Raw genomic sequence first — 115,343 nt, forward strand, 5'->3', positions numbered from 1 at the left:
AAATTTTTATTTCCATTTAGCCCTCATCTTCTTATCAATCTCTCAAGGAACTTCGCGTCTTTTGCGGGGTGCAAAGGTAAACAGCGTTTTTATTTCTCACAAGCTTTTTTTGATATTTTTTTTCGAAAATTTCTCTTCTTTTATATCAATCGCTTGTCAGTATTTAAATGAACGTTGCCGTTGTTGCGGGTGCAAAAGTAACACCTTTTTCCGTTTTAACAAGCCTTTTTTAAAGCTTTTTTTGATTTATTTTTTAATGAAACAATAAAGTATTGATAATCATTATTTAACAAAAACCTTAGCTTTGTAAAAAATGTGATTCACAACAAGCACAATGAGTTTAAAGCACAAATAACACCATTAAGTACTATATTTTCAGGGTACAATAAGACTAATTATTCCTCATATAGTAGTTAGCATTATTACACCATTACTTTTTCTATACTATATATAATGTATTCATACACTATCCATACTTTGTATATATTAGGTAATAATCATTAAAAAAACGCTCTTTTAGCATTCACTACCCTAGCCCGGATGGGAGTGGCATCCTCTTGGGGCGGGGTTCGACCCAAGAGATACAACGGACAGCCGGAAAAAGCTCCTAAAAAAAGCAATTCACATAAAACACTGTTACTATTGAAGCTTACTAGCCTTTGCATGCCAAGACTCATTTAAGTCTTCATAATTAACAGGCGTTGCAGGTGGTTGGTTTTGAAGACGACCTGATTCAAAAGCACGAACTAAAATCGTTTCAATTAAAAAATCCTCATTAACATCGTAAGGATTATACTTTGTCTTTAAATTAATATCAAAAACTCTAGCTGTAGTATTAGCCCAAAAGGCCTTCCAGCCACTTTTCAAGTCGGAAACCAATTCATAAGTTGTTGTTCCTGTTTGTCTATGAATTAGTTTTACCAATATCTGACCTTGTTTTCTAGACAACTTTTTAAGTTTAGCTTCAAATTCATTTGTCAAATAGTCTTCAACAATTTTAAAATACTTCTTTTTTTCTTTATTTGTTTTCAAATACGACATTCCTTTTCTGAGTGCTACTAATCTTTCAGATGCTAGTTTAGCATAAGGATACGTTTTATATACTCTATTTTGAAGAATTAGAAATTGCTTTTTATCTTCTAAACTTAATTTTTCTTTACTAATAATTATCTCGGGTAACAGAATGGTATCACTGAGAATACTGTCATTTTCAATAATGGCAGGGTCATTTTTTTCGTTTCCCTTTTGAACAACCTGTGCATTAGTTGAGAGAAAACAAAAAAAGAAAAACAAACAAATGTAGATTCGGTTCATAGTAAAATTTTATAATTCAAAATTATAAATTTATACTCCAAGTCTAATGCCAAATTTATAAATTAGCAAAAAATAATTTATATGAGTTCAGCATCAATATTAAACGCCAATTCTTTGGCTTTTTTGGAAAAATATTTAAACAATGCCTCACCTACTGGATTTGAATCTGAGGGTCAAAAAATTTGGATGGAATACCTAAAGCCATATGTAGACACTTTTATCACAGACACCTATGGAACTGCCGTTGGGGTTATCAATCCAGAAGCTCCTTTCAAAGTTGTAATCGAGGGACATGCTGATGAAATTGCCTGGTATGTAAATTACATTACCGAAGACGGATTAGTATATGTAATTAGAAACGGAGGTTCGGATCATCAAATCGCTCCTTCGAAACGTGTAAATATTCATACCAAAAAAGGAATCGTAAAAGGAGTTTTTGGTTGGCCTGCCATTCACACGCGAAATAGAGATAAAGAAGAAAATCCAAAAACAAGTAATATCTTCATTGACTTAGGTTGTGAAACCAAAGAAGAGGTTGAAAAACTCGGTGTACACGTTGGCTGTGTCATTACTTACCCTGATGAATTCATGATTATGAATGAAAACAAATTTGTTTGTCGTGCAATTGACAACAGAATGGGAGGTTTTATGATTGCAGAGGTTGCTCGATTATTACACGAAAACAAAAAACAACTTCCCTTTGGTCTGTATATTACTAATGCTGTTCAAGAAGAAGTTGGGTTAAGAGGAGCGGAAATGATTACACAAACTATCAAACCTAATGTTGCTATAGTCACAGACGTTTGTCACGATTCAACAACACCAATGATCGACAAGAAGATTGAAGGTGAGACCAAAATAGGCAAAGGCCCAGTAATAACTTACGCACCAGCTGTACAAAACAACCTAAGAGAACTTATTTTAAATACGGCTTCAGAAAAAGGAATTCCTTTTCAGCGTTTAGCTTCCTCACGTGTAACTGGAACAGATACTGATGCTTTTGCATACAGTAATGGAGGTGTAGCATCAGCGTTAATTTCATTACCATTGCGATATATGCATACAACTGTAGAGATGGTTCATCGTAAAGATGTAGAGAATGTAATTCAATTAATTTACGAAACCTTGTTAAAAATCGAAAACAATGAAACCTTTTCTTATTTTAAGTAAAATTTTGCAAATTTAACTTTTGGATATTACGAAGCAAATCATAAAAAAACGCCATTCTTTAAAGAATGGCGTTTTTTTTTGCAAATCATAAATTTAATTATTGAATTTTTGCTTTTAATTCTTTGTATTCAGCAGTCATTTCTAATGCACTGTACACATTCAACAATGTTTTTGCAACGTCAACGTTTTTTGGGTCTAAATCAACCGCTTTTTTAAGAAAAGGGATTGTGCTTTTAAACAACTCCTCTCTTTTTTTCTTCAAAACATCGTAACGCTTCATATCATTAGTAGAAGTACCTAATTTATTCATTTCGTCAATGATAGGTTTCTCATTTTCTAGTTTTAAAGCTGCAATATTAATATAAGCATTAGTGTAAGCTGGATTAATTTCAATTACTCTATTGTAATATTTTTCGGCATCGACAGTGTTCTTTGCATTGGCACTTAAAACTCCTAAATTAAATACCAAATCTGCGTCATTTGGATTTTTAACCAAAATATCTGCTACTAATTTTTTATACGTATCAAAATCTTTAGCTTCTAAATACAAGTTTGCTTCTGTTAAAGCTAGTGAAGTATCTTCTGGATTAGCTTTTCTTGCATCAGCTACCGCTTGTTGTGCTTCTTTGGATTTACCTTGTTGCACTAAAATCAAAGCAATGTTTTTATAAATCTCACCTCTTTTAGAAGGAATCACTTCTGTTCTTGGTTTTTCATGTGTCCCTAATTTAATCATACGATCTCTTTCTGCAGCTGTCAAGTACATATCTTCTTGAGAAGTCAACTTATTTACTGCGAAATAATTAGTTCCTTTACCAGAATAGTTTAATTTTTTTAATTCGTCGTAATTTTTTAGAGCAGCGTCATAATTTTTTGCATTTACATAGGTTGACGCTGCATAATATAAATTGATAGTATCTTTTTTATCTAATTGATACGCATCATACAATTTTTTGGCAGCTATTTCATATTTATCTGACTTAGAATCCGCAATAGCCTCGTTAATCAATTTATATTTGATATCCATTACAGACTTAGTAGCTTGTGCCGTATATTTTGATTTACCAGATGCTTTCTCAACCTCAAGCAATTCCTGAAACGCACCAGCCGCTGAAGATAAATTAGCGTCTTTATCTATACTTTTGTTAGCCAAATCTAACATCACATTTCCTTTAACAAAATAGTACTGTGCTTTTTCAGCTTCAGTAGCATTTACTATAACCGATTCGGCATCTAACAAAATTGTTTTGGCTTCGTCGGATTTACCCGCTTTTAATGCTTTTTCAGCTGCTTTAATTTGATCTTTTTGTGCAAAAGTAGCTACTGATATCAACATAGTTGATGCGAGTAATACATATTTACTTTTCATGGTATTCTATTTTTATTTATTTATTACTTATTAATCTTCATCATTTATATCTTCCTCCTCATCGTTGTCGTCCTCAACTACATCATCGTCATCATCATCGTCATCTACGACTGTATCATCTTCAAGGACTTCAAGTACTGGTTTTACACGTTCAACAGCTGAATCTTCAGAATTACCATTTTCATCTGCTTCATCTTTCATTACTTTTGTAACCGCAGCTATCGAATCATTTCCTTTTAAGTTAATCAATTTAACTCCTTGAGTAGCACGACCCATAACACGTAAGTCTTCAATAGCCATTCTGATTGTTAATCCAGATTTATTAATAATCATTAAATCATCAGCATCGGTAACCGCATTAATAGAGATTAATTTACCGGTTTTTTCTGTAATATTTAATGTTTTAACTCCTTTTCCTCCACGATTTGTAATTCGATACACATCTTCGCCATCTTCAACCAACTTGGTTCGTTTTCCATATCCATTCTCGGTAACCACTAAAATTTGAGAGTCACTAATATCTTCTTTATCCACAGTAACCATTCCTATAACTTCGTCGGATTCGTCTTTTAAAGTAATTCCTCGAACACCGGAAGCGGTTCTTCCCATTGGACGCGTTTTTGTTTCTTCAAAACGAACTAACTTTCCAGATTTAACTGCTAATATAATTTGACTTTCTCCATTTGTTAATTGTGCACCCAACAATTCATCTCCTTCTTTAATTGTAATAGCAGCTACTCCATTCACACGTGGTTTTGAATATTTCTCTAAAGAAGTTTTCTTAACCTGACCTTGCTTGGTAACCATAATTAAATTATGGCTATTTATGTAGTCTTTATCTTTTAAATCTTGTGTACAAATATACGCCTTTACTTTGTCATCACTTTCAATATTAACTAAATTTTGAATTGCTCTTCCTTTTGCAGTCTTGTTTCCTTCAGGAATCTCATACACTCTCATCCAGAAACACTTACCTTTTTGAGTAAAGAACATCATATATTGGTGGTTGGTTGCTACAAACATATGTTCCAAGAAATCTTGATCCCTCGTGCCAGCACTTTTTTGCCCAACTCCTCCTCTATTTTGTGTTTTATACTCACTCAGATTAGTACGTTTAATATATCCTGCATGAGAAATAGTCACAACCACACTCTCATCAGCAATTAAATCTTCAATACTTACATCTCCACCTGAATATTCAATCAAAGAACGACGAGTATCTCCGTATTTATCTCTAATTTCGATTAGTTCTTCTTTTATCAAAGCAATACGCAAATTTACATCTGATAATAAAGCACGCAAGTGATCTATTAACTTCATAATTTCTTCGTACTCCGCTCTCAATTTATCTTGTTCAAGACCTGTTAATTGTCTTAATCGCATTTCAACAATTGCACGAGCCTGAATATCTGACAAATTAAATCTTTCAATTAATTTATCTCTCGCCTCTTCAGTATTTTTAGAAGCTTTAATTAATGCAATTACTTCGTCTATGTTATCTGAAGCAATAATAAGACCCTCTAAAATATGAGCGCGTTCTTCTGCTTTTCTTAACTCAAATTGTGTTCTTCTGATTACAACGTCATGACGATGCTGAACAAAATAGTGAATCAAATCTTTTAGATTCAACAGTTGTGGGCGACCATCTACTAAAGCAATATTATTTACGCTAAACGAAGATTGTAATTGAGTAAATTTATACAAGGTATTCAACACTACATTTGGAGTAGCGTCACGTTTTAAGATGTAAACTATACGCATACCGTTTCTGTCTGACTCGTCACGGATATTCGCTATACCTTCAATTTTCTTTTCATTTACTAAATCAGCTGTACGCTTAATCATATCAGCTTTATTTACCTGATATGGAATTTCGGTTACTACAATAGACTCTCTTCCGTCAACTTCTTCAAAACCTACTTTAGCACGCATCACGATACGACCTCTACCCGTTTTAAAGGCTTCTCTCACTCCTTCATAACCGTATATAATACCTCCTGTTGGAAAATCAGGAGCTTTAATATGTGTGATTAATTCGTCAATCTCGATATCATTATTGTCAATATAAGCTAGGGTTCCATTGACTACTTCGGTTAAGTTATGGGGTGGCATGTTGGTAGCCATACCTACTGCAATTCCTGTCGCACCATTAATTAATAAGGTAGGAACACGTGTCGGCATTACTTTTGGCTCATACAAAGTATCGTCAAAATTCAATTGAAAATCCACGGTTTCTTTTTCGATATCAGCCATAATCTCTTCAGAGATTTTACGCATTCTCGCTTCTGTGTAACGCATGGCTGCAGGGCTATCTCCATCTACAGAACCAAAGTTACCTTGTCCGTCAACTAATAAATAACGCATACTCCATTCTTGAGCCATACGAACCATGGCATCATAAACAGAAGTATCTCCGTGTGGGTGATACTTTCCTAAAACTTCACCGACAATTCTCGCGGATTTTTTATGGGCTTTATTTGAAAAAACTCCTAAATCATACATTCCGTATAGCACTCTACGATGTACGGGTTTTAAACCATCTCTAACATCAGGAAGTGCTCTTGATACGATTACAGACATCGAATAATCGATGTAAGCTGATTTCATTTCATCTTCTATGTTAATAGGAATTAACTTTTCTCCTTCAGACATAAGTTGTTATATTAAATAATTATATTAATTTCAAAACGTGCCAATATACGGCTTTCTGAACTTTTTTTTGGCATTTTAACAGTCTAATTTTTCTAATTTATTAACAATAAAAAAAGCTGTAATAGTTAATAAATTCCGATAATTTTAACTTTGATTCTTCTATTTTTTTTGTCACTTAGCTGACAACTGATATTAGTAGGAATGATTTTTGTTTATAAATACTAAATGAGTAAATTTACATATATAAAAATAGATACCACATGGATGACAATTTTTCCCCTAGAGTAAAAGATGTTATTACGTACAGTAAAGAAGAAGCCTTACGATTAGGACATGACTTTATTGGTACAGAACATTTAATGTTAGGCATTTTGCGTGATGGAAACGGAAAGGCTATCCATATTTTAAACAATTTGGATGTAGATTTAGACCATCTACGAAGAAAAGTTGAGATTCTTAGTCCTGCTAGTCCCACTAGTCTTGATGTAAACCTTGAAAAAAAGAACTTACACCTAACCCGTCAAGCTGAAAGAGCCTTAAAAACTACTTTCCTAGAAGCTAAGGTATTCCAAAGTTCTTCTATCAGTACAGCACACTTATTATTGTGCATTTTGAGAAACGAAAATGACCCTACAACCAAGCTATTGAATAAACTAAAAATAGATTATGATTTAGCCAAAGAACAATATTTGAATATGACTCCAAACGAACAAGAATACATGGACAACTTGCCAAAAAACGAATCATACAATGACGATTCAGGACAAGATGACAGTCTTAAAGAAGGAACCTTCAATAATCCTGTGAATAAATCCAACAAAAAATCCAAAACACCAGTTTTAGATAATTTTGGGAGAGATTTAACAGAAATGGCCGAAGAAGGTAAATTAGACCCCGTCGTAGGTCGCGAGAAAGAAATTGAGCGTGTTTCTCAAATTCTAAGTCGACGCAAAAAGAACAACCCGCTTTTAATTGGTGAACCTGGAGTTGGAAAATCTGCTATTGCAGAAGGATTAGCTTTAAGAATTATTCAAAAGAAAGTTTCTAGAATTTTATTCAATAAGCGAGTAGTTACTCTTGATTTAGCTAGCCTTGTAGCTGGAACAAAATACAGAGGACAGTTTGAAGAACGTATGAAAGCCGTTATGAATGAGTTGGAAAAAAACGATGATATCATCTTGTTTATAGACGAAATTCATACCATAGTTGGTGCTGGTGGAGCAACAGGTTCATTAGACGCATCGAATATGTTCAAACCTGCCTTAGCAAGAGGTGAAATTCAATGTATAGGTGCAACCACATTAGATGAATATCGCCAATACATAGAAAAAGATGGCGCTTTAGAAAGACGCTTTCAAAAAGTAATCGTAGAGCCAACTTCGGTTGAAGAAACTATTACTATTTTGAATAATATCAAAGACAAATATGAATCCCATCACAATGTAACTTATTCTCCTGAAGCCATTGAAGCTTGTGTAAAACTAACTGACAGATATATGTCGGAACGCTTTTTACCAGACAAAGCTATTGATGCTCTAGACGAAGCTGGTTCAAGAGTTCATATCACTAATATAGATGTTCCAAAGCAAATTTTAGATTTGGAGCGTCAATTAGAAGACGTACGTGAATTGAAGAATTTGGTAGTTAAAAAACAAAAATATGAAGAAGCTGCTAAATTACGTGATGATGAAAAACGAATAGAAAAAGATTTAGCTATTGCACAAGAGCAATGGGAAGAAGACTCAAAAAATAACCGAATCAACGTTACAGAAGACAATGTTGCTGATGTAGTTTCTATGATGACTGGCATTCCTGTTAACCGAATTGCACAAACTGAAAGCAATAAATTAGCTAAATTACCAGAGCTTATTCAAAATAAAGTAATTGGACAAAATGAAGCGGTTTTAAAAATAGCCCGTTCTATTCAAAGAAACAGAGCAGGTTTAAAAGACCCAAACAAACCCATTGGTTCCTTTATTTTCTTAGGTCAAACTGGTGTCGGAAAAACACAATTAGCTAAAGTACTTGCGAAAGAATTGTTTGATTCTGAAGAAGCCTTGATAAGAATCGACATGAGTGAATATATGGAAAAATTCGCCATTTCAAGATTAGTGGGAGCACCTCCAGGATATGTTGGTTACGAAGAAGGTGGACAATTGACCGAAAAAGTACGAAGAAAACCATATTGTGTAGTTCTTTTGGATGAAATAGAAAAAGCACATCCAGACGTGTTCAATATGATGTTGCAAGTATTAGACGATGGCTTCTTGACAGACAGTTTGGGTCGCAAAATCGATTTTAAAAACACGATTATCATTATGACTTCAAATGTTGGTGCTAGACAGCTAAAAGATTTTGGTCAAGGTGTTGGATTTGGTACTGCAGCAAAAATTGCGCAAGCCGAGGATAATTCAAAAAGCATTATCGAAAATGCATTGAAAAAAACCTTTGCACCTGAATTTTTAAACAGAATCGATGATGTTATTGTTTTCAATTCATTAGAAAAAGAAGACATCAACTTGATTATCGAAATTGAATTAAAAAAGCTATACGCTCGAATCAAAGATTTAGGATACATCTTGAATCTTTCTGATAAAGCAAAAGCGTTTATTGCAGACAAAGGTTTTGACAAACAATTTGGTGCCAGACCATTAAAAAGAGCTATCCAAAAATATGTAGAAGATGCTCTAGCCGAAGAAATTATCACTTCAAAAATTAATGCTGGTGACGAAATATTTATGGACATTGAAGAAGGTGCTTCTGAGTTAACAGTTAATGTAAACAAAACAGAAGAACCTACAAATCAATAGATTAAAAAAGATTATTTGTTTTAGCCCGTTATGTTTTTTTTACTACATAACGGGCTAATTCTTTATATTAATTTAACTTTTTTAAAAAACAAAAAGTTACTTTTGATGTTTTATTAAATAACTTGCTGTATGCTACAAAACAAAGTCATCTTAGGAAGCGAAGAATGGTGCTCTTTCCCTGACCTAAATATTCCTACTATCAAAGCTAGAGTCGATTCAGGAGCTAAAACTTCGGCTTTGCACGCAATAAATATTGCTCCATTTATCAAAAATGATAGCAATTGGGTAAAATTTGATATTAATCCGATCCAAAATAACAACAAAACTGTTATTCATTGTGAGGCACCATTAATTGATAAGCGAATTGTAAAAAGTTCGAGTGGGTATAGAGAACAACGCTATGTTATTCAGACTTTACTTAAAATTGGAGACGACACTTGGAATATAGAAATGACATTGACCAATAGAGACTCAATGGGATTTCGAATGCTTCTAGGTCGTGAAGCGATGAGTGGACGTGTTTTGGTAGACCCTGAGCAAAAATACTTATTAGGACAACCTACGGTAGACAATCTAAAAGAATTATACAAGAATGCCGAAAAAGCAAGTTCTGGTTTACGTATTGGCGTTTTGGCCAGCAATCCTGAATTATACAGCAACAAACGAATCATGGAAGCTGGTGAAATGCGAGGACATGAAATGCATTTTTTGAACATCAAAGAATGCTATATGAAATTGGATGCTAAAACTCCTGAAATTCATTATAGAGGAGGAAAAATCCTGAACCAATTTGATGCAATTATTCCGAGAATCCGACCAAGTATCACTTTTTATGGTTGTGCTTTGACCCGTCAATTTGAGGCCTTAAAAGTATTTTGCCTGAATTCATCTACAGCGATAACACAATCTAGAGACAAACTCTTTTCTTTACAATTATTACTTAACAATGGCGTCGACATTCCAACCACAGGATTTGCAAATTCTCCATTAGACACTAATGATTTAATAAAAATGGTGGGTGGTCCTCCTTTAATTGTAAAGCTCCTCGAAGGTACACAAGGTAAAGGAGTAGTTCTGGCAGAAACTAAAAAAGCTGCTGAAAGTGTGATTAATGCATTCAAAAGTTTAAATGCAAATATTTTAGTGCAAGAATTCATCAAAGAAGCAAATGGAAAAGATATCCGTTGTTTTGTAATTGATGGCAAAGTCGTAGCTGCCATTCAACGTGAAGCAATGCCAGGCGAATTTAGAGCCAACATTCATCTTGGTGGCACAGCCTCTGTAATAAAAGTTACAAGTGAAGAAAAAAAGATTGCTATCAAAGCAGCTAAAGCTATGGACTTAAAAGTGGCTGGCGTAGACATTATTCGATCCTCTAAAGGACCTTTACTACTCGAAGTAAATTCGTCTCCTGGATTAGAAGGAATTGAAGGAGCAACAAACAAAGATATTGCTGGAGAAATGATAAAAGCTATCGAGAAAAACTTTAAAAATAAAGCTGTTTTGTAGAAAACTAAAAAGTTAAAATTTAATTAGAAATTTCCTTCAAAATAAATCCTAATGACTTATTTTTTTAGTTTTTCATAGCTAAATTTTAATCAAAAAAATATATTTTTTAAAAAAATAACAAAATGACAATCGAACATTATCTTAAATATGTTTTATAAAAATACATAAAGCAAAAAAAACAACATGAATTTCTACCAATTCTGAGGTCTTTTTAATGAAAACAAAAACATTTGACACTTTTAATTTCGCCTTGTTTTTCAAGGCTTTTTTTTCGTAAATTTGAATGTATTCATTTAGCTAAGTAAATGATTACAAGTATTTTAAGAACATTGAAAAAAATTAATGAAATGGAAATTGTAACAAATACAGCAACGTTTAAAAAGGGAAATTGGACTACAACGATTGATGTTTATGATTTTGTAGTAAAAAACATAACTCCGTATGAAGGAACTTCAGATTTTTTGGTTGGACCTTCAAACAAAACCACAAAATTGTGGGAGGCATGTAAAGAACAATTATTAAAAGAAAGACAAAATAATGGTTGTTTAGCCATCGATACTGAGACTATCTCAAATATTACTGCTTTCGGTCCTGGATATATTGACAAAGAAAATGAGGTGATTGTTGGTCTTCAAACAGATGTTTTGCTCAAAAGAGCGATGAAACCTTTTGGCGGAATCAAACTAGTAGAATCCGCAGTTAAAGAAAAAGGGTTACAAGTGTCAGAAAGAGTATCAGACATTTTCAATTATGCAAAAGACCATAATCAAGCCGTTTTTGATGCTTACGATACCGAGATCAAAACATATCGTTCTAAACACGTTTTAACAGGATTACCTGATAATTATGCCAGAGGAAGAATCATTGGTGACTTTAGACGTTTACCTTTATATGGAGCTGATGCATTAATTGAAGCAAAAAAAGCTGATTTTGCGAATATTACTGGAGAGATGAGCGAACATAAAGTACGCTTACGTGAAGAAATCACCAGCCAAATCAAAGCATTACAAGATATGAAAACTATGGCACTATCTTATGGTGTCGATGTTTCTAAACCAGCTACTACTGCATATGAAGCCGTTCAATTCACTTATTTAGCTTATTTAAGTGCTGTAAAAGAACAAGATGGTGCTGCAATGTCACTAGGTAACGTTTCATCTTTCTTGGACATTTATATTGAACAAGATTTAAAAAGTGGTTTAATTACTGAAGAAGAAGCTCAAGAATTCATTGATCAATTCGTTATGAAACTTCGAGTTGTTCGCCATTTACGTCCAGGTGCTTATGACGAAATATTTGGTGGAGATCCAACATGGGTAACTGAAGCTATTGGAGGTCAATTCCACGATGGTAGAACAAAAGTTACTAAAACTTCCTTCCGTTTCTTACAAACCCTTTATAATTTAGGTGCTTCACCAGAACCAAACTTAACTATTCTTTGGTCACAAAACCTTCCAAAAGGTTTCAAAGATTTCTGTGCTCAAGTATCTATCGATACTTCATCTTTACAGTATGAAAACGATGATTTGATGAAAGCTAACAGAGGTTCTGATGACTACGGAATTGCTTGTTGTGTTTCTTATCAAAAAATTGGTAAATCAATTCAACATTTTGGAGCGCGTGCCAACCTACCTAAAGCATTATTATTATCATTAAATGCAGGAAGAGAAGAACATCATGGAGCTCTAGTTGTCAATAACATTCCTGAAATAAAAGATGAAGTATTAGATTACGACACAGTAATGGCTTCTTTCAAAAAAACATTAGCTGAAGTAGCTCGTGTATATGCTAAATCGATGTTCATCATTCATTATATGCATGATAAATACTATTATGAAAGAGCCCAAATGGCATTAATTGATAGTGATCCTGCCATTGATATTGCTTACGGTGCTGCTGGTATTTCAATCATTGCGGACTCTTTATCTGCAATAAAATATGCCAAAGTAAAACCTATCAGAAATGAACAAGGATTAACCGTAGATTTCAATATTGAAGGTGACTTCCCTAAATTTGGTAATGATGACAATCGTGTAGATGATATCGCTATAGAAATCACAAGCTTATTCATTGAGGAATTAAGAAAACACAAAACCTATAAAAATGCTACTCCAACCCTTTCTTTACTAACAATCACATCTAACGTGATGTATGGTACAAATACTGGAGCAACTCCTGATGGAAGAAAAGGTGGTGAATCATTTGCTCCTGGAGCTAACCCAATGCACGGAAGAGATGTAAATGGAGCTATCGCTTCTTTAAACTCTGTAAGTAAACTGAAATACAATGATGCTCAAGATGGTATTTCATATACCTTTTCAATGATTCCTAAGTCATTAGGATCTACAAAAGAGGATCAAATTTTGAACTTAAAAACTACTCTTGATGCTTATTTTGGAAGAGATGCACATCATTTGAATGTCAATGTTTTAAATAGAGAAACATTAATTGATGCTTACGAGCACCCAGAAAACTATCCACAATTAACAATTCGTGTATCTGGATATGCAGTAAACTTCGTTCGTTTGTCTAAAGCACATCAATTGGAAGTAATTAGCAGAACTTTCCACGATAGAATGTAATTAAGCATTAAATTCAATATGAATGATTAACTTTAAAACCTGTTTAGAACCTATACTCTAAACAGGTTTTTTTAATAAATTTCTTTTTGCCTATGTATTTTCCTGAACAGTCCCAACATGATGAAGCCTTAAATAATGCCGATATTGATTTGCTACGCATACACTCGTTGGAAACTTTTGGCACACATGATGGCCCTGGAATTCGAATGGTGATTTTTGTTCAAGGTTGCCAATTTAGATGTTTGTATTGTCAAAATCCAGACACATTAGATGTTCATGGTGGCACTTTTGTTCCAATAGACGAATTGGTTCAAAAAGCAATCAACCAAAAACTATTTTTTGCAGAAAATGGAGGCGTAACCGTTTCTGGAGGAGAACCTTTACTTCAAAGAGCTAAATTGATTCCTTTTTTTGAAAAACTTCATAGCAATGGAATTTCAACTTGTTTAGATACTAATGGTCGTGTATTAGACGAACAAACAAAAGAATTACTAGACAAGACCGATATTCTACTACTAGATGTCAAACATATCAACAATGATTGGCATAAAAAACTAACGGGATTAAAAAATAAAACCACACTAAAAGTTGCTAAATACCGAGAACAAACGGGGAAACCCATGTGGTTGCGCTATGTCTTGGTACCTGGTTGGACTGATCAAGAAGAATATTTACATGAATGGGGACACTACTTCTCAGACTATAAAACAGTGGAAAGAGTAGAAATCATCCCGTTCCATCAAATGGGAAAACACAAATGGGATTTATTACAATTCGAATACGCTTTCGCTGATGTACCTTCTCCTTCAGAAGAAATTATTCAAAAAACCACTGCTATTTTCCAACAATACTTCAAAAATGTTGTGGTAAAATAGCAATAAAATTTTCAAAAACAATTATATACAATGTCAAATAATAAATACTTAATGGTAGTTGCAGGAATGATTATGCAACTGTCAATAGGCTCAATCTATGCCTACAGTAAATGGATAGAACCTTTATCCAAAGAATTGAATTGGGATGCTCACGATACCAAAACCTCTTTTAGTTTAGCCATTTGTTTCCTTGGACTTACCGCAGCATTTATGGGTAAATTTGCTCAGAAAATTGGCCCATCCAAAGCAGGTAGCATTGGAGCAATCTTTATGATAATCGGTTTGATTGGAAGCAGTTTCGCTGTAAAATGGGCTTCTATTGAACTATTCTACTTAACTTTTGGTGTGCTACAAGGTATAGGCTTAGGATTTGGGTATGTGGTGCCGGTGTATACTGTAGTAAAATGGTTCCCAGATCGACCCGGACTAGCATCTGGAATAATAATTATGTCATTTGCATTAGGATCTTTGTTGGCTTCTTTTATCATAACCCCATTGTATACCTCCGTTGGTTTATCGAATGCTTTTTTAATTTTAGGCATTGTATATGGAATCTGTATGTTATTAAGCGCTTTTTATTTAGCAAACCCCTCAATAGAAAACAATTCAAAAGAACATTCTACAATATTGACAGCAAGAGAAATCATTCAAGACAAGCGTTTTATTGCACTATGGTTACTACTCTTTTTAAATGTTTGTGGTGGCATTGCTATAATTTCAAAAGCAGCAATATTAGGAGAAGAAGTTATTGGAATGACAACTACTCAAGCTACTTTATTTGTTGCTATCATAGGACTATTCAATGGCTTAGGCCGTCTGTTTTGGTCTAGTATTTCAGACAGAATTGGTTGTTGGTCCACCTTCATGATCTTTTTGACTGTCAATATGATTTGTTTTGCACTTATTCCTTTTGTGGCCGCCAATAGCACCTCCTTTCAAATTGTCACTTATATCATAATAGCTGGTTATGGTGCTGGTTTTTCAACGATGCCATCATTTGTAAAATCAATCTACGGAGCCGATAATTATGGGCAGGTTTTTGGTTATATTTTAACCGCATGGTCTGCTGCAGCTTTTGCTGGCCCAATACTTTTGGGGTTAACCCATGAAATCACAATCTTCTATTTATTCTCGCTTCTAATTGGAATAGGACTATTGGTTGGATTTTGGCTAAGAAAATTACTTTCATAAGACAAACAAAAAAAAGAGCTCATCGTTATACTAACTTTGAGCTCTTTGCATAAAAAAATAAGGCAAACTATTTTTTTACAACTTTATGAAATACCTCTTCACCATTATCAAGCTGTAATTTCACAAAATACATTCCGGCACTTAAACTTGTCATATCTATAGTACTGTCTTTTAAAGTTCCCTCTAATACTACAGACCCTTGAGTAGAAATCACGCTATATCTTAAAACACTTGATGCAGAAGACAGTTGTAATGTTTGTTGCACTGGATTTGGATAAACTATAATTTCATTAGTAGTACTTGTATTTTTTACTGTTGGTGTTTTTTGGGTTGAACCCCAAACATAACTAAACCCATCCGTCTTGTTTAACAAATCTGGTGTTTGATTTGCTGTTCCACTAGAGCCATTATTAAAAATAATATTTACTGATGTAGGTCCAACAATTGTATATTTATAGAAACCATTAGCATCCAAAGTCATATTAAGTCCTGGCCAAGTTGTATTTGTAACACTTCCAGCAGGTACAGCATTCCAATAATGAATTTTTGGTGTTGTTGTCCAATTTGTTGGAGGTTTAAAATAAACGGTCAACGTTGTTTGAACAGGACAACGATTCGCTGGCTCTCCAGCCAACCAAGCACCATCATAATATCTAATTCCTGCGGTTGCAGTTAAATCAGCTGTTTTTAGCGTTCCATCATTGAACAATAAATTAGAAGCACTAACTGTTGATGGGAAAGTATAACTATACCAATCTCCACAATCTTTGGTCATAGCAACTCCTGGCCAAGCAACTGTTGGTGCTGTTCCTGTTGTACCCCAATAGTATACTTTTACAGCGGCATTCCAACTTGCTGGCTTTTTGAAATAAACTGTAAACGTTGTTGGCGTAACAAAAGTATAGGTTTCCGTTTTGACAGCGGAACTAACTCCAGTTGTATTAACCGCAATTGCCTTTAAAGTCGTATTGGCTGTAATCGCAAGTGTTTTTGTTCCAATAGCCGATGCAGAAGCTGTAGTTGGGGTAGTTCCATCTAACGTATAATATACAGTAGAAGTTGTTTCATTAGCCTTAACTTCTACATTCACAGTAGAACCTGTTGTAAAAGTTCCTCCAACAGGCGAAATAGTTACGTCTGGGGCAATACTTGGACAACGATTCGCTGGTTCTCCTGCTAACCAAGCACCATCATAATATCTGATTCCTGCTGTTGCCGTTAAATCAGCAGTTTTTAATGTTCCATCATTGAATAATAAATTAGAAGCACTAACTGTTGATGGGAATGTATAGCTGTACCAATCCCCACAATCTTTGGTCATAGCAATACCTGGCCAAGTCACTGTAGGTGCTGTACCCGTTGGAGACCAATAATATACTTTTACAGCAGCATTCCAGTTAGCTGGTTTTTTAAAATATACTGTAAATGTAGTTGGTGTAACAAAAGTATAAGTCTCTGTTTTGACAGTGGAACTAACTCCAGTTGTATTAACCGCGATTGCTTTTAAAGTCGTATTGGCTGTAATCGCAAGTGATTTTGTCCCAATTGCCGATGCAGAAGCTGTAGTTGGCGTAGTTCCATCTAACGTATAATACACAGTAGATGTGGTTTCATTAGCCTTAACTTCTACATTCACAGTAGAACCTGTTGTAAAAGTTCCTCCAACAGGCGAAATAGTTACATCTGGGGCAATACTTGGACAACGATTCGCTGGTTCTCCTGCTAACCAAGCACCGTCATAATATCTGATTCCTGCTGTTGCCGTTAAATCAGCTGTTTTTAATGTTCCATCATTGAATAATAAATTAGAAGCACTAACTGTTGATGGGAATGTATAGCTGTACCAATCTCCACAATCTTTGGTCATAGCAATACCTGGCCAAATCACTGCTGGTGCTGTTCCTGTTGGAGACCAATAATATACTTTTACAGCAGCATTCCAATTTGCTGGTTTTTTGAAATATACTGTAAATGTTGGTAACGTACCAAAAGTATAAGTCTCTGTTCTAATTGCAGAGTTAACTCCCGCAGTATTTCTAACAAAAGCGTTAAGCGTTTTAGTAGCATTTATTGAAAGTGTAATCGAACCAACAGCTGATGGCGATGCGGTTGTTGGTGTTGTACCATCTAGTGTGTAGTATATTGTAGAGGTCGGATTGTTAGCTGTTAAAGTAGTAGTAACTGTTGTTCCTGTTGTAAAAAATCCTCCAACTTGACTTACCGTAAGGCTTGGTACATCAACAGCTCCCAATTTATCCCAAATAGCAAAATTATTACCAGAAATCTTTAATGTCCAACCTGTCCCTGAAGGAGACCAATTATCAGAACCTAATTTCATTGCTACTTTATCGTCAATAATAGCAGCATAAAGATTGTTAGTTGCAGCAACAATATTCAAAGTAGAAGTACTACTTAATAAATTGTCTTTTCTCAACTTAATCATTTTGTCGATTTCTGTTCTGATACCCCAATCGAAATAATGTGGCCACCAAACCATAGGCGTTCCAGGGTGTGTTAAAATATAGGCATAACCATTCAACACTTTAGATCCTGGAAAAATCCATAAATCCTGACCATAAGGTACTGGTCCTGTGTCGTGATTATCCAACATAGTAACCGCTTTATCTGGCCAAACCCCAATTAAACCAGAAGCCTTACCAGCCCCATCTTTTAAATAACTTAAATTATTATCATTGAAGGCGTCTTGTAAAGCTTTTTTAGTCGCAAAATCAAATGCAGTAGAAGAAGCTGTATTGGTACCTCCTTTTGTGTAATCCAACCATTTCACAATTCTATTTCGGTCACCTTCTAACAATTCCCCAACAGAAAAATAAGGTGAGGTTGCATCGTTGTATTCTTTAATGTATTTTCCATCATAGCCGTGAACAAAGTCATATCGCCAGCCATCAAAACCAATTTGATTTTTCAACCAAAGCATCCAAGTTTTGATTCCGTTTCTCACTTCCACATTGGAATGATCCAAATCTCTTGCTGCTGAAAATAAACCTGTTGTTCCAGGAGATTTTAAACCCGCTTGAACAGGATCATAATCTGGATTTCCAGTTCCTTTTTGACCAGAGGCACTAATATTAGAATTATTGCAAATAGACCAAGTTTCGGCTGGGGTATTCCAAGAAGGAGTAGAAAAATCATACCATCCTAAAGTTCCTCCTCGGTGATTAACCACGATATCAGCAAGAACTTTTATATTCTTATTGTGTAGTTCAGTAATCAAAGCAACTAATTGGGCTTGTGTCCCTTGAGCATTATTCAAATCATACCAAACGGTTGGAATATAGCCCATCCCGCCTGTTGATTTACTTGGAGGAGGAAGCCAAATAGCATCAAAACCTGCACTTTGCAAATTGCCTGCGTTGTTTTTTACTACGTCATACCATTTCGTGGTCGACGCATCGGTTGTCCAATGAAATCCTTGTATCATTACCTCTCTTCCATTTGCGACGTTCTGCGCAAAAAGACTGGTAATAAAACAAGAAAACAGTACTAAAAGTAAAGTAATTTTTGTTTTCATTTTGTAGGTTAATTTTTGGTTAATAAGTGTGTATTTTTTATGAAATTACTAATTTTTAACATAGTTTTTTACACAACTCCCTTTTTTTAAGCAATATTTTTATATTATACTCAACTTAAACGTTGTAGTTGTAAAAATTGTTGATAAATTTTCAAACACCTAAAAAACAACCACTTTTGACCATATTAACGAAAAACAACAACTATAAAAACAAAAAACTACCCCTTAAAGAGGGGTAGTTCCTACATAAAATAATTCCAATTAAATTACCAGTTTTTAAACGGATGCTCACTCAGATAACCGTTGTAATAGCGAGCATCATTAGTAACTTCATCTCCTAACCATTCAGGTTTAAGAAAAGTTTCTGTTTCAGATGATAATTCTATTTCCGCTATTATTAAGCCTTCATTGTCCCCATAAAAAACATCAACTTCAATGACGTGATTTCCGGATTGTATTTCATAGCGTGTTTTATCAATTGTACCTTTCTCGCACAAATGCATCAATTGCTGTGCTTCTTGTACTGGAATTTCCTTTTCCCATTCAAAACGAGACAAACCACTTTCATTGCCTTTTCCTTTGATGGTCAAAAAACCTTTATCTCCTTTTATTCTCACACGAACGGTTCGCTCAGGATTTTTACTAATATAGCCTTGTGCAATTCTATTTTGAGCAAAAGCTTGTGTTATAAAATCAGTGGAGGTTACCAAAAATTTTCTTTCGATTTCTATCATTTGAAGTATTTAGTTATGAAAAAATAGCTTTATCAAAATACCAAACTGAATCTTTTCTATACCAAAGCTGCCCCTTTTCGACTTCCAAAGGACAATCAAAATTATTGGTATACAAAGCTCCAGTTCCTAAACCTTGAGGCATTTTTGAATTTTGAAGGTATGTCCATTGCGCAATCGCATTCAAGCCAATGTTACTTTCTAAAGCCGAGGTAATCCACCAGCCAATCTTATATTTATCAGCCAAAGTTATCCATTCTAGAGTTCCTCTAAAACCACCTATAAAACTAGGCTTCAAAATGATGTACTGTGGTTGAATTTTTTGCAACAATTGCTCTTTATCATTAAGAGAAAACACACCAATTAATTCTTCGTCTAAAGCAATAGAAAATGGAGTGATTTTACATAGCTCTGCCATAGTGTCATGGTTGTTTTTAGCTATTGGCTGCTCAATACTATGTAATTCAAAACCAGTGAGTTGAATTAGTTTAGATAAAGCTTCATTTAAACAAAAAGCACCATTAGCATCAACCCTAATTTCTATTTGATCTTGTGAAAAATGAGTACGTATATATGCTAATAATTCCAACTCTTTTTCAAAATCAATAGCTCCTATTTTGAGTTTTATACAACTAAAACCTTGTGCAATTTTTTCTTCGATTTGGGCTTTCATAAACGAAGGTTCGCCCATCCAAACAAGTCCATTTATCACTATAGATTGAGAACCATTGGTGAAATCTGATGGAAAAAGTAAAAATGGATTTTCGCTTTTGAGCGACAAAAAAGCCATTTCGACCCCAAATTGAATAGAAGGAAATTCCAATAAAGCTTCCCACAAAGCGCGCTCTCCTAAATGAATATTTTCGCAAACCCACTGCAATTTGGTTTCATAATCAGGACGGTCATCGGCACTTAAACCTCTAAGAATCCCGCACTCTCCTATTCCCCATTTTCCATCTTCTTCCAACAACAGAAACCAAGTTTCCTTAGTGGTCATAACGCCTCGTGACGTTCCTGAGGGACGTTTAAAATCAAGTAAGTATTTGTGATAGGTTGCTTTCAAAATGGTATGTTATAAAAAGTTTGTAGAATTATTCTTTTACAATCTTACTAGCTTCAATTTTGATGATGAAAAACAAATAAAAGGTACTCCGCTAATTTCCACTTGTTTTAATTTAAAAATCCCTTTAATCCGTGTCATCCGAGTTCCAACAATAGAATATTTTTAATCATATAAACTCAATACTTTATCAAAATCATCAGATTTAATTCCTAGTTTTTGAAAGGTTTCGAAATCTACTTTGGTCTTTTCAACCCAACTCAAACTATCGGTGACATTTTGATTTTGGTACTTCTTGTAAATCGCTTTGGCAGATTTGTAGTTGTCGTTTAATAAATAAGCGTGGGCTAAATTCAACTTAATCAACAACTCAGTATCGTCTAAGCGCTCGCCGTCTTGCAAAAATTTAATGGCTTTGCCGTATTGCTTGGTTAGCAAATAACTGGTTCCAATGGCATTATAATCTTGCACTTTGCCTTTGCCATCATTGATAATCATTTTAAGTTTGGTGATAGCTTCGCCGTGTTTCCCTTGTTTGGCTAATAGGCTCGCCTGCTTTCTTGCGTCAGCATAGGTTGTATTAGACACGCTAGATTCACCAAAACAACTGTTGCCAAAATCTTTATAGGCTTTGTTACGTTCTTCTTTTAATAGCTTTTGAAACTCAGTGTGGGTGTATTTGTTTTGGATTTTGTCTAAAACACAAACACAAAAGTCGTCCGAATTGGTCATTTTTTGAGCCATTGTGGAAGTTTTGCATTGCTCGATAATGTTTTTTCGGTTGCTTGCGCTCCAGCCACGGCTCAATTTATAATCGACCCAAGGCACAACCTCTAACACTATTTTTTGCTTCATAATCCAATTCTTGCTTTCGAAGCCAAACCAAATGGCATTGGATTGCAAGCAAGTTGATTTGTCGGTCGATAAACGTTTGGCGTCTTTACTCAAAGGGGTTTCTTGTATGAAGCAAGCCTCTGTGGTACTTCCTGTTTTTTGATAGGTTGTAGCAGCACTATTTGAAGAAAAAATAGCGTATTGGCATTTATCATCGCCAGAGATTTTGGACAAGATAAATACCGCACCCGCAGAACCTTGACTAATTCCAGTAGGGTCTGGAATGGATTTTAGTACCGAAACCAAACTTCCCGCCATTTGTTGGTTTTCGTCTAGTAAAGTAATGCGATACACGACTTCGGTTGTTCCAGTAGGTAAGTCTTCTGTTTTGATGATAATTCGGTCTCTTGCGGAAACGATAATTTCTTTGGAAGTAGCTCTTTCTTTGTCCCAATAGCCCGTTTTTTGAGCTAGAAGTGAGGGAGAACAACAAAGTACTGTAAAAAGTAAAAGGAATGTTTTTTTAATCATAATCCAATGGCATATTTTTTAACCACATAGAAACATAGAATTTATTATTCTTTTTAAAAGTAATCAATAGCCGTTTTACTCTTCACATAGCTATTCTATGCGAAAAATTATCCTATTTCTATTGATTCTTTAGCGGATTAGCATTTTTCTATGATCCTATGTGGTTTATTATTTATGACTATCCGTGACTAGTACCATTTCACAGAATAAATTAGTTGTTGAATGTTTTTCACAAATATAATCCTTTCTGATCTTTGCGTCTTCGCGACTTTGCGAGCCCAATTTCACGCAAAGGCGCAGAGACGCAAAGTATATTGTCAATATTTAGACTGTTGGTTGGTATAAGTTACGGACAATCATATTATTTTTTATTAGAATTTCACTCAACGAGCAAATAGTATTAAAATATAAAAACAAAGCGTGATGAATGCACTAGACCCTAGCCCTGATGGGAACGGCATCCTTTACTGCCGGGGTTCGGCAGTAAAGATATAGTGGACAGCAGGAAACAGCTCCTAACTCTTACTATATCAAATAACTATAATTCTATCGACTCGCCAATGGATAAAAGCATCAGGTCTTTTCCTTTGTCGAAAAACTTCTTGATGGCTTGTTCGTGATTGATTTCGATGAAACCAAAAGTATCAAAATGACAGCCTAAGACTTTATCACATTCTACAAAATCTGAAGCAATAATGGCGTCTTCTATATCCATCGTGAAGCAATCACCAATTGGGAAAATCGCCAAATCTAGTTTGGTGCGCATTGGGATTAATTTCATATCCATAGTTAGTGCTGTATCGCCAGAGATGTAGATGTTTTTGTGTTCTCCTTCGATTACAAATCCACCAGGATTGCCTCCGTAAGTTCCGTCTGGGAAGGCGCTTGAGTGAACCGCTGCCACGTACTTTACTTTTCCGAAATCGAAAGTCCAGCTTCCACCGTGATTCATAGGGTGGAATTTTAGTTCTTTAGCACCATAATAATTAGCAATTTCCCAATTAGAGACAATCACAGCGTCCGTGCGCTTAGCAATAGCCTCTACATCTTGTATATGATCAAAATGAGCATGGGTAATCAAAATGTAATCTGCTTTTAGTTCATTTATATTTATATGGCTAGCTTTGGGATTTCCGGTGATAAATGGATCTACCAAAATATGTTTTCCTGCCACTTCAATTCCGATACAAGCGTGTCCGTAGAATGTAATTTTCATAAGTTGATATTTATTGTTTTTTATCGGTCGTATGTAATTCGCATATCATCATTGGTTTTTGCGACCAATATTGCATCATGCTCATTTCATAATTTAATAATTTAATAATTAAAAATTGAAAGATTGGAAGAAGCCTTTTATCGGCCACCCATAAAAGTATTCACAATAACGTCTGAAAAGAAATAAATCATACACAATGAAAAAAGCACAGAAAGTAAAAACGTGCTTAAGGCTACTTTTTTTAATTCAGGATCTAATTCTTTAGGGTTGGTGTTTTTTTTCACCGTATCCAAATGTTTTAGCAAAGGGTAATAGGCTACTAAAAACAAGTATTGATCGATATTAAAATTATTGAGCAAAGCAAAGACAACAAACGCTAACATTGCAGAGATAATTAGGAAATAATGGTATTTTTTGGCTTTCTCACCGCCCATTTGTACCACGATTGTATTCTTTCCAGATTTTCTATCCGAGGCTTCGTCTCGCATATTGTTTAAGTTAAGCACTGCAACACTCAATAATCCGATGCCAATTGCGGGCAAAAACAAATCGAAATCAAATTGTTTAGAATACAAAAAGTTGACCCCAAGCGTACTTACCAAACCGAAGAATATAAACACAAAAACATCTCCGTATCCGCGATACCCATAAGCCGAAGTTCCCACCGTATATTTGATAGCTGAGGCAATAGCCAAAATCCCAAGTACTAAATAGAACAAGGAATACACAAAATTGGTATCTCCAAAAGCAATAAAAATTAAAGTGATAGCTGATAAAAGCGTTAGTATTGAAGTGATGATTATAGCACGTTTCATCGCTGGGGCAGAAATCACTCCGCTTTGAATAGCTCGTTTTGGCCCTACTCTATCTTCGTTATCAGTGCCTTTTACGCCATCTCCATAATCGTTGGCAAAATTTGATAAAACTTGTAAGCCCAAAGTAGTAAGCAAAGCAAAGCCTAAAATAGACCAATTGAATACTTCGGTTGGTGTTAAAATAGCTTCTGTTGGATGCGCTAAGGCATACATACTCCCCACAATTATTCCCGATACGGATAATGGTAAAGTTCTTAATCGTGCGGCTTGAATCCAGTGTTTCATTTTTTATTTTTTGTTTTTAAAATGTTTAAAAGTTTAAGATAGTTTACAAGGTTTAAAGTTGTTTAAAGGTTTAAAAAATAATGTAAAATCTTCTCTATTAAACAATTTTAAACAACCTTAAACTATTTCAAACAAATTTAAACCATTGAACAACTATAAACTTTTAAGGCAACCATTTTTTTTCGAAATTTGGTTTGCGTTTTTCTAGGAATGCATTTCTACCTTCTTTTGCTTCTTCGGTCATATAGGCTAAACGAGTGGCTTCTCCTGCAAAGACTTGTTGTCCCACCATACCATCATCGGTTAGATTCATAGCAAATTTTAGCATTTTGATAGCCATTGGTGATTTTGCTAATACCTCCTGTGCCCATTGATAAGCCGTTTCTTCTAATTCGTCGTGAGGAATCACAGCATTGACCATTCCCATTTCAAAAGCTTCTTGAGCAGAATAATTGCGTCCTAAAAAGAATATTTCACGGGCCTTTTTCTGTCCTACCATTTTGGCTAAGTACGCTGAACCATAACCGCCATCAAAACTCGTTACATCGGCATCCGTTTGTTTGAAAATAGCATGTTCTTTACTAGCTAAAGTCATATCGCAAACTACGTGTAAACTGTGTCCTCCACCAACTGCCCATCCTGGTACTACCGCAATAACAACTTTTGGCATAAAACGGATTAGACGTTGTACTTCTAGAATGTTCAAACGATGTTGACCATCATCTCCCACATAGCCCTGATGACCTCTTGCATTTTGGTCTCCTCCACTGCAAAACGAATATACTCCATCTTTAGTAGAAGGACCTTCAGCAGATAACAAGACTACTCCAATAGAAGTATCTTCTTGTGCATCATAAAAGGCTTGATATAATTCGGAAGTTGTTTTGGGCCTGAAAGCGTTGCGAACATTAGGTCTGTTGAAAGCAATTCTGGCTACACCATTACATTTTTTATACGTGATATCTTCAAATTCTCTAGCGGTAATCCATTCCATTAGTTACAATTTTAAATTTTAGTGTAAAAATAAAGCATTTTTCTATTTTAAACTATTCTTATTGAATAAGCTTTGATAATCCTAATCTGACGAATCTTTTTGAAGTGTTAAATTTGTTTAGAAATTCAGTTTTTTAACAAACACTAACTAAAAAAATGAGTACTTTTAGTCATTGCTAATCAAGGTTGTACTTCTTTTTTTGAGTTTGGATTAGCACGAGTTTTTTCACTGAATTATTAACCTTAAAAAATGAAAACTTTTGAAATTATTTAAAAAAAATGTCGCTCATTTTTTGATGGAAAAGATTGTGAAATCAACTTCAACTAAGAATGAGCAAATGGTTGATTCGTTTGCAAAGTATATTAGAACATAATAGTAGCACCTACAGTCAACACTAAGTGTTTTCAATTCGGTTGCCTAAAAGAAATAAGGGAGTTTAACTGAAATCGAATCCTTACAATATATATAAAGACTAATGGTTTTATTGCAAGGTTAATTCTATTATTCTGAACCAATCGAAAATTCCATTTAAAGACAAAACATTCAACAGGTATTTTACACTTAAGTTAATCTATTATAAGCAGTTTATTTATGTTAAAAACTGTTGTTTTTCAGGTGATACTAATACCTCAAGAATGCATCCTTTTTGAAGACAAACGTGTCATCAAAAGAGAAAAGGCTAACCGTATATCGATTAGCCTTTTTTTTATCTTCTATTATTGGGATTATTCTTGAACAAGATAAATTCCATCATCTTTAATCTCAATTACTTTTTCTTTATACAACGCCCCAATAGCCTTTTTGAATGTTTTTTTACTCATCTTCAAAACCGTTTTAATGTCTTCGGGATGAGAATTATCATTCAAACGCAAAAAACCGCGACTTGCTCTTAATTCATTCAAAATCTTTTCAGCATTGGGTTCAATGTTTTGATAGCCTTGAATTTGCAGTGATACATCAATCTTATTATCAGGTCGAATATTTTTGATGTAGCCTCTCATTCTGTCCCCAGTTCGAATAGCATCATCATACACTTCATCTTTATAAAGTAATCCTTTATGTTTTTCGTTGATGATTACGTTAATTCCAATTTCTGTAATATGAGAAACGATTAAATCTACTTCTTCTCCTTTTTCAACTGTAAGCACATCATTACTCAAAAATTGATTTGTTTTACTAGAAGCGACCAAACGATTCGTTTTTTCATCCATATACAAATACACCAAATAGCGTTTTCCTTTTTCCATAGGACGCGCTTGCTCTTTGAAAGGAACCAAAATATCTTTTTCCATTCCCCAATCCATAAAAGCTCCTACTTGATTAATGTAGTTCACTCTTAACAAAGCAAATTCATTCAATAAAATATAAGGTTCTAAGGTAGTAGCTATCGGACGTTGCTCATGGTCTAAATACACAAAAACAACCAATTCCTCTCCAATTTCAAATTCGTTTGGAACATATTTGTTTGGTAAAAGAATATCATATTTACCTTCTGGATCTTGCTCAGGATTGCCCAAAAACAAACCTACTTTGGTATCTCTTAATATGGTTAAGGTATTGTATTTTCCTATTTGAATCATTTTCATATCATTTCTAAAGCGCAAAGGTACGAAGACTTTACTTTATTCTACAGCTAAGCGTTGAGATTCTTCTATGCATCGTGTAAAGTTCATCATTGTACAAGTGTTAATCTCAACATCAAAAGAGTAAAAAGTTTTTTATTTGTTTAAATTTGAAGAAATCAAACAAAACTATATGAAATCATCTACATTTTTTTACCTCATTGTTTTACTAGTACTAACTCCAAATCTACAAGCACAAAATACAACTTATGATCCAGAAATTTCCAAAATGGTATCGGAAGTCAAAACAGAAAATCTTGAAGCGATAGTAAAAAAACTAGTGTCTTTTGGTACGCGCCATACTTTAAGTGATACTAAAAGTAACACACGCGGAATAGGTGCAGCTCAGCGCTGGGTAAAATCAGAATTTGACAAATACGCATTAGCTTCCAATGGACGATTGACTTCTAAAATTGACTACTTCACCATTAAAGCTGATGGCAAAAGAATCGCTGTCGACAGTGAACTAGGCAACGTTATGGCAACGTTAAAAGGAACAGATCCAACCGATGATCGAGTGCTAATAATTAGTGGTCATTTAGATTCTCGTGCTTCGGATGTAATGGATGCCAAATCGGATGCGCCTGGCGCTAATGATGATGGTTCGGGAGTAGCTTGTGTGATGGAATTGGCGAGAATTATGAGTCAAAGGGAATTCCCGTTTACCCTCATATTTGTAGCCGTAGTGGGTGAAGAACAAGGCTTATATGGAGCAAAACATTTGGCCGACATTGCCAAAGAACAAAAATGGAACTTAATTGCCATGCTCAATAATGACATGATTGGCAATAGTTTATCAAGCGGCACCCAACTGCGCGATAATACCCAAGTACGCGTATTTAGCGAAACGATTCCTTATACCGAAACGGAGGCCGAAGCCAAAATGAGAAAAGCTACCAATCGTGACAATGATAGTCCATCCCGACAGTTGGCTCGTTACATCAAAACAGTCACCCAACAATATGTCCCTCAATTAGACATTCAATTGGTATACAGAAACGATCGTTTTTTAAGAGGTGGTGACCATACACCCTTTAGCCAAAATGGATTTACAGCGATACGTTTTTGTGAAATGAATGAGAATTATGATCATCAACATCAAAACGTTCGTAAAGAGAACAACATTCAATATGGCGATTTACCTGAGTTCATGGACTTTGAATATATGCGTAAGGTAACTTGTTCTAATCTGGCTACTTTCAGCAATTTAGCATGGTCACCTAAACCACCAGAAAACGTGGGAATTGAAGTTAAAGAGCTAACCAATTCATCCGTATTAGTTTGGCAAGCCCCACAAGGAAAACCGGTATATGGATATACCATACTAATTCGTGAAACAAGCGCTTCCCATTGGCAAAAAACTATTTTTGTTAAAGATACCAAAGTCGAAATTCCTTATTCAAAAGACAATTACTTCTTTGCAGTACAAACTGTAGACGCTTTAGGGCATGCTAGTTTACCCGTTTTTCCAATTCCAATTCGTTAAAAATATAGTAGCATAGTTCAAAATCAAAAAGAATCTATATTTTTGGAATCTTAAAAAATACATCATGAGAAATTCAAAATACTTAAAAGTAGTAGTTATTGTATTAATCGTACTTTTTCTGGTTGCAAGTGTCATCAGTTAAAATCATAGGTCGATTATAAGTAAAAGCAAAGAAGCGGCCTGTTTAGACCGCTTCTTTTTTTGATTGATGATTGATGCTATTAACGCTGAGCCAAAGCATTTTCTTTATTCAATTGAAGAAAAACATAAGCTTCTTTTGCATTCGATAATTGAGCATATTGTAATGCATCTGCACCAAAACTATTTTTTTCTTCCACTTTTGCACCTTTGGCAATTAGCAATTTCATGATTTCAACTTTATTGTAGCGAGCTGCAATCATTAAAGGTGTTAAACCGTATGATTTTTCATTAACATCAGCTCCAAAGTCGATTAATTTTTTGATAAATTCCAAATCCCCTTTATAGATTGCTACATGCAAAGGTGTCGCCTCTCCATAATTTGGAACTTTGTTTTCAAGTGTTGTTACAGGTCTAAGGTTTGCAGCTTCAACTGTTGTTGCAAAACTTGATAATACTACTGCTAGTCCTAAATAAATGATTGATTTTTTCATGATGATTGTGTTTTTGGATTGTTGATTGATGATTTAAATTCTATTCAAAAGTAAGCTTTTTTTATATACATGTATTACAAGGTACTATTTATTAACTAATAATTAACTTGTTTTTTAAATTGCTGGTTTTTAAACCACTCAAAAATAAACGAACCTACAACAATAGACGTTACCCCATGGTTAATGTTACAGCACATTAAACAAATTAACTTTTATTTTACTTTTCAACGTATTGATTGGATTCGATAATCACATCATTTAAGTAATCTGTAATTACAAGATTCTTTTCCGTTAAAATATGAGGTGGGGTCATGATTGGTTCGTCAAATATTTGCAAGGTTTCAATCCACTTATAGTCGAGTGGCTGCTCTAATAAAACAGTATCCTCACCTACTACACTAAAATCTATTGTTTCGTCAACTGTTGTTTTAGAAGGCACGACAATAACTTCATCAAACATTGCTAAGGTATCAATCCAATTAAAATCTAATGAATTAGTTTCATTTACCTCAGTTTCATCGATGATTGTATTCTCTAATCGTACGATAGTTTCAAATGAAGTCTCTTTTTTGCATAAAAAAGGCACCTCAATTAATTCGTCTGTAGTTGAAAATGTGCTCTCCTCATAATCATTTAGATTTTGTACTTGCTCAATTTCATTTTCTTCGATGATTGCACTTTCAAAAGACCAAATTCTATAATTTGTTGGTGTAAAATTAAAAACTACAGGTGTTTCTTCTAAGACAAGTTCTGGCTTTTCAAGTATTAAAGTACCTTTCTTTTTATCATCGGAATTGTATTTTGTCAATGCTACTTTTGCATAATCAACCATTCCTTTTTTGTTTTCATTTGATTTGAAAACTGAATTCATTTTGATGTCTTGTCTACTTCCTACGCCACTCAAATGATTTTTGTCCAAACGAATTTCTAAAGTTGAAATTAATACTACTGATACTGCTACTGTGTAAATAATTGATGCTTTCATAATTTTATTTTTTTAGTTTTTGATTTGTTGTTTTAAATAATAATATCCTATGCAAATATATATCTTTTAAACAGTATCTTGTTTTACATAGTACTTATTTTTAACAAATAATTAACAAAACACAAGAAATAAACCACTAAAACAAGGGAATTGAAGTATTTACAAACGAAAAAGCCTCCTACTATTTTCATAGTAAGAGGCTTTAAAGAATATGTTTTAGTAGTGGTTTATCCTTTTAGATACTCCAAAACATTGTTTTCGATACGTTCATTAATATTTGTAATATCAGCTTTCACGAACTTTTCCCCAATTATATTTTCATACAATTCAATATAACGATCAGAAACTGATTCGATGTATTCCTCTGTCATTTCTGGGATTTGCTGTCCTTCCTTACCTTGAAAACCATTCTCAATCAACCATCTGCGTACAAACTCTTTAGACAATTGTTTTTGCTCTTCACCCTTTTCTTGTCGTTCCTGATATCCTTCTGAATAAAAATAGCGAGACGAATCTGGTGTATGAATTTCATCTATTAAAACAATTTGTCCTTCTTTGGTTTTACCAAACTCATATTTGGTATCTACCAAAATCAATCCACGACTCGCTGCGATTTCGGTACCACGTTGAAACAAAGCACGTGTATACTTTTCTAGTACAAGATAATCTTCTTCTGTAACAATACCTTTAGACAAAATAGCTTCTCTCGATATATCAGCATCATGTTCACCGTTGTCGGCTTTAGTGGTAGGTGTAATAATTGGTTCAGGAAATTTATCATTTTCTTTTAATCCTTCAGGCATGGTTACACCACAAAGTGTTCTTTTACCCGCAGCATACTCTCGAGCTGCATGGCCTGAAAGATAGCCACGAATCACCATTTCTACTTTAAAAGGAGTACACAAATGGCCCACAGCAACGCTTGGATCTGGTGTAGCCACTAACCAATTTGGAACAATATCCTTTGTCAATTCCATAAACTTGGTTGCAATTTGATTTAAAATTTGCCCTTTATAAGGAATGCCTTTGGGCAAAACTACGTCAAACGCAGATAGTCTATCAGTTGCCACCATCACTAAAAGTTCATCATTGATATTATAAACCTCACGAACTTTTCCGCGGTATACAGATTTTTGATTTGGAAAATTAAAATTGGTAGTTGTAATCGTTGTACTCATTGTGTTGTATGTTGTGTGTGTTTTTTAAAGAACGCAAATTTAAAACTATTTATAGGAGCAAGCAAAGAAAAGCGTTGGTATAATTTATTTAGGCTCTTTTTTTCCGATAGTTGATTCAAACAATTGCAAAATTCTACTGTATTCATCCACCCATGAATAGGTTTCTCTGAAACCATGGGCTTCTACAGGGAACGAAGCTAAACTCCAATTTTTCTTCCCAAGTTCAATAAATCGTTGCGAAATACGAACAATATCTTTGTATTCTACATTATCATCAACCATTCCGTGAAGCATCAACAGATTTCCTTCCAATTTATCTGCGTAATATATTGGAGAGCTTTTTTGAAAAGCAATGGGATCCGTTTCAGGGAAATTCAAAATATTACCTGTGTAACCATGATTGTAGTGTGCCCAATCGGTTACAGAACGAAGGGCTGCACCAGAGGCAAATTCTTTTGGCGTGGTGAGCATAGCCATCAAAGTAATAAAACCACCATAAGATCCGCCATAAATCCCTACCCTGTTTGGGTCAATTCCGTATTTGTCTACCAATACTTTTTTTCCATCTATATGATCTGAAAGGTCTTTTCCTCCCATAAAACGATAAATACCCGTTCTTACATCTCTTCCATACCCATCACTACCCCTGTAGTCAATATCTAGTACGGTATAACCTAAATCCGTCAACAAGTTATGAAACATGTATTCTCTATGGTAATTGCTCCAATAATTGTGGGCATTTTGTAAATATCCCGCCCCATGTACAAAAATAACCGCAGCCTTATTTGATTTATTCTCTTCTGGTTGGTATAATCTCGCGTAAACGCTTGCTCCATCTTGTGCTTTATAAGTAATCACTTCTGGCTTTCTCCATTTGTAGCTTTTGAATGCTTCTGAAGTAGAGTTTGTAATAGGATTAAGCTTTGCATTTTTCACATTAGAGGCTATGTATAATTCCCATGGCTTGTCTTTATACGAATAACGAACTAATAATGTTGTTTCATCCGGCGATATACTCACTTCATGTGCACCATCCGAAGTTAATATTGGTTGTAAAACTCCACCACTAACATTCAACTTATAAAACTCACGATTTCCAGGATGCGTAGTATTGGTTGACAAATAGAATGTTTTCTTATCTTTTGACAAGGTAACGTCTCGCACTTCCCAGTTACCAGTAGTTACTTGTGTTTTCTTTTTTGTCTTCAAATTATAGGTATACAAATGAGAAAAACCCGTAGCTTCAGATTGGAAATAAATGGTTTCATTGTCATACAAAAAGCCCAAATTCCCGGAACCAAATGAATAGGAAGGAATGCCAGGTCCGCCAATCCAAGCCTCGTCATGTTGGTGGTCTAATTCTTCTAAAGTACCGTTTTCTAGATTGAGATTTACTAACCAACGCTCTTTGTTGTCTTGGCTTCGGATTTCTACCACCGCAAAGGACCCCGTTTCGTTGTAGACTGGGTCTTGAGCAATAATTAATTTTTCCTCTTTGTCTTTCTTTTTCAGATTATCATATAACGCATAATATTCTGGCTGGTCTTTGATATGTGATAATTTTGAAAAATTAATCATGTATACCGTGTCTTTGGCAACATTATAGATACCCATTTTAGAATTTACTAAGTTTTTGACAGACACTTTCTCTTTTGTATCTGGTGACTGATTGTATCCATCAGCAGTGATGAACACTTCCATTTTTTCACTTCTGTTTTTCGCTTCTTGTGTCAGTCTAAATGTAGCAAACCTTCCATCAGGACTCATTTTAAGAGCTCCCAATTCATCCTCTCCGTACCAATACTCTTTTGGAAAATCAGACTTAATTGCCTTAGCTCGATCTGCATTCCATTTCTTTTTGGCTTCTTGGTCTCTAATAAATTGAAATAGCTCGGTTTGTTGTGTTTTCAAAAATGATTTTTCCTCTTCCTTTTTAGCTTTTGAAGTGCCTTTTTTGAAATTAGTCACTTGAAGTAATGTACCTGCTTTGGTATCAAACTGCATCAAATTATCATTCTGTTCAAAAAACAAAACACCATCCTTGCTTCCTAATTCTAAATTAGTAATAGATGCATTGCTAGCATATAGCTTTTTGGCCACTTTGTCTTTTATCACATAAGAAAAAATTGCCCCTTTGTTACTATAATAACCTATAGTCCCACTCTTGTTAACTTTGATGTTATATCTCGAAAAAGCTGCTTCTTCGGGTGTGGCTAATTTTGGTGATGTCGCGCCTTTTTGCCAAAAATACGTACTTGCTCCCCATTCTTTGTTGGGATTCCATTCAAAAAAAACTTTCTGTCCATCAACCGACCAGCGAGGATTTTCAGGTTGCCAACCAATGAAATCATTTCCTTTCATGATTTCCTCTAGTTTAAGCGATTGGTTATAACCAATGAAAGCGGTTAAAAGTAAAAAAAGGGGCCATTTGTTTTTTATCATTTGTATTTATTTAATTAAGTTTAAAAATCCTTCTCCGTTGTTATCAATTGATTTTATAAATTCTTCTTCGGTAATGGTATCTAGCATTCTAATATTTTCCATTGAAGTAAGGCAAAAACTTGCTTCGAGTATAGAATTGGTATTTAAAAAATATACGATTGCATCTCCTTTATCATTTTTTTCTTTTAAAAATGCTGGTATCCAACATCCATTATATTGCAACAATACAGGGATTTTAGGAGGAATAATGGGTATTTCTTCCTTTTTACCATCATTTATTAACTTTTGCTTTGCTAATTCTTTGTGTTTTTCATAGCCTGGCAAATATGTTTTTAATTTATCATCAATTGAATCACTAATACGTCTAAAGAAACTCAATCGCACTAAAAAACCACAAATAAGCAAAAAAGAAAAAAGAAGAACAACCCCAAAAACATTGGCCATATTATTGCCTAAAATAGTATCCAAACCTAAAAACTTAGCCATTCCGCTACCAAACTTAGCAAAGAAACCAAAAGTTTTTTGAACAATAATCAATAAAACATATAGGGGTAATAAAAATAAAACCCCAGCAATTACATTGTTTTTAAAATCATCTATACGTTTTTCCATGTCATAAAGAATTGGTTAATACATAAATTAAATTGCCTTAATTATCATTTTTCTTTTAAAATATTTTGAGTGATATAATCTGCAACTGCATTGTCATTATTAGAAGCTATCACTTCCAAATGCTGTAATTTATTTTTCAAAGTGTCTGGAGCATTCTGCATAATCAATCCTTTTGCCACTGCATTGAGCATTCTTTCATCATTAAATCCATCTCCAAAGGCAATGGCGTTTTCAAAAGTAAACCCTTGTTCATGCAATATTCTTTCGATGGCAAAACTCTTATCTACCGACTTATCCATAAACTCCAAGCAAAAAGGCAAACTAAAAGCATGACAAAGATGCTCTGAGTGAGTCTCCAGAATTTGATCTTTTAAGGCTTGTAAAACTTCATGGCTATCATGAGTAAAAAAAAGTTTTATAGCGCTATAATCTGTCAAACTACCAAAATCAACTACTTCTGGAGGATAAGATAAATCACGCTGAAAACTGTTGATTTTCTTATTTGTTTTAGATGTTAGCCAGACATTTTCTTTGAAAAGTACAGTTGTAATTGTAGGATCAATATCCAATTGAAAAACAGATGCAATAACATCACTCTTAATATCAAATGCAAATAAAAGTTCCTGATTTGGAGAATGTATCCTTGCACCATTTGAAGTTACTAAATATAGAGGAATTTCTAATTCTTTGATGATTGCTTGGGCATCTATATGATGTCTCCCTGTAGCAATGACAATAGTATATCCATTTCTGTACAACTGACGGAATACAGCTTTGGTCTCTGGTGTGATTTGATGATTTGAATTAAGTAAGGTACCGTCTAAATCTGAGACAATTACTTTGATGTTTGAGTGTATATCCTTCATTATAACCCCTCTCCTTCTTGTTTTTTTTCATAAATAATAAAGCGAAAAGAACCGCTTGAAACTGGCTAATTCTTTTCGCTTATCTAACTAAATTTAAAAACTAATAATCATTGTTTTCAATCTGTTTGTAAGCATCGATTACTTTTTTGACCAAGCGATGACGAACAATATCTTTATCATCTAAATAAATAATTCCAATTCCTTCTATATCCTTTAGAACCAATAAGGCTTCTTTGAGTCCTGAAATGGTCCGTCTTGGTAAATCTACCTGACCTGGATCTCCAGTAATCATGAACTTCGCACATTTTCCCATACGAGTCAGGAACATTTTCATTTGAGAATGTGTGGTGTTTTGAGCTTCATCTAGAATAACAAATGCATGATCTAAGGTGCGTCCCCTCATGAAAGCCAAAGGTGCAATTTGAATAATCCCTTTAGAGATGTAGTCTTCTAATTTTTCATTAGGTATCATATCCCGAAGCGCATCATATAAAGGTTGCATATACGGATCAAGCTTTTCTTTCATATCTCCAGGCAAAAAACCTAAATTTTCTCCAGCTTCGACTGCTGGTCTGGTCAATATGATTTTTTTGACTTGTTTTTCTTTTAGGGCCTTTACGGCCATCGCTACTCCAGTATAGGTTTTTCCTGTTCCAGCCGGTCCTACAGCAAACACCATATCGTTTTTATTCAAAGTATCCACCAACAATTGCTGGTTTGGCGTCATGGCTTTGATTATTTTACCTCCTACTCCATGTACTAAAATTTTGTCGTAATCGGCCATTTTTCGATTGTCCTGAGCATCATTCATAATCACTCTTTCAATCACATTTAAGTCGATATTGTTGTATCTTGTAAAATGTAGCATGAGTCTTTGGAATTGTTTTTCAAATTCATCTAAGACATCTTTTTCTCCAAAAGCTTTTAAAGTAGACCCACGAGCCACAATTTTAAGCTTGGGATAATATTTTTTAATCATTTCAAGATGAGAATCTTGAGCGCCCCAAAAGTCTTTTGGAGCAATATCAACAAGCTCGATGGTTCTTTCGTTCAAAATGGAGTAGTTTTTAATTAAAAATAATAGCTTAAATTAGTAGCTTTGCATATCTCAAATTTAAGCAAAATAGCTTTAAATTGCCCGAAATAGTTATAAACAAAATTATGTCAATAATTACTCTTACTACCGATTACGGCTTAAAAGACTACTTTGTAGGCGCTCTTAAGGGTAAGATATTAACGACAAATCCAGATCTTACCATAGTCGATATCTCACATGAAATTGATCCTTTCAATATTGTTGAAGCAAGTTACATTCTAAGTGCTGCTTATGCTAGTTTCCCAAAAGGAACCGTCCATTTGATTGGTGTAGATATCGAATTAAATAAAGAGAATCAACATATTGCCATACAGTGGAACGACCATTACTTTATTGCAGCAGATAATGGCATTTTGAGTATGTTATGTCAAAAAATAGTCCCTCAAAAAATGGTTGCCATCAACATACATGATCGTTTACATCATGGCGCATCCGATTTAGATGTTTTTGTACAAGTGGCCTGTCATTTGGCTAACGGTGGACTTCTCAATGTGATTGGCAAGGAAATACAATCCATTAAAGAAGTAACTGAAATGCAAGTTTCCTTAAACGATCAAGGCACACAACTATCTGGTTCAGTAATGTACATCGATCATTTTGGTAATGTGGTGACCAATATTACCAAAACTCAATTCACAGAAGCCGCCAAAGGAAGAGCCTTTGAGATAGTTTTAAAAACCAAAAGCATCAAAACCATTGTACCAAATTATTCAGCCATTGCTGTTTCTGACAAATATCCAATCAAATATTATGAAGGAGAAAAACTGGCACTTTTTAACGAAGCAGGTTATTTAGAAATTGCCATTTATCGCAGTAATCCCTCAAAAGTTGGTTCGGCACATAGTTTATTGGGATTGAATTATAGAGACACTATAACTATCAAGTTTTCATAAAACAAATTCCTTACAAAAATCAATACATTATAAATACTTAAAACTACATGTTTGTACGAATCGTAAAATTGAGTTTTCATCCAGAGCACAGAGCTGCATTTTTAGCCAATTTTGAAGTAATGAAACACCAAATTCGAAATGCACCTGGTAACTGTTTATTAGAATTATATCAGGACAAATCCAATGAAAACATATTTTTCACTTACAGTTATTGGGAATCAGAGGCCGACTTAGAAAATTACAGACAATCTGCTTTGTTTAATGAGGTGTGGAGTTTTACCAAAAAATTATTCAACGCCAAACCCGAGGCTTGGAGCGTGGATAAAATAGTAAGTTTGGCTTAAATTTGCTGTTTTGAATCAACAGTAACAAACACTTTTACCGTTAACCCCTAGACATAAAAAATATTAAAAATATGAAATCAATCGTAATTAGAGAAATAAAATCTTTTTTTGGCTCTCCTGTGGGCTATTTGGTCATCGCCTTGTTTTTACTCATAAATGGTTTATTCTTATGGGTATTTGAAGGAGATTACAACATTCTCAATTCCGGCTTTGCAGATATGACTCCTTTATTTACCGTATCCCCGTGGATTCTACTTTTTTTAATTCCTGCAGTTACAATGAGAAGTTTTTCGGACGAAAAAAAACAAGGTACTTTGGAATTATTATTAACCAAGCCCTTGAGTATTTGGGAAATTGCAAGCGGTAAATTTTTAGGAGCAGTACTCTTGATTGCACTTGCTATCTTACCCACTTTGTTTTATGTGTACATCATCTCAAGTTTAGGATTCCCAGAAGGCAATATTGATATGGGAAGCACCATTGGCTCTTATTTTGGATTACTTTTCTTAATTGGAGGCTACACTTCAATTGGCATTTATACTTCTACACTTTCTGAAAACCAAATTGTAGCGTTTATTATTGCTGTGTTTTTGTGTTTTGTGTTTTATTTTGGCTTTGATGGATTAGCCAATGTATTTAAGGGATGGAGCTCCTATATCACCTTTTTTGGTATGCAAGATCACTTTAAAAGTATGAGTCGAGGCGTTTTGGATACTCGTGACATTCTTTATTTTATAAGCCTTACTATTTTATTTTTATCCTTTACTGTTTTTAACCTAAAATCTTTTAAAGCGTAATGAAGACCTCTAAAAAAAACAATCTTACCCAGCTTCTTTATATTTTTTTGGTATTAGTTGCATTACAGGTTATAGGCTCTTTTTTCTTTTATCGTTTTGATTTGACTAAAGATAAAAGATATACCCTCTCTACTACTTCATTAAACATACTGCAAGAAGTTAAAAATCCTTTGGCAGTGAAAGTCTACATGCAAGGAGATTTACCCGCAGAATTCAAGCGTTTACAACAAGAAACCAAACAAATTCTAGAAGAATTCCAGGCTTACAATAGCAATATTGTGTTTGAGTTTGTTGACCCTATGGAAAATCAGGAAGAAAGTATGGATCTCATTAAAGATTTGTACAGAAAAGGCTTAACTCCCATTAACATCACAGTAGATGATAAAGGTAAACAATCTCAAGCCTTAGTTTTTCCTTGGGCAATTGCTACTTATGACAACAGAGAAGTGGCAATTCCTTTGCTTAAAAACCAAATGGGAACCTCTACTACTCAAAAAGTGATAGGTTCGGTTCAACATTTAGAGTATTCGCTTTCGGATGCTTTCAATAAAATTACCAAAGCCAAACAGAAAAAAGTTGCCATTATTAAAGGAAATGGAGAATTAAAAGAGGCCTTTATTGCTAAATTTTTATTGCAAGTAAGAGAGAGTTACTTTATTGCTCCATTTACACTCGACTCAGTAGCAACGAATCCTGAGGGAAGCTTACAAGCTTTAAAAGAATATGATTTAGCCGTAATTGCTAAACCAACAGAAGCATTTAGCGAAAGCGAAAAACAAGTTTTAGATCAATTCCTAATGCATGGCGGAAAAACCATCTGGTTAGTTGATCAAGTAGTTGCTGAAATGGATAGTTTATACAATCCTTCAGGTGCTAGTCTTGCTTTTCCAAGAGACTTGAATGTCAATGATTTGTTTTTTAAATATGGCATACGTATCAACCCAGATCTTATAAAAGACGAGCAAGGGAGCCCGATACAATTGGCTTCAGGAGAACCAGGAAGTGCTACCCGCTTTCAACAATTCAATTGGAAATACGCGCCATTAGTGACTCCAACAAGCAAGCATCCCATTGTGAAAAATTTAGGTGGTATCAAATTTGATTTTGCCAACTCTATTGATACGCTCAAAAACAAAATCAAAAAAACAGTTTTATTGCAATCGTCTCCCTATTCTAAACGTATAGGAACCCCTACAGCCATTAACTTATCTATGGTTTCCGAAAGCACCAGCCCTGCAGACTATCCCAATACTGGTAATATTCCAATGGCCGTTTTATTAGAAGGTTCGTTCCATTCTGCTTTTGAGAATAGAATAAAAGCTTTCGAACAAGCTAATTTTCAATCCACTAGTAAGCCTACCAAAATGATTGTTGTCTCAGATGGTGATATTCTTCGCAACCAACTCGATAAAAATCAATTACCTGTAGAACTAGGCTACGATCAACGCTCAGGAAATCTCTACGATAACAAAGATTTTCTGATGAATAGTATAAATTACTTATTAGACGATAGTGGACTTATTAACATTAGAAGTAAAGATTTAGATCTTCCTTTATTAGATAAAGAAAAAGTATATGCCAATTACACTTACATACAAGTCCTAACTATCGGGCTTCCAATTCTAATTTTAGGAGTTTTTGGTCTTTTGTTTACTTATCTTCGTAAACGTAAATATGCTCGCTAAGTGTTAATAAAAAAAATGAAAATGTAAACTAGTTTAAGATATATTTGTAATCAGGTATTCTACCCTAGTTATTTATAGAATCCAAAAATAAAACAATACAGATGAAATTTATAGTATCGAGTTCGTACTTATTAAAACAATTGCAAGTATTAGGTAGCGTAATCAATAGTAGCAATACTTTACCTATTTTAGACAACTTTCTATTTGAATTAGACAATAACCAATTGACGGTTTCTGCTTCTGATTTAGAAACTACCATGTCTGCTACATTAGCAATTGATTCTACCAGCAAAGGCAGTGTTGCAGTACCAGCTAAATTACTTTTAGAAATCTTAAAAACATTCCCAGAACAACCTCTAACATTTACTGTAGAAGAAAATAGTACTATAGAAATTAGTTCTAATTCTGGAAAATATGCCTTGGCTTATGCCCCTGGTGATGAATTCCCGAAAGCTGTTAGCCTTGACGAACCTTCTGTAACCCTAGTTCCTGCTGATGTTCTAGCAACTGCCATAAGCAAGACTATTTTTGCAGCGGGTAACGATGATTTACGTCCGGTAATGTCTGGAGTATTTTTTCAGTTCTCGCCACAAGGATTGATTTTTGTAGCAACAGATGCCCATAAATTAGTAAAATATGCTCGTACAGACGTTACCGCTTCTGAAGTAGCAGACTTTATAATGCCCAAAAAACCATTGACTATTTTAAAAAGTATTCTTTCTGCTTCAGATGCTGAAGTTAAAATTGAATACAATGATAGCAATGCCACTTTCTCTTTTGACAATTATATTTTGATGTGTCGTTTAATTGACGGAAAATACCCAAATTACGAAGCAGTTATTCCAAAAGAGAACCCAAACAAGCTTATCATCGATCGCACTTTGTTCCTAAGTTCAGTGCGTCGTGTGGCGATCTTTTCTAACAAAACAACACATCAAATTCGTCTAAAAATCGCTGGTGCCGAATTAAACGTATCTGCAGAAGATATTGATTACTCCAACAAAGCCGAAGAGCGTTTGACTTGTGATTATCAAGGAGACGATATGCAAATTGGCTACAACTCTCGCTTCTTAACCGAGATGTTGACCAATCTTCAATCTGATATGATTATGCTTGAAATGTCTTTACCAAACCGCGCTGGAATTTTAACCCCGGTAGATGGTTTAGAAGAAGGTGAAACCGTTACTATGCTTGTAATGCCAGTAATGCTTAATAGCTAATCTACATGTTTTTAAACTAACCAAAACCAATACTTTTTCTTGAATCCGTAATTCCTAACCAGTTTTACGGATTTATTTTTTTTTGGAGCAGAAAGAATGGGATTTTCTAGAAACATCCGTCCCGCACTCCGTTACACCCGAGCGCTAGCGAATTGACGAAGTAATCTTTGTTACCGAACCCCAGCAACAAAGGATTTCCACTACGGTCGGGGCTAAAAGTAATGATTTGGCTACTTTCATCACTTCAGAAAACTGTTATTTTAATCTATACGACCTGCGAGATTTTTAAAACCTTGCAGGTCTTAATCTATAACTATACTTTCCGAAATACCTACAAGGTCAAAAAAAGAACTTGCAGGAAATCTCTTAAAAACCAATAAACTCTACACCACCTGCAAGATTTTTAAAACCTTGTAGGTCTTAATCTATAACCATGCTTTCCAATATACCTACAAGGTCAAAAAAATACCTTGCAGGAAATCTCAAAAAAACTAATTCACTCTATACGACCTACAAGGTTTTTAAAACCTTGTAGGTCTAATCTCTAACCATAACTTTCGAAATACCTACAAGGTCAAAAAAAGACCTTGCAGGAAATCTCAAAAAAACCAATGCACTCTACACCACCTGCAAGGTTTTTAAAACCTTGTAGGTCTTAATCTATAACTATACTTTCCGAAATACCTACAAGGTCAAAAAAAAGACCTTGCAGGAAATCCAAAAGAAAACTATTGATTAAATGACCCCCATCTTTTTCATCAAAAAGGTAGCACTCTTGTTTTGGCAAATACCTTCTCGTAATTGATAATCAAAATGTAATTCGTCATTTTTAATTTCGACTTCGAAACATTTATTGGTCAATATTTGTGGGAATTCGTTGGTAGTCAAACACACTTCAATATCGTGGGTTGCAATTGCTCCTATTGCTTTTTTGGCAATTACTTTTTTGACTACCTCAATCGTTCCGCTACGCTTGTCATCGGAATTCGTGCCACGCAAAATTTCATCTAATAAAACAAAAGCAGGACTTTCGTCCAATCCATCCATAATTTGCTTGAGGCGCTTGATTTCGACAAAAAAGTAGGATTCACTATCCGATAACGAATCCGATAATCGCATCGATACTAACACCGGCATAGGATGCACATTCGCTTGGGTAGCACAAACAGGCGCACCCATTCCCGCCAAAACCATATTGACTCCCAAGCTTCGCAAAAAAGTACTTTTGCCCGACATATTGGAACCTGTCAAAATTATAAAGGATTGAGGATAAAAAGTTACTGTATTCCCTACTCTAGTTTTTGGATTCAGTAAAGGATGACTCAAATTTTCAAAAGCAATTTTATATTCCTTATTCAATTTTGGATAAGCAAAATCAGGATTATTAAATGAAAAATTGGCCAAACTATTAAGCATTTCAAATTCACCAATTACGACTAAGCTTTGTTCCAAATTGATCGCATGATTTTTCTTCCAATTTACAATGGCTTTCAATAGGTGAAGGTTATATAGAAAAAAACCATTGAATAGTATAGAAACCAAAAAATTACTAGTAGTATCCATTTTTGAAAACAAATTGGATAATTGCTTTAACTGTACACTTACTGGTTGACTTTCTTGAACCAATTGTTGTTGCAAATGAATTGCTTTCTGGCTACTGAATTTTTCGTTTTCTATTTTTTCAATCAGTAAGCTATAGTTATAAACAATCGTATTGATTTCTGATGAATGTGCCGTCTCAGACAAAATCCGTTTTAGAAAAACCCCAGCGGTTGCTAAATTGACCATAAACAATAGTCCAAAAAACTTAGCTAAAACCAAATTGGAAGTCAGTCCGTAACTAATACCCAAAATCATTAAAACTACAGGTGAAACATACGCAAAAATCATAGCTAATTGAGGCACTGATTCACTATTGAAAACACTCCATCGCAATAACTTTTGATACATAACTTCGCTATCCTTGCCAACTTTGGCTGTAGCCAAAAAATGTTGACGCCAATCTATTTTTTCACGTAACTCTTTTGTTGCTTCTTGAATTTGCTCAATTATCGTGATGGTATTACCCTTTAACAAATGAGAGGCTAATGTTTTTTTCCCCATGTAAGTTCCGGTGCGATTCAGACTTTGGAATAAAGACTGTTGACCAAAAATATCTAAATCATACGCATACGGATGATGAAAATCATTGAACCCTATGCCGTCTTCGAAAGGGATTGTTTTACGTTCTAAAAAATCAATTTCATCAGTATTTATGGCAACTAATGCTTGAGCGATTTTCTTTTGGTACGCGACACGTGTATGCCAACGCATTAAAACAAAAAAAGCTACAACAGCTATACTACCCAAAATAACTAAACTACTTCTATCGTTTTTTTGATATCCGTAAACAGCCAAAATCACTAACAAAACAGCTACCAAACGCCCAAGACTTATGCGATTGTATTGTTGTTGTAATTGTTCTACTTGGGCTTCGTAAAGCGCTTTTTTGTGTATGTAAATTTCCATTAGAATATTGTAGTATGAAAAGCAAATATAAGTGTTTTCAAAACTTATGGAAGAAGAAAAAAAACAGACACAGATTAGACAGATTGACACAGATAAATCTTTGTGTGCTTCATGCTAAAAAAAACTTCGAATTATAATTAATCGTGTGGTGGTATGCGTGAGGGATTGAAGTGAAGCTCTCCCGATTTTTCATCGGGAAGCGGGAGCGTAAAGCCCGACCCGACCTTTTCGGGAGGGGCACGCCCAAATAAAAAATACTTTCTTTATTATGATTATCTAAGTGCTATGATGAAGTCGTTTCGCTTTGAAGTGCCAAAATTGGAATTTCTGCATAATCTGAAAACTTTCTCGTAAGACTTGGGCTAAACAATTCAACAAAAAAGTTGCGCTTGTAGGTGACCATAGCCAGAACATCAATACTTTTTTGGGAGATGAAATCGATGATTGTGCCTTGTACATCGTCTAGTGGAAGAATGGTAAACTGTACTGGTTCGTTGGCAAAATGGATTTCCCATTCTTTGATTGTCTCAGGTTTTACATCAGAGTGGCTTGTTTTTACGTACAAGCATTTTACTTGTGCCTTTGTTTTTTTGGCAATACTACAAACTAATTCTAAGGCTTTTTTATCTTTTTCTCTAAACTTGGTAGTGAAACCAATGGTTTTTATTTTATGATAAGTAGCCGTAATCGGTACACTTAAAACAGGAACTGAAACAGCAGACAAAACAGAACCAGTATTGGTACCCACAAAAAAGGTTTCCCAGCCTGTAGCTCCGGCGGTTCCCATCACCACAAAATTTATGTTTTCTTCTTTGATAGCTTTTTGAATCGTAGTGACCAAATCCCCATCCATCAAGCGATGGGTAATCTTGACATTTGCCAAACCTTCTTTTTCGGCTATAGCTCTCAGCTTGGGAATTTCGTCTTTGAAAGTATCAAACTCTGCTAGCTGTAACGATTCGTAAATCATGTAGTAGTTATCCGGTGTGAACTGGCTGTCTACTATAGGAAGCTGAAAAGTATGCAATAGCACTAATTCTCCATCGACTACATCAGCCAAATGCAGGGCATGAACAAAGGCATTCGTAGCCACTTCTGAGAAATCTGTTGGGAATAATATCTTTTTCATAGTAAATACAGTTTTAGAAATTACCTTTTAAATACAGTTTAAATTTAAGAAATGTTTAGTCTATATCGGCTGATATTTGTCAGTTTACCATATATTTAACTATAAGATAATACTTCACTAACAAGTACCAAGGCTTGTCAGTAGTAATTGCAAAGCCAATACTTTTGCTTACTTTTGCAAACAAATAGACAACTCACATGATTCCAAACGATTCTATAGTTGCTTTAGCTACACCTTCTGGTGCTGGAGCCATTGCCATCATTCGTATTTCTGGTCAAGATGCCATTCAAATTGGCAATGCTGTTTTTCGTTCTATCAAAAACAAAGACTTGACTACCCAAAAAACACATACCTTGCATTTGGGACATATTATGGATGGAGAGAAGACCTTGGACCAAGTATTGGTTTCGATTTTCAAAGGACCTAATTCTTATACGGGAGAAAATACGATTGAAATTTCGTGTCACGGTTCTACGTATATCCAGCAGCAAATTATTCAGTTGTTATTGCGTAAAGGATGCCGAATGGCTGATGCCGGTGAATTTACCCTCAGAGCCTTTTTGAATGGAAAATTGGATTTGTCCCAAGCCGAAGCCGTTGCCGATTTGATTTCGTCAGACAATGAAGCAAGCCACCAAATTGCCATGCAACAAATGCGTGGAGGTTTCTCTAACGAGATTGCCAAACTACGTGAAGAATTATTAAATTTTGCTTCACTCATCGAACTCGAATTGGATTTTGCCGAAGAAGATGTAGAATTTGCTGATAGAACTCAATTTCACGAATTGGTTAACCGAATCGAATTTGTGTTGAAACGCTTGATTGATTCTTTTGCAGTTGGAAATGTAATCAAAAACGGAATTCCCGTAGCCATTGTTGGCGAACCCAATGTGGGAAAATCAACTTTACTCAACGCTTTACTCAACGAAGAACGCGCTATCGTTTCTGAAATTGCGGGTACCACTCGTGATACTATCGAAGACGAATTGGTCATTGGCGGCATTGGCTTCCGATTTATAGACACAGCTGGAATTCGCGAGACCAAAGATTATGTAGAAAGCATTGGTATCCAAAAGACGTTTGAAAAAATTGAGCAAGCGCAAGTTGTAATCTATATAAGCCCCCTAACACCCAAAGGAGGAACTTTGGATAACGTAAAATTGGAACTTGAAAAAATAAAGAATCAGTATCCATTAAAACCTTTGGTAGTAATTATGAATAAAAAAGATTTACTATCCGAAACTGAAATTCAAAACATACAAAATCAAATTCCAAATATCCTTTTGATTTCCGCCAAAAACAAAGAAGGTATCGAAGATTTAAAGAATCAATTGCTTTCGTTCGTCAATACTGGCGCCCTCCGAAACAACGAAACAATAGTCACCAATACAAGACATTATGATTCGTTACTTAAAGCCTTAGAAGAAATTCAGAAAGTAAAATTCGGGCTAGAAACTAATCTGTCTAGTGACCTTATGGCTTTGGATATTCGGGAAGCTTTGTACCAATTCGGATTGATTACAGGACAAGTCACGAATGACGAATTGTTGGGGAATATATTTGCTAATTTCTGTATCGGCAAATAAATGACCCCACAAGATATCATTGGAAGCTACTCCATTTCAGGAAGCAATCAGGAAGCAAACAACACCATTACTTATCAAGGCGTTTTAACGCTAACACTTGATGAGTATGACCGCGTACAAGCCCATTGGTTGATTAACGATGAACAAGTGCAGACCGGTTCTGGATTTTTCAAAAACAATATTTTAGTCATCAATTTTAAGTATAAGGGAGCCGACAAAGTCACTTACAAAGGCGTTGCGGTCTATCAATGCATTACCAAAGACGTATTGGACGGTTTTTGGTCTGAAAAACACGGCGACCCACGTTATTTGGGAACAGAATACGCTTTACGAATCAAAAGTTCCGAATTTCTTAACTAAATCTTAGCGTTTCTAACCATAGGATTCGTGAAAAAACTTGATGCAATACCTTACTTTTGTCGTCCAAATTATTTTAACCCATGAAGAAACAAATTACACTCCTAGTACTAACCGCTTTATTCATCACGCAATCGAGCTTTGCTTGGGGCAAAAAAGGGCACGCCTTAGTGGCCGAAATTGCCTTTACCTATTTAGACCCTTCCGTTCAAGCCATAGTGACAAAATACCTTAATGGACGCTCTATTCAGGATGCCGCCAATTGGATGGACGAACTTCGCGACGACCACTCTTACGACTATCTAAAGCCCTATCATTATGTCAATTTTGACAAAGGTGTAAAAGTAGTCAACCACGAAGGTGACAATATCATTTTCCGATTGACACAAACCATACAGGAACTAAAAAACTACAAAAACCTCTCCGACGAAGACGTAAAAATGAAAATCTGCATCATTTTTCACTTAGTGGGCGATTTGCACCAACCGCTGCATGTGGGTTTTGGTACTGACAAAGGCGGCAATACCCAACAAATAAACTACAACGGAAAAGGTACCAACCTGCATTCTTTTTTTGATAGCGGCATCATCAATGCCCGAAACATTTCGCTAAGCGATTGCTTGTCACTCAACACTTATTCCAAACACCAAATCAAACGCTTAGGCAAAATCAATACTGTAAAATGGGCCAAAGAATCTCGAAGCTACTTACCTACCATCTACGATTACAAAAGCAATGTCATTCCCGAAACCTATGTAGACACCCAAGCCCCAATCATCAAAAAACAATTACTCAATGCAGGACTTAGACTAGCCGCAGTACTAACCTCGATTTTTGGTTAATTCACTTTCGTTTTCATACAATAAGCTTGCTGTTTTCTAGGAGCAGTTCGTTTTTTGCGCACCACACGAGTCGTCCCGCTGTACGCTATATCTTGCTGTGCGAACCCCGCACAGCAAGGATGCCGCTGCCATCGGGGCTAGCATAGAACGTTAGGTTTTCATAAACAAAAAAAAGAAGCATCGTTTTGCAATGCTTCTTTTTAATTAAACTTTGAAATACTAAGTCTTACTTACGCCTGACAGGTTTTAGAAACCTGTCAGGTGTGATGTAAATATTCTGTATCATCAAAATTTGAACTTATTTTCAATATCTACAGATAAACATTATAAAATTCTTTAAATCAACTCTTTGAAATATTGCAATAAGATTTTATCGTTTTCAACTGTTGGGGTGAAAATTTCTAGTAGTTGAGGTTTTTCATTTTGTTGAAACAAAGTAGCAATTGCCTCATCTAAACTTGCAGCATCCGTTGCTTTGCTGTATGCTAAACCATACATTTTGGCTAAATGCTCTGCTGTTAAATGATGTGTGGTTTCGAAGAAAGTATTAAAAACCGGAGTTTCATTATGTCCTGGTAAGATTCTAAAGATGCCTCCTCCTCCATTATTGATGAGAATGATTTTAAAATCGTTCGGAATATAATTGTTCCAAAGGGCATTACTATCATAGAAAAAACCAATATCACCACCCATAAAAACCGTTGTTTTTCCATTAGCAACAGCCGCACCAATAGCAGTAGACGTACTTCCGTCGATGCCACTGGTTCCTCGGTTACAAAAAACTTCAATTGATGGGTCAATATCTATCAACTGAGCGTATCGAATGGCCGAACTGTTACTGATTTGCAACTGTGAATTTTTAGGCAAATTCGAAATTACTTTATCAAAAACCATAAAATCACAAAACGGCATTTTGGACACATACCAATCGTGTTTTTGCTTACGCAAATATTTCACGTGTGCCAATTGAGAAGAATACGTGCTCTTTACCTTTTGTGCCAAAGGATAAAATGCGCTAAAAAAGGTATTCGGATGCACTTCAAAATGATGCGTCAAAGCACCAAAAGTATCATAAGCCCTCAAAGGATCGATGTGCCAATGATGTTTGGGTTTGTAGTTTCGTAAAAAAGCTTTGATGCGTTTAGAAACCACCATTCCTCCAAAAGTCACCAAAATATCGGGTTGAAACTCCTCAAAATCTTCTTTTGTAAAGGGCGTAATGATTGTATCAATATTATTGACAAAACTCGGATGATGAATATTCGAAGTCGTTTCAGTCATCACGATAATCGAATCGTCATTCGCAATCACATTAATCGACTTCGCATTGGCATCCAAACCACTCACGCCTACCAAAATCATTTTCTTTTTGGAGGCATTCCAAATCTCCGCAAAAGGTGTCAAATCGCCCAAAGGCTTATCAACTGTAGCGGGAATGGTTGCGTCTACATGAGCGTTTACTGTAAAAGTTTCAACAGTTTCATACAATGGCTCTTCGAATGGCGCATTGATATGAACGGGACCTTTTTGAGTAATAGAAGCGTTAATCGCTTCGTTGATTTTTACATCATTCTCGAAAGAAGCCTCTTCGGTTAAATTGGCATTGTATAACGAATGATTCAGGAAAACATTTTCTTGACGAATCGTTTGTCCGTCACCAATGTCTATCTTGCTTTGTGGACGGTCTGCAGAAAGTACAATCAACGGAATCTGACTATAAAAAGCCTCGGCAAATGCAGGATAATAATTCAGTACTGCCGAACCAGAAGTACACACCACAGCCACAGGTTTTTGTGTTTGTTGGGCAATTCCCATGGCAAAAAATGCAGCGCAACGCTCATCGGCAATGCTATAACAAGTAAAATCAGGATGACCCGCAAAACCAATCGTTAGAGGGGCATTTCGAGAACCTGGAGAGATAACTATTGTTTGAATTCCTTTGGCTAAAAAAATCTGAAGTATGCTTTGTGCTAAAGGTATTTTGGGATAAACCATTTTTGAAGTTGGAAATTAGATGTTAAAAAGTTAGAAGTTATACTACTTCAACTTGAAGTACAAAGTTACAAACTTGACTGCCCAATTCCTTCAAATAGCATCATTTTTTGCTATTTTTGGATAGAAATATTTTTAAGATGAAAATAGCAATACGCCCATACCATACCGAAGATACTCAAGTCATATTGGATATCATCAACTATAATATTTTGCATTCAACCGCTTTGTATGATTACAACATCAGAACATATGAACAACAAAAAGCGATTTTGGAGGATAAATTGGCCAAAAACTTCCCTGTAATCGTAGCCGAAGCAAATGGTCAAGTGGTTGGTTTTGGAATGTACAGCGAGTTTCGTTTTAGAGAAGCCTATAAATTTACTGTCGAACATTCTGTTTATGTTGCCAATGAATTCCACGGAAAAGGAATTGGAAACCTACTCTTAGCAGAATTAATTACTTTAGCCAAAGCCCAAAAACTCCACACAATGATTGCGGTTATCGACGCAGAAAATCAAGGTAGCGTGTTGTTTCATGAAAAATTCGGATTCAAAACTGTGGGCATCATCAAAGAATCGGGTTATAAATTTGATCGTTGGTTGCATTCGGTATTCATGCAATTGATTTTGGAATAAAGCAATTTTGTGTAGCCACGAATTCACGAATCAAATTTTACTTTACTGATTTAAAGGCTATTGACTATTTTTTTTTCTTCCTTTCAATTGACTCTAAATTTAGCTGGAGTTATTAAGATTGTTGTATCATCTAGTTTCAATTGACTCCAGCTTTAGCTGGAGTTAAAAGGATTGATTGCATCGGCTTTAGCCAAATAAAAGCTACTAATTTTGGCTAAAGCCATTGAAACATTCAAATTTTAACCCCTCCAACTAAAGTTGGAGGCAATTAATCTCTAAAAAAATAACTGAATAATTACAATTAGAGTAATCTGTCGGCTTCTCTTTATTTTATTAATTCGTGAATTCGTGGCTAAAACAGAAAAACAATTAATGAGTCGCCTTCCACTAGAATGACTTATCTTTGCAGCTTTATTACAACTATGAGATTTACATTGCTTTCTTCACCTCTGCAAGGATTCACCGATTACCGATTTCGAAATGCACAACAAAAATATTTTGGCGGTATCGACACTTTCTATTCACCTTACATTCGATTGAATGGAAAATTGGTTATCAAAAACTCCTATCACAGAGATTTACTCCCCGAAAACAATAATACACTTGAAGTAATTCCGCAAGTAATCACAAACGATGCCGAAGAATTTTTATTTGTTGCCCGCTATGTAAAAGAATTGGGTTACAAAGAACTCAATTGGAACCTAGGTTGTCCCTACCCGATGGTCACCAAATCTGGTATGGGTTCAGGACTGATCAGTAATACCGAAAAAATCAATCATATACTCGACAGAGCGCACACCGAAACAGACATCATTGTTTCGATGAAAATGCGTTTAGGCTACGAATCGCCACAGGAAATATTGGACGTCCTTCCAATTTTGGATCAGTATCCCATAAAAAACATTGCCATTCATGCGCGTTTAGGAAAACAAGTATACAAAGGAGGTGTCGATTTGGAAGGGTTTCAAAACTGCATTGACAATACAAAACATAAACTATATTATAACGGAGACATCACTTCGGTGACACAATTTCAAAAGATGCAGCAACGTTTCCCGAGTATCGACCACTGGATGATTGGTCGCGGGTTGATTGCAGACCCATTTCTTCCCAATATGATCAAAAACAACACTTTTGAATATCCAAAAAATAAAATGGAAGTGTTTCGTCAGTTTCACGACACACTATACGAAGGCTACAGCGAATCCTTATCTGGTGCGACTCATATTTTATTGAAAATGCATCATTTGTGGGAGTACTTTTCGGTACTTTTTTCCAATCCGCATAAAGTGCATAAGCATATCAAAAAAGCCAAAAGCATTAAAAATTATGAAGCTACAGTAAAAGAAGTTATAGCCAAAGAATCGTAATTTTTACCGCAAATTACTTTGTCTATTCGCTATCGCTCGGGTCACAAATTATTTTTTTAATCGTTTTGAATTGAAACGCAGCTTTAGCAAAATAAATTTTGTGAATCTGCGGTTCTTTTTTACCACCAAAAGATTGACCTTTCAAAAAAAAAGAGCTTGCAAAGCAAACTCTCTTTTCCAAATTAAATTACTAAAAACAGATTTATAATAACAAACTAACTTTTTATCCAATTTACAATTTTTGGGTCGGTAGGTAAAGTTCTAGGTGAAATAACATCTACTAACTCCCCTTTTTCGTTTAATAAGTATTTCTGAAAATTCCATTCTACTTCAGAATCTTTAAGTCCGTTTTTTGCTTTTTGAGTCAAAAATTGGTACACAGCACACATATCACTTCCTTTAACCGATACTTTATCCATCATAGGGAAAGTTACGCCATAATTTTGCTGACAGAAGGTAGCAATTTCTTCTTTAGTGCCAGGCTCTTGAGAAGCAAAATTATTGGCAGGAAAACCTACAATTACAAATCCTTTGCTGCTATACTCTTTATATAATGCTTCTAAATCTTTGTATTGAGGTGTCAAACCACACTTAGAAGCAGTGTTGACAATCATGATTTTTTTGCCTTTTAAAGTAGCAAAATCAAAGGTTTCGCCATATAAATCAGTTACTTTAAATTGATAGATGGTTTCTTTGGCAAGATTGGTAGTCATAACTGTAGAATTAACTTTTGAGGTTTGTGCTTGATTTTGACAACTAAAAAATAGTAATGCGAGGCTTACTATTGAAACTAAATTTTTCATACTGTAATTTTTTTATAAAAATAACTATTTATTTGTTTTCAAAACCATCGAAATTAAATCAACAAAAGTTAATTTTTTACAAAAAAAAAATCAGCTAATGTTTCGATTAGCTGATTTTGAGAATAAGTTACTGTTTACCGTTACTTTTTGTAATACTTCTTATATTTTGGATAAGCTAAAGCTCCGAGGAATGTAATCGTTCCTAAAGAATACCAAATCCAACTCAAGGATTTTGCTTCTCCACTCGCATAAGAATGCAAACCTACCAAGTGAAAATTTACCCCATAATATGTGAATAAAATCGAAAGAAACGCATACATGCTCATCAAATTAAACACCCATTTTCCTCGTAATGAAGGAACGAATCGCATGTGAATTACAAAAGCATACACCATAATACTGATTAAAGCCCAAGTTTCTTTTGGATCCCAGCCCCAATAACGTCCCCAACTTTCGTTAGCCCACTGGCCACCCAAAAAGTTTCCTATCGTTAACATTACTAATCCAATAGTTAATGCCATTTCATTGATATAGGACAACTCTTGTATATTCAAATCCATTTTGGCTTTGTTCTTGTCATTAGTAAAGAAAATCAGTAACAAAGAAACAAATCCTAGAATCATACCTAGCGCAAATGGTCCATAACTCGCAACAATAACTGCCACGTGTATCATTAACCAGTAGGAATTCAAAACTGGTTGTAAGTTTGCAATTTCAGGATCAATCCAATTGGCATAAGCAGCTGCTAAAATCATTGCCGTAACGAAAGCCGACGAAGCCACAGTTAGTTTTGATTTTCGATCAAAAGCCAATCCAAAGAACATGGTAGCCCATGCAATATAGATAATGGATTCGTATGCATTACTCCATGGTGCGTGACCAGAAATATACCATCTAGCTATCAATCCTACAGTATGCAAAGCAAACAAAACTCCAATAAAAACATGAAATCCATTAATTATGATGCGCAACGCTTTTCTATCTTTAAATATTTGAATGATGGTAAAAATTAACATCATAACTGCGGCAAATAAATACAAATACGGTAATTTTTGAAAAACATCATACTTGTTATATGCAATTTCAAGGTCAATTTTTTCTTCGGTAGGTCTTACTTTTGCGCCAAACTTCTTTTGATATCCATTGATACTTTCCAACAATTCATCGGAGGTGTCATAAGATTGAGTTTTAATGGCGTTATTCAACGTACCAAAATACAAAGGCAAAATGCTTTTGGTATAAGTTGAATCCATACCTTTCAATCCCGCTTCATTCAACTCTAAGTAAGAAACCCATTTTGAATTTTCATGATTAGGTATTGGGAAAATTTTCAAGATGCGTCCACTCAATGCCGATTCCATCAAGTTAACTTTTTTATCGGTTTCGATAAAATCTTTTTCAAACTGATTCGGGTTAGCAGCTTTGTAGGCTGCATCTAAATAAGGAGATAATTTATAATTTCCTTTTTCATCAAAAAATTTGATGAATGGAGCAAATTTATCTTTGCTATCAATTCCGATAATTTTGCGAATACTATCGTTTTTGGGTGTGATATAAATCAGAGGCACTTCCAACCAAATATTCGCAAATTGTGTCATAGACAAAAACACCTGATCAGAATTCATTCCTTTAAAAGTGTCTGAATGGCTCACTTTTCGCAACAATTCAGATGAAAACGTATTGATAGGTTTCATCCTTCCTCCAGCATCTTGAATAATCAATCGTCCAAATTTAGCTGCATGTTCTGCTTTGATTGTATTGGTTTTCAACAGCGCATCCAATTCAGCTTCGGTTGGTGCTTTTCGGGTATGCATCACGGATTGTTCGTGATTATGACCGTCACCATCTGTATGATTATGTCCGTCGTGATTTTGTGCAAAACCATGCAATCCAAACAACAAGAAGAAGATTGATAGAAGTTTCGCTTTCTTGTTCTTAACTATATCTAGTTTTCTTTTCAAATCACCAAAACGAGAATGTTTGGTAAATAAAATGGCCATCATAGCAAAATACAACAAAAAGTATCCTAGATAAGTGATGTTGGTTCCCCAAAAATCATGATTTACTGAAAGGACTGTACCTTTTTCATCAGGATCAAAAGAGGATTGAAAGAAGCGATACTGTTTATGGTCCAAGACATGATTCATATAAATACGTGCGTCAAAATTTTCTTTGCCATCCAAAACAGTGACTTGGCTCTCAAAAGCCGAATAACTCTTTTCTGTTCCAGGATATTTGGTCGCTATAAAATCATTCAGTTTTACTTTGAAAGGCAATTGATATTCTTTACTACCATAAAAAATGGCAAAATCTAATTTTCCAATTTTAACCGTTTTAGGCTCGCCCACTTTACCTTTAGAACCCAAAATAGTTAGTTTCTCAGTCTTTCCTTGCGAAGTAATACTCAATTCTAAAGCATCTTCGTGGTTTTTTGCTTTAAAATCATTATTCGATTCATAAGCTATTATTCCTTTAACTGCAGGCTCTGGAAATACAATACGCTTTTCGCCAATAGAATATAGGGAACGCATCATCAAGGGTTGTACCACATCTTTGCTTACTTTTCCTTGCAACTTATCGGCCATACGCATAAAGTTACCTTCAAAAGGGGTTTGGATAGTGTACTCTTTTCCCGTAGTTGTAATATTGATCGCCCCTTCGGTATATTTATTTAAAGCATATAAGACGTTGTGAATATTTTGTACTTCGCCCTCTTTCAAGAAATGCTCTTCTCGCCCACCTTCACCAGCTTCTACGATTTTTAGATACAAAACTCCTTTAGGATCGGGTTTGATATATTCTTTGGCTCCCATGATAAAGTTCTCGTAGTTGACTTCAAAAGGAATATCGGCAAATTCATCAGAAATCGAAAAATTATTATCAGTTACCGGAGATAACAAAACCGGTTCTTCAAAAGTACGACGTCTTGGTTCTCCTTTGTATTCACCATCGACAAAAACGGTAACAAAAGTCTTATCTGAAAAAATGCGACTTTCTGTAGCACCTTCACGGATAGGCATCATCCCTTCGTAACTAATGTAACGCGTGATAAACGCACCAATGATAATGAAAATAAAAGCCAAATGCAGCAATAACGTCGCCCATTTTTCTTTCTTTAACAACTGATATCTTTTGATATTTCCGAAGAAGTTAATCAAGAAAAACACATGAATTGCTTCAAACCACCAAGCATTGTAAATCCATATTTTGGCTGTATCAGTATTGTATTTACTTTCGATAAAAGTTCCTGTTGCCATGGCCACTGCGTAGACAATAAATAAAACGGCCATCAAACGAGTTGAAAATAAAAAGGAGTAGTATTTTTTATCCATTTATATTATGAATTGATTTTGTAAAAGTGTCGCAAAAGTACTTAAATATTGTTGATTTGAAACGAACGCACTTGTTAATTTAATCTAAAATTAAGCCTTCGAATTACTCCGAAAAAACGCTAAAAATGTCGACCCAAAAGTCAAATATTGAGCAAAACAATCCCTTTTATCACTATAAAAAAATCACTATTTTTGCGAGATGATCAAAGTAACACTTATTGGCGCTGGCAACGTAGCACAACATCTTATTTCGACATTTCTAACCACAACGGATATAGAAATTGTACAGGTTTATGCCCGAAGTACAACTACAGTAATCCCTCAATTGGATTCAAAAAAAATCATCTCAAATTTTAGCGACTTGAAAGAGGCCGATGTCTATATCATTGCCGTTTCTGATGATGCTATTGCCCATGTATCGGCACAATTACCATTTGAAAACCGCTTGGTTGTTCATACTTCTGGAGCGGCTCCTTTAGACTTTTTGCACGATAAAAATAGAAAAGGAGTTTTTTATCCCCTGCAAACGTTCACTAAAGGGAAACCTGTAAACTTTAAAGTAATTCCCATGTGTCTAGAAACTTCTATACCTGAGGACTATCCCATTTTGGAGAAAGTCGCAACTGCCATTTCAGATAATGTTCACGCCATCAACTCTCATCAACGAAAAGCATTACATGTGGCAGCAGTTTTTGTAAATAATTTCACCAACTATTTATACCAACTAGGAAATGACATCTGTAACGAAAACCACGTTCCGTTTGACATTTTAAAACCTTTAATCCTCGAAACAGCCGAAAAACTTCTGACATTATCTCCAAAAGAAGCTCAAACAGGACCTGCCAAACGCAATGATATTTCGACCATAGCGGCGCATGAATCTTTTTTATCCAATGAAAATCAATCGACTATATATAAAATCTTAACCCAATCTATACAAAATCATGGCAAAAAGTTATAAAGAAATAATGAATGATATTACTACGTTTGTGTTTGACGTAGACGGCGTACTTACTGATGGTTCTGTATTTGTAAATAACGCAGGCGAAATGCTAAGAACGATGAACATTCGTGATGGTTACGCACTAAAAGCAGCAGTAGATAACGGCTATAATGTTTGTATTATTTCTGGCGGAAGCAATGAAGGTGTTCGAGTACGCCTGAGAAATCTAGGCATTACCGACATTCATTTAGGCACCCCTGACAAAGTAGCGACTTTTGATGAATATACCGATGTTTATGGTATCGCACCCGAAAACGTTCTGTACATGGGAGACGATATTCCTGATTATCACGTGATGCAATTGGTAGGATTACCAACTTGTCCGCAAGACGCAAGTCCAGAAATAAAAGCCATTTCAAAATATATTTCGCATAAAAATGGCGGTAAGGGAGCCGTTAGAGACGTCATTGAGCAAGTGATGAAAGTACAAGGAAAATGGATGGAAAGTTTTGATGGAAAACACGATTAGAAGCGTGATGTAATAAGTTAGAAAATAGAAGCTATAAAAAATAATCCTTGAGTTTCAGAATCAAAATCCAATCCCAGATTATAAAACTAAACCCGTCCAAAAACAATGAAATACCTCCAAGTAGTACGTTATCAAAACTTACTTTTATTAGCCCTGATGCAGTTGATTTTGCGATTCAGTTTTTTGAAAGAACAAAATTGTAGCTTGGCTTTATCCGACTTCCAGTATGTAATGTTGGTTTTAGCCACACTTTTTATTGCAGCTGGCGGTTATGTTATCAACGATATTTTTGACCAAGATACTGACGCCATCAACAAACCCGAAAAAGTAATCATTGGTAAAACCATCAAAGAGGGGCAAGCATATAACTTGTATGCAGGTTTAACCATTATTGGTGTATGCATTGGTTTTTACCTTTCGAATGCTATTGACAAACCCAATTTTGCGGCATTATTTATTTTGATAGCAGCAGCTCTCTACTTTTATGCAACCACACTAAAGCAAATGTTGCTGATTGGCAATATCATTGTCGCCTTACTACTAGCCCTAAGCGTATTGATTATTGGAATTTTTGATTTGTTTCCAGTGACTAATGCAGAGAATCAGCAACAAATGATACAAATTTTCAGCATACTAATTGACTATGCCTTTTTTGCTTTTATGCTTCATTTGATTCGTGAGCTAACCAAAGATTTAGAGGATATTGAAGGTGATGACCATCAAGGTATGAACACTTTGCCCATTCGTTTAGGAATTTCAAAAACTACCAAATTGATAGCGGTTTTGAGTCTTATCCCCATCGGCTTATACCTCACTTATATGTATCGATACTTTGTTTTGAATGACTTACATTTTATTACTATTTACAGTTTAATTTTTATCATTGCTCCTTTTTTGTATTTTACCATCAAAATAGCAACTGCTAAAACCAAAACTGAGTTTCATCACTTGAGCATTGTTCTCAAATGGATTGTGTTTTTCGGACTCTTTCTATTGCCCATTCTAACGTACAATATTCAACACCATGCTTAAAAATAAACTAGCGCAATATCGAATTATTTTGGCTTCGGGATCACCAAGAAGACAACAGTTTTTTAAAGATCTGGATTTAGATTTCGAAATTCGTCTCAAAGAAGTCGCAGAAGTTTTTCCAGATACTTTAAAAGGTGAAGAAATAACAAGTTATCTATCTATACTGAAAGCCAATGCATTCGAGGATGAATTACAAGATAATGACCTTCTGATTACAAGTGACACTATTGTTTGGCACAAAAATTGTCCGTTAGGGAAGCCGAAAGATACCCAAGATGCCTTTGAAATCTTGAAGTCGTTATCAAACAACACACATGAGGTCATCACTTCTGTATGTTTCAAAACAAAAAATAAAACAGATATCATTTCTGAGACCACGAAAGTAACATTTAATGCATTGAGTGACGAAGCCATTCAATATTATTTAGACAATTACCAACCTTTTGATAAGGCTGGAGCCTATGGAATTCAAGAATGGATTGGATTTATTGGGGTTTCAAAAATAGAAGGGTCATATACTAACGTAATGGGAATGCCAACCGATAAAGTATTTGATTATCTAAACAAACTTTAAGCTGAAAATTATGGACTTTTTTAATCAATATCTTAAAGAAGAAATTAGTACAGGAATACTTTTACTCCTTGTTTTTCTAGCTCGAACGTTGATTGCAAAACTAATAAGAAAGTATGCAAAAACGAGCGAAATAATAGAGAGAAGAACTAACTTGGTCATCAAGTACATTAACATATTGATTAATATTTTAGCGGTTATTACCTTAATATTAATTTGGGGAGTACAACCCAAAGATATTTTTATTACCATTTCATCAGTAGCAACGGTTATTGGTGTCGCTATGTTTGCACAATGGTCTATTTTGAGCAACATCACTGCGGGAATTATTTTGTTCTTTTCGTTTCCGTTCAAAATTGGTGATATTATTTTAATACACGACAAAGAATATCTCGTTGAGGGAGAAATTGAAGATATTGGTGCTTTTCACGTAACTATCCGCTCCAAAGACGGTGAAATGGTTATTTATCCCAATAATTTATTTTTCCAAAAAGGAATTTCAATCGTAAAAAAGAGTTCCTCCGATACCAATAATGAATTTACAGATTAAATTATAATGAATATTAACCAAATCTATATACAATGAAAACAATTAAATTATTCCTTATTGGAATGCTACTCCTTGGAGCACCTACTACCAAGGCACAAGTTTCTATCAATGTAAACATTGGTACTCCACCAGCATGGGGTCCTGTGGGTTATGACGATGTAGCTTATTATTTTTTACCAGATATTCAAATTTACTTTGACATTCGCAAATCGGAATACATTTATTTTGATAACGGACGCTGGATTCGTTCTCGCAGATTACCAAGACATTGTAGAAATTATGATTTATATCGAGGATATAAAGTACCTTTAACCAACTATAGAGGAAACACTCCTTATGTTTATTACAATACCCACAAAGTAAAGTATTATAAAGGTTATAAAGGAAAACCTCAAAAAACAAGAGGACATTACAAAAATGAAGAGCGTTATGAAGAGCGTTATGAAGAGCGTCATGACAATAGACGTGATGAACATCATGAAAGAGGTCATGGAAAACATCATGATAAAGGAAATCACGGAAAAGGAAGAGATTAACCCTTTTTTCATCTAATGAATTTAAAAACAGTACTAACTATGAACCAAACAAAAAAATTTGCTTTATTAGTGGTACTGTTTTTTTTGTATCAGTTAAGCTATTCGCAACAAGAAAAACCAAAAGCGGATAGTGCCAAAATCTACAAAAACATCCAACAATTTTCTGAAAAGAAAAAAGCAACAAGTTTTTTGCATCGCTTAATCTTTAGACCCATAAAACCCAAACTACCTCAAAAAAAAGTTGCTAAAATCGATTTTGGTCCCTACCAAGACAAAACCATTAGAAGCATCACAATAACTACTTTTGATCCGTTTGGCAAAAGAGTGCAAAACATGGATAACACTATTTCCTCAAAAACACTCAACACGGCAGAAAAATTGGGTAACCAATTACATATAAAATCCAAAGACTATACAATTCGCAAAGTATTGCTGATCAAAGAAAATGAACTTTTGGATTCTTTAATGGTTAAAGAAAGTATGCGTTTGATTCGAACACAACGCTTTGTTAATAGTGTAGCGATACATATGGAAATTGTTCCTGAGAACCCCGACTTTGTTGATGTTTTTATTCAGGTTTTGGATTCATGGAGTTTAATTCCAAATGCTTCTTTTAGCAATACCGAAACAACACTAAAACTCAAAGAACGTAATTTTCTAGGGCAAGGTCACGAAATTCGGGGCGAATATACTAATCGTTTCAAAGATGGTCAAAACGGCCATTTGTTGCAATACACAGTAAATAATTTCAGAAAAACGTTCATCAAATTACAAGCTACTAACCAGAAAGAAGTCACAAATAATTACAACAGAAGTTTGGAAGCTTCTAGATTATTTGTTTCGCCTTTGACTAAATGGGGAGGCGGTATTCTCTATGAACAACGTTTCAGACAAGATACTTTGGCTGATAAAAACGGCGTTTTTGCCCAGCAGCCCTTTAAATACAATACCGATGATTATTGGCTCGGACATGCTTTCTCGTTGGATAATGACAATTCTGAGAAAAACAAAATTACCAACTTGATTGTAGCTGGGCGTTTTTTGAACCTCAATTTTTTAGAAAATCCTCTTGAAACTTATGATAGCATCGGATTCTATACAGACGAAAAACTACTGCTCACGAGCGTGGGTATCAATGCAAGAAACTTTATCCAAGAACGCTATCTGTTCAACAACGGAATAATAGAAGATGTCCCGATTGGAAAAACATATAGTCTAACCACGGGCTATCAAAGAAAAAATCATATTGGGCAGTTGTATGTAGGCACAAGAGCTTCGTTTGGGAATTACTACCGCTGGGGATTCTTTAGTTTAAATGCCGAATGGGGAGCGTTTTTTCAGAATTCCAAAACATCTCAATCTGCATTTACATTTCAAGCCAATTATTTTACCAAATTATACGAGATTGGCGATTGGAAAATCAGACAGTTCTTAAAACAACGAGTCGTTATAGGTAGTCACCGATTGGCTTCAACTGGAGACCGAATCACTTTAAATGGCGAATATGGAATTCCCGGATTCAATAATGCGTTATATGGAACCAAAAAAATGGTTTTTAGTGCGCAAACACAAAGTTATTCTCCATGGAATCTCTGGGGTTTTCGTTTGAATCCATTTTTTAATTATACCATTGGAGTCATCGGAAATGATAAAAAGACAAACTTAAAGAATCAAACCTACTCGAGTATTGGATTGGGTTTTATCATTAACAACGACTATTTGGTGTTTAGCTCCTTCCAGTTATCGTTTGCTTACTATCCCACTACATTTGGTCCCGATGATAAAAATTTCAGAACGAATGCATTTGAAACCAGTGATTTTGGCTTACTTGATTTTGAGTTGAATAAACCTCGAACAGTAATTTACAAGTAAAGTAAAATCATTTCATAATTTGCTTTAACCACTCAAACAAAGAAAAATATACTTGTTCCCGAACCTGAAGGGGTGACAAAATCAAATCATGCATTCCGCCTTCTATTTCTATGATAGTGCGTTTTGGAGCAAGAATCCTCTCAGCTCCTTCTTTAATGTCTTTTACATTCAAAATAGCATCGCCTTCAAAAAAAGAAGCATTCCAATCATTACTATAAATCGATTGGTGAGAATGCATCACCAAAATAGGTCGGGTGAGAATTATTCCTTTTTTAATTTTAGTATGCCCTTGATGAATTGCACTAATCCAACCTGAATTTAAAGCTGGAACCAAATGCGGTTTCCATACCAAATTGTAATTCCACTCTCCTTTCTTTTCAACATGCAAGCTATGACCATACCATTCTGATATCTTTCCAGGAAGTAACACATCTGGAAAATACTTTCCGAAAAGTGCAACCATTGGAACTAGCAAGCGCTTTTGATAGCTAGGCATATTCATATCATAGAACGGACTATTGCAAAAAATAGCATCAAATTTTTCATTTCCAACTCGTTCAGAAGCATACAAGGTAACCAACAACCCACCTGTGGAATGGCCCGATAACAAAACTTTTTCGTTGCCTTCTTGTCGAATTATATCTAAAGCTTCATCCAAATCAGCAAAATATTCTGTTAAGCTACGCATGTTATTACTCTTTTGATGGGGCAAAGTTGAACGGCCGTATTTGCGTAAATCAATTGCATAAAAATGATACTCCTTTTCATTAAATCTATGAGCCATATCCGACTGAAAGAAATAATCATTAAAACCATGAACATATAACACCGCTTTGTTGCTAGGCATACTGCACTGTTTTCTGATTACAGTAGCAACAACTTTACCTTCATAATCATCGGGTTGGTTAATAGTTGCAAACTCAAATCCATTTCCTAAATAATCTGATTGATACGTTATTTTTTTCATAGCATAAATAAGAAGTGACTCTAAAGTAGTAATTTATAAGTAAAAACATCAGTGTAGCTTATAAAATCATAAATAATTAGCATTAACAAAAATTAACAAAAATTACCAACTCTTAATTACTATTTTTGAATCGTATCAATAACAAAAAATTCTATGCAGCAGTCAATAGTTAAAACGGCATTCCTTTTATTACTATCCTCTACACTTACTTTTGCACAAAAACCTTCAAAACCGAACTCGGTAGAAATTTATAACCAAATTCAAAAAATCAATTTTCTGGGTTCCGTACTTTATGTAGCGGCTCATCCAGATGATGAAAATACCCGATTGATTTCCTATTTAGCCAACGAGACCAAAGCTAGAACCGCCTATTTATCTTTAACTCGAGGTGATGGAGGTCAAAATCTAATTGGTGCACAACTGCGCGAACTGCTTGGGGTTATTCGTACGCAAGAACTTATCGAAGCACGAAAAATTGATGGTGGAGAGCAACTTTTCTCTAGAGCCAATGATTTTGGATTTTCTAAAAACCCTACCGAAACTTTGGCAATTTGGGACAAAGACAAAGTCCTTGCCGATGTAGTTTGGGCGATTCGTAAATTCCAACCCGATGTAATCATTAACCGTTTTGACCATCGCTCTCCAGGAACGACTCACGGACATCACACCGCATCAGCAATGTTGAGTGTCGAAAGTTTTAATCTAACCAATAATCCTTCTGTTTATCCGGAACAACTTAAATACGTTCAGCCTTGGCAAGCCAAACGCCAATTCTTTAATACCTCATGGTGGTTTTATGGTTCGCAAGAAAAATTTAATGCCGCAGACAAAACCAATCTAATTGCGATGCAAACTGGAGTTTATTACCCAAACATCGGGAAATCCAACCAAGAAATTGCTGCATTGAGCAGAAGTTCTCATCAATCACAAGGATTTGGAAGCACAGGAACTCGAGGTGAAGAAACGGAATACTTAGAATTTTTAAATGGTGAAAGAGTCCCTACAAATGGTTCTCTTTTTGACGGAATTGATACGAGCTGGAATCGTGTTAAAGGAGGAAAAGCCATTGGCGAAATCCTAAATTTGATAAGCAAAGAATTCAATCATAACAATCCTTCGGCTAGCATTCCAAAACTAGTTAAAGCCTACCAAATGATGTTGCAATTAGACGAAAATCATTGGTCAAAACAAAAAGCAGCCGAAACCAAAAAAATTATTGCAGCTTGCGCTGGATTATATCTAGAGGCCGTTGCTCCAACACAAGAAACGACGCCCGGAAGTAGTTTAAAATTAAAGATAGAAGCCATCAATCGCTCTACAATTCCAATGGTTTTAAAAAGTGTGACCACATTGCCTAACCAAAGCACAACGGTACAGAATGCAACTCTACAAGCAAACAAACTACTCAACTTTGCTCTTGATTTGCAATTACCAGAAACAATTGCTTACACGCAACCCTATTGGTTGGCTGAAGAAGCTACTGTGGGAATGTATACTGTTAGTAACCCAACTGAAATTGGACTGCCTGAAAAAGAAAGAGATGTCAAAGTGGTGTTTACCGTAAGCATTGAAGGTGTTGAGATTCCCTTTGAACGTACAGTTGTTTACAAACATAATGACGATGTAAAAGGCGAAATGTACAATTTCTTGGATATCGTTCCGGAAGCCACATCATCCTTTACAGAGAAAGTTTTGTTATTTACCAATGAAAAAAGCAAAACCGTTGGCGTGAAAATCAAAGCTGGCAAAGATGCGGTAAAAGGAATCGTTCAGTTGGAGTTAGGAAAAGATTGGAAAATATATCCCGCTTTTATAGAAGTAAATTTGGATAAAAAAGGGAACGAAAAAACCGTTTATTTTACCGTGACTCCACCTAAAAATAATCAAGAGATTGTAGCCAAAAGTATAGTGGTTATTGGTGACAAACAATTGAACAAAAGCCAAATCAATATCGATTTTAATCATATCACTAAACAACAAGTTCTTAAAAACGCCGAGGCTAAGTTCTTGCGTGTAGATTTGAAAACCAATAATGAAAAAATCGCCTACATTATGGGCGCTGGCGATGAAGTTCCCTCGAGCTTAGAGCAAATGGGCTATCAAGTAACTATTTTGAAACCCGAAGAAATCACACCTGAGCGTTTGGCTACGTTTGATGTAGTGATGACAGGAGTTCGAGCTTACAATACTGTTCAGGCTTTGGCCAACAAACAAGCGCTTTTATTTGAATTCGTCAAAGAAGGCAAAACAATGATTGTTCAGTATAACACCACGGATGATTTGGTGACACCCAACCTTGCTCCTTATCCGCTAAAAGTTTCTCGTGACCGAGTAACAGAAGAAGATGCCGAAGTTCGTTTCTTGGCTCCTAACCATCCGATTTTGAATTATCCTAATAAGATTACAGCCAATGATTTCAAAGGCTGGAAACAAGAACAAGGATTGTATTATCCTAATACGTTTGATGCTGCCTTCACTCCTATCTTATCCTCTAATGACAAAGGCGAAACTCCAAAAAACGGAGCTTTGTTAGTAGCACCATACGGAAAAGGCAACTATATTTACACTGGCTTAAGCTTTTTTAGAGAACTACCTGAAGGCGTTCTTGGCGCTTTTAAATTGATGGCCAATACCATTTCTGTAAAATCAGAAACCAAAATGCCTGCTCCAAAAATTAACAACTAACCCCACACTATGGAACCCAAGAAAGAAAAAATTTGGAAAAAGGACTACACCTATGTATTGGTGGCCAATATTGTCTACATATTGATTTTTTGTCTCATTATGAAATTATACGCCTAGCTTATGCAATTATTTGATTGGATTATTTTATTGACCACCCTTTTATTCATTGTCATTTATGGCGTTTGGAAAACCAAAGGAAGTAAAAACGTTGAAGATTTCATTTTGGGTAACAACGAAACACCTTGGCATGTTGTTGGTCTTTCTGTGATGGCAACTCAAGCCAGTGCAATCACATTTTTATCCACTCCCGGGCAAGCGTATCACGATGGTATGGGTTTCGTACAGTTCTATTTTGGGTTACCTATTGCAATGGTGTTAATATGCGCGACTTTCATTCCTATTTATCACAAATACAAAGTCTATACAGCCTACGAATATTTAGAAAAACGATTTGATTTAAAAACACGTTCCTTAGCTGCGGTTTTGTTTTTAGTACAACGCGGATTAGGTACAGGATTGACCATCTATGCTCCAGCTATTATTTTATCGGCTATATTGGGTTGGAATTTGACCTATATGAACATTTTCATTGGGATTTCGGTGATTATTTATACTTTTTCTGGAGGAACCAAGGCCGTAAACGTGACGCAAAAACAACAGATGTTTGTGATTATGTCTGGTATGTTCATCACTTTTTTCCTGATTTTACACTATTTGCCCAACGATATGACTTTCTCTAGTGCCTTGCACATTGCAGGAGCCAATGACAAAATGAACATTGTAGATTTTTCTTTTGACCCAGAACAAAAATATACGTTTTGGAGTGGGATTACAGGAGGCTTTTTCTTGGCTTTAGCTTATTTTGGAACGGACCAATCACAAGTAGGACGCTATTTGTCTGGAAAATCGGTTCGAGAAAGTCAGATGGGATTGATTATGAACGGACTGCTCAAAGTACCGATGCAATTCTTTATCTTATTGACTGGTGTTATGGTTTTTGTCTTTTTCCAATTCAATCCTGTTCCGCTTAACTTCAATCCGAATAACAAAACGGTAATTGAAAATTCGAAATACAAAAAGGAATATCAAGCCTTAGAAAACAAGCTCAATGCTTTATCAGAAGACAAAAAAGTTATCAATTTATTGTACATAGACCAATTGAATCAGGATTATGACAATCCGACTTTGCGCAAGGAATTGGTAGCTTTATCAAACAAAGAAAAGGATTTACGCGACCGTGCCAAAGACATTATTTCAAAAGCCGACCCCGATAGCGAAACCAATGATAAAGATTATGTTTTTTTCCATTTCGTACTCAATTATCTTCCCAAAGGTTTAATTGGTTTATTATTAGCAGTAATCCTTTCGGCAGCTATGTCTTCGACTGCTTCTGGATTGAGTGCTTTGGCCTCAACCACAGCAATTGATATATACAAACGTAATCTCAAGACCGAAAAATCAGAAACTCATTATTTGAATGCAACGAAGTTTTTCACTTTGATGTGGGGAGTAATCGCTATTCTATTTGCTTGTATTGGTACCTTATTCGAGAACTTAATTCAATTAGTAAACATTATTGGTTCAATATTTTACGGTACTGTTTTAGGGATATTCTTAGTTGGTTTTTATCTCAAAAAAGTACAATCACAAGCCGTGTTTTATAGTGCAGTAATCAGTCAAATAACCATTTTTATCATTTACTATTTTGCGATTTTCATCTATCCGAGTGGTGAAGAAAAATTAGGGTATTTGTGGCTGAATTTTATTGGTGCATTACTAACTATTGTTCTATCTATTGTGATTCAAATGCTAGTACCAAAAAAGGAAATAGCCATTGAGGTTGAATAGCTAAATGATAAAAAAATCATTAAAACTATACTTTTTCATAAAACAAATACAATACAGATGAAGGCTATCAAAAAAAAGAAACTATTAGGAATAAGCTTAGTCGTACTGTTTTGGGCTATGGCTGAAAACACTAGAGCACAGGAAAAACAAATGGTTCGAATTGCAAAAATAAAAGTGCATCCAACCCATCTTGATGCCTATAACAAAGCCTTAAAAGAGCAAATGAATGCTGCGATTCTACTTGAGCCAGGTGTACTCACTTACTACGCAGTTTCGGATAAGAATGCACCAACTAACATTACCATTTTAGAAATCTACGCTGACACAATTGCTTACCAATCTCATATTGAAACCGTTCATTTTAAAAAGTATAAAACTACTGTAAAAGATATGGTACAATCATTAGAACTCATAGATGTCGACCTTATTGCAGCAGCAGTAAAAGATAAAAAATGAGTTTTTATAATATCCCTTAAAGAAAAAAAATCCCGTTCTTATGATAAGAACGGGATTTTTTAAGTTTACAATTGCAAGTTATTTTTTACTCCACTCAGCAATACTGTCTTTGTTCATTTTTACGTAATCTTGATTTTTAGCCGCCTCAGCTGCTGCTAGAGATTGTTTTGCAGTTTCGATAGCACCCGCTTTATCTCCTTGTTTGGCTTGTATCAATGATTTCAAACGCAAGAACCAAAATGGTTTTTCTGGGCTTAATTCTAAAGCTTTGTCCACATACGTTCTTGATTTTGTTACATCACCATTCGCTTGGAATAAGTATTGAGCAGCCGAAAAATAATCATTCGCTGTTGGACCTGCTAACACTTTTTCTATACTGGCTGTAGCAATTTTTTGAGTTGGTACTTCAAACTTCATAGAAACTGAAGAGTTTTCCCAAGCCATATCCAAATGTCCAGAATTCAAATCTAGATTGTTGATTCCGATAGTGAAAGATTCTACTGCTTTTGGCAAAGCTTCTTCTTTTACAGTAGTTCTCAAAGCTACATTCGCTTCTTTGAATTCTTCTGGTAATCCCCAGTTGTCTGTAGTTGTGTAGAAAATAATTTCCCAGCTTTCGATTTTTGGAATTGTATACAAAGCATATTTTCCTTTTTTCAAGGTTTTACCATCAATCACTACATCATCAGAAAATGAAATCGTAGTATTAGCATTTGCACCTGTTCTCCATAATTTTCCAAAAGGAACTAGATTTCCAAAAACTGGTCTTCCTTTGGCGGCAGGTCTTGAATACACCACTTCTACATCCGTTAAGCCCACCGTTTGGGTAATAGTAGCTTTCGGGCTTGCTGCTGGGGTTTTTACTTGTGCTTCAATCGTGAAATTCGCAATAAAAATCGCTAAAGCAATAATAATTTTTTTCATCTTTTTAAATTAAGTTAGTGCCTCAAATTTACAAATAAGAAGCTTTTGATTTGTTAATTTTATTATAATTTGAAACCGAAATTCGATACTGTTTTTGCATCAATTGCATTAAAATCGTTTATCACAATATCTGCTGTCACCAAATCTTGGTCTTTAGAATGAAAACTCTGATAACCAACACAGAAAATGCCAGCGGCATTGGCTGCTTTCACTCCATTGGTACTGTCTTCGATTACAATACAATTTTCCTTTGGAGCAGTTGACAAACTCGCAGCGTGCTCAAAAATAGCTGGATGCGGTTTGGATTGTGGAAAATCTTCACCACTCACAATATGAGAAAAATATTGATGTAAATTGAAACGAGTAAACACTCTATCAATCGTAACTTTTGAAGCTGATGAAGCAACAATTAATTGCATTCCGTTTTGATGCAAATCTTTAATCAAATTTTCAACACCATCCAATAAAGTCAAATCTTCTTTGGTATCAAAGGCGTCATTGAAACGGTTGCGTTTTTCTTGAATCAAATGTTCTACTTCTTGTTGTAGATTAAACTGATTTTTCAAAAATTGAAATGTATTGCGAGTCGAAAAACCAGTAAAAGAGGTATACATTTCCTCGGGAACGGTAATATTTAATTCGTCAAATAATTGATAATAGGCATAACGATGAACAGGCTCTGTATCTACAATTACACCATCCATATCAAAAATTACAGTTTGTATCATATTTTTTTAAGTTTCTAAGTAGCTATGTTTCTGAGTCGCTTTGTTTGTATTGAACTAATTACTAATTACTAAGTACTAAGTACTAGGACTAATTCTTCAGTAAATAACGAATAACAGTCTCGGCAGCGTGCAATCCAAAAAGACCTGGCATATAGCTATTGGTTCCGTAAAATGATTTTTTAAAATTGGAGCCATCTGTTAATTTCAAGCTTGTAGGGTCTTGAATCTCTGAAGAGAAAACGACTTTCAATTTGAATAGCTTATGTTCTTTCAGACGTCTTTTGATGGTACGAGCAAAACTACAATTGATGGTATTTGAAATATCTGCTACTTTTACTTTTGATGCCTCCATTTTGCCACCAGCACCCATACTGCTTATAATTTTTACTCTATATCTTCGAGCACCTAAAATTAAATTGATTTTTGGAGTAACGCTATCAATACAATCTAAAACATAGTCATAGTCGTTGTTTACAATTTCGAAGGCTCTCTCAGGTGATAGAAATTCTTGCACTCTGGTAAGATTGAGTGCTGGATTGATGTCCATTAATCGGTCGCCAACCACAGTTACTTTGGGTTGCCCTACAGTGGAATGTAAAGCTGGTAATTGACGATTGATATTGGTAATGTCTACCACGTCTCCATCAACAATGGTCATATTTCCTACGCCTGCTCTTGCCAAAAACTCGGCGGCAAACGAGCCTACTCCTCCTAGTCCTACGACTAATACCTTAGCGTTTTGTAATTTTTGTAATCCTTCGGCTTTAAATAAAAGCTCGGCTCTTTCTGTCCACTCTGCCATATTCTTTGTTTAAAGTTATTCTTTGTTATTTTTATAGTTTTCCTACAAAGTATTTTTATTACTTAGTATTTATTTTAAATTTATATAACATACCTACAAGGCTTTGAAAACCTGTCAGGAAGTAAAAAATGCTATTCTCCTGCAAGGTCTTTTTCTGACCTTGTAGGTATTTGCATTCAAGAAATATACCTACAAGGTTTTGAAAACCTTGCAGGAAGTAAAAAATGTTATTCTCCTGCAAGGTCTTTTTCTGACCTTGATAGGTATTTGAAACCAAAAAACAGACCTACAAAATTTTGAAAACTTTGCAGGAAATAAAAAATGCTATTCTCCTGCAAGGCCTTTTTCTGACCTTAAAGATATTTGAATTCCAGAAATATACCTACAAGGTTTTGAAAACCTTGAAGGAAATAAAAATATTTGAAATCCCCAATCTTCCCTTCTAGCCCCGGTAGGAGCGGCATCCTTTGCTTTTTTTCTTTAAAAAAGCAAAGATATAGCGGATAACGGGACTTTGCTGGCTAAAATGCCTATTTTTTCTGCTCCTAAAAAATCATTTTATTCTAAAATCAATCGAGAGTTAGTCCAAAAACTCGCTTACTATTTGCGTTGATTTGTTGCTGTATGGTTTCAACGGTTATGTTTTTGTATTGGGCGGCCAAAGCGTAGACTTCTTCGATTCCGTTTTCGATAGTATCGGTTTCTAAAAAGAACTGATGGTCTGGAACGTTTTGAAAAACGCTTGCCAAGGCTGGATTTTGAACCAAATACTTCCCAAAGGACAGATAAAATCCGTTGTTGAGTAATGATTGCGCCACGGTTTCGTTCTTTGAGAATCCGTGAATGAGTAGCGGAACGCTGATTTTTAGTTTCTTGCTACTAGCTATTACTTCCTGATAGGCCGCCACGCAATGAATCACCACGGGTTTGTTGTACTTTTGTGCCAGATGCAATTGTTGCTCAAAAACGGCTTGTTGTAACTCGAACGGAATGGTAATTCGCTTGTCTAAACCGCACTCACCCAAAGCCAAACAATTAGAATCTTGGAGTTGTTGCTCGATGATTTCTAAATCGCTTGCTACCCGTTCCTCCACAATATACCAAGGATGAATGCCTATGGAATAATAGGAAAAAGAGTTCTTGAACTCGTTTGGATACTGATTAACCAACTCGATTCGGTTGTGATTTTGGGTGGCTTTGTGCGTATGTAAATTGAAATACTTCATTTAGTCGTGAAACTTTTTTACTCCTGCATTTATGGCTACTGGCAAATCATTTTCAAGCGGCACTATGGGACAAGAATATTTGTGATTATAGGCACAATATGGATTGTAAGCCGTATTGAAATCAATAAAAATGGTTTCAGTTGTTGGGATTTTCAAATCGATGTAGCGTCCGCCTATGTAACTTTCTTTACCGCAAGTCAGGTCAGAAAAAGGTAAAAACAAGTAGTCTACATATTCTTTCTTTTTAGAAAGTTCGATGTTTTGATAAATATTGAGCACCAAAGCTTTTCCGTCGATTGTGAAATGCGCTTCTCCAAATTTAACATACAAAGGCTTTCTTGACGTAGAGGTTTTCATTTCGAACACCTTCTCATTCGGCGTACGAACGAAACGAGCTTCAATTTGCAAGTTGGGATTGTAAGGAAAAAAATCTAAACTCTTGAAAACGGCTAAATCCTCTTTGAGTAAAGGACTTTTTTCGGGGGAAGCATATTCTGCATTGAGTTCTTTTTGGAATTTTTCGACGGCTTCAAGACCTTTTTGAGCTTGTCCGAAAGTCCAATTTGAGCAAATAATCATCAATACCAGAAGTGCTTTTTTCATCTTTAATTCGTTTTTGGCAAAAATAACTTAAAGTTATCAGCCAGCAAAGCGCTTCCAATCAAAGTTACTACCTTTGGCAAAACGAAAAAAAAGATGCTGACCACTGCCATTCAACGCTATTTTGATAATTACCGAGGATTTTCGAGAGAAATTTGGATACTAACTTTGATGACTTTTATCAATCGAGCTGGAACAATGGTGTTGCCTTTTTTGTCCAAATACTTGAAAGAAGACCTTGGTTTTTCGTTTGAACAAGTCGGTTGGATTATGGTTTGTTTTGGGTTTGGCTCTATGTTGGGTTCTTGGTTAGGTGGCAAACTCTCTGACAAAATAGGGTTTTACAAAATAATGATTTTCAGTTTATTTACTACTGGAATATTGTTTTTTATTGTGCAATATGTAACCTCCTTTTGGGGATTGTGTTTCAGTATGTTTTTTATTATGTCTATAGCCGATATGTTTCGACCTGCAATGTTTGTTTCGTTGGGAACCTATGCCAAACCAGAAAACAGAACAAGAGCCTTGACATTGGTGCGATTGGCTGTTAATCTTGGTTTTGCAGCTGGACCAGCACTTGGTGGTTTGATAATTATGGGAATGGGGTATCAAGGATTATTTTGGGTAGATGGTGCTTCGTGTATTGTTTCTATTTTAATTTTTGCCCTTTTGGTAAAAGAAAAGAAAAGCACTATCGACAAAGACAAACTGAAAGAAATCAATGCTACAAGAATATCTGTGTTTAAAGACACGGTTTTTTGGATTTTCTTGTTTGTGTGTTTCATCACGGCGGTCTTATTTTTTCAACTATTTACTACTTTGCCTTTGTACCACAAAGAACAATTTGGGTTGACTGAATTTCAAAGCGGATTGCTATTGTCGTTGAATGGATTGATTATCTTTTTTCTAGAAATGCCTATCGTAAGCGCTTCCCAACGCAAAAACGTGAACAAACTCAAAATCATTCTTTGGGGCTGCGTTTGTATGTCATTTAGTTTCTTAGCGTTGTTGTTCAATTTTTGGGTGGGCTTTTTAGTGATTAGTTTACTGTTTGTCACTTTTGGAGAAATGTTCATTTTTCCTTTCTCGAATTCTTTTGCTTTGAGTCGAGCTCCCAAGGGACACGAAGGTCGTTATATGGCACTTTTTACGATGAGTTTTAGTTTGGCGCATATCGTTAGTTCCAAAACAGGAATGGATATTATCAGTCGATTTGGCTACCAAAACAATTGGGTTTTTATGGCTTTCTTGGGTGCGATATCCATTTTTGGTTGTGTTTGGGTGATGCGATTGGTTCGCAAAGAAAACCAATAACTCCTTATTTTACTGCATTTTGCGATAGTTTTTTTTTTAACTAACTTAAAATTTAGTTAAATAACTATATTTTTAGTTTGTTAACTACAAAAATAGTTGTAGGTTTGTTTTGTCAATACATCAAACCTAATCAAGATGCAAAAATTAACCAACAAGGAAGAAGAAATTATGCACATTTTATGGAAGCTTAAAAAAGCTTTTGTAAAAGAAATACAAGCAGAAATCACCGAAGAACAACCCCACTACAACACCCTTTCTACCATTGTCAGAAATCTAGAAGAGAAAGGATATGTATCGCACAACGCTTTTGGAAATACGCATCAATATTTCCCTGTCGTTAAGATTGAAGATTATCGCAAGAAATTTATGTCGAATGCCATAGAAACATTTTTTGGCAGTTCCTACAAGAATATGGTATCGCAATTCGCGAAAGAAGAAAAAATATCTGCTGACGAGTTACGAGAAATATTAGCGATGATTGAACAAAAATAAGCGTTATGGAAACCATCTATATCTACTTACTAAAAGCAAGCGGTTTGATTGCCTTATTTTATTTGGCTTACTATTTCTTGCTTCGAAAAGAAACCTTTTTTACAGCCAATCGCTTTTTCTTACTCGCTGGACTTGGAACAGCTGTGGTACTTCCACTGTTTTACATTACCAAAATTGTTTGGGTAACCCCTACTCCACTCACTTTTCCTATTTCAGAACTGCCACTACAGCAAGCCGCTCCTGAGGAAACCTTTGAAATAAATTGGTATTTGACTGCTATTGCCATTTACATAGTAGGCTCTGCTTTGTTTTTTATCAAATTCGGAATGGATTATTGGAGTTTGAATCGCGTGTTATATAAAACGAAAGCACAACAACAAGCCGACTTCAAACTGATTGATGTTCAGGAGAAAATAGCACCGTTTTCGTATTTCAACACGATTGTTTTCAACTCTTCTTTGTATTCGCCATCAGAATTGCAAAGTATTTTAGAACACGAAAAAGTGCATAGCGAACAGCATCACACCATAGATGTTTTGATTATTCGCTTTTTTAGTATCGTATTTTGGTTCAATCCTTTTATTTGGCTGTACCAAAGAGCCATACTACAAAACCTTGAGTTCATTGCTGATAGCGAGGCGACTAAACGACTTAACGACAAAAAGGCCTATCAAATGGCACTTGTAAAAATAACAACACACGAAAATTGTGTTGCCCTTACCAATCATTTTTATCAATCATTAATCAAAAAACGAATCGTTATGTTAAACAAAAATCAATCAAAAAAATGGAATTCTTGGAAGTATGTGCTGATACTTCCTGCTTTAATCGCTTTTGTGTTTATCTTCCAAATCAAGGTTTTGGCACAGGAAAAAACAGTAACACACACTACATCATCCAAAACAACAACTGAAGATATCATCTTGGTTATTGATAAAAACACTACTGATGCCAAGTTAAAGCAAGAAGCACAATTACTAAAAGACCTGCACGGCATTAACCTAAAAGTTTCTAAAGTTAAGCGTAATGCTAATCAAGAAATTACAGGAATCAAAGTGCAATTTGATGACAAAAACGGTAACAAAGGAACCAATCAAGTAGACAGCGACCGTCCGATTTCACCTATCACTTTCATAAAAAGTACCGATAGCAACGGAAAATCAAGTATCGGATTTTATACTGGAAAAGCCAATCCTAATGGAAAAATAAATAAAAGAATTGTTATAAATTCTTCAGACGACGAAGAATCAAACTTTGCTTTTTCTTTTAGTGGTGACGAGGATGATTTAACTCCACCTGATGCACCAAGTATTCCTGATGCGCTTGATCCGCTTAATGAAGCTCCAACTTCTATTTATCAAAAAGTGCCACCTTCTATTCATTCCCCTTATAACCCAACATCTCCAAATACACCCTATGCTGTTGTAAAAAAGACAATTTCCATAAAGAACAGTAAAACTATGGATAAACCAATTATCTATATCAATGGAAAAAAAGTAGATGTCAATATGGAAGAATTAAATTATAAATTAGACCCTAATTCAATTGAAAGAATGGATGTTTATAAAGGCGACATATCCATTGAAAAATACGGAGACGATGGCAAAAACGGCGTTATCGCAATTACAACTAAAGACGGAAGAACTGAAGTCAATGTTGACAAAATAATCAAAAGAGCTCAAGCAGATGTAGAGCGATCTTTTAACGAAAGAGAAAATATGCAGGCCGAAATGGAACGTGCTAGAAAGGAAATGGAATTATCAAAAATTGAAATGCAAAAGGCAAAAGCCGAAATTGAAAAAGCCAAACAAGAGATCCTAAAAGCCAAAAAAGAAATAGAAAAAGCTAAAGCTGAAAACCAAAAAAAGCAAAAAATCTAACAAAATCATACTATTCTTCATCAATGAGCTCGAAAATATCGGGCTCATTTTTTTTACATCAACAATAGCAAATAAAAAAATCAAATTTGCGAAAGAAAAAAAGACAACCCCAAAATAGTTTTCACTTTGGGGTTGTATAACTTTTACAAACTTATGTAGTATCTTCTTTTTCATTCCTTTCTAAAAAAAATTAAATTTCGATCAAAAATCTTCAAGATTAATTTCCTCTGCAATAAGCATTTGAATATCAGACATAATTAGCATCGTTTTTAATTTTATTGCTCCTGCCTTCAATTGTTCATTCGACAGTGTAAATTTCCAGATGGTATCTACAAAATTTTCGAATGGTTGATTGGCGTCGTATTTTATCACTTGTGCCTGACTAATAATCAGTAATAGTTGCTTTACCAATTCTCTACACTCATCAACTTTTAATTCGAAAGGTTTCAATACAGTCAAAACTAAACTCTGCAAGTCGTACAATATTTCTGAAGCAGCTTTCAATTGCGCTTTCTTAAAAGAAATGCTTTTATTGTCAGAAAATCTTGGAATCAACAATTTACTATACAAACCCGACAATTCCGAAACTTCACTGATCGAATAAGTACTAAAAATTTCTTCGTTTTTTTGAATCCATGCCGCTAACTTTTCTACAAAAAAAGGATCTTTATTTTCTAAGCTTCTTGTTATTTTTGGAAACTCTAATAAATTGTTTTTCAGAACACTAACTAGATTCAATGTTGATTTTTTCATCGCTATTCTGGTAATAATTTTGATTCAATTTCTCCTTTAGCATTTTCGGACCTACTCCACTCCATACCATTCTCAGAAATTTTTAATTTAATGAAGATTAAGTTTTCAGATTTAAGTTCTCTTAATTTATTAGCTTCAACAACTACATTAAGATTCGCCAAAGCCTCAACTTCTTTGCTAATAGTAATTTCTTTGGTTAAAACGGTAATCAAGTCTCTAACAATCAAATCATAATTCATTTTGGCTAATACTTCTTTATTTACCAAAGCATATTTTTCGATTATTCTTAAAAAATATACTACGATTTCTTTTGAAAAACCCGAAACAGGATCGTAACTGTTAACTAATTTGATTTGCTTTTCCAAAAGAGCTACTTGCTTGGCTGTTTCTGTTTGCAGTAATTTAGAGGGTTCTTTTGTTATTTTTAAGACTCCAAATTTTTCTAAAAGAAAACTATATACCAAAGTGTTAATCTTAATGCTATCAAAACTAATTACAGGAGGTTTAGAAACGGCTTCAATTTCATCTAAGGCAATAGGAATTGTCATTTCGACATCATCAATTCGCATTCTTGGAATTGAAAAATGTTTTAAATAATCATGTTTTGCATATTCTTCAGCCAATTTCACAGTTTGAAGGTCAGACATTATTTTAGCATTGGTAAAACTAGCCACAATACTTCCTAGGTAATCATTCAATTTTATCATAGTTATTTTATTTTTAAATAGATTGGCTACCCCAACAAGACAGCCAATCTATTTTAATATTATTACTCGTTTACACTCGTAATGCTATCTTCTAGCATAGTTAAGATTCGATCTAATCCTGCAGGAATTTCATCATTTACAGCACGAACGTGAACCCCTAAATTATAAGTTTTCTCTACATTGGAACCTGTAACCGAAGTTCTTTTGTAAGAAGCAGAAGCTTTGAAATTGACAATTTTGTAATTAATTCCTAATTCAGCACTTGCCGCAAACTCACTAGAAACACTCTTAGTTTCTGTAGAAGTAAGTTTAGCATTAAAATCAATTGTCATTTCCTCGATTCTGATGCTTGGAATAGACAACATGGTTAAGAATGGAACTTTAATTTCCACTTCTTTATCTAAAAACTTAATACTATTAGGACCCGATGTTGCCGTAGGATCATAATCTGGATTGGGAACTGATTTTGAATAGTTAAAATCTACATAGCGAAGTTTCTTTGGATCTGATGCATTAGCACCATCCTCAAAACCAATAGATTGAATAAAACTAACTTGAGCCATAGAGGCTGCGTTTTGTGCTTGAACAGCTGCTTGCAATGGTCCACCAATGTAAACACTAAAATCTAAACTATTCAATTCTGCGACTAAATTTGACATACTTGTTATTATTTAAAAATTTAACTCCTACTCTATTATGAAGGTTTTTCAGATTCCACCTCTCCATTTTGTGCACCAAATGGATTGATACAAAGTTGAGTCATAACAAGTTGGTACAAAAGAGTAAACACACCCTTTTTTAGTTTTGAATTTACCCCAAAAAAAAGGGGAAATTTCCCCTTGCCCTATCCTTTGAATTGAGATAGTTTTGCCTTATTACCTTTAATAAAAAATTAACCTTAACTAAAAAATCATTATGGAACAAAAACAACGAAAACCAAAACAACTTATTACCAAGGAATTTGCTAAATTGCTCAATGAAAACTATAACAAAACCAGATACCCTTTGATAAAAGAAGCAATTAAAAAAGAAGATGCAAATGCTATTTGGTTTTCAATCGAGGAATTAGAAAACTATATTGCTTATATCAAAGCTGAAGCAAAAAAGCAAAAAGGTGAAATCGACGGAATACGCTTTCATTTTGGCGCCTATCCCGAAGACAAGGCATATGCTGAAAAAGCAGGATTAACAACTATTTTTTTAGCACCAACTGGGAAAAAGAAAATCAAAAAAACAACAGAGATCGCCAAGATGGAAAAATCAACTGAAAATGATGACTCCTTAAATATTGCCCCATTAAATTATGGCTCAATTGGTAATCCTCCTCCAATCACTTATATCTAATAGATGTTTGAAGATTTAAGATTTTATATTATTTATTTAGCTTTATTATCTAGTATAATAGGAATTCGTTTCTATAATAAATTACCAAATAATAAAGCTAAATCTTTATTGTATATTATTGTATTTTCGTTTCTGACAGAATTTGTAGGCAAATATTTCACTTCATGGACAGGATTAATCAATTTTTCTGTCTTTAATTTCTACATGCTTGCTAGTTTTAGTGCCTTTATCATTTTACTGTATGCACTCTTACAAAAATCAACATGCAAAAGAATCGCAATTGGTTTTTTAATCATCTTTCATTTATTCTACTTTTTTAATCTTTATTATTTTCAATATCAAAACGATACCGTATTCACCAATAGTTTCGCGCTTGGGGTAATTTTTGTTTTACTTCTATCGTGTTGTTACTTCGTAGAAATCTTTAACTCCGAAAAAATCCTCAATTTCAAGAAATCCATTTACTTTTGGTTCATCCTTGGAGTTTTACTTTTTCATGTCCCTTTCCTACCTTTTATGCTAGCCATAAAATGGTTTTTAATAAAGAATGATGAATCAATATTTAGTCTAGTGCTGTTTATATTGAATCTTTTAATGAACAGCTGTTTTATCATCGGATTTTTATGGAGCGAAAAGAGATACAATTATTAATTATTTCACTAAGCATAGTATTCTTTACTTTAATTGTAATACTGCTTACGTTGTTCTTCTATTTTTCAAAGAAAAAAAATTCTTTTTTGATTGAACAAATGAAGTCCAAACACTACTTTCAATCCGAACTAGTAAAAACAAGGATAGAAATCAAAGATCAAACCCTGTCAGAAATTAGCAAAGAACTTCATGATAATATTGGACAAATTTTATCGGTTGCCATAATGCAGCTCAACTTATTCTTACAAGATGAAAAAAAAATTGTCAAACCCAAAGAACTTAATGATTTAAAAGATATTATTGCCAACGCGTTAGATGAAATTAGAATATTATCGAGAATAATTAATAAAGAGAATACCTTACAATGTAATTTTATTGAGGCTATACAATTAGATTTAGACAAAATTAAAAAGCTAAAAAAAATCAAGTGCATCTTGAACTGGGACGGTATTTCACCTCAAATAAATTTTGAACACGAATTGTTTATTTACCGAATTTTTCAAGAAGCTATTCATAATAGTTTAAAACATTCTCATAGTGAAACCTTTGAGATCACAGTTCAAACCTCAGACGAATACTTTCTATTAACCTTAACTGATTTTGGAATTGGCTATGATACCAATGAATTGTCTTCCGGATCTGGATTGAATAACATGAAACTAAGAGCACAGCTTATTGGAGCTACAATAGCAATAAATTCTAACAGTAATGGAACCTCAATTAAGTTAATCTATCCTTTAACCCCAAACCATGAAGACTACCAATAAAATAATTATTGTAGATGATCATCTACTGTTTTCCCAATCACTAAAACTATTGATAAACAGTTTTGAAGATTTTGAAGTAGTAAACAGCTTCGAAAATGGTAAAGAATTTATAAATCATCTTCAAGAAAACCCCGATACTTTAGTCGATTTAGTGCTTTTGGATGTGAATATGCCTATTTTGGATGGATTAAGCACCATTAAATGGATAAAGGAAAACCAGCCCAATCTTAACGTTATAGCACTCTCAGTAAACAATGATGATGAAACCATTATCAAAATGATTACCAATGGAGCCAAAGGATACTTATTAAAAGATACTAGTCCTAAAATTTTTCAAGAAGCCATCATTGCGGTAATCGAAAAAGGCTATTATTTTACGGAGCTAGTTTCATCTATTTTAATAAATCGAATTGATAGTGATAGCAAAAAAATCATCTTAAAAGAAAAAGAGCTTATTTTCTTAAAACTAGCTTGTAGCGAAAAAACATATAAGGAAATCGCTGACGAAATGTGTCTAAGCCCAAAAACAATCGATGGCTACAGGGAATCCCTATTTGAAAAATTAGAAATCAAAACCAGAATTGGATTAGTATTGTATGCCATAAAAAATAAAATTGTTTTTATCTAAACTACTCCATTTTTTACTAGATTTTAAATAAATCCGTCGTTCAAAATTACCTCAAACAACCGCTAACAATTCCCAAAAAAAAGCCTCGCAATTGCGAGGCTTTTATATATAAAAAATCTAGAAATTATTTTTTCTCTGATTTTTCCATTTTAGCTTTCAATGCAGCTAACACATCATTGTTATCTCCTAAAGTTGCAGCTGGTGCATTAGTAGAAGCAGATGCATTATTTTCAACAGCAGCTTTCACATTTTTCTCTTCTTCTTCACGGAAGATAGCAGTGTGAGAAGCAACTACTCTTTTGAATTCTTTGTTGAATTCAATTACTTTGAAATCTGCAGATTCACCTTTTTTCAATTTCTTACCGTCTTCTTTTTCAAGGTGACGAGTAGGAATGAAAGCAACGATATCATCTCCAAATTCTACAGTAGCTCCTTTGTCAACGATTTCAGAAATTTCACCATTGTGGATAGTTCCTACAGCGAATGAATCTTCGTATTGATCCCAAGGATTAGCAGTAGTTTGTTTGTGACCTAAAGATAATTTACGTCCTTCAACATCTAACTCTAATACAACTACGTCTAATTTTTCACCAACATTTACAAACTCAGATGGATGTTTGATTTTCTTAGTCCAAGAAAGGTCAGAAATATAGATTAATCCATCAATTCCTTCTTCTAATTCTACGAAAATACCAAAGTTTGTAAAGTTTCTAACGATACCTGTATGTTTAGAACCTACTGGGTATTTAGCAGTGATATCAGTCCATGGATCTTGAGTCAATTGTTTGATACCTAATGACATTTTACGGTCATCTCTATCCAAAGTTAAAATAACTCCTTCAACGATATCTCCTACTTTTACGAAATCTTGAGCAGAACGTAAGTGAGTAGACCATGACATTTCAGAAACGTGGATTAAACCTTCAACACCTTCAGCTACTTCAATGAAAGCACCGTAATCAGCAATAACTACTACTTTACCTTTCACTTTGTCACCAACAGTTAAGTTAGCATCTAAAGCATCCCATGGGTGAGCGTTTAATTGTTTCAATCCTAATTGAATTCTTGTTTTCTCATCATCGAAATCAAGGATTACAACGTTTAATTTTTGGTCTAATTCAAGAACTTCACTTGGGTGGTTGATTCTACTCCAAGAAAGGTCAGTAATGTGAATTAATCCATCAACACCACCTAAGTCAATGAACACACCATAAGAAGTAATGTTTTTAACCACACCTTCTAATACTTGTCCTTTTTGTAATTGACCGATGATTTCTTTTTTCTGTACTTCAATATCCGCTTCGATAAGCGCTTTGTGAGATACTACAACGTTTTTGAATTCGTGGTTGATTTTTACCACTTTGAATTCCATGTTTTTGTTTACGTATACATCGTAATCTCTAATTGGTTTAACATCAATTTGAGATCCTGGTAAGAATGCTTCAATTCCGAAAACATCAACGATCATACCGCCTTTAGTTCTGCATTTTACAAAACCAGTAACGATTTCACCTGTTTCGTTTGCAGCAATAACTCTATCCCATGATTTAATAGTACGTGCTTTTCTGTGAGATAATACCAATTGACCTGTTTTGTCCTCACGGATATCAATTAATACTTCTACTTTGTCACCAACTTTTAAATTTGGGTTGTAACGGAATTCATTTAATGAAATAACACCTTCCGATTTAGCATTGATATCAACGATAACGTCTCTATCTGTAATTCTAACAACTACTCCTTCAACAACTTCTTCTTGGTCTGTAGCGATGAAAGTTTTTGATACTAGTTCTTCGAATTCTAATAAGTTTTTCTCATCTACTGCATCGATACCTTCTTCGAAGTTATGCCAGTTAAAATTTGCTAAAAACTCTTCTTGTGATTTTAATTGTTCAGACATGCTGATAAAAAATTTGTATTCTGTTTTTCTTGAGTTTCTTGATGCGAGAGAAAAAACAGAAGTTGTTTTACATAAATAGTTGATACCTAAAGGAAACTCTTATTCACCAAAAGGTGTGCAAAAGTAAAACATTTAATCAATATGGCAAAATATTTATCCCCAGATATAGCCCACAATCAGTAAAAGCTACAATTAAATCATATTGAAGCGAAAGAATCAGCATTTCTGTCAGCATAAATCCCACTATTCGTTACACCCGAGCGATAGCGAACTAACGAAGTAACCTTTGTAGACTCCCACCCGTACACAAAGGATTTTTACAACTATTGAGGCTAGTTGACTTACAACAGATAGCATCTAGCATCCATAATAAAAATCCTAACAAGTCAACACCTGTTAGGATTTACATTATATTGCAATCTAAAAATTAATGACTTACGTTTTCTACTTCTTTCGGATGGTGCTCGTGTTTGAACAACAAAGCAAATGCAATAGCAATAATCAAAGAATAAATTGCAAAAGCTAACCAGATTTGATGCCAATCCTTCATTAATAAAACCGAATCTAATGCACCATCAACAGACACTTTTTTTCCTTGAGCACCTATAAACTCCATCATTTTAGGATTTGTAGTTTCGGTTTGTAAAAAACCAGCTAATTCAGTTGTAGTTTTAAATGACTTCGTAAAAAACTGATCAATAGCCCAACCCGAAGTAAAACTTCCTAAAATAGCTCCAATTCCATTAGTCATCATCATGAACAAACCTTGAGCAGAAGCACGATTTTTTGAATCCGTATTCGTTTCCACAAACAAAGAACCTGAAATATTAAAGAAATCGAACGCCATTCCGTAAACCACACAAGATAAAATAATCATCCACAAACCATTTACTGGGTCGCCAAAAGCAAAAAGCCCAAAACGCAACACCCATGCCAACATACTAATTAACATCACTTGTTTGATACCAAAGCGCTTTAAGAAGAATGGAATAGCTAAAATAAATAAGGTTTCAGATATTTGAGAAATAGACATTATAATTGTAGAATATTTCACTACAAATGAATCTGCATATTTTGGAAAGTGCTTGAACTCATCTAAAAACACATCCCCATAAGCATTTGTTAACTGCAAAGCTGCTCCCAAAAACATGGAAAAAATAAAAAATAAAGCCATTTTATAATTGGCAAACAATTTAAATGACTCTAGTCCCATCAGCTCCATAAAGGAAGCATTTTCTTTGGTTAAATTCTGCGGTTTACATTTTGGCAACGAAAAAGAATACAATCCTAAACCTATAGCTGCAATTCCAGCAATATAAAATTGGTATGCAGAGGCCTTATTGCCGGTTAAATTGGTAATCCACATCGCTACAATAAACCCTACGGTTCCAAAAACACGAATCGGAGGAAAATCTTTAACTACATCACAGTTATTCAACTTTAATGCATTGTAAGAAATCGAGTTACTCAAAGCTATGGTTGGCATGTAACAACACATCGCCAAAAGCATCACATATATAAAATTATCTGGAGTTGTAATTTGAGGCAAATAAAATAAAACCAAAGCATACAAAATATGCAAAACACCATAAAGCTTTTCGGCATTAATCCATCTATCGGCGATAATTCCTGTAAGGGTAGGCATAAACAAAGAAGCGATTCCCATGGTGCTGAAGACTAATCCAAATTGTGTCCCGTCCCAGCTTTTTGTGCCAAACCAAAAATTGGCAATAGTAATGAGCCATGCTCCCCAAACAAAAAATTGAAGAAAACTCATTATAATCAATCTAATTTTAATTCCCATACAGTCGAATTGAATTATTAAAAAAAAGTAAGCGGTAAATCTACTATTTTAAAAAGATATTTACAAAACTTACAAGGCATTAATCACCTCATGAACTAAATCTAACACAATTTTAAATTGCTCTTCTTTACTTAAATCTGAATTGTCAATTTCTATGGCGTCATCAGCAATTACAAGAGGCGAATCGGCTCTATGTGTATCAATATAATCGCGTTCTTCAACATTTTTTAGCACTTCTTCGTAACTCACTTGATCACCTTTAGCTTGCAATTCATCAAAACGTCGTTGTGCTCGGGTTTCAGCGCTTGCTGTCATGAAGATTTTCAATTCAGCATCTGGAAAAACCACAGTTCCAATATCGCGACCGTCCATAACAATCCCTTTGTTTTTTCCCATTTCTTGTTGTTGTTCAACTAATTTTGCTCTCACTTCCGAAACCTCGGCCACTTTACTGACATAACTAGAGACTTCAATGGTTCTGATTTGCGTTTCTACATTTTCATTGTTCAAATACATTTCGGCAAAGCCCAACGTTTCATTAAACTGGAACGACAACTGAATCGAGGGAAGCACAACAACCAAAGCCGATCGATCAAAAGTTGATGATGTAATGAATCCATTTTGCATAGCAAAATAAGCCACAGCCCTATACATAGCGCCAGTATCTACATATATATATCCTAATTGTTTGGCTAATTGTTTGGCTAAAGTGCTTTTTCCAGTAGAGGAAAATCCGTCGATTGCGATAGTAATTTTAGTATTCAAAATGAAGGCGTTTTTTTGCAATCTTTCTGCGTGAAAAATTGCTGATTTTAGTAAAGCGCAAAGTTAGTAAACTCTTATTGCAAGTTCAATGTCAAACCAAACAAACTTGTATTGGCAGCCAAAGTATAACGAGAATACGAATAATTAAATTTTAGTCGGTTCATTTTCAAACCAAAACCAACAGAAATCCCTGAGAAATGACGTTTATCAACTACTCGTAATTCTTCTCCACGTCGAAAATTATAGCCAAGCCTTACGTTAAAAGCTCTTTTGGGAAACAATTCTACTCCAAAAATTACGTGTCGCAATGCATTGTTTACAAAAGAAACTTTCTCCTTGGTTTCTGTTCCGTCTATAGACGTTTCTCCCCGAACCGGATTGGAAAAACCAACATTCCATTGTTGCAAATTTTCTAATGTCAAATGCCATCGAATAGGTACATTGTCTAATTCTTGCGAAACACCAAGTAGTATCTCTAATGGTAATTTTTCACGAAGACCAGAGTAAGTAGTAAACTGGGTTCCAATATTTCGAATCACCAAAGCCCAATTCACATCATTGCGTTCATCTATATAAACAGCACCAATATCAAGTGCTCCACCCACAGAGTTATAATTCTCTAGAATTGAAGAAATAACTTTGGCATTGGCTCCAACATGAAAATTCGTAAACGGTATATTATAAGCATAACCTAACGAAATAGCCACTTCGCTTCCTGTAAAAGAAGTAGTAGCTTGTCCGTTTTCGTCATAGCCTTCAAATTTACCATAATTGATATAATTGATACCTGCTTGAAATGTTTGCAAATGCTGATCATAAGTATACGCATAGGATGCAGTACCATAACTTACGTCTCCAAAATAACTTCCATAATTCAATGCTAATTGATTATGCATCTCTGGATTAATCGAAGCTGGATTGAAATGTGCTTGATTAACATCTTCATCATAAATCGTTATTGTTTTTCCTCCAAGAGCTGCTTGGCGTGGCGAAGTAACCAAATTCAAGAACTGATAGGTATACCGTCCTCCTATTTGCCCAAAAACGGGCAAACAAAGTAATATTATGAGTACAACTAAAAGCCTTTTTACCCTCAAGATGGTGTTTTTTTTGATTAACTAGAACGATGAAACGAAGATAAAATTATATCCTATAAAAATATGTTTTTCCGTATAAAAAAGAAATTCCAAATTCCAACCTGAATAGTAGCTGGAATTTGGAATACCTAATATGACTTTGTTTTATTTTAAATCTTTGGCATTTTTCACTTTCTGATTGGTAATAGCAATAGCCAATACCTCACTCATCTCTTTCACATAATGAAACGTAAGTCCTTCTAAATACTCTGCCTTAATTTCATCGACATCACTTTGATTTTCGTGACAAAGAATAATTTCTTTGATATTCGCTCTTTTGGCAGCCAAAATTTTCTCTTTGATTCCACCTACAGGCAATACTTTACCACGCAAAGTAATTTCGCCAGTCATGGCTAAGTTTTTCTTCACTCGCTTTTGTGTAAACAACGAAACCAAAGAGGTCAACATTGCAATACCAGCACTAGGGCCGTCTTTTGGAGTAGCTCCTTCAGGAACGTGAAGATGAATGTTGTATTTAGAAATAATTTCAGGATTCAAGCCCAATAACTCAGCGTTTGCTTTGATATATTCTAATGCTATAGTCGCTGATTCTTTCATCACATTTCCTAAATTCCCTGTAATGGTCATTGAACCTTTTCCTGGAGAAATCAGTGATTCAATAAATAAGATATCACCACCTACACTTGTCCAAGCCAGACCCGTAACTACACCAGCCACATCGTTGCTTTCGTATTTATCTCGCTCCAATCTTGGCACACCAAGTACTTTTACGATATCTTCGTCGGTAACTTTTTTGTTATACTCCTCCTCCATAGCAACAGATTTTGCTGCATTTCGAACAATTTGAGCAATTTTATTCTCCAAACCGCGAACACCAGATTCTCTAGTATACCCTTCAATGATTTTTTCTAGTTGTTTTTTACCAATAGTCAAATCTTTAGAAGTCAAACCGTGAGCCTCTAATTGTTTTGCAAACAAATGTTTTTTGGCAATCTCTATTTTTTCCTCAATGGTATATCCCGACATCTTGATTACTTCCATACGATCCTTTAAGGCAGGTTGTATCGTAGACATGGTATTGGAAGTTGCAATAAACATTACTTTAGACAAATCATATCCCATTTCTAGGAAGTTATCATAAAAAGCATTGTTTTGTTCAGGATCCAAAACCTCTAGCAAAGCCGAAGAAGGATCTCCGTTATGACTGCTAGATAATTTATCAATTTCATCTAAAACAAAAACTGGATTAGAGGTACCTGCTTTTTTCAAACTTTGAATAATTCGTCCAGGCATGGCTCCAATATAGGTTTTACGGTGACCACGAATCTCTGCTTCGTCACGCAAACCACCCAAAGATATACGAACATATTCTCTTCCTAAAGCTTCGGCAACTGAACGACCAATAGACGTTTTACCAACACCCGGAGGTCCTGTCAAACAAATAATTGGCGACTTCATATCGTTTCTTAATTTAAGAACCGCCAAATGTTCTATCATTCTTTTTTTGACATCTTCTAAACCAAAATGATCTTTGTCTAAAACTTTTTGAGCGTGCTTCAAATCAAAATTGTCTTTTGAAAATTCGCCCCAAGGCAATTCTAAAAACAATTCCAAGTAATTTCTCTGAATACCAAAATCTGGAGCTTGTGGATTCATTCTACGCATTTTAGACAGCTCTTTTTCGAAGTGTTGTTGCGTTTTTTCGTCCCATTTTTTGGTTTTTGCCTTTTGACTCATTTCGTCCATTTCTTCCTCTTGAGAAACGCCACCCAGTTCTTCTTGAATGGTTTTCATCTGTTGGTGCAAGAAATATTCTCTTTGTTGTTGGTCTAAGTCAAAACGTACTTTGGATTGAATATCGTTTTTAAGTTCTAATTTTTGCAATTCAACATTCATGAATCGCAAAGTTTCTAACGCACGCTCTTTTAATCCATTAATAGCCAATAAATCTTGTTTTTCCTTTACAGAAAGATTCATATTTGACGAAACAAAATTGACCAAAAACGACTGACTTTCGATATTTTTGATAGCAAAAGTGGCTTCGGTTGGAATATTTGGACTTTCTTGAATAATCTTGATAGCTAATTCTTTGATAGAATCGATAATAGCAGAGAATTCTGTATCGTTTTTTCGAGGTCTTTTTTCAGAAACTTCTTTGATAGTAGCTGTAATGTAAGGATCTTCACTTACAACTTCATTGATTTCGAAGCGTTTTTTACCTTGAAGAATTACCGTTACATTACCGTCAGGCATTTTTAGAACGCGTAGAATTCTGGCTACTGTTCCAATTTTGTTAATATCGTTTTTTGAAGGATCCTCGTCGGCTTCGTTGATTTGAGCTACTACTCCAATTACTTTTCCAGAAGCATTGGCATCATTGATTAATTTGATGGATTTATCTCTTCCGGCTGAAATTGGAATCACTACTCCTGGAAACAATACCGTATTTCGTAAGGGCAAAATAGGTAAAGTTTCGGGCAATGTTTCGTTGTTCATTTCCTCTTCGTCTTCACGTGTTAAAAGAGGAATTAAATCTGATTCGGAATCAAATTCTTGAAGTGACAAGTTGTCAATTGTAAGTATTTTATGGTTTGACATATCTTTATTAAGTCATTTTGTCATTAAATGAAAAATCATTCAATGCAAAGTTAATGATTTATACTTTTTATTTATCTGGAATTCAATACTTATGCCGCTTGGCGTTGTATTATTCACTATAGCAAAGACAATCTTTGTGCCAGAGCTTTTAAAACGAAAAAGGTTACGTTATATTTTACAGTTTGCCAGCAAAAGAAAAACAATACTAACTCCTAGCCCCGATAGCAGTGGCATCCTTTGCTTTTTTTCTTTATAAAAGCAAAGATAGAACGGATAGCGGGACGCTGATGGCAAATAAGCCAAATCTTACTGCTTCGAATACTATAAAAAATATTGAAAATGAGTTATTTACAGTTTCATTTAATTATTTTGATATCTTTAAATCTCTTTTTTTTTTTTTACAAAAACTGTAACACTGTTTAAAAAGGGGCGTCTTTCATTAAAACGATCAATAGCTACTTGTCCTATCAACAATTACATATCGAAGAATTGGTAACGCTTTGCCAACAACAAAACCAAAAGGCTCAATTTGAAGTCTATAATAGGTATTGTAAGGCTATGTATAATGTGGCTTTTCGTATGGTAAAAGATGAGCATTTTGCCGAAGATGTGATGCAGGAAAGTTTTTTGAAGGCGTTTACCAAAATTGACTCGTATAAAAAAGAAGTGGCTTTTGGCGCATGGTTGAAACGTATTGTAATTAATTACAGTATTGATTTTTGTAAAAAGAACAACAAACTAAAAGTAGATGATTTCGAGAAAAATTTATATAAAATAGAAGATAAAGAGACCGAATTTACCGATGTTATCAATTTTGATGAAATAAAAGTAAAAGAGGTTTTGCAAGCTATACAATCGCTAAAAAGTAGTTACAGTACAGTACTGACTTTGTTTTATATTGAAGGGTACGACCAAGAAGAAATTAGCGAAATTCTAAAGATAAGCTATGCAAATTGTAGAACAACTTTGAGCAGAGCTAAAGAAAGTTTAAGAAATAAATTACGTGAATATGACCAATGAAGATGAAAAATTAGAACAATTGTTTAGCAAATTCGACTCAGAATGGGATGTTTTAGCACTGCCCAATAATCATGAGAGTCGTTTTTTGAACAAGCTTGAAAACACAAGCCTCAAAAGAAAGAAAAGAAATATTTATACCATGATTGCAATTGCGGCATCACTGGTAGTGATGTTCAGTTTATCTTTCTTTTTTAAGCCCGAAGCCAAGACCAATCACTTGACATTTGCCTCTAAAGAAACCAAACAAACGGATTCGATTTTTACAGTTTTGATTAAACACGAATTGAATAAATTGAAGGAGAAAAATTCGCCTCGTAATCAAAAAATTATTGCTGATGCGCTACAACAAATGAAAATTTTAGACAATGATTATCAAAAAATCATCAAAGAAATTGCCACGAATGGAGAAAACAAACAAATTATCTATGCGATGATTAGCAATTTGCAAACTCGAATTTCATTCTTACAAAAGGTACTGACCCAAATTGAAACAACAGAACAACTTAATACTCAAAATGATGAAAAAACTTTATAAAACAATCCTTGTTTTCTTGCTTTTTCCAATACTTGCTTTTGCAAATGACGACGCAATCATTACCAAGCAAAAAAACATCAAAAAAGCTTTCATTGTCAACGCTGATGCGGGAATTGATATTACCAACACCTATGGAACCGTGTTTGTAACGACTTGGGATGAGGATAAAATTGAACTTGACATTTTGATAAAAGTAAGCGGAGACAGCGAAAACTGGGTTAATCAAAAACTAAATGATATTACCATAGACATCAACGCACTAAAATCAATGGTGACCGCCAAAACCCAGATTGAAAATAATAATTATCGCTCTAAAGGAAGAAACAACAGTTTTGAAATCAATTATGTTATTAAAATTCCAAAAAATGGTAGCGTGACGATTGACAACAAATACGGAAATATCTCCACTACCGATTTGAATGCTCCTACAAATATCCTTTGTAAATATGGAAAAATTACAATGGGAAGATTGAATAGTAATAAAAATAACATCACTATCGAATACTGCTCCAACTCCAGCATTTCTTATTTAAAAAATGGAAATATCACAGGTCGTTATTCTGGACTTAGTATTGATGTCCTATCTAAAATTGATTTAATTTCTGACTACACAGACACAACGATTGGCGATGCCGGCGACGTAAAATACAACAGCAAATACGGAACTGTAAAAATAAAAGAAGTGAATTCTCTTGAAGGAATCGGAAATTATTTAACCATAAAAGTGGGTACGTTGAACAATCAGCTAAAATTACAAACCAAATACAGCAGTATAGATGTTGGGTTAGTACAAGCCAAAGCCAATTCGATTGCAATCAATGCTGGATATACTGGAGTAAAAGTAGGTTTTAGCCCAAATTATGCTTTTGATTTTGATGTAACCCAACGTTATGCCGACTTCAAATACGATAGCGATTTTGAATTCTCAAACAAAGCTGAAACCAATTATACCAAAAATTTTAATGGCTATTACAAGAAAAAAGGAGTGAATACGGTCGTTATTACCTCTGAATACGGAAATGTAACTTTAACTAAAAAACTATAACTATAAAAAATAATACCTATGAAAAATCTATCTATTGCGAGTGTTTTACTACTCACTTTTAGCTCTTTCTTGTCTTATGGACAATGGAATATGGGAAAACAAATTAAAGGCAACGGCAATGTGATTACAGAAACCCGAACTACTACAAGTTATGAATCCATAAAAGTTTCTGGCTTTTTTGATGTGGATTTAGTATCTGGAAAAGAAGGCAGTATCACTATCAAAGGAGAAGAAAATATCTTGGATTATATTGATGTAGAAGTAGTTGATAACGTCTTAAAAATTGGAACTGAAAAAGGATATAATTTCAAGTTATCTCCAGGAAAATCAGTCCATATCACCATTCCATTCGAATCGATTAATGGTTTGGTATTAAGCGGTTCAGGCGATATTGTTAGTAAAGATGTTATCAAAACGGATGCTTTTGATGCCAAACTTTCGGGCTCTGGGGATTTAAAATTGGCAGTAGATACTCAAAAATTCAATATGAGTTTGAGTGGTTCAGGAGACATCGTTTTAAGCGGAAGTGCCGATGACTTCTCTAGCAGTATTTCAGGTTCAGGAGACATTAATGCTTCTGATTTAAAATCAAAAACAGCCTCAATCAGCATTTCGGGTTCTGGTGATACGAAAGTAAGTTGCTCCGAAAGCCTTTATGCAAGAGTATCAGGTTCAGGCGATATCGTTTATTTTGGAAATCCAACCAAAAAAGACACTAAAGTGGTTGGTTCTGGAGAAATATCTAAAGGATAATTATTTTTAATTTTAGTAACCAAAAGCGTCTTTATTAAGACGCTTTTTTTGGTGGTACACGTTGCAATAAAAAAACTGCAATAAGAAAGAATAGCGCCAAGAAAACAATAGCAAATCTTGGACTGCCTGTCACTTGGTCAATTATACCATATACACACATACCGATAACGATACCTACTTTTTCAGCCACATCATAAAAACTAAAAAAGGAAGCGGTATCGGTAGTTTCTGGTAAAAACTTAGAATAAGTTGAACGCGATAAAGCCTGTATCCCTCCCATAACTAAACCAACAAAACCTGCCATAAAATAAAACTGATTAGGAGAAGTAATAATAAAAGCGCCTATACAAAGTAATAACCAAAAACTGTTAATCACAATTAGGGTTTTGATATTCCCAAATTTTTCTGAAGCTTTAGAAGTTAAAAAAGCACCAAGAATAGCCACCAATTGAATCAGTAGTATACAAAAAATCAATCCTGTTGTACTATCTTCCTTTGTTTTCCATTCGATTTCTTGGGCTCCAAAATAAGTAGCTACTAACATCACCGTTTGCACCGCCATACTAGAAACAAAAAAACCATACAAATAACGTTTCAAAGGCAAATTCTCACTCAAAATATGCCACACTTTTTTCAGTTCTTTAAAGCCATTGAAAATAATATCTTTATTGATGGGCTCATCTGTTTTTTTATTCCCTTTTGGTAAAAAATAGTAAGTATACTGACTGAATAAAATCCACCAAACTCCAACCATTACAAACGAATAGCGCATCGCTTTCATAGCAGCTTCACCTTCAGTTCCTGATATTCCAAATAATTTTGGCTTCATAATCATAGCCAAATTGATAATCAATAAAAGTACACTCCCAATGTATCCCAAAGAATAACCTTTGGCACTAATTGCATCTTGTTGCTCAGTAAAAGCAATATCTGGTAAATATGAATTGTAAAAAACCAAACTTCCCCAATACCCTAATAAACCCAAAAAATAGAATAACAAACCACTATAAATTGAATCTAAATCGAACCAGTACAACCCCATACAAGACAAAGCACCTAGGTAACAAAAAAACTTCATAAAGCTTTTCTTATTTCCTACATAATCAGCAATTCCTGACAACAAGGGTGAAATAAAAGCCACAACTAAAAAAGCCAAAGCAGTAATAAAACTTATCAACGCTGAATTTTTTAAATGCATTCCAAAAACGTCAATATAATGGCTCTTATCAGTAAATAAAGCTTCATAAAATATTGGAAAAACTGCTGAGGCAATGGTTAAAGTGTACACCGAATTTGCCCAATCATAGAATGCCCAAGCATTCAATAATTTTTTATCTCCTTTGGGTAAGTTTGTCATAAATAGTAGATTCGTTTTTAGTGGTGTAAATGTATCTTTTTTCTGCAATTAAGAAAATAAAACTACTTTAAATTATAGTCAAAAAAAAACCAAGTTCAACCTTGGCTTTTATTCAATTACAAAATATTCAATTTAATATACCTTTCCGAATTTAGCTGCAATCGCTTTTGCTTCAGGTACAAGGTTTTGTAAATTAGCAACTCTGGTCGCATCTGAAGGGTGAGTACTCATAAACTCTGGTTGCGATTTACCTCCCGATTGAGCAGCCATTCGCTTCCAAAAAGCAATTGCCTCTTGTGGATTATAACCCGCTATTGCCATTAAAGTCAAACCAATTTTGTCGGCCTCACTCTCATGACTTCTACTAAAAGGGAGCATTACTCCAACTTGTGAACCAACACCATACAATTGCTGCCACATGTATTGACTTTCAGCCGATTGACCACCAGTCAAAACTGCTAAACCAACAGCACCAACCCCTTGTAGTTTTGCTGCACTCATTCTTTGCGCCCCATGATTAGCTAAAGCATGGGAAACTTCATGAGCCATAACGGTTGCTAATCCAGCGTCGTCTTTGGTAACTGGCAGTATACCCGTGTAAACGACAATCTTTCCACCTGGCAAACACCATGCATTCAAATCTTTACTTTCCACTAATTTATATTCCCAACGGTAATCATTTAAATATTGATTTTGTCCTATAGAAGTTAAATACTTCTCTGCTGCTTCTTTGATTTTTATCCCAATGCTTTCCACTCGTTTTGCATCAGCAGTACCTTGGATTACTTTGTTTTCTTTTAAAAATTGTCCATATTGTTGGAATGAAGCTGGAAACAACTCACTATTAGAAACAAGATTTAAAGTTTTTTTTCCAGTCATTGGGTTAGTTGCACAAGAATTGCCAATCAATGAGAGAAGAATTGCAAGCAAAAAAGGATACTTTTTCATAAATCTATTTTTTTCAAAACACAAAATTAACGCATTTTTTCAGCTATTTACAAGCATTATACATCCAAATATAACTGTAGCTATTTTTTTTTTAATCTAAAACCGTTTCAACAATATCAAATAACATCCAAAAAAAATCTCATAGCTAAATTAAACTATGAGATTATACCTGAAAAGATGTTTATTTTTTCTACGTTAAAAAGCAACATTCCATCGAGGTAGTTTCCCTTTTTCATCCAAAAAAAATTGCAAAACTTGTCCTTCTACAGTCGTTGGAATCGCTTTTATATCTTTATTAAATGTTTCAAACCAAACCACTTCAAGAGATGAAATACCTTCTAATTTCATTTGTGCTGGCCAAGAATACTTTCTACCAGTTTTTGCAAATTGATGTCCTTCGACAATCTTTTCAGCTAAACCACCTTTTTTAATTTTTAAGGAACCATCATTCTGTACGGTACCAGATGAACCAACCATAATTAATTCTTTGTCAGAAGTCAAATCATAAACCAAAAAAACACCACATCCATCAGTTGCATTACAAACTTGTTCTAAATTATCTTCCGGAGAAAATACAAAACTGTTGGTTACTTTAAACTTTTCTAATTCTTTATACATATCTTTTTATTTAAACAAAATGCCTCACAAAATCGTGAGGCATTTTGAGGTTTATAATTTTGAAATTAGGAAACTATCCTAAAACTTCTTTTACTTTTTTACCAATTTCAGCTGGAGAATCAACAACGTGAATTCCGTTCTCTCTCATAATTTGTTTTTTGGCAGCAGCAGTATCATCAGATCCTCCAACAATAGCACCTGCGTGCCCCATTGTTCTTCCTGCTGGAGCAGTTTCACCAGCAATGAAACCAACAACTGGCTTACGGTTACCGTCTGCTTTGATCCATTTAGCAGCATCAGCTTCTAATTGACCTCCAATTTCACCAATCATAACTATACATTCTGTTTCAGGATCATTCATCAATAACTCTACTGCTTCTTTAGTAGTGGTTCCAATGATTGGATCACCACCAATTCCAATTGCTGTTGTGATACCTAATCCTTGTTTCACAACTTGATCAGCTGCTTCATAAGTTAAAGTACCAGATTTAGAAACTATACCCACAGAACCTTTTTTGAAAACAAAACCTGGCATAATTCCAACTTTAGCTTCTCCTGGAGTTATTACCCCTGGGCAGTTTGGTCCAATTAATCTAGCATTTCTTTCTTTAACATAAGCGTTAGCTTTGATCATATCTGCTACAGGAATTCCTTCTGTAATAGCAATAATCACTTTAATACCAGCATCAGCTGCTTCCATAATAGCATCAGCAGCAAAAGCAGGTGGAACAAAAATGATAGTAGTATCGGCTCCTGCTTGCTCTACAGCATCTTTTACTGTATTAAAAACTGGCAAATCTAAGTGTGTAGTACCACCTTTTCCTGGAGTTACACCACCTACAACATTTGTTCCGTATTCAATCATTTGAGATGCGTGGAAAGTTCCTTCGCTCCCTGTGAATCCTTGAACAATAATTTTAGAATCTTTATTAACTAAAACACTCATGATATATTTTTTATGTGGTTTTTTAAATTGTGTTGCAAAAGTAAGGTTTTTGAAATTATTTCAAACTCATTTAGTATCAAATTATTTACGATAATTGACTCATTTGATAGCCACGATATAATTTATCATCCTTGATTTCCCAAATCGTCATAAAATGAGCCAATAACATTTCTTCGCGCGGATTCTCAATCGTTTTCACATAATGGGAATATCGCACAGAAATCAATTCGTTTTCCTCTACAATATGACTAATTCTTGCTTTTGATCTTACATAAGCTTTATGCAATTGATTGGCTAAATCTATTAATGCATCATAATTCAATTGTACAAAACCTTCAGTTGAATACCATTCAATTATAATTTCTGGATGTATAAACTCCTTTAAAATTGTGCTATCAATTAAAGCATCCGATTTGTAAAATGCTTTAACAAAATCTTTTGCAGACATATTATTTTAATTTATTTAAAATTTCTGGTATCTTTTTGATATTGGCTAACTGTTTTAATTTCTCTCTAGATTCTTGTATTGGTGTTCCAAAATAAGACTTCCCGCCTTCTACTGATTTTGTAACCCCTGTTTGGCCCATAACTACAGCTTTTGAACCAATAGTTATTCCGCTAGTTGTTCCTACTTGACCCCACAAAGTAACCTCATCTTCAATAATAACGCAACCTGCAATTCCTGTTTGAGAGGCAATCAAGCATTTTTTACCAATCACTGTATCGTGACCTACATGAACTTGATTATCTAATTTAGTTCCTTCACCAATCGTTGTATCACCGGTAACTCCTTTGTCTATAGTACAAAGAGCACCAATACCCACGTTGTCTTCAATAACTACTCTTCCTCCAGAAATAAGCTGATCAAAACCAGAAACTCTTTTTTTGTAATAAAAAGCATCTGCTCCTAAAACCGTTCCTGCATGAATGATTACATTGTTTCCTATAACCGTATTATCGTAGATAGCTACATTTGAATGAATCAAGCAATTATCACCAATAACAACACCATTTCCAATAAAAACGTTAGGCTGTATCACCGTATTTTGACCAATCTTTGCAGATGAACTTATTGCTACACTTGAAGCAACAAAAGGACTAAAATGCCTAGTCAACTTGTTAAAATCTCTAAAAGGATCATCAGAAATCAAAAGTGCTTTTCCTTCAGGACAAACTACTTCTTTGTTAATTAAAACTATAGTCGCAGCAGATTGTAATGCCTTGTCATAATATTTAGGATGATCAACAAAAACTATATCACCAGGCTCAACTACATGTATTTCATTCATTCCCAAAACAGGAAACGATGGATCTCCAACAAAAGTACAGTCGATTAATGAGGCTATGTCTTGTAAGGAATATTCTTTGTGGAATTTCATATGTGTATTTTGGTTTGTGATCACATATGGTGTCGCCAGATTTCAGAGTAGTTTACAACGAAATCTATCTTGGCGACTTCATAAAATCATTTGTTTTAAAAAAAGTTTTCAGTCTTAGTCACAATTCTAAATTCAAATTGGTGACTAGGACTGAAAACTTATCATTTATAAAATTATTCCTTTACTCGTTCCATGTAAGAACTAGTAGCGGTATCAATTTTTATTTTATCGCCTTCATTAATAAAAAGAGGAACGTTTACCGTAGCTCCAGTTTCTACAGTAGCAGGTTTAGTAGCATTTGTAGCTGTATTTCCTTTTACGCCTGGTTCAGTATAAGTAACTTCTAAAACTACAGAAGGAGCCATATCTACAGAAAGAGGCAAATCTGTCTCTGTATTGATTTGAATCATTACATTTTCACCTTCTTTCAATAAATCTGGAGCATCCAAAACGTTTCTGTTTAATGTAATTTGTTCGAATGTTTCAGCATTCATAAAATGAAATTCATTTCCTTCTGGATACAAAAATTGGAAAGTATGTGTTTCTACTCTTACCACATCAATTTTATGCCCAGCAGAAAACGTGTTATCTAACACTTTACCATTTGTTAACGATTTTAATTTAGTTCTTACAAAAGCAGGACCTTTTCCTGGCTTTACATGAAGAAACTCAATGATTTTATAAATATCGTGGTTGTGTTTGATACAAAGTCCGTTTTTAATATCTGAAGTAGATGCCATTGTTTTTTATTTAATAATTTTTGTTTGTTTTTAATAATTTCCTGAGTAGCCTTTCATTACTCCTCTTGAAGAGTTACGAATAAAATCAATAATTTCGTCACGCTCTGGAGTAGCTTCCATTTCGGCCTCAATAATACCTAAGGCTTGCGTTGTATTGTAGTTTTTTTGATACAAAATTCTATAAATATCTTGAATTTCCTTAATCTTTTCGGTGGTAAAACCTCTTCTTCTTAATCCTACAGAATTAATACCTACATACGATAAAGGTTCTTTTGCTGCTTTTGTAAAAGGAGGAACATCTTTTCTTACCAAAGAACCTCCAGAAACCATAGCATGATCACCAATATGAATAAATTGATGTACTGCCGCTAAACCGCCAATAACAGCATATTTCCCAACAATAACATGACCTGCTAAAGCAACACCATTTACAATTATTGCATTATCTCCAATATGACAATCGTGAGCAATATGTGCGGTAGCCATTACTAAACAATTGTTTCCTAATGTTGTCTGTCCCGAAGCAATGGTTCCTCTATTGATGGTTACACACTCTCTAATTGTACAATTATCACCAATGATTGCCAAAGAATCTTCACCTCCAAATTTTAAATCCTGAGGGACTGCTGAAATCACGGCGCCTGGAAAAATATTACAATTCTTACCTATTCGAGCGCCTTCCATGATGGTTACATTCGAGCCTATCCATGTTCCATCACCAATTACCACATTATTATGAATAGTAGTAAAAGGTTCGATAACTACATTTTTGGCAATTTTCGCCCCTGGATGTACATATGCTAATGGTTGATTCATTTTTTTTGTTTAAACGTTTAGTGTTGAATTGAATACATCAGCATTCGTGTACTCAAATCAACAAAATAATTATTGTTTTCTCGAAATTTGAGCCATTAATTCTGCTTCTGCTACTAACCTTCCATTAGCATAAGCATTTGCCTGCATATGACATATCCCTCTTCTAATTGGTGTAATCAAATCACATTTAAAAATTAATGTATCCCCTGGTAATACTTTTTGTTTGAATTTCACATTATCAATTTTCATGAAATATGTCAGGTAATTTTCTGGATCAGGTACCGTACTTAAAACCAATATTCCACCTGTTTGCGCCATAGCTTCAACTATCAAAACACCCGGCATAACTGGCGCGTCTGGAAAATGTCCAACAAAAAAATTCTCATTCATCGTTACATTTTTCATACCTACCACATGGCTTTCAGACATTTCAATAATGCGATCTATCAACAAAAATGGAGGTCTATGAGGTAAAACCGACATGATTTTATGAATGTCCATCAAAGGTTCTTGATTCAAATCATAAACTGGTACATAATTGCGTTGCTCGATTTTTATCAATTTTGCCATTTTTTTAGCAAATTGAGTATTTACATAATGTCCTGGTTTATTGGCAATTACTTTTCCTTGAATTTTTGTTCCGATTAATGCCAAATCTCCCACTACATCTAATAGTTTGTGTCTAGCTGCTTCGTTTGGATAATGCAATGTTAAATTATCTAGAATTCCATTTGGCGTTACAGAGATAGACTCTTTACCAAAAGCTACTTTAAGATTTTCCATAGTACTTGCAGAAATTTCTTTATCTACATACACTATAGCGTTATTAAGATCTCCTCCTTTAATTAATCCATTATCTAAAAGAGATTCCAATTCATGTAAAAAACTAAAAGTTCTAGATTCACTGATTTCAGTTTTGAAATCGGCAATACTTTTCATAGTTGCATTTTGAGTACCTAAAATCTTAGTACCAAAATCAACCATAGTGGTTACACTGTAATGATCGTTAGGCATTACCAAAATTTCACTTCCAGTGGTTTCGTCGGTAAATGAAATAATTTCTTTTACCACATATACATTTCGATTAGCATTTTGTTCTTCAATACCAGCTTTTTCAATAGCTTCTACAAAGTACTTTGAAGAACCATCCATAATAGGTAATTCCGAAGCATCAAGTTCGATAATCACGTTATCAAGATCACAACCTTCTAATGCTGCTAAAACATGCTCAGGCGTTTGAATTTTAACTCCTAATTTTTCTAAGTTTGTTCCTCTTTGTGTGTTAACTACATAATTAGCATCAGCCTCAATGATTGGTTGTCCTTCCAGATCAACTCTTACAAATGTAAAACCATTATTCACTGGTGCAGGTTTGAAAGTCATTGTTACTTCTTTTCCTGTATGTAATCCAACACCGGTTAATGAAATTTCCGTCTTGATGGTTTTCTGTTTAACCATTATTTCCATGTTTTTGATTTATTATTTTCTTTAATTCTTCTAGTTCGGCTACCAATTGTGGTAACTTTTTAAAATAAATATATGATTTATTAAAATCGTTATACGTAAATGCTGGTGTACCTTGAATTGTTTCATCCTCTTTTACATTTCGTGTCACTCCAGATTGCGCTTGTATGCGAACATTATCCCCTATAGATAGATGCCCTACAATACCCACTTGACCACCCAACATGGCATTCTTGCCTACTTTTGAAGAACCTGCAATTCCTGTCTGAGCAGCAATTACTGTATTTTCTCCAATCTCTACATTGTGAGCAATTTGTATTTGATTGTCTAATTTTACACCTCGTCTGATAACTGTTGACCCCAAAGTAGCTCGGTCTATTGTTGTATTGGCTCCAACATCTACTCCATCTTCTAGTACGACATTTCCAATCTGTGGGATTTTATCAAAAGTTCCGTCTGGTTTGGGTGCAAAACCAAATCCATCAGACCCTAAAACTACTCCAGAATGTAGGACGCAATCATTTCCTATAACGGTCTCAGAATAAACATTAACGCCGGCAAAAATAGTAACATTATTACCAATGACAACATTGTCACCAATAAAACAATTCGGATAAATCTTAACATTATCACCAATAACTACATTCTGACCGATGTAACTAAAACTACCTAAATAAAGATTAGAACCATATGTTACAGCATCAGAAATAACGGAAGGCTGTTCTATTCCAGATTTATTTCTTTTGACTTCATTATAAAATTCTAATAATTTAGTGAAAGAAGCATAAGCATCTTTTACCTTTATTAAAGTAGTGGATATTGGAGACTCGGGCTCAAAAGTGTCATTTACTATAGTTATAGAGGCCTGAGTTGTATAAATATAATTCAAATACTTGGGATTGGACAGAAAAGTCAATGAACCATCTGTACCTTCTTCAATTTTGGATAATCTAGAAACCGAAGCACTTGGATTACCAACTACTTCCCCTTCTAAAATACCTGCGATTTGTTCTGCTGTAAATTTCATCTTATTTTATTGTATTATTCATGGGAATAAGATGGAACTCTCTATAAAATGTTCTGCTTATTTTCGAAAATAAATTACCGGTTCGTTTCATCGCGACAAAAATATAAAAAATAGGTTTTAATTGTTAAAAATTATAACAGTTGTTTTGGGAAACAGATGTAATACTTTGTAACAAACTTAGATACAGATTTAAAATTCAATTGGTCAGACGCATCAACAATATCTTCGATGGTCTTGTCTTTTTTAAGGATACGAATTGGTTCAGCTTCTTTGCTGTAAGCTTGATTTTTAATTTTTCCTCTAAAAATAAAGTAATTAGCTTCGGCCAATGTAATATCATTTTCTGACACAAATCGTTCTTTAAGCGGCAATAATTCTTCAGTACTAACTTTGTCACTGCTCAACTTTATTTTTAATAAATCACGATTAATAATCATTTTACTCAATGATGACAAAATAAAATCGGGATGATCTTGCCAAGATTTTAAAGCGCTTATGATATCAAAATCATCTAGTTTAGAGAATAAATTCAAGGTTGCCGCATCAAAAGTCTCCATAGTAACTTTATTATGCATAAAAAAAGACAAGGGCAAACTTGCCGTTAAATCCTCACCTTTCAAGGTAAGTTCTTTGGCTCGCTTTAAAATTTTAGTCAAAATAGATTCGGCTACCAAACTTGTTTTATGCAGATACACTTGCCAATACATCAATCTTCGGGACATCAAAAACTTTTCGACAGAATAAATTCCTTTTTCTTCAATAACCAGAACATCATCAACCACATTCATCATTTGGATAATTCGCTCAGAATTGACATTACCTTCCGAAACTCCTGAATAGAAACTATCCCTTTTTAAATAATCCATTCTATCCATATCCAACTGACTCGAGATCAATTGCAACATAAACTTTCGATGGTATTCGCCTTTAAAAACTTGAATTGCTAAACTCAATTTACCATCAAACTCTTTATTTAGTTGCTGCATAAACAATAGAGAAATAGCTTCGTGATGCACATCTTCTACAATACTACTTTCCATAGCATGAGAAAAAGGTCCGTGACCTATATCATGTAATAATATGGCAATATACAATGCATTTTCCTCCTCAGAAGAAATCGTAACACCTTTAAAACGAAGTGATTCTACTGCCTTTTGCATGATATGCATACATCCTAAAGCATGATGAAAACGAGTATGATTAGCGCCTGGATAAACCAAATAAGAGAGACCCATTTGAGAGATACGGCGGAGACGTTGAAAATAGGAATGTTGAATTAAATCGTAAATGAGCGCATTGGGGATAGTAATAAACCCATAAATAGGATCATTAAATATTTTTAATTTGTTGATTTGACTCACTTGTACTAGTTTTTTTTTAGGACGACAAATATAAACAATTTAGACCTTATGCAATTTACTTCAACAAAGTAAAAAATAGTAAGCTTACTGTAAACCAATACGAAAGTCGATTTACCAATACACAAAAACAAATAAATAGCTAAAAAAATCACAATACCTCTTTAAAGCCTAAGATAATTAATTAATTTGGCTAAAAGTTTTACTAATTTTGATACTTTACCACCAAATATGGATACAATAAAAATACTTTGGGTAGATGATGAAATCGACTTGCTCAAACCACATATTCTGTTTTTAGAAAAGAAAAATTATAGCGTTACAACCTGTAATAATGGTCTTGACGCAGTAACTATTTTTGAAGAAAATAATTTCGATATCGTGTTCTTGGATGAAAACATGCCTGGAATGAGCGGTTTAGAAACCCTTTCTGAAATGAAAGAAAAAAAATCTGCTATCCCCATGATTATGATTACCAAAAGCGAAGAAGAATACATCATGGAAGAAGCTATTGGCTCAAAAATCGCGGATTATTTGATAAAGCCCGTAAATCCAAACCAAATCTTACTTAGTTTAAAAAAGAACTTAGACCACTCTCGATTAATTTCTCAAAAAACAACTTTAGATTATCAAAAGGAATTCAGAAAAATTACCCTAGAGATGGCTATGGTTAATACTTATGAAGACTGGATTGAGCTATACAAAAAACTGTTGTTTTGGGAATTAGAATTAGAAAACATTGATGACCAAAGTATGATCGAGATTTTAGAATCTCAAAAAGTTGAAGCCAATTCGCAGTTTGGTAAATTCATTGAACGTAATTACGAAGATTGGTTTGCACCTAAAAGCGATAAGCCTATACAATCCCATACGCTATTCAAAGAATTGGTCGTACCTGAAATTCTAAAAAAAGATAAACCAGTACTATTTATAGTCATTGACAATTTAAGATACGACCAGTGGAAAGCCTTCGAAAATGTAGTAGCCAACTATTACAAACTTGAAAAAGAAGTCCCCTACTACTCGATTCTTCCTACAGCAACGCAATATGCTCGAAATGCTATTTTTTCTGGATTAACACCACTAGACATGGAGAAAAAGTTTCCACAATACTGGAAAAACGATCCCGAAGAAGGCGGCAAAAATCTTTACGAAGCTGAATTCTTAACCGCCCAACTCAAACGATTAGGACTTGATATTAAAGAAGATTATTTCAAAATCACCAACATAGCTGGAGGAAAAAAACTAGTTGAAAATTTTAAAACACTAAAAAATAATGACTTGGTAACTATTGTTTACAACTTCGTAGACATGCTTTCACATGCCAAAACAGAAATGGAAGTTGTTAAAGAATTAGCCGCAGATGATAAGGCCTATCGCTCTTTAACCTTGAGTTGGTTCAAAAATTCTCCTTTGCTCGAAATTATCCAACAGGCTCAAAAATTAGGCTTCAAATTGATTTTAACTACCGATCACGGTACAATCAATGTAAAAAACCCATCCAAAGTAGTTGGTGACAAAAACACCAGCTTAAATTTAAGATACAAAACAGGAAGAAGTTTGACCTATGAGCAAAAAGATGTGTATGCAGTAAAAGAACCAAAAGAAATTGGATTACCCGCTATAAATATGACCAGTTCGTATATTTTTGCAAAAAATGATTTGTTTTTGGCCTACGTAAACAATTACAACCATTACGTTAGCTATTACAAAAACACCTATCAACACGGCGGCATTTCATTAGAAGAAATGATTATACCCTTTTTGGTATTCAATCCAAAATAATTGTTGCTTAATGTTTTATAACAAATCACTAAAACTAAAAAGTAAACTCAAAATAGCTAATAATAGCCTGTAAATTTTTACAAAAATGACTGTACTATTTTCAATTGATGAGCTAGATCAAGTAGCTAAACAAATACTAGAACAAAATCCAAATAAAGTACTCTTATTCAATGGAGAAATGGGTGCAGGAAAAACTACCTTGATAAAAAAACTATGTGAGAATCTAGGTGTAAACGAACCCACAAGTAGTCCAACTTTTTCTTTAGTTAACGAATATTACACAACTAATAATCAATACATTTATCACTTTGATTGTTACCGATTAAAAACTGAAATCGAGGCTTTAGATATGGGAATAGATGAGTACCTCTACTCCGGACATTGGTGTTTTATTGAATGGGCCGAAAAAATCACGAATCTCATTCCAGAGCAACATTCCGTAATTACCATAGAAGTACTTGATGACGGAAATCGAAAACTGGTTTTAGAATAAAAAGCGGCATCCAAAATGAAAAATCATAAAAACAATAGTAACATCATTCCTTTTTCTATTGCCCATAAAGAAGCCATTAAAACATTAAATTTAGAATGGCTGCAAAAATACTTTAAGGTCGAACCAAAAGACGAATTGGTACTCAGCAATCCTGTCGAAGAAATTATAAACAAAGGCGGGAAAATATTTTATGCGCAATATTTAGACGAAATAATTGGCACAGTTTCGTTGTTAAAGATAAACACAAACACATTCGAACTATCCAAAATGGCCGTTACCGAAAAAGTTCAAGGATTAGGAATCGGGCGACAATTAATAGAATTTTGCATAGAAGAAGCTCAAAAACACGGAATTCAGAAGTTAATTTTATACTCCAACAGACAATTAAAAACAGCATTACACTTGTATGAATCATTTGGTTTTAAAGAAATTCCTTTAGAATCTGGCGTATACGAAAGAGCCGATATCAAAATGGAACTCCTTTTACCTTAGCAAAACAGAGTTCCTTCATTCTAAATCCAAAAACTTAAATACTTTTTGTAAATTGTACACTTAAATTTTCAAACAATTATGTCGATTAGCCCATTTACCAAACAACAGTTGATGCCCCAAGAAGAGAAGTTGGAAGTTGCAAGACATAAAAGTGAACTTTTTATTGGGATTCCAAAAGAAACCAGCTATCAAGAAAAACGAATTTGTTTAACTCCAGACGCTGTTAATTCTTTGACTTTTCAAGGACATAGAGTAATGATTGAATCAGGTGCTGGAGAAAGCTCAAGCTATACAGACAAAGAATATTGTGATGCTGGAGCCGAAGTAACTAAAGATACCGCAAAAGTCTTTAGTTGTCCAATGATTTTAAAAGTAGAACCACCAACTCTAGCAGAAATAGAAATGCTCAACAATAAAGCGATTGTTCTCTCTGCAATTCAATTAAAAACAAGACAAAAAGCCTATTTTGAAGCTTTGGCAAGAAAAAAAGTTACCGCTTTAGCTTTTGAATACATTAAAGACGAAGACGGTTCTTATCCCGCTGTAAAATCATTGAGTGAAATAGCTGGAACAGCTTCGATACTCATTGCTTCAGAATTAATGATTACTACCGAGTTTGGTAAAGGATTATTATTTGGCAACATTACAGGAGTACCTCCAACCGAAGTGGTGATTTTGGGCGCTGGAACTGTGGGTGAGTTTGCAGCCAAAACTGCAATCGGACTTGGTGCAAATGTAAAGGTCTTTGATAACTCAATTACCAAATTAAGACGTTTACAAAACAATTTAAACCAACGCATCTTTACTTCAACCATACAACCCAAAACTTTATTAAAAGCATTAAGGAGATGTGATGTCGCTATTGGAGCCATGCGTGGTAAAGAACGATGCCCAATTGTAGTTACAGAAACTATGGTCGAACACATGAAAAAAGGGGCAGTAATCGTTGATGTAAGTATTGACACAGGAGGCTGTTTTGAAACCTCTGAAATAACCACTCACGAAAAACCAACATTTATTAAAAGTAATGTTTTGCATTATTGTGTTCCTAATATTCCCTCACGCTATTCCAAAACAGCTTCTCTATCCATAAGCAACATCATTACTCCTTATTTGTTACAAATAGCTGAAGATGGCGGAATTGAAAGCTCGATACGATGCAACAAAGGGCTTAAAAATGGCGTGTATCTTTACCACGGAATACTAACAAATAAAGCTATTGGAGACTGGTTTGACATTCAAGATAACGACATTAATTTAATTGTTTTTTAAGCTAAGTTTCAATTACCTTTGCAAAAAAAATACTTCATGAAATTTACATATCGTTTCGCTTATTATTTGATTGGTTTGTTGATGGGATTATTTGTGGTAGCTGCTATATTTTCTGGCAAAGACACCCGCTGTAATTATTTTCCAAACGCCCGTGTGTTGAATGACATAAGAAATAAACCCTTTGAATACTCTGACAAAGCTTCTCAAGTTTTAAATGAAAAATGGGTCGACACCGCTGATATTAAAAATACCTTAAAATTTGGCGATGTAGATTTTGACAAAAGCAACCTTCCTCTTGAAAAAGGAAAACTTTACACAGTATACGGAAAAACCGCTAAAAATCAAGAAATTACCGTGGAAGTAATCAACTATCCAGATAAAGCAGTGCTTAGAGATATCAAAAAAAGATAATTACAACCAATTAATAGGTTCTAATCCATTTGAAATTAAGTAGGTATTGGTTTGTGAAAAATGTTTGTTTCCAAACCATTTTCCTTGATTGGCACTCATGGGCGATGGATGACCAGATTCTAAAACTAAATGTTGTTTTCGGTCAATTTTGTTACCTTTCTTTTGCGCAAAACTTCCCCAAAGCAAGAAAACGAGCTGTTGTTTTTCAGAAGCTAATTTTTCGATAATGGCGTCTGTAAATCGGCTCCAAGCTAAGTGTTTGTGGCTATTGGGACTGTCTTTTCGAACACTCAAAGTAGCATTCAACAACAAAACTCCTTGTTTTGCCCAAGCCTCTAAATTTCCCGAAGTAGGCATAAAAATAGCGCCCAAATCATCTGTTAATTCTCTAAAAATATTGCGCAAAGACGGTGGAATTTTTACTCCATCATTCACCGAAAAACTCAAACCATTAGCCTCGCCTTCTCCATGATAAGGGTCTTGACCAATGATAACTACTTTTACATCTTCGAAAGCACAATGATTAAATGCCGAAAAAATCAAGTCTTTTGGCGGAAAACAGGTGTAATTTTGATATTCTTCATCAACTTCTTGCATCAAATTCAAGAAATAGTCTTTTTCAAGTTCTTCGGATAAAAAGGTTCGCCAAGAAGGATTAAGGTTGGATAGCATATTCTAAATTTATTCTACAAAGATACACTAAGAATCAGAAAAAAGCTTCGAAAAAATGAGATACAGTATAACGTAGTAGCTTTGTGAAGCTGCGTGAAATAACATTATGTTTCTCCTTGAAATAGTCTTATTTTTGCATACCAAAATTAAACGATTTCATGATTGCTATCACCGAAAAAACATTACAAGATTTACAATTTCCCACCGTGCTCGAAACCTTATCGGATATTTGCAATACCGATATTGGTAAAGAGAAAGCATTAAAAATTACGCCTTTTAGAGAGAAAGAAACATTAATGGAAGCTTTGTTGCAAACTTCAGAATATGTTTCTTCTTTTCAAAATAACAACGCTATTCCTAATCACGGGTTTGACGCCATTACTCATGAAATCAAATTTCTTGGAATTGAAGATAGCTTTCTTGAAGTTGGAAGTTTTAGAAAAATTGCTACGCTCTCTAGTACCTGTAATTTCTTGCTGAATTTTCTAAAAAAATTCGAAGACTATTATCCTAACTTGAATGCTCGAGCGACTAAGGTTGAATACACCAAAAACATCATTACACTAATTGACGAAGTCGTAGATAAATATGGAGAAATCAAAGACAATGCATCCCCAGATTTACTCAATATTCGAAGAAATATGAATGTGGTACGTGGTAAGGTAAACCAAAGTTTTGGCGTTGCTTTGTCACAATACAATGGTTTGGGCTATTTGGATGACATCAAAGAAAGTTTTGTACAAAATCGTAGAGTTTTAGCCGTTTTGGCAATGTATCGTCGTAAAGTGAAAGGAACCATTTTGGGAAGCTCAAAAACAGGTAGTATTGCTTATATCGAGCCCGAAGCTACTTTAAGATATTCACGCGAATTGAGCAATCTCGAATATGAAGAAAAAGAAGAAATCACCCGAATCTTAAAGCAATTATCAAACGCTATTCGTCCCTATTTGCCTTTGCTTATTGAGTACCAAGAGTTTTTGAGTGACATTGATGTTATTGCAGCCAAAGCCAAATATGCCAACAAAATCAATGCTATCTTACCTCAAATTACCGAAGAAAGAAGGCTTTTCTTTAGAGATGCTTACCATCCTATTTTGTATTTGAACAACAAACAAAAAAAAGAAGTTACGTATCCACAAACTATAGAACTGAACCAAGATAACCGTATCATCGTTATTTCTGGACCCAATGCGGGTGGAAAAACCATTTCCTTAAAGACCGTTGGCTTATTGCAATTAATGTTGCAATCGGGTATGTTGATTCCGGTACACGAACGCAGTGAAACCTTTTTGTTTGACCGAATCCTAACGGACATTGGCGACAATCAATCCATAGAAAATCATTTGAGTACGTACAGTTATCGCTTAAAAAACATGAATTATTTTCTAAAAAAATGCAACAGAAAAACCATGTTTTTGATTGATGAATTTGGAACAGGATCCGACCCAGAATTAGGTGGAGCGCTTGCTGAAATTTTCTTGGAAGAATTCTACCATCGAGAAGCTTTTGGAATTATTACAACGCACTACTCCAATTTAAAGATACTGGCCAATGAATTGCCTTGTGCTCAAAATGCCAATATGCTTTTTGACGAGAAAACATTAGAACCCATGTACAAACTCGTTCTGGGGCAGGCCGGAAGTTCTTTTACTTTTGAAGTAGCACAGAAAAACGGTATCCCATTTGGTTTAATCAATCGTGCTAAAAAGAAAATCGAAACCGGAAAAATACGATTTGACAAGACTATTGCCACCTTGCAAAAAGAACGTTCTAAACTCGAAAAAACCTCTCAAGTTTTAAAAGAAGAAGAATCGAAAGCCAGAGAGGAAAGTAAAAAAATGGAAAGCATCAATGTAAAAATCAAACAAAAATTGGAAAGCTATCAAGAATTGTATGACAGCAACCAAAAAACGATTTACATTGGCCAAAAAATAGAAGATATTTCAGAGAAGTATTTCAACAATAAAAACAAAAAAGAACTGATTGGTGAGTTTTTGAAAATTATTGAAATAGAAAATTCTAAGCGTAAAAAGATTTCGGCCAAAGAAGCCAAAGTCATCACCGAAAAGAAAAAAGAGATTATCAAAGAGGTTGAAGTGAAGGTCGAGGAAATTAGAGCAATTAAAAAAGAAAAGAAACTGAAACCCGTTGTTGAAAAACCAAAACCTATTTTAAAATTAGGTGACCGCGTGCGCATGGCTGATGGAAAAGCAATAGGAACGATTGATAGTATTGAAAAAAACAAAGCCACTGTCAATTACGGTATTTTCACCTCGAAAGTAAGTTTAGACGAATTAGAATTAGTGGAAGCGGTTAAGAAATAATACTACAAATTCTAAATTTAAGTTATACAGAATCAATTTATAAGCATCATACTCCTGCAAGGTCTTTTTTTGACCTTGTGGGTATTTCAAAATGACAAGTATACCTACAAGGTTTAAAACACACCCCTAACCCCTCTCAAGAGGGGAATTAGTTCGCCTCAACACAAAAAATTAATTGTATTTAATTCAAATTTTAAATCTAAACCAAAAACTAGAGCGATAGCCAATAATAAAGTAATTTGCGGTAATTAAGTATATTCTGAAACCTAAATTAATACCAATAAACAAATGCAACATTCCTTATCACTTCCTGAAAACAAGAAAATCATCCTATTTGATGGCGTTTGCAATTTGTGTAATACTGCCGTGCAAACCATTATACAACACGATAAAAAAGATGTTTTCCGTTTTGTGGCTTTGCAAAGTGAAATGGGTATAGCCATACAAAAACATATTGGGATTGACACGCGCAAAATAGACAGTCTAGTTTTTTATGCGCCTGGGGTTTCGTATTCGTATAAATCGGAGGCGGTTTTGGACATTGCGAAGGAGCTTGGCGGAATTTTTAGTTTGGCTATTGTTTTTAAAATCCTTCCTACTCCCCTTTTGAATTCCGTTTATGATTATGTGGCGAAAAATAGGTACAAATGGTACGGTCAACAGGAACACTGCTGGATGCCTACTCCTGAATTGAAAGCAAAATTTTTATAAATCCAATAACGTTCTCACGAAGACACTTGCGTGAGTGATGGCAGTGGAGCTCTTTTTTTATTTTTCTTTTTTTGGAAAAATAAAAAAAAGCGGGAACGTACAGCACGACCTCCTCTAGCCTTTTTCTGGCTAGAGGAGGGCACGCCCAAATAAAAAAACGTTTGTAAAATACTAGGTCTTACAAACGTTTTTGTTTTGAATACGTTATGTCATTTCATTTTGAATACGGTAATAGCCAAAGGAGGCAACGTTAAGGCGATAGAATAATCTCTGCCATCATAAGGTGTGGCTTCAACTTTTAGCTTTCCGCTTTGTTGCACGCCACTGCCACCAAATAACTTGGCATCGCTATTGAATAGTTCAACTAATTCTCCTTTTCTAGGAATCCCTATGCGATAATTTTCTCGAACTACTGGAGTGAAATTGCAAATCACAATCAAATCGTTGATTGGATCATTCCCTTTACGGATGTAGGTCATAACTGCATTCTCGTGGTCAGAATAATTAATCCATTCGAATCCTTCTGGACTAAATTGCTTTTCGTACAAGGCTGGTTGTGATTTGTAGAGTGCATTCAGTTCGGTAATTACTGTTTGAATCCCTTTATGAAAAGGATATTGTAGCAAATGCCAATCCAAACTTTGCTCGAAATTCCACTCCCCACTTTGTCCGAATTCTGCGCCCATAAATAGCAACTTGGTTCCGGGATGTGTGAACATATAACCATACAACAGTCTTAGATTTGCATACTTTTGCCATTCATCACCAGGCATTCTTCCTGCTATTGAATGTTTACCATAGACCACTTCGTCGTGAGAAAGTGGCAACATAAAATTCTCTGAGAAAGCATAAGTCATAGAAAAAGTCAACTCATTTTGATGGTATTTTCTATAAACCGTCTCTTTTTGAAAATAATGCAAGGTATCGTGCATCCAACCCATCATCCATTTCATTCCAAAGCCCAATCCACCGGCAAAAGTTGGTCGAGAAACCATAGGAAATGAGGTGCTTTCCTCAGCTATGGTTTGTACGCCTTCATAATTGGCATAAACGGCTTCATTAAAATCTTTAAGGAAACTTATCGTATCTAGGTTTTCGCGTCCACCAAAAATGTTTGGTTCCCATTCCCCATCTTTTCTAGAATAATCTAAATACAACATTGAGGCAACAGCATCAACGCGTAATCCGTCTACATGATAGTGGTGCAACCAAAACAAAGCATTACTTATCAAGAAAGAGCGTACCTCATTACGCCCATAGTTAAAAACCAAACTCTTCCAATCGGGATGATAGCCTTTTCGGCGGTCAGGATGTTCGAATAGATTTGAGCCATCAAAAAAACCTAGCCCGTGTGCATCATCTGGAAAATGAGACGGTACCCAATCCAAAATTACTCCAATTCCTGCATCGTGCAAACGATCTACCAAATACATAAACTCTTGTGGATTTCCAAAGCGAGAAGTTGGCGCAAAATACCCAACCAACTGATACCCCCAAGAAGGATCGTAGGGATATTCCATAACGGGCATAAACTCCACGTGTGTAAATCCTGTTTCTTTCACATAAGCCACAAGGTCTTTGGCCATTTCAGTATAACTCAAGAAACTATTGTCTTCTGCGTGGCGTCTCCAGGAACCGAGATGCACTTCATAAACAGAATAGGGTTTATCTAAAGCATTGTGCTCTTTACGTGTGGTCATCCATTTATCATCCTTCCAATTAAACTCTAGATCCCAAATCACAGATGCGGTATGTGGTGGTTTTTCGCAATAAAAAGCAAAAGGATCTGCTTTCTCAGTAACGATACCATTATTAGAAGATTGAATTTTATACTTATACGTTGTCCCTTTGCTGATGTTTGGAATAAAACCTTCCCATATTCCTGAAGAATCCCAACGTACATATAACTCATGATTACCTGCTATCCAGTAGTTAAAATCTCCAATCACAGAAACCGACTCCGCTGAGGGTGCCCAAACGGCAAAATATACTCCTTTCACGCCATCCACTTCTATAGGATGTGCGCCTAATTTTTCATAGAGACGAAAATGCTTCCCTGCTTTAAACAAATCAATATCAAATTCGGAGAAAAGAGAATGTGCTTGTACTTTATTCATTTTGTATTTTTTAAACTGATTGCTCAGTACTGTAACTTATTTTGTTTTAAAATTCATAATACTTGCAATTCCTGTCAGTGGAATTACAGACCAACGAGGTCTTGAATTTAACTCATACCCCAATTCGTACACTGCTTTTTCGAGCAAACAATATTTGAGTAAAAAGTCAATTTCATTTTTGTAACCAATATTAAGATTGCCACCCTGCGCCACCTCGGTATAGGTTTGCAAAAAGATACCAACAAAGTATTTATACAACAACTCACCAGCCAAAAATAGTTCAGCTTGTTCATAATTATACTTGTCCTTATTATTGAAAATCGTAGCATAAATGGCATAATGAAACGAGCGGAACATTCCAGCCACATCTTTCAACGGTGGTTGTTTTACTTTTCGATCACGAATAGTACTTTCTGGTTCTCCTTCGAAATCTAAAATGAAAAAATCTTCCCCATTTACTAATACTTGACCTAAATGAAAATCACCGTGTATTCTAATACGTTCTGATTTCATTTTGGTCCAATCAAAATCTAAGAAAACCTTACGAATGTTCTTTTTTTGATCCAAAAACTGATTCGCCAATTCCAGAGCCAAACCGTCTAATTTGTGTAAGTTGTTTTCTAAAATATTCAACCGATTTTGGAATTGATAAGTCAAACGATTCTTTAACCACACCGAATAATCACCATTATAAGTTATTGGTGTAAAAGCAGTTTCATGAATATCGCTCCCTAAAGCAATGTGCATTTCGGCAGTACGCGTAGCCAAGGTTCTAATTCGCAAAAAAATCTTTAGCCCTGCCCAATCGATAATCTCATGTGGAATATCATTCAATCTCAATCTAGAGAACAACTCAACGTCTGGTAATTTGTCGATTTTAATTTTTCGATAGCTCAAATTTTCAAAAATTCGGTCTACTTCTTCGAGCATAAACTTCCATGCATCGCCTTGATTTGGCACCAACTCTTGCATTAATCCCAACGTTATGTTCCCTTCTGTCAAAATAACGCTAATACTTCCAGTGTAGGCCGGTGAATTTTCAAAATGCATACGCTCTGTCAAAAACCTGCTAATTTCATAATCTGGATTCATATTGATATAAATCCTTCTGAAGATTTTTAAAACCAAAGTATCATTGTAAATTATAGAGGTATTGCTTTGCTCTACCCCCATAAATTTAGAACTCTGATAGGTCTTTTGGGTTAATTTGGAACCACAATGAAAATTTAACTTGGCATCAATTTTTGCATTAGAATGGACAATATTATCAAATAACAATTTGCGGAAATCTTCCTGATGAAGCGCATCGACCAAATAACCTTGAACACCATTCATAATTACTGGAGCGATAACCGTATTGGTTTCTAAATCCACCTCAGACATGAATGAAATGGGCATAAAATAATGTTGATAGAAGGCTTCTTTAAAATTAACTTCAAACAAAACCCCATAATACGTGTGCTTTTTTGAAGAAATTTGAAAGGATTCAACTATTTCAATATACTTTAAGGTACTGGATTTACCACCATACCATCGTTTATTGATAATGTAATTCTCGAGTATATCCGAAGAAAATACTTTGACAAAATCTTCTTCGGCAAAAGCGTTTTTCCAATCAATATTGAAAACAAACGGATTTTGGAATTCGTCTTCGTTAATTTTATCAACCATTACTTAATTATTTTAAATAAATGAAAAGGTACATTAGGGCTTAATTGTATAAAATTCCATTCGTTTTCCCAATAATAAGTCGCATCAGTAATCAAATCGTGTACACGAATAGGCTGATTTCCTAACTGGGCATAAGGCAATCTCACCATGGCTTGAACCATATGTTGATCGTTTAAACTAACGACCATTAAGGTTTCATTTTGTTTATTATCGTCATATTTGTAATAAGCAATAACTTGATCGTTATTGGTCTCACAAAAAACGATATTATTGGTTTGTTGTAAGGAATTTTGTTCTTTTCTAATAGTATTAATCTGGGTTATTCTATGGATCAAATTGTTTTGAATACTCCAATCCCATTTTACAAATTCATATTTCTCAGAATTCAAATATTCCTCTTTTCCTTGTGCCAAAGGTTCGCTAACCATATATTCAAAAACAGGTCCGTAAATCCCTACATTAGAACTTAACGTAGCGGCTAAAAAGTACTTTTGCAAGTGAATGGATTCATTACCACCTTGCAGCGCAAAAGGAT

At 34.7% G+C, this 115,343-nt stretch carries 97 protein-coding genes (1 of these 97 running past the window's edge); 45 read left to right on the forward strand and 52 right to left on the reverse strand.

Annotated features, from left to right (window positions below; all coding sequences use genetic code 11):
- Positions 1–268, forward strand: a 268-nt coding sequence (locus tag ACZ1AQ_RS02420; RefSeq protein WP_489631359.1) for a hypothetical protein, incomplete at its 5' end; no start/stop codon positions are given.
- Between the two features lie 371 nt (positions 269–639).
- On the opposite strand, the gene ACZ1AQ_RS02425 is transcribed toward ACZ1AQ_RS02420, so the two are convergent.
- The gene (locus ACZ1AQ_RS02425; protein ID WP_489631360.1) at positions 640–1,314 is read right to left on the reverse strand and encodes a DUF4294 domain-containing protein; all 675 of its coding nucleotides are present in this window, start codon (positions 1,312–1,314) and stop codon (positions 640–642) included.
- 81 nt (positions 1,315–1,395) lie between these two features.
- Here ACZ1AQ_RS02425 and ACZ1AQ_RS02430 point away from each other — a divergent pair, with 81 nt between their 5' ends.
- On the forward strand, positions 1,396–2,484 hold the full coding sequence (locus ACZ1AQ_RS02430; protein WP_489631361.1) for a M42 family metallopeptidase: 1,089 nt from the start codon (positions 1,396–1,398) through the stop codon (positions 2,482–2,484).
- A gap of 97 nt (positions 2,485–2,581) precedes the next feature.
- On the opposite strand, the gene ACZ1AQ_RS02435 is transcribed toward ACZ1AQ_RS02430, so the two are convergent.
- Positions 2,582–3,853 (reverse strand): tetratricopeptide repeat protein, encoded by a 1,272-nt coding sequence (locus ACZ1AQ_RS02435; protein WP_489631362.1) that lies wholly within the window; start codon positions 3,851–3,853, stop codon positions 2,582–2,584.
- 30 nt (positions 3,854–3,883) lie between these two features.
- Entirely contained in the window at positions 3,884–6,505 is a 2,622-nt protein-coding gene (gyrA, locus tag ACZ1AQ_RS02440) for a DNA gyrase subunit A (protein ID WP_489631363.1), read from the reverse strand.
- Positions 6,506–6,765: 260 nt separating this feature from the next.
- Here gyrA and ACZ1AQ_RS02445 point away from each other — a divergent pair, with 260 nt between their 5' ends.
- From ACZ1AQ_RS02445 to ACZ1AQ_RS02465, 5 genes are all read left to right on the forward strand, one after another.
- Positions 6,766–9,315, forward strand: a complete 2,550-nt coding sequence (locus ACZ1AQ_RS02445) for an ATP-dependent Clp protease ATP-binding subunit (RefSeq protein ID WP_489631364.1) — start codon at positions 6,766–6,768, stop codon at positions 9,313–9,315.
- A gap of 129 nt (positions 9,316–9,444) precedes the next feature.
- Positions 9,445–10,824: a 30S ribosomal protein S6--L-glutamate ligase gene (rimK, locus tag ACZ1AQ_RS02450; protein ID WP_489631365.1), complete on the forward strand. Its 1,380-nt coding sequence runs from the start codon at positions 9,445–9,447 to the stop codon at positions 10,822–10,824.
- 347 nt (positions 10,825–11,171) lie between these two features.
- On the forward strand, positions 11,172–13,406 hold the full coding sequence (pflB, locus tag ACZ1AQ_RS02455; RefSeq protein WP_489631366.1) for a formate C-acetyltransferase: 2,235 nt from the start codon (positions 11,172–11,174) through the stop codon (positions 13,404–13,406).
- Positions 13,407–13,498: 92 nt separating this feature from the next.
- A complete protein-coding gene (gene pflA / locus ACZ1AQ_RS02460) occupies positions 13,499–14,281 on the forward strand; it encodes a pyruvate formate-lyase-activating protein (protein ID WP_489631367.1) in 783 nt (260 codons plus the stop codon).
- Between the two features lie 30 nt (positions 14,282–14,311).
- A complete protein-coding gene (locus ACZ1AQ_RS02465) occupies positions 14,312–15,472 on the forward strand; it encodes an L-lactate MFS transporter (RefSeq protein ID WP_489631368.1) in 1,161 nt (386 codons plus the stop codon).
- A gap of 67 nt (positions 15,473–15,539) precedes the next feature.
- Here ACZ1AQ_RS02465 and ACZ1AQ_RS02470 read toward each other — a convergent pair whose 3' ends face one another.
- The 8 genes from ACZ1AQ_RS02470 to ACZ1AQ_RS02505 all read right to left on the reverse strand — a co-directional run bounded on the left by ACZ1AQ_RS02470 (position 15,540) and on the right by ACZ1AQ_RS02505 (position 27,050).
- Positions 15,540–19,004: a starch-binding protein gene (locus tag ACZ1AQ_RS02470; RefSeq protein WP_489631369.1), complete on the reverse strand. Its 3,465-nt coding sequence runs from the start codon at positions 19,002–19,004 to the stop codon at positions 15,540–15,542.
- A gap of 266 nt (positions 19,005–19,270) precedes the next feature.
- A complete protein-coding gene (locus ACZ1AQ_RS02475; RefSeq protein ID WP_489631370.1) occupies positions 19,271–19,738 on the reverse strand; it encodes a CYTH domain-containing protein in 468 nt (155 codons plus the stop codon).
- A 13-nt stretch (positions 19,739–19,751) separates the two neighbouring features.
- On the reverse strand, positions 19,752–20,798 hold the full coding sequence (locus tag ACZ1AQ_RS02480) for an o-succinylbenzoate synthase (RefSeq protein ID WP_489631371.1): 1,047 nt from the start codon (positions 20,796–20,798) through the stop codon (positions 19,752–19,754).
- Positions 20,799–20,960: 162 nt separating this feature from the next.
- Positions 20,961–22,160 (reverse strand): tetratricopeptide repeat protein, encoded by a 1,200-nt coding sequence (locus ACZ1AQ_RS02485; RefSeq protein ID WP_489631372.1) that lies wholly within the window; start codon positions 22,158–22,160, stop codon positions 20,961–20,963.
- A gap of 538 nt (positions 22,161–22,698) precedes the next feature.
- Entirely contained in the window at positions 22,699–23,376 is a 678-nt protein-coding gene (locus ACZ1AQ_RS02490) for a metal-dependent hydrolase (RefSeq protein WP_315140567.1), read from the reverse strand.
- A 137-nt stretch (positions 23,377–23,513) separates the two neighbouring features.
- On the reverse strand, positions 23,514–24,476 hold the full coding sequence (gene menA / locus ACZ1AQ_RS02495; RefSeq protein ID WP_489631373.1) for a 1,4-dihydroxy-2-naphthoate octaprenyltransferase: 963 nt from the start codon (positions 24,474–24,476) through the stop codon (positions 23,514–23,516).
- 163 nt (positions 24,477–24,639) lie between these two features.
- Complete coding sequence (locus tag ACZ1AQ_RS02500) at positions 24,640–25,470, reverse strand: 1,4-dihydroxy-2-naphthoyl-CoA synthase (protein ID WP_024982521.1); 831 nt, start codon at positions 25,468–25,470, stop codon at positions 24,640–24,642.
- A gap of 725 nt (positions 25,471–26,195) precedes the next feature.
- A complete protein-coding gene (locus tag ACZ1AQ_RS02505; protein WP_489631374.1) occupies positions 26,196–27,050 on the reverse strand; it encodes a CvfB family protein in 855 nt (284 codons plus the stop codon).
- Positions 27,051–27,225: 175 nt separating this feature from the next.
- On the opposite strand from ACZ1AQ_RS02505, the gene ACZ1AQ_RS02510 reads away from it, so the two are divergent.
- Positions 27,226–28,578 carry a M28 family metallopeptidase gene (locus tag ACZ1AQ_RS02510; protein WP_489631375.1) on the forward strand — a complete coding sequence of 451 codons (1,353 nt, stop codon included), beginning with the start codon at positions 27,226–27,228 and terminating at the stop codon, positions 28,576–28,578.
- A gap of 221 nt (positions 28,579–28,799) precedes the next feature.
- On the opposite strand, the gene ACZ1AQ_RS02515 is transcribed toward ACZ1AQ_RS02510, so the two are convergent.
- The 7 genes from ACZ1AQ_RS02515 to ACZ1AQ_RS02545 form a co-directional block, all read right to left on the reverse strand.
- Positions 28,800–29,210 (reverse strand): ankyrin repeat domain-containing protein, encoded by a 411-nt coding sequence (locus ACZ1AQ_RS02515; RefSeq protein ID WP_489631376.1) that lies wholly within the window; start codon positions 29,208–29,210, stop codon positions 28,800–28,802.
- 217 nt (positions 29,211–29,427) lie between these two features.
- Positions 29,428–30,195, reverse strand: a complete 768-nt coding sequence (locus tag ACZ1AQ_RS02520) for a hypothetical protein (protein WP_489631377.1) — start codon at positions 30,193–30,195, stop codon at positions 29,428–29,430.
- Between the two features lie 227 nt (positions 30,196–30,422).
- Positions 30,423–31,373: a phosphoribosylaminoimidazolesuccinocarboxamide synthase gene (locus tag ACZ1AQ_RS02525; protein WP_489631378.1), complete on the reverse strand. Its 951-nt coding sequence runs from the start codon at positions 31,371–31,373 to the stop codon at positions 30,423–30,425.
- Between the two features lie 84 nt (positions 31,374–31,457).
- Positions 31,458–33,815, reverse strand: a complete 2,358-nt coding sequence (locus ACZ1AQ_RS02530) for an alpha/beta hydrolase family protein (RefSeq protein ID WP_489631379.1) — start codon at positions 33,813–33,815, stop codon at positions 31,458–31,460.
- A gap of 6 nt (positions 33,816–33,821) precedes the next feature.
- Positions 33,822–34,352, reverse strand: coding sequence for a hypothetical protein (locus ACZ1AQ_RS02535; RefSeq protein ID WP_489631380.1), 531 nt, complete (start codon positions 34,350–34,352; stop codon positions 33,822–33,824).
- A gap of 119 nt (positions 34,353–34,471) precedes the next feature.
- Positions 34,472–35,293 (reverse strand): Cof-type HAD-IIB family hydrolase, encoded by an 822-nt coding sequence (locus ACZ1AQ_RS02540; RefSeq protein ID WP_489631381.1) that lies wholly within the window; start codon positions 35,291–35,293, stop codon positions 34,472–34,474.
- Positions 35,294–35,393: 100 nt separating this feature from the next.
- The gene (locus tag ACZ1AQ_RS02545) at positions 35,394–36,347 is read right to left on the reverse strand and encodes a PhoH family protein (protein ID WP_489631382.1); all 954 of its coding nucleotides are present in this window, start codon (positions 36,345–36,347) and stop codon (positions 35,394–35,396) included.
- 107 nt (positions 36,348–36,454) lie between these two features.
- On the opposite strand from ACZ1AQ_RS02545, the gene ACZ1AQ_RS02550 reads away from it, so the two are divergent.
- The 5 genes from ACZ1AQ_RS02550 to dnaN all read left to right on the forward strand — a co-directional run bounded on the left by ACZ1AQ_RS02550 (position 36,455) and on the right by dnaN (position 41,328).
- Positions 36,455–37,282 carry an SAM hydrolase/SAM-dependent halogenase family protein gene (locus ACZ1AQ_RS02550; protein ID WP_489631383.1) on the forward strand — a complete coding sequence of 276 codons (828 nt, stop codon included), beginning with the start codon at positions 36,455–36,457 and terminating at the stop codon, positions 37,280–37,282.
- A 47-nt stretch (positions 37,283–37,329) separates the two neighbouring features.
- Positions 37,330–37,626, forward strand: coding sequence for a putative quinol monooxygenase (locus ACZ1AQ_RS02555; protein WP_489631384.1), 297 nt, complete (start codon positions 37,330–37,332; stop codon positions 37,624–37,626).
- Positions 37,627–37,697: 71 nt separating this feature from the next.
- Complete coding sequence (gene gldF, locus ACZ1AQ_RS02560; RefSeq protein WP_489631385.1) at positions 37,698–38,423, forward strand: gliding motility-associated ABC transporter permease subunit GldF; 726 nt, start codon at positions 37,698–37,700, stop codon at positions 38,421–38,423.
- Positions 38,423–40,108 carry a gliding motility-associated ABC transporter substrate-binding protein GldG gene (gene gldG, locus ACZ1AQ_RS02565; RefSeq protein WP_489631386.1) on the forward strand — a complete coding sequence of 562 codons (1,686 nt, stop codon included), beginning with the start codon at positions 38,423–38,425 and terminating at the stop codon, positions 40,106–40,108. Before gldF ends, gldG begins: the two co-directional genes overlap by 1 nt.
- Positions 40,109–40,209: 101 nt before the next feature.
- Positions 40,210–41,328, forward strand: coding sequence for a DNA polymerase III subunit beta (gene dnaN / locus ACZ1AQ_RS02570; RefSeq protein WP_489631387.1), 1,119 nt, complete (start codon positions 40,210–40,212; stop codon positions 41,326–41,328).
- A gap of 735 nt (positions 41,329–42,063) precedes the next feature.
- On the opposite strand, the gene ACZ1AQ_RS02575 is transcribed toward dnaN, so the two are convergent.
- Both ACZ1AQ_RS02575 and ACZ1AQ_RS02580 read right to left on the reverse strand, forming a co-directional pair.
- Complete coding sequence (locus ACZ1AQ_RS02575) at positions 42,064–43,836, reverse strand: MutS-related protein (RefSeq protein ID WP_489631388.1); 1,773 nt, start codon at positions 43,834–43,836, stop codon at positions 42,064–42,066.
- 283 nt (positions 43,837–44,119) lie between these two features.
- Entirely contained in the window at positions 44,120–44,965 is an 846-nt protein-coding gene (locus ACZ1AQ_RS02580; RefSeq protein WP_489631389.1) for a universal stress protein, read from the reverse strand.
- A 197-nt stretch (positions 44,966–45,162) separates the two neighbouring features.
- Between ACZ1AQ_RS02580 and mnmE the strand changes: the two genes are divergently transcribed.
- The 3 genes from mnmE (at position 45,163) to ACZ1AQ_RS02595 (ending at position 47,750) form a co-directional block, all read left to right on the forward strand.
- Entirely contained in the window at positions 45,163–46,551 is a 1,389-nt protein-coding gene (gene mnmE / locus ACZ1AQ_RS02585) for a tRNA uridine-5-carboxymethylaminomethyl(34) synthesis GTPase MnmE (RefSeq protein WP_489631390.1), read from the forward strand.
- Positions 46,552–46,911, forward strand: a complete 360-nt coding sequence (locus ACZ1AQ_RS02590) for a hypothetical protein (RefSeq protein WP_489631391.1) — start codon at positions 46,552–46,554, stop codon at positions 46,909–46,911.
- Between the two features lie 80 nt (positions 46,912–46,991).
- Entirely contained in the window at positions 46,992–47,750 is a 759-nt protein-coding gene (locus ACZ1AQ_RS02595; protein ID WP_489631392.1) for a S1/P1 nuclease, read from the forward strand.
- Positions 47,751–48,086: 336 nt separating this feature from the next.
- Here ACZ1AQ_RS02595 and menD read toward each other — a convergent pair whose 3' ends face one another.
- Complete coding sequence (menD, locus tag ACZ1AQ_RS02600) at positions 48,087–49,745, reverse strand: 2-succinyl-5-enolpyruvyl-6-hydroxy-3-cyclohexene-1-carboxylic-acid synthase (RefSeq protein WP_489631393.1); 1,659 nt, start codon at positions 49,743–49,745, stop codon at positions 48,087–48,089.
- Positions 49,746–49,882: 137 nt separating this feature from the next.
- Between menD and ACZ1AQ_RS02605 the strand changes: the two genes are divergently transcribed.
- Both ACZ1AQ_RS02605 and ACZ1AQ_RS02610 read left to right on the forward strand, forming a co-directional pair.
- Positions 49,883–50,380, forward strand: coding sequence for a GNAT family N-acetyltransferase (locus tag ACZ1AQ_RS02605; protein WP_489631394.1), 498 nt, complete (start codon positions 49,883–49,885; stop codon positions 50,378–50,380).
- 422 nt (positions 50,381–50,802) lie between these two features.
- On the forward strand, positions 50,803–51,750 hold the full coding sequence (locus ACZ1AQ_RS02610; RefSeq protein ID WP_489631395.1) for a tRNA dihydrouridine synthase: 948 nt from the start codon (positions 50,803–50,805) through the stop codon (positions 51,748–51,750).
- Between the two features lie 215 nt (positions 51,751–51,965).
- Here the strand turns inward: ACZ1AQ_RS02610 and ACZ1AQ_RS02615 are convergent, their stop codons facing one another.
- Complete coding sequence (locus tag ACZ1AQ_RS02615; protein WP_489631396.1) at positions 51,966–52,553, reverse strand: glutathione peroxidase; 588 nt, start codon at positions 52,551–52,553, stop codon at positions 51,966–51,968.
- Between the two features lie 140 nt (positions 52,554–52,693).
- Positions 52,694–55,885, reverse strand: coding sequence for a cytochrome c biogenesis protein (locus ACZ1AQ_RS02620; protein WP_489631397.1), 3,192 nt, complete (start codon positions 55,883–55,885; stop codon positions 52,694–52,696).
- Between the two features lie 199 nt (positions 55,886–56,084).
- Between ACZ1AQ_RS02620 and ACZ1AQ_RS02625 the strand changes: the two genes are divergently transcribed.
- The 7 genes from ACZ1AQ_RS02625 to ACZ1AQ_RS02655 all read left to right on the forward strand — a co-directional run bounded on the left by ACZ1AQ_RS02625 (position 56,085) and on the right by ACZ1AQ_RS02655 (position 61,918).
- Positions 56,085–56,846 carry a Rossmann-like and DUF2520 domain-containing protein gene (locus ACZ1AQ_RS02625; RefSeq protein ID WP_489631398.1) on the forward strand — a complete coding sequence of 254 codons (762 nt, stop codon included), beginning with the start codon at positions 56,085–56,087 and terminating at the stop codon, positions 56,844–56,846.
- Complete coding sequence (locus tag ACZ1AQ_RS02630) at positions 56,830–57,357, forward strand: KdsC family phosphatase (protein WP_438059490.1); 528 nt, start codon at positions 56,830–56,832, stop codon at positions 57,355–57,357. Before ACZ1AQ_RS02625 ends, ACZ1AQ_RS02630 begins: the two co-directional genes overlap by 17 nt.
- Before the next feature lie 105 nt (positions 57,358–57,462).
- The gene (locus ACZ1AQ_RS02635) at positions 57,463–58,389 is read left to right on the forward strand and encodes a geranylgeranylglycerol-phosphate geranylgeranyltransferase (protein ID WP_489631399.1); all 927 of its coding nucleotides are present in this window, start codon (positions 57,463–57,465) and stop codon (positions 58,387–58,389) included.
- Positions 58,382–58,963, forward strand: coding sequence for a Maf-like protein (locus ACZ1AQ_RS02640; RefSeq protein ID WP_489631400.1), 582 nt, complete (start codon positions 58,382–58,384; stop codon positions 58,961–58,963). The genes ACZ1AQ_RS02635 and ACZ1AQ_RS02640 overlap by 8 nt, the downstream gene beginning before the upstream one ends.
- 10 nt (positions 58,964–58,973) lie before the next feature.
- Positions 58,974–59,510: a mechanosensitive ion channel family protein gene (locus tag ACZ1AQ_RS02645; protein WP_489631401.1), complete on the forward strand. Its 537-nt coding sequence runs from the start codon at positions 58,974–58,976 to the stop codon at positions 59,508–59,510.
- 32 nt (positions 59,511–59,542) lie between these two features.
- A complete protein-coding gene (locus ACZ1AQ_RS02650) occupies positions 59,543–60,046 on the forward strand; it encodes a hypothetical protein (RefSeq protein ID WP_489631402.1) in 504 nt (167 codons plus the stop codon).
- A 39-nt stretch (positions 60,047–60,085) separates the two neighbouring features.
- The gene (locus ACZ1AQ_RS02655) at positions 60,086–61,918 is read left to right on the forward strand and encodes a hypothetical protein (protein WP_489631403.1); all 1,833 of its coding nucleotides are present in this window, start codon (positions 60,086–60,088) and stop codon (positions 61,916–61,918) included.
- 7 nt (positions 61,919–61,925) lie between these two features.
- Here the strand turns inward: ACZ1AQ_RS02655 and ACZ1AQ_RS02660 are convergent, their stop codons facing one another.
- Complete coding sequence (locus tag ACZ1AQ_RS02660) at positions 61,926–62,885, reverse strand: alpha/beta hydrolase (protein ID WP_489631404.1); 960 nt, start codon at positions 62,883–62,885, stop codon at positions 61,926–61,928.
- Positions 62,886–63,038: 153 nt separating this feature from the next.
- Here ACZ1AQ_RS02660 and ACZ1AQ_RS02665 point away from each other — a divergent pair, with 153 nt between their 5' ends.
- The 3 genes from ACZ1AQ_RS02665 (at position 63,039) to ACZ1AQ_RS02675 (ending at position 67,874) form a co-directional block, all read left to right on the forward strand.
- Entirely contained in the window at positions 63,039–65,570 is a 2,532-nt protein-coding gene (locus tag ACZ1AQ_RS02665) for a PIG-L family deacetylase (protein ID WP_489631405.1), read from the forward strand.
- 120 nt (positions 65,571–65,690) lie between these two features.
- Entirely contained in the window at positions 65,691–67,418 is a 1,728-nt protein-coding gene (locus ACZ1AQ_RS02670; protein ID WP_489631406.1) for a sodium:solute symporter family protein, read from the forward strand.
- 57 nt (positions 67,419–67,475) lie between these two features.
- Entirely contained in the window at positions 67,476–67,874 is a 399-nt protein-coding gene (locus tag ACZ1AQ_RS02675) for a putative quinol monooxygenase (RefSeq protein ID WP_489631407.1), read from the forward strand.
- A gap of 78 nt (positions 67,875–67,952) precedes the next feature.
- Here the strand turns inward: ACZ1AQ_RS02675 and ACZ1AQ_RS02680 are convergent, their stop codons facing one another.
- From ACZ1AQ_RS02680 to ACZ1AQ_RS02700, 5 genes are all read right to left on the reverse strand, one after another.
- Complete coding sequence (locus ACZ1AQ_RS02680; protein WP_489631408.1) at positions 67,953–68,798, reverse strand: DUF2911 domain-containing protein; 846 nt, start codon at positions 68,796–68,798, stop codon at positions 67,953–67,955.
- Between the two features lie 62 nt (positions 68,799–68,860).
- The gene (locus ACZ1AQ_RS02685; protein ID WP_489631409.1) at positions 68,861–69,526 is read right to left on the reverse strand and encodes an HAD family hydrolase; all 666 of its coding nucleotides are present in this window, start codon (positions 69,524–69,526) and stop codon (positions 68,861–68,863) included.
- An 88-nt stretch (positions 69,527–69,614) separates the two neighbouring features.
- Positions 69,615–70,328 carry a tRNA threonylcarbamoyladenosine dehydratase gene (locus ACZ1AQ_RS02690; protein WP_489631410.1) on the reverse strand — a complete coding sequence of 238 codons (714 nt, stop codon included), beginning with the start codon at positions 70,326–70,328 and terminating at the stop codon, positions 69,615–69,617.
- A gap of 569 nt (positions 70,329–70,897) precedes the next feature.
- The gene (locus ACZ1AQ_RS02695; protein ID WP_489631411.1) at positions 70,898–71,554 is read right to left on the reverse strand and encodes a TatD family hydrolase; all 657 of its coding nucleotides are present in this window, start codon (positions 71,552–71,554) and stop codon (positions 70,898–70,900) included.
- The gene (locus tag ACZ1AQ_RS02700) at positions 71,555–72,157 is read right to left on the reverse strand and encodes a DUF1684 domain-containing protein (protein ID WP_489631412.1); all 603 of its coding nucleotides are present in this window, start codon (positions 72,155–72,157) and stop codon (positions 71,555–71,557) included.
- 93 nt (positions 72,158–72,250) lie between these two features.
- On the opposite strand from ACZ1AQ_RS02700, the gene ACZ1AQ_RS02705 reads away from it, so the two are divergent.
- From ACZ1AQ_RS02705 to ACZ1AQ_RS02715, 3 genes are all read left to right on the forward strand, one after another.
- Complete coding sequence (locus ACZ1AQ_RS02705; protein WP_489631413.1) at positions 72,251–73,468, forward strand: MFS transporter; 1,218 nt, start codon at positions 72,251–72,253, stop codon at positions 73,466–73,468.
- Positions 73,469–73,603: 135 nt separating this feature from the next.
- The gene (locus ACZ1AQ_RS02710) at positions 73,604–73,960 is read left to right on the forward strand and encodes a BlaI/MecI/CopY family transcriptional regulator (protein ID WP_489631414.1); all 357 of its coding nucleotides are present in this window, start codon (positions 73,604–73,606) and stop codon (positions 73,958–73,960) included.
- A gap of 5 nt (positions 73,961–73,965) precedes the next feature.
- On the forward strand, positions 73,966–75,840 hold the full coding sequence (locus tag ACZ1AQ_RS02715) for a M56 family metallopeptidase (protein WP_489631415.1): 1,875 nt from the start codon (positions 73,966–73,968) through the stop codon (positions 75,838–75,840).
- 201 nt (positions 75,841–76,041) lie between these two features.
- Here ACZ1AQ_RS02715 and ACZ1AQ_RS02720 read toward each other — a convergent pair whose 3' ends face one another.
- The 3 genes from ACZ1AQ_RS02720 to ACZ1AQ_RS02730 all read right to left on the reverse strand — a co-directional run bounded on the left by ACZ1AQ_RS02720 (position 76,042) and on the right by ACZ1AQ_RS02730 (position 77,959).
- Complete coding sequence (locus ACZ1AQ_RS02720) at positions 76,042–76,593, reverse strand: hypothetical protein (RefSeq protein WP_489631416.1); 552 nt, start codon at positions 76,591–76,593, stop codon at positions 76,042–76,044.
- Positions 76,594–76,595: 2 nt separating this feature from the next.
- A complete protein-coding gene (locus ACZ1AQ_RS02725) occupies positions 76,596–77,300 on the reverse strand; it encodes a hypothetical protein (protein ID WP_489631417.1) in 705 nt (234 codons plus the stop codon).
- A 62-nt stretch (positions 77,301–77,362) separates the two neighbouring features.
- Positions 77,363–77,959, reverse strand: a complete 597-nt coding sequence (locus tag ACZ1AQ_RS02730) for a DUF2589 domain-containing protein (RefSeq protein WP_489631418.1) — start codon at positions 77,957–77,959, stop codon at positions 77,363–77,365.
- A 256-nt stretch (positions 77,960–78,215) separates the two neighbouring features.
- Here ACZ1AQ_RS02730 and ACZ1AQ_RS02735 point away from each other — a divergent pair, with 256 nt between their 5' ends.
- The 3 genes from ACZ1AQ_RS02735 to ACZ1AQ_RS02745 all read left to right on the forward strand — a co-directional run bounded on the left by ACZ1AQ_RS02735 (position 78,216) and on the right by ACZ1AQ_RS02745 (position 80,690).
- Complete coding sequence (locus ACZ1AQ_RS02735) at positions 78,216–78,644, forward strand: hypothetical protein (RefSeq protein ID WP_489631419.1); 429 nt, start codon at positions 78,216–78,218, stop codon at positions 78,642–78,644.
- A 749-nt stretch (positions 78,645–79,393) separates the two neighbouring features.
- Positions 79,394–80,062, forward strand: coding sequence for a sensor histidine kinase (locus ACZ1AQ_RS02740; RefSeq protein ID WP_489631420.1), 669 nt, complete (start codon positions 79,394–79,396; stop codon positions 80,060–80,062).
- Positions 80,046–80,690: a response regulator gene (locus tag ACZ1AQ_RS02745; RefSeq protein ID WP_489631421.1), complete on the forward strand. Its 645-nt coding sequence runs from the start codon at positions 80,046–80,048 to the stop codon at positions 80,688–80,690. The genes ACZ1AQ_RS02740 and ACZ1AQ_RS02745 overlap by 17 nt, the downstream gene beginning before the upstream one ends.
- 124 nt (positions 80,691–80,814) lie before the next feature.
- Here the strand turns inward: ACZ1AQ_RS02745 and rpsA are convergent, their stop codons facing one another.
- The 5 genes from rpsA to lon all read right to left on the reverse strand — a co-directional run bounded on the left by rpsA (position 80,815) and on the right by lon (position 88,854).
- Positions 80,815–82,590, reverse strand: coding sequence for a 30S ribosomal protein S1 (gene rpsA / locus ACZ1AQ_RS02750; RefSeq protein WP_489631422.1), 1,776 nt, complete (start codon positions 82,588–82,590; stop codon positions 80,815–80,817).
- A 427-nt stretch (positions 82,591–83,017) separates the two neighbouring features.
- The gene (locus ACZ1AQ_RS02755) at positions 83,018–84,394 is read right to left on the reverse strand and encodes a nucleoside permease (RefSeq protein WP_489631423.1); all 1,377 of its coding nucleotides are present in this window, start codon (positions 84,392–84,394) and stop codon (positions 83,018–83,020) included.
- A 69-nt stretch (positions 84,395–84,463) separates the two neighbouring features.
- Entirely contained in the window at positions 84,464–85,159 is a 696-nt protein-coding gene (cmk, locus tag ACZ1AQ_RS02760; RefSeq protein ID WP_489631424.1) for a (d)CMP kinase, read from the reverse strand.
- A gap of 74 nt (positions 85,160–85,233) precedes the next feature.
- The gene (gene porQ / locus ACZ1AQ_RS02765) at positions 85,234–86,256 is read right to left on the reverse strand and encodes a type IX secretion system protein PorQ (protein ID WP_489631425.1); all 1,023 of its coding nucleotides are present in this window, start codon (positions 86,254–86,256) and stop codon (positions 85,234–85,236) included.
- A 144-nt stretch (positions 86,257–86,400) separates the two neighbouring features.
- Positions 86,401–88,854 (reverse strand): endopeptidase La, encoded by a 2,454-nt coding sequence (gene lon, locus ACZ1AQ_RS02770; RefSeq protein ID WP_489631426.1) that lies wholly within the window; start codon positions 88,852–88,854, stop codon positions 86,401–86,403.
- A gap of 459 nt (positions 88,855–89,313) precedes the next feature.
- On the opposite strand from lon, the gene ACZ1AQ_RS02775 reads away from it, so the two are divergent.
- From ACZ1AQ_RS02775 to ACZ1AQ_RS02790, 4 genes are read left to right on the forward strand one after another with little or no spacing between them, the layout of a single operon-like run.
- Positions 89,314–89,874: an RNA polymerase sigma factor gene (locus ACZ1AQ_RS02775; RefSeq protein ID WP_489631427.1), complete on the forward strand. Its 561-nt coding sequence runs from the start codon at positions 89,314–89,316 to the stop codon at positions 89,872–89,874.
- Entirely contained in the window at positions 89,864–90,409 is a 546-nt protein-coding gene (locus tag ACZ1AQ_RS02780; RefSeq protein WP_489631428.1) for an anti-sigma factor, read from the forward strand. The genes ACZ1AQ_RS02775 and ACZ1AQ_RS02780 overlap by 11 nt, the downstream gene beginning before the upstream one ends.
- On the forward strand, positions 90,390–91,454 hold the full coding sequence (locus ACZ1AQ_RS02785) for a hypothetical protein (protein WP_489631429.1): 1,065 nt from the start codon (positions 90,390–90,392) through the stop codon (positions 91,452–91,454). The genes ACZ1AQ_RS02780 and ACZ1AQ_RS02785 overlap by 20 nt, the downstream gene beginning before the upstream one ends.
- A gap of 18 nt (positions 91,455–91,472) precedes the next feature.
- The gene (locus tag ACZ1AQ_RS02790) at positions 91,473–92,207 is read left to right on the forward strand and encodes a head GIN domain-containing protein (protein WP_489631430.1); all 735 of its coding nucleotides are present in this window, start codon (positions 91,473–91,475) and stop codon (positions 92,205–92,207) included.
- 34 nt (positions 92,208–92,241) lie between these two features.
- Here ACZ1AQ_RS02790 and ACZ1AQ_RS02795 read toward each other — a convergent pair whose 3' ends face one another.
- The 11 genes from ACZ1AQ_RS02795 to ACZ1AQ_RS02845 all read right to left on the reverse strand — a co-directional run bounded on the left by ACZ1AQ_RS02795 (position 92,242) and on the right by ACZ1AQ_RS02845 (position 102,863).
- On the reverse strand, positions 92,242–93,564 hold the full coding sequence (locus ACZ1AQ_RS02795; RefSeq protein ID WP_489631431.1) for an MFS transporter: 1,323 nt from the start codon (positions 93,562–93,564) through the stop codon (positions 92,242–92,244).
- A gap of 132 nt (positions 93,565–93,696) precedes the next feature.
- On the reverse strand, positions 93,697–94,512 hold the full coding sequence (locus tag ACZ1AQ_RS02800; protein WP_489631432.1) for a M48 family metallopeptidase: 816 nt from the start codon (positions 94,510–94,512) through the stop codon (positions 93,697–93,699).
- A gap of 195 nt (positions 94,513–94,707) precedes the next feature.
- Complete coding sequence (locus ACZ1AQ_RS02805; RefSeq protein WP_489631433.1) at positions 94,708–95,130, reverse strand: hypothetical protein; 423 nt, start codon at positions 95,128–95,130, stop codon at positions 94,708–94,710.
- A 73-nt stretch (positions 95,131–95,203) separates the two neighbouring features.
- On the reverse strand, positions 95,204–96,076 hold the full coding sequence (gene sucD, locus ACZ1AQ_RS02810; RefSeq protein WP_489631434.1) for a succinate--CoA ligase subunit alpha: 873 nt from the start codon (positions 96,074–96,076) through the stop codon (positions 95,204–95,206).
- Between the two features lie 85 nt (positions 96,077–96,161).
- A complete protein-coding gene (locus ACZ1AQ_RS02815) occupies positions 96,162–96,524 on the reverse strand; it encodes a nuclear transport factor 2 family protein (RefSeq protein ID WP_489631435.1) in 363 nt (120 codons plus the stop codon).
- Between the two features lies 1 nt (position 96,525).
- Positions 96,526–97,455: a UDP-3-O-(3-hydroxymyristoyl)glucosamine N-acyltransferase gene (locus ACZ1AQ_RS02820; protein WP_489631436.1), complete on the reverse strand. Its 930-nt coding sequence runs from the start codon at positions 97,453–97,455 to the stop codon at positions 96,526–96,528.
- 173 nt (positions 97,456–97,628) lie between these two features.
- The gene (efp, locus tag ACZ1AQ_RS02825; RefSeq protein ID WP_438059571.1) at positions 97,629–98,195 is read right to left on the reverse strand and encodes an elongation factor P; all 567 of its coding nucleotides are present in this window, start codon (positions 98,193–98,195) and stop codon (positions 97,629–97,631) included.
- Between the two features lie 30 nt (positions 98,196–98,225).
- A complete protein-coding gene (gene lpxA, locus ACZ1AQ_RS02830; protein WP_159684876.1) occupies positions 98,226–99,011 on the reverse strand; it encodes an acyl-ACP--UDP-N-acetylglucosamine O-acyltransferase in 786 nt (261 codons plus the stop codon).
- Positions 99,012–99,080: 69 nt separating this feature from the next.
- Positions 99,081–100,469, reverse strand: coding sequence for a bifunctional UDP-3-O-[3-hydroxymyristoyl] N-acetylglucosamine deacetylase/3-hydroxyacyl-ACP dehydratase (locus ACZ1AQ_RS02835; protein WP_489631437.1), 1,389 nt, complete (start codon positions 100,467–100,469; stop codon positions 99,081–99,083).
- Positions 100,462–101,502, reverse strand: a complete 1,041-nt coding sequence (gene lpxD / locus ACZ1AQ_RS02840; RefSeq protein ID WP_489631438.1) for a UDP-3-O-(3-hydroxymyristoyl)glucosamine N-acyltransferase — start codon at positions 101,500–101,502, stop codon at positions 100,462–100,464. The genes ACZ1AQ_RS02835 and lpxD overlap by 8 nt, the downstream gene beginning before the upstream one ends.
- Before the next feature lie 131 nt (positions 101,503–101,633).
- The gene (locus tag ACZ1AQ_RS02845) at positions 101,634–102,863 is read right to left on the reverse strand and encodes an HD domain-containing protein (protein ID WP_489631439.1); all 1,230 of its coding nucleotides are present in this window, start codon (positions 102,861–102,863) and stop codon (positions 101,634–101,636) included.
- Between the two features lie 228 nt (positions 102,864–103,091).
- Here ACZ1AQ_RS02845 and porX point away from each other — a divergent pair, with 228 nt between their 5' ends.
- From porX to ACZ1AQ_RS02870, 5 genes are all read left to right on the forward strand, one after another.
- On the forward strand, positions 103,092–104,645 hold the full coding sequence (gene porX, locus ACZ1AQ_RS02850; RefSeq protein ID WP_489631440.1) for a T9SS response regulator signal transducer PorX: 1,554 nt from the start codon (positions 103,092–103,094) through the stop codon (positions 104,643–104,645).
- An 85-nt stretch (positions 104,646–104,730) separates the two neighbouring features.
- Positions 104,731–105,138, forward strand: coding sequence for a tRNA (adenosine(37)-N6)-threonylcarbamoyltransferase complex ATPase subunit type 1 TsaE (tsaE, locus tag ACZ1AQ_RS02855; protein ID WP_438059576.1), 408 nt, complete (start codon positions 104,731–104,733; stop codon positions 105,136–105,138).
- Between the two features lie 15 nt (positions 105,139–105,153).
- Positions 105,154–105,630 (forward strand): GNAT family N-acetyltransferase, encoded by a 477-nt coding sequence (locus ACZ1AQ_RS02860; RefSeq protein ID WP_489631441.1) that lies wholly within the window; start codon positions 105,154–105,156, stop codon positions 105,628–105,630.
- 78 nt (positions 105,631–105,708) lie between these two features.
- A complete protein-coding gene (locus ACZ1AQ_RS02865) occupies positions 105,709–106,902 on the forward strand; it encodes an alanine dehydrogenase (RefSeq protein WP_489631442.1) in 1,194 nt (397 codons plus the stop codon).
- A 36-nt stretch (positions 106,903–106,938) separates the two neighbouring features.
- Positions 106,939–107,313 (forward strand): DUF4258 domain-containing protein, encoded by a 375-nt coding sequence (locus ACZ1AQ_RS02870; protein ID WP_489631443.1) that lies wholly within the window; start codon positions 106,939–106,941, stop codon positions 107,311–107,313.
- On the opposite strand, the gene ACZ1AQ_RS02875 is transcribed toward ACZ1AQ_RS02870, so the two are convergent.
- A complete protein-coding gene (locus ACZ1AQ_RS02875; protein WP_489631444.1) occupies positions 107,314–107,985 on the reverse strand; it encodes a uracil-DNA glycosylase in 672 nt (223 codons plus the stop codon).
- Between the two features lie 158 nt (positions 107,986–108,143).
- Here ACZ1AQ_RS02875 and ACZ1AQ_RS02880 point away from each other — a divergent pair, with 158 nt between their 5' ends.
- The gene (locus ACZ1AQ_RS02880) at positions 108,144–110,309 is read left to right on the forward strand and encodes an endonuclease MutS2 (protein ID WP_489631445.1); all 2,166 of its coding nucleotides are present in this window, start codon (positions 108,144–108,146) and stop codon (positions 110,307–110,309) included.
- A gap of 288 nt (positions 110,310–110,597) precedes the next feature.
- The gene (locus tag ACZ1AQ_RS02885) at positions 110,598–111,020 is read left to right on the forward strand and encodes a thiol-disulfide oxidoreductase DCC family protein (protein WP_489631446.1); all 423 of its coding nucleotides are present in this window, start codon (positions 110,598–110,600) and stop codon (positions 111,018–111,020) included.
- Positions 111,021–111,229: 209 nt separating this feature from the next.
- Here ACZ1AQ_RS02885 and glgB read toward each other — a convergent pair whose 3' ends face one another.
- The 3 genes in view from glgB to ACZ1AQ_RS02900 are tightly spaced (at most 36 nt apart) and all read right to left on the reverse strand, a layout consistent with a single transcriptional unit that may run on beyond the window.
- Positions 111,230–113,137 (reverse strand): 1,4-alpha-glucan branching protein GlgB, encoded by a 1,908-nt coding sequence (gene glgB / locus ACZ1AQ_RS02890; RefSeq protein WP_489631447.1) that lies wholly within the window; start codon positions 113,135–113,137, stop codon positions 111,230–111,232.
- 36 nt (positions 113,138–113,173) lie between these two features.
- Positions 113,174–114,808, reverse strand: coding sequence for a trehalose synthase (locus ACZ1AQ_RS02895; RefSeq protein WP_489631448.1), 1,635 nt, complete (start codon positions 114,806–114,808; stop codon positions 113,174–113,176).
- Positions 114,808–115,343, reverse strand: partial view of an alpha-1,4-glucan--maltose-1-phosphate maltosyltransferase gene (locus ACZ1AQ_RS02900; protein ID WP_489631449.1) — the 3' portion only. Its footprint extends 1,399 nt past the window's final position; the window shows 536 of its 1,935 coding nt (coding positions 1,400–1,935); its start codon lies off the right edge, out of view; it ends in the stop codon at positions 114,808–114,810. The genes ACZ1AQ_RS02895 and ACZ1AQ_RS02900 overlap by 1 nt, the downstream gene beginning before the upstream one ends.

The organism is Flavobacterium sp. UM26 (assembly GCF_057922445.1).

Excerpts from the sequence above, each read along its gene's own strand:
- ACZ1AQ_RS02425 (WP_489631360.1), bottom strand. The coding sequence starts at position 1,314 with ATGAACCGAATCTACATTTGTTTGTTTTTCTTTTTTTGTTTTCTCTCA.
- ACZ1AQ_RS02430 (WP_489631361.1), top strand. The coding sequence starts at position 1,396 with ATGAGTTCAGCATCAATATTAAACGCCAATTCTTTGGCTTTTTTGGAA.
- ACZ1AQ_RS02435 (WP_489631362.1), bottom strand. The coding sequence starts at position 3,853 with ATGAAAAGTAAATATGTATTACTCGCATCAACTATGTTGATATCAGTA.
- gyrA (WP_489631363.1), bottom strand. The coding sequence starts at position 6,505 with ATGTCTGAAGGAGAAAAGTTAATTCCTATTAACATAGAAGATGAAATG.
- ACZ1AQ_RS02445 (WP_489631364.1), top strand. The coding sequence starts at position 6,766 with ATGGATGACAATTTTTCCCCTAGAGTAAAAGATGTTATTACGTACAGT.
- rimK (WP_489631365.1), top strand. The coding sequence starts at position 9,445 with ATGCTACAAAACAAAGTCATCTTAGGAAGCGAAGAATGGTGCTCTTTC.
- pflB (WP_489631366.1), top strand. The coding sequence starts at position 11,172 with ATGGAAATTGTAACAAATACAGCAACGTTTAAAAAGGGAAATTGGACT.
- pflA (WP_489631367.1), top strand. The coding sequence starts at position 13,499 with ATGTATTTTCCTGAACAGTCCCAACATGATGAAGCCTTAAATAATGCC.
- ACZ1AQ_RS02465 (WP_489631368.1), top strand. The coding sequence starts at position 14,312 with ATGTCAAATAATAAATACTTAATGGTAGTTGCAGGAATGATTATGCAA.
- ACZ1AQ_RS02470 (WP_489631369.1), bottom strand. The coding sequence starts at position 19,004 with ATGAAAACAAAAATTACTTTACTTTTAGTACTGTTTTCTTGTTTTATT.
- ACZ1AQ_RS02475 (WP_489631370.1), bottom strand. The coding sequence starts at position 19,738 with ATGATAGAAATCGAAAGAAAATTTTTGGTAACCTCCACTGATTTTATA.
- ACZ1AQ_RS02485 (WP_489631372.1), bottom strand. The coding sequence starts at position 22,160 with ATGATTAAAAAAACATTCCTTTTACTTTTTACAGTACTTTGTTGTTCT.
- ACZ1AQ_RS02490 (WP_315140567.1), bottom strand. The coding sequence starts at position 23,376 with ATGAAAATTACATTCTACGGACACGCTTGTATCGGAATTGAAGTGGCA.
- menA (WP_489631373.1), bottom strand. The coding sequence starts at position 24,476 with ATGAAACACTGGATTCAAGCCGCACGATTAAGAACTTTACCATTATCC.
- ACZ1AQ_RS02500 (WP_024982521.1), bottom strand. The coding sequence starts at position 25,470 with ATGGAATGGATTACCGCTAGAGAATTTGAAGATATCACGTATAAAAAA.
- ACZ1AQ_RS02505 (WP_489631374.1), bottom strand. The coding sequence starts at position 27,050 with ATGATTCAAATAGGAAAATACAATACCTTAACCATATTAAGAGATACC.
- ACZ1AQ_RS02510 (WP_489631375.1), top strand. The coding sequence starts at position 27,226 with ATGAAATCATCTACATTTTTTTACCTCATTGTTTTACTAGTACTAACT.
- ACZ1AQ_RS02515 (WP_489631376.1), bottom strand. The coding sequence starts at position 29,210 with ATGAAAAAATCAATCATTTATTTAGGACTAGCAGTAGTATTATCAAGT.
- ACZ1AQ_RS02520 (WP_489631377.1), bottom strand. The coding sequence starts at position 30,195 with ATGAAAGCATCAATTATTTACACAGTAGCAGTATCAGTAGTATTAATT.
- ACZ1AQ_RS02525 (WP_489631378.1), bottom strand. The coding sequence starts at position 31,373 with ATGAGTACAACGATTACAACTACCAATTTTAATTTTCCAAATCAAAAA.
- ACZ1AQ_RS02530 (WP_489631379.1), bottom strand. The coding sequence starts at position 33,815 with ATGATAAAAAACAAATGGCCCCTTTTTTTACTTTTAACCGCTTTCATT.
- ACZ1AQ_RS02540 (WP_489631381.1), bottom strand. The coding sequence starts at position 35,293 with ATGAAGGATATACACTCAAACATCAAAGTAATTGTCTCAGATTTAGAC.
- ACZ1AQ_RS02550 (WP_489631383.1), top strand. The coding sequence starts at position 36,455 with ATGTCAATAATTACTCTTACTACCGATTACGGCTTAAAAGACTACTTT.
- ACZ1AQ_RS02555 (WP_489631384.1), top strand. The coding sequence starts at position 37,330 with ATGTTTGTACGAATCGTAAAATTGAGTTTTCATCCAGAGCACAGAGCT.
- gldF (WP_489631385.1), top strand. The coding sequence starts at position 37,698 with ATGAAATCAATCGTAATTAGAGAAATAAAATCTTTTTTTGGCTCTCCT.
- gldG (WP_489631386.1), top strand. The coding sequence starts at position 38,423 with ATGAAGACCTCTAAAAAAAACAATCTTACCCAGCTTCTTTATATTTTT.
- dnaN (WP_489631387.1), top strand. The coding sequence starts at position 40,210 with ATGAAATTTATAGTATCGAGTTCGTACTTATTAAAACAATTGCAAGTA.
- ACZ1AQ_RS02575 (WP_489631388.1), bottom strand. The coding sequence starts at position 43,836 with ATGGAAATTTACATACACAAAAAAGCGCTTTACGAAGCCCAAGTAGAA.
- ACZ1AQ_RS02580 (WP_489631389.1), bottom strand. The coding sequence starts at position 44,965 with ATGAAAAAGATATTATTCCCAACAGATTTCTCAGAAGTGGCTACGAAT.
- mnmE (WP_489631390.1), top strand. The coding sequence starts at position 45,163 with ATGATTCCAAACGATTCTATAGTTGCTTTAGCTACACCTTCTGGTGCT.
- ACZ1AQ_RS02590 (WP_489631391.1), top strand. The coding sequence starts at position 46,552 with ATGACCCCACAAGATATCATTGGAAGCTACTCCATTTCAGGAAGCAAT.
- ACZ1AQ_RS02595 (WP_489631392.1), top strand. The coding sequence starts at position 46,992 with ATGAAGAAACAAATTACACTCCTAGTACTAACCGCTTTATTCATCACG.
- menD (WP_489631393.1), bottom strand. The coding sequence starts at position 49,745 with ATGGTTTATCCCAAAATACCTTTAGCACAAAGCATACTTCAGATTTTT.
- ACZ1AQ_RS02605 (WP_489631394.1), top strand. The coding sequence starts at position 49,883 with ATGAAAATAGCAATACGCCCATACCATACCGAAGATACTCAAGTCATA.
- ACZ1AQ_RS02610 (WP_489631395.1), top strand. The coding sequence starts at position 50,803 with ATGAGATTTACATTGCTTTCTTCACCTCTGCAAGGATTCACCGATTAC.
- ACZ1AQ_RS02615 (WP_489631396.1), bottom strand. The coding sequence starts at position 52,553 with ATGAAAAATTTAGTTTCAATAGTAAGCCTCGCATTACTATTTTTTAGT.
- ACZ1AQ_RS02620 (WP_489631397.1), bottom strand. The coding sequence starts at position 55,885 with ATGGATAAAAAATACTACTCCTTTTTATTTTCAACTCGTTTGATGGCC.
- ACZ1AQ_RS02625 (WP_489631398.1), top strand. The coding sequence starts at position 56,085 with ATGATCAAAGTAACACTTATTGGCGCTGGCAACGTAGCACAACATCTT.
- ACZ1AQ_RS02630 (WP_438059490.1), top strand. The coding sequence starts at position 56,830 with ATGGCAAAAAGTTATAAAGAAATAATGAATGATATTACTACGTTTGTG.
- ACZ1AQ_RS02635 (WP_489631399.1), top strand. The coding sequence starts at position 57,463 with ATGAAATACCTCCAAGTAGTACGTTATCAAAACTTACTTTTATTAGCC.
- ACZ1AQ_RS02640 (WP_489631400.1), top strand. The coding sequence starts at position 58,382 with ATGCTTAAAAATAAACTAGCGCAATATCGAATTATTTTGGCTTCGGGA.
- ACZ1AQ_RS02645 (WP_489631401.1), top strand. The coding sequence starts at position 58,974 with ATGGACTTTTTTAATCAATATCTTAAAGAAGAAATTAGTACAGGAATA.
- ACZ1AQ_RS02650 (WP_489631402.1), top strand. The coding sequence starts at position 59,543 with ATGAAAACAATTAAATTATTCCTTATTGGAATGCTACTCCTTGGAGCA.
- ACZ1AQ_RS02655 (WP_489631403.1), top strand. The coding sequence starts at position 60,086 with ATGAACCAAACAAAAAAATTTGCTTTATTAGTGGTACTGTTTTTTTTG.
- ACZ1AQ_RS02660 (WP_489631404.1), bottom strand. The coding sequence starts at position 62,885 with ATGAAAAAAATAACGTATCAATCAGATTATTTAGGAAATGGATTTGAG.
- ACZ1AQ_RS02665 (WP_489631405.1), top strand. The coding sequence starts at position 63,039 with ATGCAGCAGTCAATAGTTAAAACGGCATTCCTTTTATTACTATCCTCT.
- ACZ1AQ_RS02670 (WP_489631406.1), top strand. The coding sequence starts at position 65,691 with ATGCAATTATTTGATTGGATTATTTTATTGACCACCCTTTTATTCATT.
- ACZ1AQ_RS02675 (WP_489631407.1), top strand. The coding sequence starts at position 67,476 with ATGAAGGCTATCAAAAAAAAGAAACTATTAGGAATAAGCTTAGTCGTA.
- ACZ1AQ_RS02680 (WP_489631408.1), bottom strand. The coding sequence starts at position 68,798 with ATGAAAAAAATTATTATTGCTTTAGCGATTTTTATTGCGAATTTCACG.
- ACZ1AQ_RS02685 (WP_489631409.1), bottom strand. The coding sequence starts at position 69,526 with ATGATACAAACTGTAATTTTTGATATGGATGGTGTAATTGTAGATACA.
- ACZ1AQ_RS02690 (WP_489631410.1), bottom strand. The coding sequence starts at position 70,328 with ATGGCAGAGTGGACAGAAAGAGCCGAGCTTTTATTTAAAGCCGAAGGA.
- ACZ1AQ_RS02695 (WP_489631411.1), bottom strand. The coding sequence starts at position 71,554 with ATGAAGTATTTCAATTTACATACGCACAAAGCCACCCAAAATCACAAC.
- ACZ1AQ_RS02700 (WP_489631412.1), bottom strand. The coding sequence starts at position 72,157 with ATGAAAAAAGCACTTCTGGTATTGATGATTATTTGCTCAAATTGGACT.
- ACZ1AQ_RS02705 (WP_489631413.1), top strand. The coding sequence starts at position 72,251 with ATGCTGACCACTGCCATTCAACGCTATTTTGATAATTACCGAGGATTT.
- ACZ1AQ_RS02710 (WP_489631414.1), top strand. The coding sequence starts at position 73,604 with ATGCAAAAATTAACCAACAAGGAAGAAGAAATTATGCACATTTTATGG.
- ACZ1AQ_RS02715 (WP_489631415.1), top strand. The coding sequence starts at position 73,966 with ATGGAAACCATCTATATCTACTTACTAAAAGCAAGCGGTTTGATTGCC.
- ACZ1AQ_RS02720 (WP_489631416.1), bottom strand. The coding sequence starts at position 76,593 with ATGAAAAAATCAACATTGAATCTAGTTAGTGTTCTGAAAAACAATTTA.
- ACZ1AQ_RS02725 (WP_489631417.1), bottom strand. The coding sequence starts at position 77,300 with ATGATAAAATTGAATGATTACCTAGGAAGTATTGTGGCTAGTTTTACC.
- ACZ1AQ_RS02730 (WP_489631418.1), bottom strand. The coding sequence starts at position 77,959 with ATGTCAAATTTAGTCGCAGAATTGAATAGTTTAGATTTTAGTGTTTAC.
- ACZ1AQ_RS02735 (WP_489631419.1), top strand. The coding sequence starts at position 78,216 with ATGGAACAAAAACAACGAAAACCAAAACAACTTATTACCAAGGAATTT.
- ACZ1AQ_RS02740 (WP_489631420.1), top strand. The coding sequence starts at position 79,394 with ATGAAGTCCAAACACTACTTTCAATCCGAACTAGTAAAAACAAGGATA.
- ACZ1AQ_RS02745 (WP_489631421.1), top strand. The coding sequence starts at position 80,046 with ATGAAGACTACCAATAAAATAATTATTGTAGATGATCATCTACTGTTT.
- rpsA (WP_489631422.1), bottom strand. The coding sequence starts at position 82,590 with ATGTCTGAACAATTAAAATCACAAGAAGAGTTTTTAGCAAATTTTAAC.
- ACZ1AQ_RS02755 (WP_489631423.1), bottom strand. The coding sequence starts at position 84,394 with ATGGGAATTAAAATTAGATTGATTATAATGAGTTTTCTTCAATTTTTT.
- lon (WP_489631426.1), bottom strand. The coding sequence starts at position 88,854 with ATGTCAAACCATAAAATACTTACAATTGACAACTTGTCACTTCAAGAA.
- ACZ1AQ_RS02780 (WP_489631428.1), top strand. The coding sequence starts at position 89,864 with ATGACCAATGAAGATGAAAAATTAGAACAATTGTTTAGCAAATTCGAC.
- ACZ1AQ_RS02785 (WP_489631429.1), top strand. The coding sequence starts at position 90,390 with ATGATGAAAAAACTTTATAAAACAATCCTTGTTTTCTTGCTTTTTCCA.
- ACZ1AQ_RS02790 (WP_489631430.1), top strand. The coding sequence starts at position 91,473 with ATGAAAAATCTATCTATTGCGAGTGTTTTACTACTCACTTTTAGCTCT.
- ACZ1AQ_RS02795 (WP_489631431.1), bottom strand. The coding sequence starts at position 93,564 with ATGACAAACTTACCCAAAGGAGATAAAAAATTATTGAATGCTTGGGCA.
- ACZ1AQ_RS02800 (WP_489631432.1), bottom strand. The coding sequence starts at position 94,512 with ATGAAAAAGTATCCTTTTTTGCTTGCAATTCTTCTCTCATTGATTGGC.
- ACZ1AQ_RS02805 (WP_489631433.1), bottom strand. The coding sequence starts at position 95,130 with ATGTATAAAGAATTAGAAAAGTTTAAAGTAACCAACAGTTTTGTATTT.
- sucD (WP_489631434.1), bottom strand. The coding sequence starts at position 96,076 with ATGAGTGTTTTAGTTAATAAAGATTCTAAAATTATTGTTCAAGGATTC.
- ACZ1AQ_RS02815 (WP_489631435.1), bottom strand. The coding sequence starts at position 96,524 with ATGTCTGCAAAAGATTTTGTTAAAGCATTTTACAAATCGGATGCTTTA.
- ACZ1AQ_RS02820 (WP_489631436.1), bottom strand. The coding sequence starts at position 97,455 with ATGAAATTCCACAAAGAATATTCCTTACAAGACATAGCCTCATTAATC.
- efp (WP_438059571.1), bottom strand. The coding sequence starts at position 98,195 with ATGGCATCTACTTCAGATATTAAAAACGGACTTTGTATCAAACACAAC.
- lpxA (WP_159684876.1), bottom strand. The coding sequence starts at position 99,011 with ATGAATCAACCATTAGCATATGTACATCCAGGGGCGAAAATTGCCAAA.
- ACZ1AQ_RS02835 (WP_489631437.1), bottom strand. The coding sequence starts at position 100,469 with ATGGTTAAACAGAAAACCATCAAGACGGAAATTTCATTAACCGGTGTT.
- lpxD (WP_489631438.1), bottom strand. The coding sequence starts at position 101,502 with ATGAAATTTACAGCAGAACAAATCGCAGGTATTTTAGAAGGGGAAGTA.
- porX (WP_489631440.1), top strand. The coding sequence starts at position 103,092 with ATGGATACAATAAAAATACTTTGGGTAGATGATGAAATCGACTTGCTC.
- tsaE (WP_438059576.1), top strand. The coding sequence starts at position 104,731 with ATGACTGTACTATTTTCAATTGATGAGCTAGATCAAGTAGCTAAACAA.
- ACZ1AQ_RS02860 (WP_489631441.1), top strand. The coding sequence starts at position 105,154 with ATGAAAAATCATAAAAACAATAGTAACATCATTCCTTTTTCTATTGCC.
- ACZ1AQ_RS02865 (WP_489631442.1), top strand. The coding sequence starts at position 105,709 with ATGTCGATTAGCCCATTTACCAAACAACAGTTGATGCCCCAAGAAGAG.
- ACZ1AQ_RS02870 (WP_489631443.1), top strand. The coding sequence starts at position 106,939 with ATGAAATTTACATATCGTTTCGCTTATTATTTGATTGGTTTGTTGATG.
- ACZ1AQ_RS02875 (WP_489631444.1), bottom strand. The coding sequence starts at position 107,985 with ATGCTATCCAACCTTAATCCTTCTTGGCGAACCTTTTTATCCGAAGAA.
- ACZ1AQ_RS02880 (WP_489631445.1), top strand. The coding sequence starts at position 108,144 with ATGATTGCTATCACCGAAAAAACATTACAAGATTTACAATTTCCCACC.
- ACZ1AQ_RS02885 (WP_489631446.1), top strand. The coding sequence starts at position 110,598 with ATGCAACATTCCTTATCACTTCCTGAAAACAAGAAAATCATCCTATTT.
- glgB (WP_489631447.1), bottom strand. The coding sequence starts at position 113,137 with ATGAATAAAGTACAAGCACATTCTCTTTTCTCCGAATTTGATATTGAT.
- ACZ1AQ_RS02895 (WP_489631448.1), bottom strand. The coding sequence starts at position 114,808 with ATGGTTGATAAAATTAACGAAGACGAATTCCAAAATCCGTTTGTTTTC.